This is a genomic window from Pediococcus argentinicus (assembly GCF_001437605.1).
In the GTDB taxonomy this organism is placed as follows: domain Bacteria; phylum Bacillota; class Bacilli; order Lactobacillales; family Lactobacillaceae; genus Pediococcus; species Pediococcus argentinicus.
The window spans coordinates 1,707-117,049 of sequence record NZ_JQCQ01000001.1 but is presented as its reverse complement, the minus strand read 5'-3'; the positions used below and the strand labels follow the sequence as shown (position 1 = coordinate 117,049).

The following is a 115,343-nucleotide window of genomic DNA, read 5'->3' as shown; positions in this document are numbered from 1 at the left end:
CAGGGATATCTTTGGTATGGAACCAATAATCATTTTTCTTCGCTGTCTTCATAGTTAGTTGATCATTCTGTCGATCATTTTTACCAACTAAAACATCGGTACTTTCACTAGTCTTATAGTGTTCAGGCTTACTTGTAATCTTCTTTTTATTCTTAGCTACTTTCTTCTTATTATTAACGGGTTTCATATATCCTTGTTCCATTAATTCAGTTTCGATTTCGCTCATATCTTCTGGCTTGGCCAACTCGATTTGTGTTTCGATATTCTCTAAAAACATAATTTCTTGATTGGTTAAGTCCAATTGCTCGCCAACAAAAATTACCGCATTCTTTTCTTTTTGGTATCTCTTAAAGTATTTCTGTGCGTTTTGAGAAGGGGACAGTTGGTTTGATAACGCAATTTTGATTGGTTTGTTATCATCATAGAAATTATCCAGAACGACTTCGGTCATACTGCGATTGATCTGACTTAAGTAAGTTGTGAGAATTTCACCCTTAATTCTATATTCATCAGCGTGCTCGGTATTATCAAGCGTCTTTTGTAATTTCTTTTTCTTATTAATGTTCTTTTTGAGTTCATTCTTCACAACTCGAATTAGATTCTTACTAATTTGTTGAACCCGATCGTGGTTAGCTTTGTCTGCGTAAAAACTGTCTAAGAGCTCTGATAAAGAACCGAATGAATTGGACTTAACAGTTTCAAATGCAGAGTTAGCTGTAGAAGAAAAGTGCATTTTGTTTTTTTGATCGATAAACAAAGTAGGATTAGGATGATTATATTCATCAAGATAATCCTTAAAAGTGTTCGAATCAGGACGATTAATTAATCTATAAGCTAATTCAAGTGAAGAATCCTTAGAAAAGCCCTGGAATTTATTCAAAATTTCTTGAGCTAGAACTTCATAGTTAGGAAACTGACTTTGCAAATCTGAAAGTTGTTGTTCAGCTTCGCTACTAAATGGATCAACTTTACCTTGATCAGGAGGGGTAATATATTGAGCACCTGGCATCAAAAGACGATATCGATTTTGGTCAGAAGAAATATGCTTAATAGTATCGATAATTCGACCACTTTTTTCTTCATATAAAACGATATTACTACGGCGTCCCATGATTTCGATTGCTAAGATTAAAATCTCTTGATCACCAATATCATTTCGATGGTTGAAATGAAATCTAATAATCCGATCATTTGTATATTGAGTTATATCATTTAAAATTGCACCATCTAAATGTTTTCTTAAACTCATTACAAAGTTAGTTGGAGTAGGGGGATTTTGGTTATTACCAGTTGTTATTTGAACTCGTGCATAATTTGGGTGTGCTGATAATAGCACCGGAACATTTTTTCTGTTACTGCGAACTGTCAAAACAACTTCATTTTGAAATGGTTCGTGTATTTTTGAGATTCGACCACCAACGAGAGCAGTATTTAATTCTTTTGTCATCGCATGGGTAAACATACCATCAAAAGGCATTGAATCCACCACCATTCTTAAATTTTGTCTAGTAACAAGTATACCTGTTAGTGGATAAAACAGCAAAGTAATGCAATTAATGTATTATACATATAAATTAAGTGTATAATACATTTGAGGTTAAATTATGATTGATAATATCGATGCACTTGAGTTAGTTATTAAGAACAGAAATGATCAACTTAAAAAAATCACACATACTTTTGAAATAACTGTGGCCGAATGGCGTATTCTCAAAAACATTATGGAAAACGCAACTACTTTGGAAGAGCTTTCTGAGTTAACACAATTAGATGCTTCAACATTAAGTAGACAGATTAAAAAAATTGTCACAAAAAAATTAATTAAAAAAAATCCTAGCGAAACTGATCATCGAAAGTATCAGTACGCAATGACGGATGCGGGTAGACTTGTTTTTGATAAGGTTTCCAATCTTATTACAGCAGTGGATAAGGAACTTTTTAAAAGTTGGACTGAAGAAGAAAAAGGCATGCTTAAAATTCTATTGAATCGCATTCTACACAATCAACAGGCATCAATATTCTCGCCAACAAATGAGCGTTAGAATGGATTTTATGATATATTGTTTAGTATTAATTTTACTTTATTTATGGAGTGGGTATTTCAATGAAAATCGCTATTGTTACTGATAGTACATGCTATCTTTCAAAGGAAGAGGTTGAATCAAACAACATTACAGTTGTGCCGATTCCTGTAATCATCGACGGAAAAAGTTATGATGAGGATAAAGATATTACAACTGAAGAATTTTATGAACGCTTGAGAACATCTCATACGTTTCCAAGTACTTCTCAACCACCTTTAGGAGAAATGATTGAATTATACTCAAATCTCGCTAAAGAAGGATATGACACAATTATTAGTATTCATCTTGCAAGTACTATTTCGGGCTTTGTTCAAAGCTTAAAAGGCCTTGAAGGAACTATTGATGGAGTGAACTTGGTTGTTTATGATTCACAAATCACAGTTCGTTTAATGGGTATTTTAGTACTAGAAGCTGCTCGAATGGCTCGTGAGAACGCCAGTGTAGATGATATATTGGCACGTTTGAACTACGTGAGAGAAACTATTGGTGAGTACTTCGTCGTTGATGACTTACAAAATCTAGTTCGTGGTGGCCGTCTATCAAACGCATCAGCATTTGTCGGTAGTTTACTAAAAATCAAACCAATTTTAACCTTTAACGAATCGCATGAAATTGTTGCGTTCGAAAAAGTTAGATCAACGAAGAAAGCACTAGCCCGAGTTGAACACCTATTTGAAGAAGAACAAAAAAGAGTGGATTATCCACTTCGAGCAATGGTTATTCATGCAAATGACGAAAAAGCAGCCATAAAATGGCGTGATAGCTTGTCAGAGAAGTACCCTGATCTACCAATCGATATCAGTTACTTCGGACCAGTTATCGGGACTCACTTGGGTGAGAAAGCTCTTGCTCTTGCATGGTCAATTGACTACAAAAAAGCTTAAATGAAAAGAATTCCAGTTAATATTGGAATTCTTTTTTTGTTTCTATATGAATATTCCGAGTTGAACTAAGATAAGTCCTAAAATCACTGAGCTAGATAAGTATAATAAACTGGTTTTTCGATCAGTTTGATATAAAATAACTATTTCATTAGCAAAGGTCGAAAAGGTAGTAAACCCACCAATAATACCAACAATTAATAAATCTTTCAGTAGGGGTGTCTGAATGTATCTAAAGCAGATTCCGATTAGTAAACAGCCTACCATATTGATAGTAAAAGTTGACCAGGGAAAAATCGACTGTGAGTTTTTGGTTGAGTCCATTATGTAAAAACGAGTTAATGCTCCAATACTAGTACCAATACCGGCAATTAAATAAGGAATCATTCCCAATCAGCTCCTTTGCTAAGAATATATTCTCCGATTTTTCTGCCTATCACAGCGAAAATAATTCCTACTAGGATAGTGCCTACAAAATACATTCCACTAATACCTAGATGATGAGCAATTAACGTTTTATCTGTATCTAATTCAAAAGACGAAAACGTCGTAAAACCACCCATTAATCCAGTAGTAAGACCAACATTTAATGGCTCAGAAGGTGAAAAACGGGTTAATAAACCACCACTAAGCAGACCTAGAAGAAAAGCTCCTAATATATTAATCAAGATTGTAGCGGTTAACGTTTGTCCTAAAATATTATTACTTATATTTTGTAGGAACAAACGAGCTATTCCACCAATAAATGCAAAAATTGCAACGCTTAAAGAACGTTTAACCAATTTATTCGCCTCCGAAAGTTAGTCATCATATTAGTATATCTAAAAATAATGCTGCTAACAAATTTGTTAGCCGTATTTAATTGACAATAAGTAAGCAACCAAGTAAATTTAGATTATGCTTTAAAGATATAGGAGAGAGAAGGGGAGCTTTTGAGAAACAAATTTAGTTTATTAAGTATTGTTATATTAGGTGTTAATGCAATTATTGGCTCTGGAATTTTCTTGTTGCCTAACCAGGCTATGAAGATAATTGGTCCAGCTAGTATTGGGGTTTTTGTTTTTGATATGTTATTGGTGGTATCGATTGCCTTTTGTTATGCAGAAGATGCTAGTCTTTTTAAGGAAGATGGTGGACCATATCTGTACGCCAAAGAAGCTTTTGGGGACTTTGTAGGATATGAAGTTGGCTTTATTGTCTGGGCAATTAGTATTATTGCCTGGGCAACCATGGCCGCTGGTTTAACAACTGCTCTTGGTGCTTTATTCCCAGTATTTAATGAGACACTTTGGCATTCACTTACTATTATTGTTTTATTGGTAGGTTTAGCATTGATTAATATTTTGGGTGTCAGAATGACTAAGTGGCTTAACAATGTTGTTACTGTTGCAAAGTTGATTCCACTAATCTTCTTCGTTGCTATCGGATTGTTCTTTATCAAAGGGGCAAACTTTACACCAGTATTTCCACATGGAAGTTATGCTTCCGGATCATTCGGTGCTGCTGCAATCCTAATGTTCTACGCGTTTACAGGATTTGAAGCATTAGTTATTGATGCTAAGGATATGGAAAATCCACAACGTAACTTGCCTAAGGCGATTGGAATTGCACTTGGAATAGTTGCTGTACTATATATGTTAATTCAAATTGTTTCAATCGGTATCTTAGGTCCACATTTGGCATCATCTCAGGCTCCAATGCAAGATGCTATGAATCAAGTAATTGGACCATTTGGTAAGTATTTAATTGCTGTTGGTACGATTGTTTCAATTTTAGGAATTGCTACAGCACAGTCATTCTTCCTACCAAGAATTGGTGCTGCAATGGCTGAAAATGGGGTAATGCCAAAGATTGTCGGTCTTAGAAATAAGCAAAATGTACCATATGTTGCAATGATTATATCAGTTATATTAGCTTTACCATTGGCATTAACAGGTACATTTGCTACTCTTGCTCAAATTTCAGTTGTTTCTCGTTTTGCTCAATATGTTCCAACCATTTTAGCCGTTCTAGTATTTAGAAGAACAATGCCTGATGCAAAACGTTCTTTCAAAGTTCCATTCGGTCCTGTTATTCCAATTTTTGCTCTATTAGTTAGTGTTTGGCTTTTGACTAACGCTACCTTATATAAGATCATTTTTGGTTTAGGTGGATTATTAATCGCCGTACCATTCTACTTTATTGGTAAACGCTACAGAACGGAGGATTAAGCTATGCAAAAGAAAGTAATCGGAATAGTTGCTAATCGTTTTGAAAAAGATACAGAGCAATTCACGCATGAACATTTAACTTATACAATGCAGGGAAATATCGATGCAATTGAAAAAGCGGGTGCTTTACCACTTTTAATTCCAATTATTGATCCCGCTAATTTAAGTCAATACTTAGATTTAGTTGATGCAATCTTTTTACCTGGTGGTCAAGATGTTCAGCCTAAATTATATGGCGAAGAGGAGAGCTCTTTACTTGGCACTACATCACCTAAACGTGATACATTTGAAATGGAACTAATCAAATTAACTCTTGCTGCAAAAAAGCCTATTTTGGCAATTTGTCGCGGAGCTCAACTTGTAAATGTATATTTTGGAGGCACACTTTATCAAGACGAAACTATGATTCCATCTGATATTAAGATCGAACATGATCAAGTCCGAATTGATATTCCAAATGCTCAACCTAGTCATTTAATTACTATCCAAGATAGTCACTTGGAAGAGCTATTAGGAAGTAAAGAAGTTAAGGTTAACTCACTACACCATCAAGCTATTCATGAACTGGGGCAGGGACTTCAGGCAACATCTAAGGCACCTGATGGCGTTGTTGAATCATTTATTAACTCTGAGCATCATATTACAGCCTATCAATGGCATCCAGAAATGCAGCAACGTTCCAACGATAAAATGCTAAATCTATTTAAAGACTTCTTGAACCAAAACTTTTAATCAATAAATTAGCGCGTAAGTGTTTTACATGTGTGGTAAACTATTATTATTGATTATTTTTAAAGAGGAGTCTCCAGATGCAAACCCCAGAGTTTATTCATGTTATTAGTTGGATCTTAATTGCAATTTTCACTGTTTTTGGGCTATTAAGTACCCAATACCAACAAATTATTATCTATACGTACATTAACAGAGCTTTATACCTAGTTCTGGTACTTAGCGGATTACTACTAATGGTTCATACAGTTGCAATGTCGCCATTCTTGATTATTCTAAAGTTCTTTCTAGAAATCGGAACAATTGTAATTATCGAATTTTTATTACAAAGAACTAAAAACAACGTGCCATTAAAGAACAAACAGATTTTAATGATTACTTTAATGATTGGGTGCACATCGTTATTAGGAACCATAATTGAAAAGCTCATAAACTAAACGACTATTAATTTAGTCGTTTTTTTAATATCTAAAAGAAGAGGGCAAATATGTTTATTGTGATAATAGCAATTTTTAAATCCTAGTTTACATAATATATATTATTCAAAGTTGCATATAAACGACAGTAAATGGGCTTAGTCAGTTTTTTACATAAATTAATGTATTTACATAACTTTTATTAGAAGTATTAAAAATATTTTCATTCGACAATACTGTTATACCGCTTTATTATTTCTTAATCTTGTTTTTAAAATAATAAATAGATTAGTTTTAAATGCTATTAGCATGATACTTTGCTGTGTTTTGACTTTAACCTTTAAATATTTGATAAAATTGGAATGTATTTTATATCTTATATTATTAAGGAGATTTAGTTATTATGGACGAGCAACAAAGTACGACCAAAAAGCTATCCCTTAGCGCTTTAGTTTTGATGATTTTTACCACGATTTTTGGCTTTGGTAATACACCAGCAGCTTTTGAGCAAATGGGATACGGTGCCATCTTATGGTACATCTTAGGTGCCATTTTATTCTTCATTCCAGCAGGTCTTATGTTTGCTGAATATGGATCAACATTGAAGGAAGCCAAAGGTGGAATTTATTCCTGGTTAGATGCTTCTATTGGTGAAAAATGGTCATTCATCGCTACATTCATGTGGTTAGCTTCATGGCTAATCTGGATGGTTATGATTTCTCAAAAGATTTGGATTACACTATCTACAATCATTTGGGGTCATGACACAACTGGAACTTGGTCATTGTTTGGTATGGGTTCAACAATGACAATTGGATTACTTGGAATTTTATGGATTGTGTTTGTTACATGGGCTGCAACACGTGGTTTAAATACATTAGCTAAAGTTTCATCATTAGGTGGAATTGCTATTATGGCTTTAAATGTCATCTTATTAGTAGCTAGTGCTGTTATTTTAATTGCAAATCATGGTCAACTTGCACAACCTATTCATCACATTTCAGACTTTGCTACTTCACCAAGTGCACAGTTCCAATCACCAATTGCTATGATTTCATTTGTTATCTATGCAATCTTTGCTTACGGTGGTCTGGAATCACTAGGTGGAATTACTGATAGCCTTGATAAGCCTGAAAAAACATTTCCAAAAGGTATTATGATTGGTGGAGCCGTAATCGGTATTGGTTACTCACTTGCAATCTTCCTCTGGGGAATTTCTGCTAACTGGCAACATGTCATTATTGACGGTAAAGCTAACTTGGGTAATATCACTTATGTATTGATGCAAAACCTTGGATTTGAATTTGGTAGAGCAATCGGTATGAGTGCAGCAAATGCTTCAATTATTGGAACTGTATTTTCACGTTTTGCCGGTTTAGGTATGTTCTTTGCATATGTTGGATCATTCTTTGTTTTAAGTTATTCACCATTGAAGTCATTTATTCTTGGTTCACCAAAGGAATTATGGCCAAAGAAAATGACTACTTTAAACAAAAATGGTATGCCTGCATTTTCAATGTGGTTACAAGCTGCAGTAGTTATCGCATTTATCGCCGGAATTTCAATCCTTTCAGCAATTACTCATAAGGAATCAACATTCTTCTATAATGTATTAACTTCTATGAGTAACGTTTCAACTACTCTTCCCTACTTATTCTTAGTTGGGGCATTTCCATTCTTTAAGGCTAAGAAGGACCTTGATCGTCCATTCGTTGCTTTCCACAGTCACACATGGATGATTACGATCACTGCATTAGTTCTTTTAACAGTTGGAATTGGTATTCTATTTACAATTTTGACACCATTTATTACAGGTGATGTCTTTACAGGAATGTGGACATTAGCTGGTCCAGTTGTCTTTGGAGCAATTGCTTGGATCTTCTTTGCTCGTCGTGAAAAGAATAATAATTAAACAAACTATAGATAAACAAAAAAGCATTTAGGTTCCCAAAATTGGAAGATCTAAATGCTTTTTCTATGGTCTGGATGAGTTGTTTGACGCATACGTTTTCCTGGAGTACGCCATAATCCTCTCACAGAACCAAACAATGGTAATAATATGAACATTGAAATTGCTATGGTTGGATTTACAAAGGCAACGAGTACAGTCACAACCGAATATAAGACATCAATTAAAACGCGATAGAAGTAACGTTTGAGCAGTAGATGTTCGGTGGAATCACCTTGATAGTTAGCACGAATGCCTTCAACAACAGCAAACGTAAAAACTAACTTAGTGAAAATATTATCCAGTCCGAATGCTAGAATTGCAATCAGACTATGTGACCCGGTCATCATCCACTTAGTAATAATGGGAAGACCACTGAGAAACATTAACCAATAAATATTGATCCATACAAATCGTGTATGAACAGTCTTCATATGATCGAGTAGGAATCTCTGATTGTTCCAAAATGAAAGTATAATCAAGAAATTCACTATAAACAACCAGAAATTAACGCCAAACTCGAATAATGATTGATAGTCATTTCCATGCGGAACAGGCAATGACAGGATTGAAATTGTAGCTATTATCGCTACAACTCCATCAACTAAATTAGCTAAACGATCTCTAATATTCACTAGAATTGACCTCTTTTTGTAAGATAAGTTAATTTTAGCACGAGATGAATAGTAATTAACTAATTAAATTACTTCCAGTTTTTATTGATAAAGCGTTCTCTCCCACCCGCTTCTTCCATTTGGAATCGAAGGGGATCCTTACGATAAAATTCTTGATGTTCTTCTTCAGCAGGATAGAATGGTTTAGCATCTTCAATCTTTGTAACGATTGGTTCATCAAACCGTTTAGAGTCGATCAGTTCCTGTCTTGATGCACTAGCGATTTTCTTTTGTTCTTCATCTTTAACAAAGATTACAGGACGATAGTTGTCACCACGATCTTGGAATTGACCCATAGCATCTGTTGGATCGGTTTGTTGCCAATAGATCTGAACTAAATCCTTATAACTGATAATTGATGGGTCAAAAGTAATTTGAACTGCTTCAGTATGTCCGGTTGTATGACTCGATACTTCTTCATAGGTCGGATTAACTGTATGACCACCTGTATAACCTGATACTACTTTATCAATGCCTGGAAGTGTATCAAAAGGCTTTACCATACACCAGAAACATCCTCCGGCAAAAATTGCTGTTTCTTCCATTCTCTCATCTCCTCGTCTAATTAAATAACTCTTTGTACTCTGAAAGTCCTTCTTCATCTAGTTTATCATATGGAATAAAGCGCAGAGAGTTGGAGTTAATACAATATCTTAGACCACCACTGGCACTGGGACCATCATTAAAGACATGGCCCAAATGAGAATCAGCGTTTGTACTTCTCACTTCGGTTCGATGCATTCCAAATGAATCGTCTTCCAATTCAGTTACTTCCTTATTATTTACTGGTTTAGTGAAGGATGGCCAGCCACATTGAGCGTCATACTTATCTAAAGAGCTAAATAAGGGCTTTCCACTTACGACATCAACATAGATTCCTTTTTCGTAAAAGTTGTCATATTGGCCACTAAAGGGTCTCTCTGTGGCACTGTTCTGAGTCACTTCATATTGTTCAGGTGTTAATTTTTTCTTCAATTCATTTTTATCCATTTTATCCACCCCAATCTTTTATCATTGTAGGTTGGAAAAATAATTCTGACAAATGAAATGCTTACAAAAAAGAGGCTTGATAAAAACATTCGTTTTTACAGCCTCTTAAATCGTTATTATGCGTTAAATGCGTCCATCAATGGTGGAACAACTTGTTTTTTACGAGATACAACACCTGGTAAACTTGCACGATTATCTTCTGAAAGCTTAGTATTGAAGGCCTTCTCAACAATGTCTTTTGGTTCACCAACTACAAGTAATTCTGAATCACTATTCAAAATATTTGTAGCTAATAGAAGGAATAAATCGTATGAATTAGTTTGGTTTTCTTTTTCCATTGTACTTACTAATGCATCTTGGCGACTAAATACATCGTCTAAATCAACGGTATTCACTTGGCCAATACGAACATTCTTGCCATTCATTTCAAATGATTTGGCATCGCCATCAACAAGTTCAAGTTCAGTCTTACTTGATAAGTCAGTACCAGCTTTTAACATTTCGATTCCGTATGAATCAACATCGATATCAGCAATTTCAGCTAATTCACGAAGTGCTTCACGGTCATCGTCTGTTGTAGTTGGTGATTTCAAAAGTAAAGTATCTGAGATAATTGCTGAAGCCATTAATCCGGCTAATTGTGCAGGAATTTCAATCTTATTTTCGTTGAATAATTTAGTCAAGATTGTACTTGTACATCCAACTGGTTCTGCACGATAGAATAATGGTTGAGCTGTTTCAAAGTTTGCAATACGATGATGGTCAACAACTGTAGAAATAGTAACTTGATCAAGGTCAGCAACACTTTGTTGACTTTCATTGTGATCTACTAACATAACTGAATCAACTTCGTTAGCAACAGTCTTAACAACACGTGGTGTTGGTTCGCTGAAGTGATTTAAAACAAAGTTTGTTTCAGCATTTGGGTTACCAAGGGCAACGGCTTCAACATCTTTACCCATCTTTGATTCGAAGTATGCTAGTGCCTTTGCCGCAACAATAGCATCTGTATCAGGATTTAAATGACCAAAAACTAATTCTTTACTCATGATTATAAAATCTCCTCTATTATTTATGGTTAATCATCGTTTCTAAACGATCGACGTAGTTCTTTTTACTCAGATATGATTCAAATTCTTCAAGGAAGTTATTGATCCGGGGAATTTGATCCTTATCTTTGCGGTAAACAAAACTCAAATCAAACTTAATTGCTGGATCAAACTTAGCTGAGTAAGTTCCTTCTGGCATTACGTGCGCAATGACATATGATGATGGCAATGCTGTTGATGTCAGAGTTGCTTCAGAGAAGCGACGAATTTGATCAGGTGAAGTAAAACGAGCCACACTGTTTGGTAAATCGACCATATTATTCTTATAAACTTCTTTCATAATACCATCTAAATAGAAGTTTTCGGGATATGTGACCCAATTTTCTTTAAGTGTATTCTTGAGTTTAACCTTCTTGTTCTTAGCTAATGATTTTTCATGATGGATAAATAATAGATCTTCACTCATGATTTTACGCGACTCATATGGTTTCCAGTTTTTAATACTGTCATCCGGTAAGTACATAATAGCTAAATCAATCTGATTATTCTCAAGACGTTCCCAAAGTTCTTTTCTCGTTAACATGTGCATGCTAATGCGAATATCTGGTTCCACCTTATAGTATTCTGCAATAAAGTCTTCAAACACTCGTGATTCGATGGAAGCTAATACACCAATGTTAATCTCACCATGGTTAGCACTAGACGATTGCTGAATCTCATCAGTAGCATCATTTAATACTCGGTTGATGTCATTTGATGCATTCAACATAGTATATCCAGCATCTGAAAGGCGCAGTTTCTTACCAACCGAATAGAAAAGTGGTGCGCCCACTGCTCTTTCCAACTTTTTGATTTGTTGCGTTAAAGCTGGTTGCGTAATGCCTAGAATCTGAGCAGCTTGGGTATAATTCATTGTTTCAGTTAGCTGAATGAAATAGGTTAACGTTTTCGATGAAAAAATCTTTTCTTGTTTAGACTTCATACTTCGCTACCTCACTTTTTATTAAATCTAATAGTTATTATAAATTAGTTTAATATTATTAAATTAAAAGAGCAAGTACTTAATCTTTTCGCAACTATTTATTAACAGTTTCGGTACTAATTGGCTTCAATCTCAATGATGTCGGTGTTCCTTCAGTATCAACATCAATCAAGAAGCTACCGTTTGAATAACGGCCACCTAATGGGTGATCGTCTGGAATCACATCATGAATTTGTCCTCGATCTGTGATTACTTCAAGAGCACGATCCCCTACTAATTTAGCAAATCCCATAATTCTGTGCGGATCCTTTTTAAGCTCTCGAAGAATCAATACACCACGTCTTGCACGACTTGTCGGTGCTACTTCTGAAACAGCCATTTTCTTGAAGGCTCCCCGATTAGTAATAAATCCGACCTGATCATTATCCTGAACCAATACAAAATCAACAATGACATCATCTCTGAGGTCCATAGCCTTAACACCTGCCGCACGTGCTCCAACAATGGGAATTTCGGCAATGTCATAACGAAGCCCGTAACCATTCTTAGAAGCTAACATAATCGTGTACTTGTCGTCTCCACTTGGTTGAATCTCAACGTGAGTAACGAATGCTTCTGGATCCTTTAATTTAATATAAGTGGCAGCTTTCTTTTTATAGGTACGTCCCGGTTTCAAATCTAGCAAGCTAGTACGTTTAATGTAACCATTATTGGTACAAATCAAGAAGTTAGTTGTCTCATTAATCTCTTTAAAGGCAAAAGTCTGAATGATAACTTCATCAGCAGCTAATCCAATAGTTTGAGAAATATGTTCACCAGTTTCTTTCCATTTAGCTTCCGTAATCTCATGTACTGGACGATAAATCAAATTACCTTTATTAGTAAACATAAACAAATGATCTAACGTATTGAGCTCATGTTGATAAATTGGATAGTCTTCATCTTTCAGACCATCTTCATCACCAGAAGCGGTATACGAACGTAAGCTACTACGTTTTAAGTAGCCATCATGACTAACTAGAACCATAACTTGTTCTTCTGGAACGGTAACAGTACGGTCGACGACCAATTCTTCAATTTCATTTTGAATCTCTGTTAAACGTGGCGTACTGTATTGCTTTTTAATTGTTTGTAGTTCATCAATCAAAACCTTAGCCAGTTCTTGAGGATTATTTAAAATTAAATTGTATTCATCAATATCGCTATGTAATGCCTTGGACTCTTCTTGTAAAGCAGTGACATCAGTATTAGTTAAACGATAAAGCTGTAAAGAAACGATGGCTTCAGCCTGCTTCTCGGAAAAGTCGAATTGCGAAACTAAGTTAGTTTTAGCATCTTTCTTATCCTTACTACCGCGAATCACTTTAATCACTTGATCTAAAATTGAAAGAGCCTTAATCAAGCCTTCCACAATGTGTAGTCGATCATTAGCTTTTTTTAGATTAAAAGTAGTCCGTTTAGTAATAATTTCTTTTTGAAATTCAACGTAGGAATCAATAATAGGCTTCAATCCCATTCGTTCAGGACGACGGTGATTGATTGCAACCATATTAAAGTTATAAGAAACCTGTAGGTCAGTGTTTTTGAAAAGATAATTTAAAATACCCTGTTGGTCAGCATCTCGTTTTAATTCGATGGCAATGGAGAGACCCTCACGATCAGACTCATCGCGAACTTCAGAAATACCATCTACCTTTTTCATAACGCGAATTTCGTCAATTTTCTTAACTAAAACAGCTTTATTTACTTCATATGGAATTTCTGAAATTCGAATTAAACTCTTGTTGCCTCGCAACTCTTCGAATTCTGTTTTAGAGCGAACAATAACTCGACCACGACCTGTTTCATAAGCCTTTTTGATTCCATCAAGACCTTGAATAATTCCACCCGTTGGAAAATCGGGACCTTTAACAAAGTCCATAAGGCGATCTAATGAAACGTTGGGATGCTTGATTGTATATAATACAGCATCAATTACTTCACCTAAGTTGTGTGGTGGAATATCAGTTGCATATCCGGCGGAAATCCCTGTTGCTCCGTTAACCAGTAAATTAGGAAAACGAGCCGGTAAAACGGTTGGCTCATATTCCGTGTCATCGAAGTTTAAAACCATATCCACGGTTTCTTTATCGATATCACGCAACATTTGACCAGAAATATTGCTTAAACGAGCCTCGGTATAACGCATAGCAGCAGGAGGATCATTATCAATTGATCCATTGTTTCCATGCATTTCAATCAATGGTGCACGTAACTTCCAGTCCTGACTCATTCGAACCAAAGCTTCATAAATCGAACTATCACCATGGGGATGAAAGTTACCCATGACATTACCCACTGATTTAGCAGATTTACGGAATGCCTTATCAAAAGTATTTCCATCTTGGTTCATTGCAAATAGAATTCTTCGCTGCACGGGTTTTAATCCGTCACGTACATCTGGTAGAGCACGTTCTTGAATTATATATTTGGAATAACGACCAAAACGGTCGCCCATAATATCTTCAAGTGTTAAATCTTGAATTTTCGACGTTGCCATCAAGATCTCCTCTCTTAATTTAGCCTAAGTCTAAATCAATATCTTCATATTCTGGTTCTTCATCTAACTCATGTTCTTTTTTGATTGCTTCATTATCAAGAATGCTACCATCTTCTTCTAGAGAGAAAGCGACATTCTTTTCAATCCATTTACGACGAGGTTCAACTTTATCACCCATTAGAGTCGTTACACGACGCTCTGCAAGAGCAGCATCATCAATTCGGACTCTAACTAGGGTTCTGGTTTCAGGATCCATAGTAGTTTCCCAAAGTTGATCTGCATTCATTTCACCAAGTCCCTTGAATCGTTGCAAACTAAATCCACGACCCATTCTCTTACTTACAACCTCAAGTTCTTCATCGGTCCAAGCATATTCAATCTTAGTTTTCTTGCCAGCACCTTTTTGCAGCTTGTACAAAGGTGGCATAGCAATATAGATCTTACCTGAATCAATCATGGGACGCATGTACTTATAGAAGAATGTTAGTAACAAAGTTTGAATATGAGCACCATCGGTATCAGCATCAGTCATAATAATAACTTTATCGTAGTTACTATCCGCAATATCAAATTCCGTTCCGACACCAGCACCAATAGTATAAATCATGGTGTTAATTTCTTCGTTCTTCATAATATCTGGTAATTTTGCTTTTTCAGTATTAAGAACCTTACCACGCAATGGAAGAATCGCTTGGAACTTACGATCTCGGCCTTGTTTAGCACTACCGCCGGCAGAATCCCCTTCGACTAAGAATAATTCGTTCTTCTTAGCATTTTTGGATTGAGCTGGTGTAAGTTTTCCAGACAAAATACGATCTTGTTTTTTACGTTTTTTACCACTACGGGATTCATCACGAGCCTTGCGGGCAGCCACGCGGGCTTCACGAGCACTGATAGCTTTACGAACAAGTTGTTGAGCAAACTCACCATTTTCCATCAAGTAGAAACCTAGTTGTTCCGCAACAACACTATCGACAATGGTTCTAGCTTCAGGCGTTCCAAGTTTTTCTTTAGTTTGCCCTTCGAATTCAAGAATTTCCTCTGGAATTCGGAGTGAAATAACTGCAGATAAACCTTCTCTAACATCCGTACCTTCGAGGTTCTTATCTTTTTCCTTTAGTAGTCCGACCTTACGAGCAAATTCATTAAAAGCCTTAGTCCAAGCTGAACGCATCCCAGCTTCGTGGGTACCACCATCGCGAGTTCGAACGTTATTAACAAAAGACAAAATTGTTTCAGTGTATCCGTCGTTATATTGACCAGCCACTTCAACTTCGACACCATCTTTAGTGCCATCAAAGTACATGACATTTCCAAGAGTATCTTTATCTTCGTTTAGGTATTCAACAAATTGCTTGATACCTTCATCAAATAGATAAGTCTCTTCTTGTTCTTGTCCACTTCTTTCATCCGAAAGTGTGATTTTGACACCTTGTAATAGAAATGCAGACTCACGTAAACGAACTGCCAAAGTATTAAAATTAAATACCGTCGTTGAAAAAATAGTTGAATCTGGTTTGAATGTTACAGTGGTTCCGTTACTTTCCTTGGTCTTACCAAGTTTCTTTAAAGTACCAACTGGCTTACCACCATTAACAAAGATTTCTTCGTATTTAACGTTATCACGCACAATCTGAACTGAAACTTTTTCAGATAAAGCATTTACTACACTGGCACCAACACCATGAAGTCCACCAGATGTCTTATATCCGCCTTGTCCAAACTTACCGCCAGCATGTAATACAGTGAAAATAACTTCTGCTGTTGGTATTCCAGATGCATGCATTCCCACGGGCATACCACGCCCATGATCTTTGACAGTAATACTGTTATCAGCATGAATAGTTACATTAATTTCTTTTCCGTAACCAGCCAATGCTTCATCAACCGCATTATCGACAATTTCATATACTAAGTGATGTAAACCACGGCCATCAGTTGATCCGATGTACATTCCGGGTCTTTTTCGAACGGCTTCTAATCCTTGTAAAACCTGGATTGAAGAGTCGTCATATCTTCCTTGATTTGCTTTTGGCATTATCCCGCTCCTTTAGTTCAATGAATCTATCATACCTTATTTTAAAGTGATTGAAAACCTTTTACCACGCTATTTACAGCGATTACTTGTTTAATATTTTTTTCAAAAATGGTACAATGCTATGACAGTAATTTGAAAAGAGGATCTTATTTTGGGTGTCATTATTATTATGTTTATTGTGGCCTATTTATTGGGCTCTATTCCGTCTGGAGCCTTAATTGCGCGCCAGTTTTACCACGTTGATCTTCATAAAGAGGGAAGCGGTAATGTTGGGACTACGAATACCTTCCGTGTTCTTGGTACCAAAGCGGGAATTGTTGTACTAATTTTAGATCTTCTAAAAGGTACATTGGCCACACTTCAACCAATTATTTTTCACGTAACAACAATCAATCCATTAATTATCGGCCTTGGAGCTATTTTAGGTCATACATTCTCAGTCTTCGATCATTTTCGTGGCGGGAAAGCTGTTGCAACCAGTGCTGGTTTACTGTTAGCCTATAATCCAAGTTACTTTGCGATTGAAGCAACAATTTTTGTTACCCTGATCTTATTATCCAGTATGGTTAGCTTTGCCAGTGTAATCGCTGCTGCGCTTGCTGTTGTAATATCATTGTTCTATCACGATATTTTCCTAACAGTTATCGCCATTGGCTTATCATCATTTATTATTTATCGCCATAAAGATAATATTAAAAGAATTCTTGCCGGAAATGAAAACCTAGTTCCATTTGGTCTGTACTATCATTTAAGGAAAAATAAATAAGAACTTTATCCAATGTGAAAATTTGGATAAAGTTCTTTTTAGTTTAAAAGAAAGTCATTTCAAAATGTTCATTAAAGTTTTCAGACGGCTTCAAAGTATTCATAGCGAGTTTAGTACTCCACTCTCCGTCTGTATTAACTGGATCAGCAATTCCCCACCAAGGCTCTAAACAAACAAATGGTCCTTCCGCTGGATATGGTGACCAAATTCCAATATATGGAGCATTATCAACTGTCAAAGCAACACCATGATCATTGTCAGTATTATTTAACATTAGAGTTGTTTGTTCACGATTCAATTCAAGAATAACTGCATCATCTTTGAAAAATTCACGTGATAAAGTTTTCTTCTGACTCCAGTCAATCTGGTCCTTATGTTCTGGATCAGAAAGTGGAATAGCAAGCGGAATATGTGAATACTTCTTAGATGGTACGATCTCAAGAGTTTCTTGATCTAAAGAAATGTTGGTTCCAAGATTGATATTAAAGCCTGGATGTCCACCAATTGAGAATAGTAAATCTGATTGATCACTAGGGTTAAAGACATGATACTCTTCATTCAAACGATGCTCGTCTAATGTGAAAATCAATTCTAAAACGAATTCAAATGGGTACTTAGTTTTTGATTGTTTGCTAGATTTGAGTTGTAAGACAACTCTTGTATCAGTTTGCTCAGTAACTTGGAACTTCATATCACGAGCGAAACCATGTTGTCCCATTTTAAATGTTTGACCTTGGAAATGATATTGATCATCTTTTAAACGGCCAACGTTTGGAAATAGAACCGGCGCGTGTCGACCCCAAATTTCAGGATCAGCTTGCCAGATGTATTCAATACCTTCATCATTTTTAACACTTGATAACTCGGCACCCTGTTCATTAATTTGAACTGTTAAAAAATTATTTTTAAGTGTAACCATAATTACTCTCCCACTATAGAATAAATTCGCTTAGATCTCGGTTCTCAGCTATACTACCAATTTTATCATTAACATAGCTTTCTGTAATGGTTATTTCTCCCATTTCCATGGAAGGACCTTCAAAAAGAATATCTTCAAGCAAACGTTCTAAAATTGTGTGCAAACGACGAGCTCCAATATTTTCCGTTTCATGGTTAACTTTTTCAGCAATTTCAGCAATACGATTAATTGCTTCAATCGTGAACGTTACTTTGACATTATCAGTATCAATTAAGGCAATATATTGCTTAACTAAAGCATTTTTAGGCTCAGTTAAAATCTTAACAAAATCATCTTTAGTTAAGTCATCTAATTCAACCCGAATTGGGAAACGTCCTTGTAATTCAGCAATTAAGTCACTTGGTTTAGTCTCTTGGAATGCACCAGAAGCGATAAATAAAATGTGGCTAGTGTCGATTGTTCCATATTTTGTAGAAACTTGAGATCCTTCAACGATTGGTAAAATATCGCGCTGAACGCCTTGTCTAGAAACATCACCAGAAGATTGTTGACCTGATTTAGCAATTTTATCAATTTCATCAATAAAAATAATTCCCATATCTTCAGCTCGTTTAATTGCTGAGTGGTAAAGATCGCCGTGGTTCAAAAGCTTATCAGATTCTTCTCTAATTAGAACTTCACGTGCTTCTGATACAGATAAAGTACGAGTGATTTTTTTCTTAGGCATTAAGCCATTTAAAGAATCACCTAGATCAATTCCCATTTGCCCCATCATATTGTTACTGTTGGATTGCTTGGGATCGTCCATTTCAATTGTAACTTGTTCATTTTCCAAAAGCCCTTTGGCTAATTGATCAGCTTTTTCCTGGCGTTTTTGTTTAATATCATCTGATACTTGATGATTAGGAACATTAACATTAGGCGTTTGCCCTTTTTGAAGTTGATTCATCATTTGCATGATCGAATTAAAATCAGCCTGATTAGCACTTTCAGATACTGGTTCAGGTACTAGTAATTCAACAATTCTTTTGTCAGCATTCTTGGTTGCATCTAAACGAACATCCTTAAATTCATTATCTTCTTCAATCCGAACAGCATTTTCAACTAAATCACGTACCATTGATTCAACGTCGCGACCAACATAGCCAACTTCAGTAAATTTAGTTGCTTCGACCTTAACAAATGGAGCGTTAACTATTTTAGCTAAACGACGAGCAATTTCCGTTTTACCAACCCCAGTGGTTCCAATCATTAATAAATTCTTTGGAGTCACATCTTCCTGCATATCAGAACTCAATTGCATACGACGATAACGATTTCGCAATGCGATGGCTACCGCTCTTTTTGCAGCATTTTGTCCGATTACAAATTGATTTAATTCATTGACAATCTCTTGAGGTGTTAAGTTAGTATTATTCATTTTCAGCAGCTCCTTCAAAATCCATCGCAATTACATTGTGGTTGGTAAAGATATCAATATCACCAGCAACATTAATCGCTGCACTAGCAATTTCTTTAGCACTCATATCCTTTGCATGATCCTTCATAGCCTTAGCAGCAGCTAAAGCAAAATTACCACCCGAACCGATTGCTAAGATTCCTTCATCTGGAGCAATAACTTCCCCACTTCCTGAAACTAAATACATTTCCTTTTGATCCATAACAATCAACATTGCTTCAAGTTTTTGAAGTTGTTGGTCACCACGCCAAATCTTTGCAAGTTCAACTGAGGCTCTTTGAAGATTGCCGCTATATTCATTTAATTTCTTTTCAAATTTTTCTTCTAAATTAAAAGCATCCGCTACACTCCCAGCAAAGCCTACTAAGACTTGACCGTTAAAAATTCTGCGAACTTTGCGAGCAGTGCCTTTCATAATATATTTTTCACCCATTGTAACTTGGCCGTCACCAGCCATAGCGTTTTTACCGTTATGATTAACAGCGATGATTGTTGTTGCTTCGAATGATACTGGCATAATTAAATACTCCTTTATTTTTAGTCGGTTGCACGTGGAAAATACTTTCGATAATTAGCTTGAAGATTTTCCTTTGTAACGTGCGTGTATATTTGAGTTGTCGATAAGCTAGCGTGGCCCAATAACTCCTGGACACTTCGTAGATCAGCCCCATTGTTTAATAAACTTGTCGCAAATGTGTGGCGCAGCATATGGGGATAAATCTTACCAGTCAAACTACTTGTTTTAATGATTTGGTTTAACACATATTCGATTCCAGTTGATGTGATTTGATCACCTAACCGATTTACAAACACGAAGTTGTGATCCTTTTTAAAATGTTGCATAAGAGGTCCACGCTCTTCATCACGATACTTTTCTAGTGCCCTAGAAGCGTAATGTCCAAATGGTACGAAACGTTCTTTGTTCCCTTTTCCTAAGATCAGCATCGTCTTCATATTGAAATCAATATCTGACCATTTTAAATTTGCACATTCACTAACTCGAATGCCGGTTCCAAATAATACCTCTAATAGAGCAATATTTCTCAATTTAAAATTACCATCGGCATCGTAAACTGTTTTAAAAAGTACATTCATTTCCTTCTCATAGAAGAAATGTGGTAAATGATCCTGATGTTTCTTGATTTGAATAAGCTCAAAGGGATTACTCTCGACAATTTGATTAGCTACTAAGAATGTATAGAAATTTTTGATTGACGAAGCTTTACGGGCAATGGAGGTTCTCTCAAAATGTTGGTCGAATAACCAACTCATAAAAACGTTAGCATCAAATCTAGTAACCTTCACCAAATCCAGCTTTTGATCTGTCGTTGTTTCAGTTAAGAATGTTTCGAATTCTTTAATATCTGATAAATAAGCTTTAATTGTTTGAGTGGAGTATTGTCGCTCAGCACTTAAATATTTTTCATACAGTGAAACATAATCTACATCCATTAAAAAACCTCCAACACCTGAACTGTATCAAATGTGGAGGAGAAACTCAATTATTATTCTATTAAGTAATTTTAAAGTTTATTTTTGGGCTTTTTCTTCGTAGTCACCATTAGGACAAACGATTTGTGTACCACCCTTAATTTTCTTTTCAACAAGGTAACTTTTACAGATTGGACAATTTCTGGCAATCGGTTTATCCCATGAAACAAAGTCACAATCTGGATATCTAGAACATCCGTAGAATAAACGACCACGCTTAGATTTTCGTTCAATGATTTGACCTTTACCACACTTAGGACAAATTACGCCAATTTCTTTCACAATAGCTTGAGTATTACGACAATCAGGAAATCTGCTACATGCAAAGAATTTACCGTAACGTCCCATTTTGACAACCATTGGTGAGCCACAAATTTCACAATTAAATCCTGCTAACTCGTCTTTAATTTGAACCTTTTCAATCTGGTCCTGGGCTTTTTCAACTTCTTTTGCGAATGGACGATAATACTTATCGACAACTTTAACCCAGTTTTCTTTATCTTCTTCGATACCATCTAATTCGCTTTCAAGTCCGGCTGTAAAATCAATATTAACAATATCAGGGAAGAATTCCACGATGATGTCATTAACGATTCCACCTAGTTCAGTTGGCTCAAAACGACGAGACGATAATTTAACATAGTAACGCTTTTGAATTGTATCAAGCGTTGGAGCATATGTTGAAGGACGACCCACCCCATTTTCTTCTAAAGCCTTAATTAAAGCAGCTTCACTATAGCGTGCTGGTGGCTGAGTAAAATGTTGGTTAGGATTATTAGCACTTAATTGAACTAAATCACCTTCAGCTAATTTAGGAAGGGCATTATCTTTCTCTTTATTAGTTTTATAAACCTTAGTAAATCCTTCAAACTTGGTAGTTGATCCATTAGCTCGATATTGAACATTATTTTGATCAATTGTTACAGCAACCGTATCAGAAATTTCCGGTGTCATTTGACTTGCCATAAAGCGGGACCAAATTAATTGATAAAGACGGAATTGATCTCGATTGAGGTATTCTTTAATATCTTCGGGTGTACGTTTCACTGAAGATGGACGAATAGCTTCATGAGCATCCTGTGCCCCTTCTGGCATTTTACCTTTACGAGGTTTAGTTGCAGCATATTCAGCACCGTATTTTTCATGAATCAACGTTGATGCTTCATGTTTAGCAATACTAGAAATACGCGTAGAATCGGTACGCATATAAGTGATTAAACCAACCGTACCTTCTTTACCAATATTAATTCCTTCATACAACTGTTGTGCTGCCATCATTGTCTTTCGAGTTCTGAAATTCAATGTTTTATTAGCTTCCTGTTGCATGGAACTAGTAGTAAACGCAGGAGCTGGGAAACGTTTGCGTTCCTTTTTCTTGACACTAGTGATTGTGAAATCTTTTTTAGGATCGAGATCTTTCAATACTTTTTGAACGTCTTTTTCATTCTTTAGTTTTAACTTTTTACCGTTAACACCATAAAAACTAGCATTGAACTTAGAACGTCCTTTTTTGAATTCTGAATCAATTGACCAATATTCTTCTGGCTTAAATGAATTAATTTCATTTTCACGTTTAATAATCAGGTTCAAAGCAATTGACTGCACACGGCCCGCACTAAGTCCTTTTTTAACCTTTTGCCACAATAATGGAGAGATTGAATAACCAACAAGTCGATCTAGAATTCGACGAGCCTGTTGAGCGTCAACTAATGACATATCAATATCGCGTGGTGACTTAAATGCATTTTTTACGGTATCTTTTGTAATTTCGTTAAATACAACTCGATTTTTATCTTTTGGATCTAAATCTAGTAAGTGAGACAGATGCCAAGCAATGGCTTCTCCCTCACGATCAGGATCAGATGCCAGATATACTTTTTTTGCTTTTTTTGCTTCTGTTCTAAGCTTTTTAATAGTGTCGCCTTTTCCACGAATAGAAATATAATGTGGTTCATAATCGTGTTCGGTATCGACACCCATTTTACTTTTCGGTAAATCGCGAATGTGACCTAAACTTGCAACTACCTTATATGATCTTCCTAAGTACTTTTCGATTGTTTTGGCCTTTGATGGTGACTCAACAATGACCAAGTTTTTCTTTGCAGTTGGCATTAGGATCTCCTTAACTTTTTAAATTCATATAATCGTAATGGTAGGCAATCGTTTAAATTTTGTCAAATAAGAGTTTCTTCTATTATATCTTCCGCACTCAGAATTGGACGAGCACCCGCACTTATTAATTCATTGCAGCCTTTACTATTTTCACTATATAAACTACCCGGCACTGCCAATACATTTCGATTTTCTGATAACGCAAAATTAGCTGTGATAAGACTACCGGAATGTTGTTTTGCTTCAATTACTGAGAGCGAGCGTGACAAACCCGCGATAATTCGATTTCGTTCGACAAAATGATGCCTAAGAGGCGCTGAATTAGCAGGATACTCCGAAATTAAAAGCTGATCCCTTCCAATTACTTTTTGCAGTTCAAAATTATCCCGAGGATACACTTTGTTTAAACCTGAACCAATTACTGCAATCGTCTGGCCACCAGCTTTGATTGTATGTGAGTGAGCCAGTGTATCTACACCCTGTGCCAATCCACTAACTGTCACGATTTTATTGTGGCATAAAACTGGAATTAACTGACTAACAATCATTTGACCGTATTTACTAATCAAACGCGACCCAACGATTCCTGCTAAATTTTTTTGCATTAGGTCTAAATGACCACGATAAAATAAAACAGTTGGTGGACAAAATATTTCTTTTAGATTCATTGGATAGGACTCATCTATAATAGTAAGAATTCCACTATTTTGTCGATTAAGAGCTATTTCGAGTTCTAATTTCTGTGATTGAAAGCATTCTTTTAGCACTATACAATCTTTTTCATTTACAGTTAAGCTAGAAACATCATTTAATGTTATTTCGCTCTGTTGACTAACCATTTGATATATTTCATATTGTTTTTTGATGTTAAATTTTGTGCCAATTTTCATCATAATTAAAAAATCACGTATTTTCATTAAGACCACCTCAATGTAAAAATACGCAATTTTATTAAATAAATTTTGGTACTGGCTCAAAAGTCTGTCGATGAATCTCGGTTACACCTAACTTTTGTAGACCTTCTAGGTGATCTTTAGTTCCATAGCCAACATTATGTTTAAAGCCGTAACCTGGGTATACGCGATCATAATCACTCATCAAATGATCACGATATTCCTTAGCTACAATTGAAGCAGCCGCAATACTATTACTCAATGCGTCGCCTTTGAACATAACCTGTTTTGGAATATTGGTTGGTACTTGTACAGCATCAATTAATAGCAACTCAGGTGTTAGTGCCAAGTTACTGACAGCTTTATTCATAGCTTCTTTAGTTGCATTCAAGATACCAATTTCATCAATTCGTCGATTTGAACTGATTCCAATTCCGACACTAACCGCTTGTTCCAAAATCTGCGGATATAATCGTTCTCGAACTTTAGCTGTTAGCTGTTTTGAATCATTCACCTCTACTAGATGAAAAGACTCATCTAATATCACTGCTGCGGTTACAACTGGGCCCGCTAAACATCCACGACCTACCTCATCAATTCCAGCAACTAAGTTTTTTCTCTGATTCCAAGCTTGACGTTCAAGTTTAAAACGATTCTGAAAAGCTAATTCTTGTTTTTGCATAGCCTGTAATTGCTTTTTTCGCTGAACGATTAAGCGCTGGACGCCAACACGCTCGTCACTTTCGAAGCTCGTTAAAATAGGATCACTTATCTGGGTGACCTTCATAAGTTGTTCTTTAATCTCTTTAATCGTCATTTTCAGACATCTCACTTACAAAGTCTAAAGAAAAACGTCCTAGTTTTCCTTTTCGGGCATCTAACATAATTCGTTGACTAGCACGATCATAGTCATCATTCATGCCTAATTTAGCTGTAATGGCTAATAAAAGCTCCGGTAGCGGTTGTTCTAAGTCTTCTTCAGTAACTTTATAGCGATCTAGTAATCGTTGCTTATATCGTTTTGTAAAGATGTTTAAGCCAAACAGTGCAACATCATCAGCGGCAAACAGGTTTTCTTTGATTGCACCGGTAAATGCTAATTTGCTACCAATTGATTGATCATCAAATCGTGGCCACAAGATACCGGGGGTATCCAATAGACTGAGTCCATGAGGTGATTTTAACCATTGCTGTTTTTTAGTAACCCCAGGACGATCGCCAGTGATTGCAACTTTTTTATTTACCAGATGGTTTAGCAATGTTGATTTACCGACGTTAGGAATTCCAATACACATTGCTCGAATTTCAGTCTGACTAATTCCTCGTTGTTCACGAGAAGCAATCTTATTAGCTAACTGTTTTTTAGTCGCTTTTAGTATATCTTTTTCAATAAATGGTGATCGTGAATCAATAGCAATTGCCTGTTCTCCACGGTCAGAATAATATTTAATCCAATCCTTGGTTGCTTCTGGATCAGCTAAGTCAGCTTTAGTTAATAGTAACAAATGTGGCTTATCTTTAATCACTTCAGAAATCATTGGATTTTTAGAAGAAATTGGAATTCGAGCATCAACCAATTCAAACACAATATCCACTAATTTTAAGCGTTCTTTGACTTCTCTAATTGCCCGCGCCATATGACCTGGGTACCATTGAATTATCGGCATTACTTTTCCTCCATAATTTTTGTTGCTTTATTAAGTGCTGGATCCTTTTTTGCTAATTGCTTTATAACGGAAGCTTCAATCTTCGCAGTGGTTTTATGATCAATATTTCCAGTTTGACTTAAGGATTTTTGCTTTTGAAAATCGCTAACTGCTTTAACTAGTTTGTCATTGTATTCAGACGTTGGTTGATCATCTAGATATCCAAGATCATGAAGAGCAACACCATAATTTTTGATTTCATTATTGATTGCGCCTTTTTTATACTCATGTTCTGAAAATGGTGGTAAATAAGCCATTTTCGGATAATCAGCTTTATAAGTTGGTGTGATTCCCTTCTTGTTAATCCAACTTCCATCTGGAGTTAGCCAACGTGCAATTGTGAGTTTGAGTTCGCTACCAGAGCCATAATCAGCCATATTCTGGACAGTTCCTTTTCCGTAGCTTTGTGAGCCCACAAGTGGAATATCAGCTGACTGATGAAGTGCCGCAGCAAATATTTCTGCTGCGCTAGCACTCTCACCATTAATTAAAACAGCCGTTGGTATTTTAACTTTATAACCACCATCTAGTTTCTCTGAAGCCTTAAACACTTCTGGATCACTACCACGTGATTGCACTTGCATAATTGTTTTACCATTCTTAAGAAACATTGAAGACATCTTGAGTGCTTGGTCCATTAAACCACCAGGATTATTACGCACATCAATCACCAATGATTTTGCACCATCTTTTTGCAATTCTTTCAAACTATCCTTTAATTCAGCAGCTGTATTCTGAGAAACTGTTGAAATGGATATATAGCCAACCTTGGTATCCTTAATCATCTTACTATTAACAGTCGTTACTGGAATTTTAGCTCGCTTCAACTTTTGTTCAAAAGTGTTGTTTCCACGAATGATAGTTAACGAAACTTCGGTTCCATTCTTGCCACGCATCTGATCAACAGCGTCTGAAATTGGTTTGTTTTTCAAACTTTTATGATTAACTGCAGCAATTTTATCACCGGCTTTAAGACCAGCCTTTTGCGCTGGAGTACCTTTGATAGTGGACATAATCTGAATGTACTCACCGTGTTTTGCAACTTGAATTCCAACACCGCTAAAAGAACCAGCAATGGTATTATTAAGGCTTGTTGCATCAGAGCCAGATAAATAATCTGAAAAAGGATCTCCAAGTGTACCAAGCATTCCATTAATGGCACCAGTTGTTAATTTATCACCGTTCACTTTTCGATAGTAGTTATGATCTATTTGTCGATAAACAGTAGCTATCTTTGCTATATTTTGACGATCATCGTGATTCTGAACCATGAAGGGTCTTAAATACAAAAATAAACCACCAAATGTCAAAACTCCACCGGCCAAAAATGATAAAAGAATTGTTAAAATAGTTCGCTTAGTTTTCATTAGTTTTCACTCTCTAAATATTGTTGCCAAGCTAAGTCGAATACACTCATATTGTGAAGGTAATTGCCATTAAGTTCTAAATACTGACTCAGCTCTTCAAAATCCTTTGATTGTTTTGGAAATGATTGATCAAAAAAAGTATTATTAGCAAAATTAGCAACTTCTTCACTACTCTCCGGATTCCTTTGAGTCATTAGATACTGATAAAAAGTTTTATGCATACTAGATTCCTTTACTTAATTAATCTTAGATTTAGGTACGTTAATTGAAAATTCAAATTTATTATTTTTAAAGTCAATTATATTAGCTTGATATGAAACATGATTATCAGTTTTTAATTGATCCAACCTCAGAATCGCTTCACTACCACTAATATGAATCCACTTTGGTAATTGATAATTCCTGGCAATGTAAGAAAGTACAATTTTGGGTGGCAATCTTAGACTGCCGACCGCTAATTTGTTAGCAACTAATCTAATATTTCCATCACTAACAACGGTTGGAGTCATACTCAAAACATAATTAAATTTCTGTCCTAATAACTCAGTTTGCCCCAAAATAAGCGCATCTTTTTCGCCCACAACAAAGTGGTAAGTAAAGCCACTGTTCTTTTGATATGGAGTTAAATAGGCTTCACTAAGGTCATTTAATTGAACTCGATTTAGACTAATCGATATTTTATCACGTTCACCATTTGTTGTTGTACTTGATAACTCTTGATCTGAATTGGGTTTAGACTGAATAAATATAAATATCCCAACGCCGACAATCAGTGCCAGTAATACCAAAAAAGCCCATTTCCAGAAATAATATAGCTTTTTATTCATAAAGTCTGCCCCCCTACTTCTTTAAATTAGTATTGGTCTTAATACTTTCAAATAGATATTTAGTCATTACATCGTATCCTTTTCCATTTGGGTGAAAATGGTCATTATCAGATAAGTATATATTCTTTTCAGTATTATTATTAAGAGTACTCTGTGCCTTATCTAAAGAAGATGGATCTAATGTATCAATCTTACTCTTTTGTTTTAGTTCATTTAGTTTATCACTGGTGTCAAACTGACCTTCAGAGAGTGTCTTATTAACATTAATAAAATAAGCGTTTTCCCCTGAATTAGTAACATTCTGTGCCGAAGTGTTGAATGCTTCAACTGAACTATTAATTGTTGCTACATTAGGAAAATATACAAAGAAAGGATTATAAATACTAATCATAAAAATTTTAATGTCTGGATTTAGTTTTCGAACACCGCTGAAGATATTTTTAATATTATTACTATATGTCACATTAGCTTGATTCACCTTTAAAGCGAGCTCAGAACTGTTATCAGTAACATTCCTTTGCAATGTTTGTAGTAAATCATTCCCACCAGCTGTTAACACAAGCAAATTTGCAGATCGAACGCGTTGCCGAAGTTTATCGTTATGTTCTAAACGATTGAGAATTTGATCGCTTCGTTCTCCAGAAATGCCAAAATTGCTCATCACAACGGACTTGTGCGTATAATCCTTGATTTTATTTTTTAGGCGAGTTGGATACCCATCCATCGAAGTAGTATCACCTACCCCTTCAGTTAATGAGTCACCAAGAGCAACAACTCGAATAGGTTTACTGTTTACTTTTGTAGCGCTTGTATCATGATCTGTTCCAGCATGAGGTGTAATCGTCATGTTGAGCGCCCACAAAATACCCACTACGAGTAACATGAACATAATGACGGAGCCAAGAATATTTTTTATTTTCATAACTTTCACCACATTATTTTTAAATAAAACGAAAGGAGTTCACAGCAAATTAATATCTACTGCGAGCTCCAATTAAATGTTTATTAGTCTTCATCTTCAGAGAAATACATTAAACAAAATGCACCCATTCCAGCATGTGTTGCAATAATTGGAACAGTCTCTCTTACACAGATATCTTCTTTAGGGAAAAATGGTGCAATATCGTTTGAAATATTTTCTACCATTTCAGGGGCATCTACATGTGAAATACCAACTCCGCCGAGCTTTTTAATCTGCGACATTTGATCTGCAATTTCTTTATAAATTTTCTTGATTGGCTTTAATCCACGAGCTTTGGTATGAACTTTTAGCTCGCCATTTTCAACCACTAACATAATTTTAATATTAAGTAACCCACCAAGCATACCGCTAAAACGACTTAACCGACCACCTTTAACCAGGTTATCAAGGTTAACAACACCCATGTATAGCTTAGTATGATCTCGAACAAATTCAGCGCGTTTAATGATTGTTTCTTTGTCTGCACCCTGTTGAGCCAACTTAGCAGCTTCGATTACCTGGAAGGCCAAAGCGCGATCAGTATATTGACCATCAATTACTGTTACATCAGTTTTTGATAACTTAGCAGCTTGTTCAGCAGTGTGAACCGTTCCACTAATAGCTTCAAGCATAAAGAATCCGATTACTTGGCTACCGTCTTTACCTAATTCGTCAAATAAATCGACAAATTTTCCTAAAGGTGGCTGACTAGTTTTAGGCAAAGTTTTTGAACTTGCCATTTTTTTAATAAATTCATCATTTGTAATGGTTTCCCGCTCGACATAAACAGTGTCATCAATCATAACGGATAGTGGGACAATCGAAACTCCGTATTTTTTTATTTCTTCATCCGTAATTCCACACGAAGAATCTGTCACAATTTTAATTCCAGCCATCAATACTCACGCTTTCTTTTGAAATAATATGCTAATTATATCAAAGATAGTCATAACTTTCAGAAAAGTTATGGTCTTAAATTATTTATTTTACCCATGTTTCAAAGGTATGTTCCGGAACCGAGCCTTCTGATAGAACAGTTACAGATTTACTCTTTTTAAAGCTATCGGGGATAGCAGGAGCAAATGTGTCACATTTAAAGTCTTGGTTTACTTTAGTTACCAAAAGCTGATCAGATTGCTCAATGAATTTTTGGTATATGGCTTGACCACCAATAATTATAAAGTGCTGTTCTTGATTATTATTAATTAAATCAGTAACAGCACCAAAATCATCGTATGCTACAACCGTTTCTGGCAAATCATTTTTATGATGTGTTAAAACTATATTCTGACGTCTCGGTAGTGGCTTACCAATTGAGTCAAATGTCTTGCGCCCCATAATAACAGTATTTCCGATAGTCTGTTCCTTAAAGAATTTAACATCATCAGGAATATGCCATGGGATTTTGCCATCTTTACCAATGCCGTGCTTTAAATCTTCTGCCCATATCATTGTTAACATTATAAATACCTCTTAAACAGCTACCGGAGCCTTAATTGCAGCTTGTGGCTCATAGCCTTCAAGCTTGATGTCATCAACATCATAATCAAAAATATTTTCATGACTATTTACAAACACTAATTTAGGTGCTTGGTTAGGTGTTCTCGAAAGCTGTTCTTTAACTTGTTCCATATGATTAGAGTATATATGTGCATCCCCTAATGTATGAACAAATGTGCCCGGCTTTAATCCAGTTGCTTTTGCAATCATTTCAGTTAATAGTGCGTAACTTGCAATGTTGAAAGGCACTCCAAGGAAGATATCCGCACTTCTTTGATATAGCTGACAACTCAATTTTCCATCAGCTACATAAAATTGAAACATAGTATGACATGGAGGGAGAGCCATTGATGGTACATCCTCTGGATTCCATGCCGAGACAATCATACGTCTTGAGTCAGGATTATTTTTGATCATTTCAATTACATCACTGATTTGATCAATCGTTTCTCCTGTACTCGTTTTCCAGGCACGCCATTGACTGCCATAAACGTTTCCCAAATCTCCATATTTCTTAGAAAAATCATCATCATTTAAAATACGTTGATCAAAATCTTTTTTCTGAATTTGATATTCTTTATTAAATTCTGGATCAGTTGTTGCACGATGACCAAAGTCTGTCATATCTGGGCCAGTATATTCGTCACTTTCAATCCACTTCTTAAAAGCCCATTCATCCCAAATATGATTATTATGTTGAAGTAAATATCTAATATTAGTATCACCTTTTAAAAACCACAGCAACTCACTTTTGATTAAACCAAAGGGTACTTTTTTAGTTGTTAAAAGTGGAAAGCCTTCTTCTAAATTAAAACGCATTTGATATCCAAACGTGCTCAAAGTACCTGTATTTGTTCGGTCACCTTTTTGCGTACCGTGTTCAAAGACAAATCTTTCTAAATCTAAATATGCATCTTCTAACATATGGTGCCTCCTATTGTTCAAAACTGGCTAAATAGTCCCAACGTTCCATCTTTTGATCTAATTCTGTATTTGCGTCATCTAATTGCTTTTGCAAATCAGCCAATTTGCCGTAATCATCGGTCTGATTATTCATCTCATTTTGGAGAGACTCGACTTGCTGTTCTAACTTATCAATTTCTGACTCAATGGTTGCCCATTCCTGTTGTTCCGTATACGTTCTCTTTTTCGGGCGCGCTTTTTTTACCACTGTGTTTTTAGGCTCAACACTCGATTCTGGGTTTTCTTTTGCTTTGCCTTTAGAAACCTTTTGTTCACTTAAATAATCCGATAATTGACCTTGATAACGTTCGATTGAACCTTCACCGTTAAATATCAAAAGTCGACGTCCAACTTTATCTAAGAAATAACGATCATGAGAAACCGTGATTACTGTCCCATTAAAGGTTGATAGATAGTCCTCTAATACTGTCAATGTAGCAATATCTAAATCATTTGTTGGTTCATCCAGCAATAAAACATTAGGTTGTTCCATCAGGATTCGAATCAAGAATAGTCTTCTCTTTTCTCCTCCAGATAGTTTTCTAATCAAAGTTCCATGCATAAAGCGTGGAAAGAGAAATTGTTCCAGTAAGTTGGTGACACTTACACGTTCACCACGGTTATTTACAACTTCTTCACCAATTTCAGTTAGATAATTAATCATTCGCATATCTTCAGGAATCGGTTCAGTTTGTTGCGTATAGTATCCCAAATGAACAGTTTCACCAATATCAATTGTACCTGCTTCAAGTGGAATTTTACCAGCAATTGCATTCAAGAAACTAGATTTTCCAGCCCCATTAATACCTGTTATACCAATTCGATCATCAGCTTGAATCAATTCAGAAAAATCATTAAGAATTTGGTGATTTCCAACTTGTAAACTCACATCTTTAAATTCGATGACCTTTTTTCCAAGTCGACGTTGTCCTAAATCAATTTGAACATTCCCTTCAATCTGTTCTGGCTTTTTAACATTCTTGGATAAATCATTGAAACGATTAATTCGAGCCTGTTGTTTAGTCCCACGTCCTTGAGGACCGCGATGCATCCATTCTAGTTCTTGCTTGTATAGTTTATTTTCCTTTTGCTTAGATGCGTTATCCTGCTCAATTCTAGTTGCCTTTTGTTCAACGTAAGTTTGATAATTTCCTTCATACTCAAATAAATCGCCAAAACTAAGCTCCCAAATATGGTTAGTTATTCGATCCAAAAAGTAACGATCATGCGTCACCAATAAGAGTGCCCCTTTATAGCTAGCTAAGTACTCTTCTAACCATTCGATTGAGTCAAAATCAAGATGATTAGTTGGTTCGTCTAAAATCAATAAATCAGGAGTCTCAATCAAAACTTGTGCTAGAGCAACACGTTTAACCTGTCCACCAGATAATTCACTTATCTTTGGGGTTAAATCATTGATGTGTAATTGAGTCAAAATAGTTTTGATATCACTTTCCACATTCCAAGCGTCTTGCTCGTTCATTGCAGCTTCGGCTTTAGTGAATTGATCCAGTAAATCACTTGATTCTGGATTTAATGAATACTGATCTAAGATTTCCTCATAGTGACGAATAGTTTTAAAAATTGGTTGAGATCCAGAAAAAATAGCTTGTCTGATGGTTAATTGTGTATCTAATTCGGGTAACTGACGTAGATAGGCAATTCGGTAATCTTTAGGAACATCAATACTACCTGAATCAGCTGGGTCCAAATTTGTAATTGCGTTCAGTAAACTTGTTTTACCAGTTCCGTTCGTTCCAATCAAACCAATTCGATCATGTTCATTGATGGTAAAAGTTAAATCTTTAAATAGAGTCTTTTCACCATAAGTTTTAGTAATACTTTCGGCATTTAGTGTTTGCATTTTATTGTTCTTTCCATTTTTTGACGTACTCAACTAAGTCATCTTGAGTGTTCTTAACTTGATTATGAATAACAACCTTTTTTAAATCGTTTAATAATAGGCCTAATTTAGGACCCGGTTGAATTAACTTGAGTTTAATCAGTTCGCCACCTGTTACAGCGAGTTCCTTTCCACTCTTGATTGGTAGCATTTGATATTGATTAATAATATCCAAGTCCGAGATGTCCAATAACAGAGCAATTTGACTCGCTAATCTAACATTATCTTCTCCAGCATTAAAAATTAATTCTTGATCAATCATTTCATCTTGAAGCATTTGCAATAGCTGAATAGTATATTCAACGGTTTTAATTAGGCTATTGGGTAATTTCCAATCCTTCAATAATTTTTGCAATTGTTCATTTGATAAGTTGGGATACCAACCAACCATAACCCAAGCTGCTTCAATCGAATCTAATTTTAATTGGTTAATTTGAACCATTTGCTTGAGAGACTCCTGTAAAGAAATCGAGTCGGGACAATACTGATCAAGATTTGTGTCCAACATTGTCTGAATTCCTAATTGAGGTTGCTGGCCCATTAAAAGCTTTTCAAATTCAACTTGAATTCGTTCCACCGCAATTTTTTTCAATAGTGGTGCATGGTCTAAGATTGCTTTTTGAGTGGCTTCTTCAATAGAGAAGTTTAATTGGCTGGCAAATCTAACGGCCCGCATCATACGTAATGCATCTTCATTAAAACGTTCTTCAGGATCTCCAACAGCTTTAATTAGATGTTGCTCTAAATCAGAAAGACCATTAAAAAGATCAATAATTGTGCCGTCTTCCTTTAGAGCTAACGCGTTAATAGTAAAATCTCTTCTTTTTAAATCTTCAGATAAAGATCTCACAAAAGTAACGTGGTCTGGTCGTCTAAAGTCTTGATAGCCACTTTCTGTTCTAAAAGTAGTAATTTCATAACTTTCAGAACCGTCCAAAACCATCACAGTACCATGTTTGATACCTGTATCAACGGTTCGCTGAAATAGTCCTTTGATTTCTTCGGGATATGCACTCGTTGCAATATCAACATCATGAATTTTCTTGTTTAATACTGTATCTCGGACACTACCGCCCACAAAATAAGCTTCAAAACCAGCCTCTTCAATTTTTCTTAAAATTGGTCGCGCCATTTCAAATTCATGTGGCATTTTTTGTATTTGCAATTTGCGTCCCTCCTAATTAATTAATAGTACCAAATCAAAGTCACAAATTAAATGCTTTCTATATGGTATCATTAATCCAGTTGACTTAGTTGGAGGTAAATAAGATGCAACGAGATGAATCTTTGAGATTAATAGATTTTCTTATGATTGCTTTGGGATGTTGTTTATATGGTTTGGGTTTAGCCGTAGTTAATATTCCAAATAATTTGGCTGAGGGTGGCGTAACCGGGATAACTTTGATTATCAGGGCACTTTTAAAAATTGACCCAGCCTTCTCAACCATCGCAATTAATATTCCTTTAATTTTAATTGGATATCGGTTCCTAGGTAAACGCGCCTTAATCTACACTATTTATGGAACATTCATGCTTTCATTTTGGCTCTACGTTTGGCAACGAGTCCCTATCAGCTTAGATATTCATCACGATATGTTTATCGCTGGTATATTAGCGGGACTTGCTGGTGGATTTGGTAGCGGTGTTGTTTATCGTTTTGGCGGTACAACTGGTGGAACTGACGTCATTGCCAGAATCTTTGAAAAGAGACGTGGCATTCCAATGGGTCGTACTTTATTTGCTCTCGATGCTGTCGTTCTAACTATTTCGCTTTGCTATATTGATGTCTTACACATGATGTATACACTATTAGCAGCCTACGTTTTCTCAAGAATCGTAACCTTTACTCAAGTTGGTGCTTACACTGCTCGAGGATTGCTAATCATCAGTCCGCATAATGAACAGATTGCACAAGCATTGATGGATGAACTAGAACGCGGAGCTACATTCCTGCATATGCAAGGTGCTTACTCTCACGAGGAGCGCGAAATGGTCTACTGTGTTATTGGTCCAAATGAACTAAACGTTGCTAAACGAATTATCGATCGAATTGATCCTAAAGCATTTACTTCTATTCTAGATGTTCACGAAGCAATTGGTGAAGGATTTACGTACGACTCACCGACCGGTAAAAAAATTGGATAATAAATAAAAGTGGCATTTAACCGATTCAATTCGGCTAAATACCACTTTTAAATTTAAAATACTTCTAATTTTGAAAAAACAGTTGGTAATTCATCAAAGTTGTATGATGCTAACTTCTTCACATCATCACCACTAAAACATGCTGCATAGCTTCGAGCCAGCATTAAATTCATCTTACCGGCCTTATCAAATTGGATGAAGATAACGGGAACACCGTGCTCATAAGCCATACCGACTTCAAAAACTGTTCCACTATCAGATAAGATTTCATCGCCGTTCTTTTCGTAGTCTAAAATTGCAACCACTGCATCAGCTGTTCGGACCTGTCTGACATCACTTTCGAAAACTCCAACTTGCCATGGAAATGAACCAAATTCTTCACTTTCCATTTGATGCTCCATTGGAACAAAAATATTATCAGAATCGACGGTTGAATTCTGTTTAAGTAAGCTTTGAACTTCTTTCACCCGTTCAATCTGGGTTTCACTAAAAAATGGTGCTGCTAGATAAATTGAATTAGCCATACTGTCACTCCTTAAGTTAATGTATCTACAACTATAACATGTTAGCTAAACAATTTCTTGAGTTGGTCAACTGAAATTTCTGATTCAAATTGGCGATCAATGGCCCAAAAATATTTCGAATTATCCTTACTTTTCCCAACTACAGCCCATACACAGCGTTCATTAAAACTAGTAAGAAGTTTAATTTGATATGTTTTGGTTAAATTATTTTTTAAAAATTCTTGTTGATTATTAAAATCAATTTGCTGGAATTCTTGACCATCGTTTTGGTTATCAAAATGAACATGCATTGAACGCATTAATTCTGCGCCTTTTTTATTAAACTTAGGAGCCCAATCTTTTAATTTATAATTATCATTCATGATTTTAATATCCCTGCTCTTCATAAAATTCTAGATTTTCTTGCATTTCTGAATCAGTCGGGTTCAGGCTAATGTAGGAACGGAGAATCGACACTGCTAGTTCTATATCGCCGTTTTCGCGTAAGAAATTATAATAGTCTTTCAAAAATTCCACATTATCTTGAAGTTCCACACTTGCATTTTTAAAATGCTTTGCAGCTGGTTCAAATTGTTCAGACTTCCATAGTGCAACGCCATAATACCAATTCACTTGAGGATCATCAATTTCAGTACCATTTAATAAATCAATTGTTTTAGCAAACTGATCAATACGATTGTAGAAAGAAGCTAGTCGGATAATGACAGTAACATTCTCTGAATCCACCTGGTGAGCAGTTTCAAGATATTTCTGAACTAATTCATCTTCTTGTTGGTGTTCTGCCATAGTAGCAGCAAGAAGGAATAAGTCAACGTTGTAACTGTCAACTCCCAAACCAGTTTGCGCAACTTTAAGTGCATCCGACCACTGTTCAAGGTCCGCATGGGTTTGAATCAGATATGGATAAGCTGAAGCATAATTAGAATCCATCTCAATTACTCGTTCAAAAGTAGATTGCGCATGCTCAGTATCCTTCAATTGTAGATAAGTTAGTCCCTTCTGGAATAAAATATCTGGTGTTAAATCTTCATCATGAATCTGATCAAAATAAGCAATAGCTGTTTCAAACTTACCAGAAGCACCATATGCAACAGCTAAGCGTTCTACAACATTAATCTTAGCAAAGCTAGGGATACCCATTTTAATGAGCTCTAAATAGTATTTTACGGCCCTAGGATAGTCTTGCAATAAATTATATAACTCACCCAAAGCAACAATGACAGCCGGCTCTTCTGGTGCAATTTCATAGGCAGTTAATAGTTTTGTTTCAGAAGCTTCATAAAGCTCTTCTGTTTGATATAAATCGGCTTCTACCATTAACGCCGATAAATATGCGTCTGAGTCTTCGGAAACTTGTTTTAAATGTTCAAGTGCTTCATCATTTTTGCCTTGACCAATTTCGATATCAGCCATTGCAACATACAATTCTCCGTCTTCAGGAAATTCTTGACTAAGCTTTTGATAAATTCTCAAAGCTTTTCCATCAAATCCAAGTCCATAAAGCTCCTCTGCTAAATTATAAAGAATTTCTGAATCATCTTTACGTAAGGCCCATCCAAATAAACGGTTGGATTCGTCAATATTACCGGATTCTAGAGCATCTAACATTCGTTCTGAATATGTTTTGTCCATTTTATTACCTCATAGCAAACAAAAAGACCAGCATAACAAAAGCTATGCTGATCAAAAGTTCAGAAACCATTATTTAACTGCATCTTTCAATGCTTTACCTGGTTTGAAGGCTGGAACCTTGCTTGCAGGGATTTCGATTTCTTTACCGGTTTGTGGGTTGCGGCCCTTACGAGCTGCGCGAGAACGTACTTCAAAAGTACCAAAACCGATCAATTGAACTTTTTCGCCCTTCTTCAAGTTGTCTTGAACTGAGCCAAATACAGCGTCAACAGCTGCTGTTGCATCCTTCTTGGTTAAACCAGTTTTCTTTGCAACGTTGTCAACTAATTCTGCTTTGTTTGCCATGTGTTTCACCTCCTATAAGAGATTAAAGTTAACATTACTTTCATAATATTAACGGTGTCATTCTTGAGTGGTCCAAAAACGACGAAATAATAACCCCTAACGGCATCATTTCATGTTGAAATATATCATAGAAACAGCGTTGTGGCAAGCTTTTTCACGCTTTTTGAACCAAATTATCGCAATTTATAACTATTTTCGGTGTCTTTCTATCAAATGGACCGGAGTTCCTTTAAAATCAAAGGCTTCGCGAATTCTATTCTCTAAGAAACGTTCATATGAAAAATGCATTAAATCTGGATCATTCACAAAAATAACAAATGTTGGTGGTGCCGTACTTACTTGAGTTGCGTAATAAATACGAAGACGTTTTCCGTTATCACTAGGTGTTGGATTAACAGCAATCGCATCCATAATAACATCGTTAAGAGCAGATGATTGTACACGTCGTTCGTGATTAGTATTCACTTCTTTAATTAAGGCTGGTAGATTTGACAATCTTTGTTTTGTTAAAGCCGATACGAATACAATGGGTGCATAGCTTAGATAAACAAATTGTTCACGAATTCCTTCTTCAAATTCATGAAGTGTATGATTATCTTTCTTCAGCGTATCCCATTTATTAACTACAATGATAATACCGCGTCCTGCTTCATGAGCATAACCCGCGATTCTTTTATCTTGTTCGCGAATTCCTTCTTCGGCATTTAAAACCATTAAAACAACATCACTGTTGTCAATAGCTTTCATAGCACGCATCACGCTATAACGTTCAGTGTTTTCATAAACCTTACCACGTTTACGCATACCAGCTGTATCAACCATCACGAATTCACTATCATCGTTAGTAAAACGTGTATCGATTGCATCACGGGTCGTACCAGCAATATCAGAAACAATCACTCGATTCTCTCCCAAAATTGCATTCACAAGTGAAGACTTACCAACATTAGGCCGACCAATCAAACTAAAACGAATTGCACTATCTTCCTCGTCAACTTCGTGTTCTGGAAAGTGACTGATAACTGCATCCAATAAATCTCCTAATCCAAGCCCATGACTACCAGATAATGGATATGGATCGCCAAAGCCAAGGCTATAAAAATCATAAATATCTTGCCTTAATTCGACATTATCAACTTTATTAACGGCCAAAATAACTGGCTTGTCAGCTCGATAAAGAATTTTAGCAACTGCTTCATCAGCATCACTAATACCTTCTTTTACACTAACCAAAAAGATAATAACGTCAGCCTCATCAATGGCTAGCTCAGCTTGGTCTTTAATCTCTTGCAAAAATGGTTCGTCACCAATTTGAATACCACCGGTATCAATCAAATTGAATGGTTTTCCTAACCATTCTGTGTGTGTATAAATACGATCTCGAGTTACTCCGGGAGTATCTTCTACAATTGATATTCTTTCTCCAGCAATACGATTAAAGATTGTTGATTTACCAACATTTGGTCGACCAACTATTGCAACAGTTGGATTACTCATAAAATTACCTCTCTACTAAAACAAAGGGAGTTAAACTAACCCCCTTTGTCTGAAATATCTATATTAGTTGTTGTCGTTATCTTTAAGATCTTTACCAATGATGTCGCCTAAAGTGAATCCTGTTTCTTCTTCAGGAGCATCATTCTTAAAGTTAACTGATTCGTTGTGGTTACTTTGTTCTTTAGAGTCAGCTGGTGCTTCTTCTAAAGCTTTAATTGAAAGTGCCAAACGACGATCTTCAGGGTTAACTTCTAATACTTTAACCTTGACGCTTTCACCAGATTTAAGAACATCTCCTGGTGTAGCAACATGTTTGTGAGAAATTTGTGAAATGTGAACTAATCCTTCAACACCAGGGAATACTTCAACAAATGCACCAAAGTCTGTCAAACGTTTTACAGTACCATCAAGAACTGATCCAGCAGGTGCTTTTTCAGCAATATTATCCCATGGTCCTGGTTGTGTTTGCTTAATTGAAAGTGAAATACGGTCTTTGTCTTCATCAATTGCAAGAACTTTAACCTTAACTTCTTCACCAACCTTAAGAATGTCAGAAGGCTTGTTTACACGTTCGTAAGCAATTTCTGAAATGTGAACAAGTCCGTCAACACCACCAAGGTCTACGAAAGCACCAAAGTTTGTTAAACGAGCTACCTTACCTTCAACAACATCGCCGACGTTGATTGAGCTAAGTACTTCAGCACGTTTTTCAGCACGTTCTGCGTTTAAGATTGCCTTGTGAGACAAGATCAAACGATTTTCTTCAGGTTTAACTTCGATGATCTTAACTTTAAGAGTTTGCCCCTTGTAAGCATTTAAATCATCAACGAAACGATTCTCAATCATTGAAGCAGGAATAAATCCACGAACGCCAGCGTCAACAACTAAACCACCCTTAACAACTTGTGTAACGGGTACTTCAAGAACTTCGTCGTTAGCAGCTTTTGCTTCGATATCTTTCCAGACTTCGCGTGCTTGAACTCGCTTGCGTGATAGTAAGTAACTACCACCTTCTTTATCATTACCGATACGAGAAACAACAACAAGTTCCATCTCGTCACCGATCTTAGCAATATCACTAATATTATCGACGTGTTGAGTAGAGAGTTCACGAAGTGGAACAACACCTTCGACACCTGCGCCTTGAATACCAACGATTAACTGACGGTCATCATCAATATCTAAAACCTCTCCTGTAACTACGTCACCAATTTTTACTTCTTCAACGCTATTAATTGCGTTGAGTAAATCACTGTTTTGATTATTATCATTTTCGGTCATCCGAATAGTCCCCCTTCAACAGCACTTATAAGTACATAATATCTAAAAACTGACTGAAAAGCTAGTTTATTTCATCAGTAAGTGCTAATTTCTTACATTTTCGACAATTTCTAATATTTTATTAACCACATCATCGATACCCATTGAAGTAGTATCAACTTCAATAGCATCGCTAGCTTTAGTTAATGGTGAAACTTTTCTAGTTGAATCTTTATGATCTCGAACTTCGATTTCTTTTTTCAAAGTTTCTAAACTAGTTTTAATACCCTTTTGTTGATTTTCTTTAAATCTACGTTCAGCACGTTCGTCAACACTGGCAATCAAGAAGATTTTCACTTCAGCATTGGGTAAAACAGCACTACCAATATCGCGACCATCCATTACAATACCACCTTTACCAGCAATATCGCGTTGACGATCAGTTAAAATCGAACGAACTTCTTTTAATGCAGCTACTGTTGATACTGAATTTGTAACTTCCGGTGTTCGAATATCATCAGTAATTTCATTACCATCAATAAAAACTTTTTGAACTGGATTACCTGGGGCAAAACTAATCTCAGTATCTTCAAGCATTTTTACAATGGCTGATTCATCATTCAAGTCAATGTGATTTTGAAGTGCTTTAAAAGTAACCGAACGATACATAGCACCCGTATCACAGTAAATATAACTCAATTTATTAGCAACAATTTTTGCAACAGTACTTTTTCCGGCTGATGCGGGTCCATCAATCGCAATCTGTAATTTTTTCATTTTTGAACTCTCCATAAATTATTTTACTCTTAGTTGTTGTCCAGGTTGGATATCTGATGAACTAGTTAAACCATTCATTTCTAACAATTGTTGAACCGAAATACCGTTGTTAACAGCTACACGGTAAACACCTTGGCCAGCTTGAACAGTTGCATATTTACCTGACGCATTATTAGTTGAATTACTACTGTTACTTTGACTGTTATTGTCTTTTTGAGTTTGTTGTTGATCTGTTTCTTTCTTGGCAGCCATAGATTGCTTATCAGCAGCTTCCTTTTGCTTCTTCACTGATTCACTATCTTTTTTTGCAGAAGCTTTGGACTCAGATTCTGAGCCTTTTGACTCTGATTCGGCCTTCTCAGATTGTTTATCTGCACTTGATTTCGAACTATCAGAACTACTTTTACTATCACTATCACTCTTGCTACTCTTAGATGACTGAGCAACTTCAGTTTTGGGATTGGATGCCTGATTAAAGTCGCCACGGTTCATCATAAATACAACCACTGAGGCAGCTGCAAAAAGGGCAATCACTGATGCTAAAATTAGAACCATACTACGTGATCCACGAGATTTTTTCTGGAAGCTTTGTCGAGATAATCCCTCCGTTTCTTTAGAGGTATCTTTTTTATCTCCATCAAAGTTTTTGTCCCACAAATTATTATCTTTCTTTGCCATAATCTTATCCTTTCCCTTAATACTATCGGTTATGTATTTTAGCGTATAAATCATAAAAAAACCAGATTTACACGTGAACTTATATTAATTAAAAAGTGAATTTATTTTTTCTTGCCAGTCAATCATTTTAAAGACCTTCGAATCAGCATTTTCATTCTTGGGGAAAGTAGGCAAATGTTCCATTCCTCCACAACAATTATCATCATGCTGGTTGAACTCTTGATCGAAATGTTGTAGCAAATACTGACGATGACATCCTTTTTCATTTACGAGGTGTAGCATCTCAGCGAGCTCATCTTTTTTCTGTAAATGTTGTTGTTGAAATAAATTTTTTATTTGATCAGCTTTTAGCCCATTTTGTTGGTAAAACTGTACAAGATTTCGATCTGAACTTCCTTGATTGTTACCTTCAAAATATTGATCAATCATTTCCTCAGAAGGAATTGAAAAATTATTCAATAAACTTGGAACCTTCTCATCACCCAACTGATATAGCATAATTGCCGCACTGGGTTGACCATCACGACCCGCTCGACCAATTTCTTGAACGTAGCTCTCAATATCACCTGGCATATGGAAATGAACTACATATCGAATATTATCCTTATCGATCCCCATTCCAAATGCACTGGTAGCACAGATTAAGTCTAAACGATTATTCGCAAATTGACTTTGGATTTGGTGACGTTCGTAATTAGACATCCCCGCATGATACGGAGCCACCCTTAATCCTAGTTGATTGCTAATTAAATCACTGACTTGATTTGCAGCCTTGCGACTTGAAAAATAAATAATTCCTCCACTAGGCAGTGTTGGCAATAATTCTAATAAATAGTCTAATTTACTTTCGGAAGGATCAAATATTTTAAATCCAAGATAGATATTTGGACGATCTACTGATGTAATAAATTCGTTTACATTTCCACTGTCTAAATTCATATACTTTAATATTCCAGCACGAGTCTTTTTAGATGCAGTGGCCGTTAACATTAATGTAGTCGGCTTTCCTAAATACTTTCGAACCTCACCTAGCTTTAAATAATCGGGACGAAATGATTTTCCCCACTGAACAATGCAATGAGCTTCATCGATCACTAATAAACCGATTCCTACCGTTTTCAGAGCCTGTCTTACATTATCTTTTTGTAAGGTTTCTGGGGAGGTAAAAATAAATTGAAATTTCTGTAAATTATTCAGCACACGCTCTTGTTCAGGCAATGTTTGCCGAGAACTCAATTCAGTAACCTTCTTCTCCCCAAGTAACTGTAAACGACCAATTTGATCTTGTATTAGCGATAGTAACGGAGTCACAATTAATACTCTTTGATTCGAAGTAAAACCGTACATCTGATAAATTAAAGACTTTCCACTTCCCGTGGGTAAAATTGCCAGCGTATCTTGCTGTTTACTCAGTGATTCTAATATCTCTAACTGTCCCTCTCTGAATTGACTAAATCCAAATTTTTCTTTCAAAACTTGGCTAAAATTAACTTCAGTCATTTAGTCTCCTCCTTTGGGTCTCTGTAATTTGTAGTAAGCGAAATTCAAAAAAAGATAAATTGCCATACTTTGCATTAAAATCCTCAATGGACCACTGACTAGGCGCTATTTCCAAAGCTTGCACATCCTTAATAATATCTTCAGTAATGTTTTCAGGATGATAATTAAAATCGGACACTAAAATAACTGACATTAAGATATGCTCTTGAACCGTGCCAGTTTTTATTCTTCGCATATTGGCAATTTCTGCTACCGTACGATTTTGATTACTAATTAGTTGCCATGTCAGCTCAGCACTATGCGTTAGTTTTGTATTAGACAATGTTGATAACAACAGTTGATTTAAAAGAGATAAATTCGAATCTTTTACAATTTGACCAATTCTACTAAAAATAATATTAATTCTTTCCTCGATGATCCAAGGTTCAATCATTAGAATCTTAGAAAACTGATCCGTGGTTAGTCCGTCTTCGTTATAACCGACGAGCAAATTGAAAAATAAATTGGCATCATCATGACTCAGTTGATTTCCAACCTGTATTAATTCATCTTTAAAAGTAGTAATTATGTCCGCATTTTTATTTTTAATAAACCATTTCTTAACAATAAAAGTGGTCTGTTCGTCAGCTTGAATCGGAATATACTTATTATTCTGGTGTTGATACTGAGATATTATCTGAATAGCCAATGTTAAACTAGAACGCCAAAGATATTGGTTTAGCTGTGCCTGAAAGCCGCTAGGAACCACCGTGCTCACTGAAGCTATTAGTTGGCTACCAAGTGGTGTAAGTAGATACTCATCATCTTTAACGGTCAAATAACCTTTATTTACAGACTTTGATAAAGTTCTTAAAAAGTCTTGTTCATTGAATCCAAGATCAAAGCTTAACCAATTTAACAAATTATATTGAAGACCCCAAAAAAGCGTCGAAACTGTTTGTTTTCCACGCAATAGATTTGAAATTATTTTGGGTCTCCGAGCTTGTTTTAAATCAAAAAAACGAATAGCTCTAATCGTAATCATACAAAATCACATTCCAAATTGTTGTTTTAATCGATTAACTTCAGAAACTTTAAGTGCACGCCATTTTCCAGGTTGTAAGCCATCAGTATTTAAAAAACCATATGATTCACGTTTTAGTTTCATAACCGGATGCCCAATGGCTTGGAACATATTCTTAACTTGATGATTACGTCCTTCATGAATTGTCAGTTGAATAACAGCCGTTTGCTTTTCAGTATCCGAACTAAGAATCTTAGCCTTAGCCTTAGCTGTTTTCTTATGATCTATGACGACGCCCTTTTCTAAGCGCTCAATCTTTTCAATACTTGGAATTCCCTTGACCTTAGCAGTATAAGTCTTTTCAAATTTATACTTAGGATGAGTAATTTTATTAGCCAATTCTCCATCATTGGTCATTAATAGTGCACCTGAAGTATCGTAATCTAAACGACCAACTGGGTAAATTCTTTGAACCACATCAGGGAAAAAGCTCATGATAGTTGAACGATTTTTTTCATCATGAACTGATGTAATAACACCACGTGGTTTGTACAAAAGAAAATAAACGAGGTTTTCTTTTTGAATTGGAACACCATCAACTTCAATACGGTCGTGTCGTTCAACTTTAAATCCTTGTTCCGTAACAGCTTTTCCATTAACCCAAACTCGTCCGGCAGCAATCAATTCTTCAGATTTTCTTCTGGATGCTACCCCTGCTTCTGCCATTACTTTTTGTAATCTTTCACTCATCTTGTTCTCCATCCTTTTCAGTTATAACAGCTGACTGATTAAACTCTTTCAAGAATAAATCACCTGTGGAATCGTTATTTTCGTCTGTAGTCTTTATTTGCGGAAGATCTGGCAATTCCTTTAAATCTGTAATTCCAAAATAGTCCAAAAAATCACTCGTGGTTCCGTATGTTTTAGGACGGCCAGGCTCATCTAAACGACCAACTTCACAAACTAAGTCACGTGCAACTAAATTTTGAATCGTTGCTCCACTTTGAACTCCCCGAATTGAATCTATTTCGACCCGTGTAATAGGTTGCTTGTATGCAATAATAGATAAAATTTCCAAAGATGCCTGTGACAGCGACGATTGAAGTGGTTGTTCAAAATACTTTCCTAATAACGAGGATAACTCTTTTTTAGTTGTTAAGCGGTACGTCTCATTTGATTCAATTATTTGAAGCGCAGAATCTTGATTAGATTGATACTCATGACTCAGCTCATCTAACATATTTCTGATGGCTGGTTTAGAGAACCCAGTTAAATCTGCAAGATTTGCCAGAGAAATACCTACCTCTCCACTAACAAACAATAATCCTTCTAAATCTTGTTTACTACTCATATTATTTTTCTTGAATTTCCTTTATTAAAATTGAATCAAAAAGTTCATTTTGTTGAAGTATAACCTGATTGTCTTTAACCAATTCCAGCAAAGCCATAAAAGTGGTTACTAAATTAACTCGATCTATTACATCATCAAAAAGATTCTCAAATAAGACCCCTTGCTTGTAATGATGAACTTGATCTTTAACCTGTATCATTCTATCACCAATCGAAACCTCATCTTCTTGAATCGTTTGATGAATTGGTTCGTTGGTAAGCTTTTTAGCAATCATCTTTTCAAAAGCCTTTTGTAAGTCTGATAACTGAACTCCAGGCGTTACCAAATTTAGATTAATATCATCAGGAACGTCAGCCTGTGGTCTTGTAAATAGCTGTTTACGTTGTCCTTCAAGATCTTTAAGATTCACTGATGCTTCTTGATAACGCTGATACTCAATTAATTGATCCATTAAATCATTTCTTGGATCATCTTCGTCTCCAATATCATCTGGGACCTCCGTATTTGGCAATAACATCTTTCCCTTAATCTCGGTTAAAGTGGCTGCCATTACCAAATACTCACCAGCAATATCTAACTGTAATTCTTTTTGAGCATGCAAGTAATCAAGGTACTGTGTAGTAATGCTACTAATTTTAATATCATAAATATCCATTTCAGATATTCGAATTAAATGAAGCAAGAGATCCAACGGTCCCTCAAATTCATCAATTTTTATTGTTGGTAATGTTTCATTCATTTGTGCCATTTATATTTTGACCCATCTCAAATCTTTCCATCATTGAACTAGTTGCAATGGTACCGATTAGTCTTCTTTCTGGATAAATACTTTGTAAAGATCTAAGAACTTCATTTTCATTGAAAACTGTTTCCTCATCAGGAATAAATCCCAGTCGATCAATAATAACAAAATCTTTTTGCAATATAACTAATACCACGCCAATAAACTGCTGATCTTGTTGATCAAGATAGATATAACGATCATTGCGGTTAGTAAAATACTGTAACGTATCATTAACCTGATCCAAACTATCAATACCTGAAACGCAAGACAAGAGTCCCATAGTGGTTTTGTGATTTGATTCAGTATATCTAACTAACATGTTACTCCTTACCTTTAAGCACGAGGATGATATTTATTATACACATTCGTCAATCTTTGTTGGGTGACATGCGTGTAAATTTGAGTTGTAGAAATATCCGCATGACCTAACAATTCTTGTACAATTCGCAAATCTGCACCATTTTCCAACAGATGTGTTGCAAATGAATGTCTGAGAGTATGTGGCGTAATATTTTTGGTTATCCCAGCTTTTAACACTAACTGTTTAAGGTTCTTCCAAATTCCTTGGCGCGTCATAGGACGACCATGTTGATTTAGAAAAACAATGTCGTAATTTTGATTTTTTAATAAAGCTCCACGAGGACCCTGTAAATATTCATTTAGCCACTTAATTGCGACGTCTCCAATTGGTATAACACGTTGTTTATCACCTTTACCAACCGTTTCAATTAATCCCATTTCCAAATGTAATTCATTTAGATTTAAATGGATTAATTCACTGACACGCAATCCGGTTGCATACATAACCTCTAAAATAGCCCGATCACGGACACCTAAATTTGTCGCCGTATTTGGTGTAGCCAGTAGTCTTTCAACCTCATCCGTAGTAAGAATAGAGGGTAAATGCTGAGCTTTCTTTGGTGGAACAATATTATTCATTGGATTATCTGTAATCATATTAATTTGTAACAAATACAAAAAGAATTTTCGTAAGCTAGAGATAGCATGAATAATTGAATTACGAGAAATTCCAGCTCGATCCAATTCGTCAAGAAAATTTAAAATAACATAACGATCGACGTTTTTAATATCTTTGATGTTTTCTTTAGATAAAAAAGTTATAAATCGTCTAAGTTCCTGCCGATAACTTACTACCGTATTTTGTGACAAACCTTTTTCGACAACTAAAGCATGCAGATACTCTTCTACCAGACGATCCATATTCTAATCCTCTGACTTAAGCTCAATACCCTCGTCAGTTTGATTAATGATACCGACTTTTAATAGATGACCCAAAGCACGCTTAAATTGGCCCTTACTAATTCCTAGAGTTTTTTTAATTTCGACTGGATCACTATGATCATTTAGATTCAAACTGTGTTCTGAACTATGTTCCAATAGAGCTAATACCATAGCAGCATCATCACCAATTGCTTCATAACCTCTAGGTTTCAATGAAAGGTTCAATGAACCATCCTGCTGAACTTTGATGACACGTGCAGTCAATTGTTCTCCTAAACGAGGTTCTTCATTACGCTCTGATGGATGAATAAAACCAACATAGAAATCGTCAGTAAAGACAATCGTTCCAACAATCTTCAAACGATAAGCTGTAGCAGATACATTCTTATTAGTCATCGCAGTATTTGCGCGTTGAGCCAATGCACGAAAAACAGAATCGTCAGCCAATTTAGCCCACATGCGATTTTTATTATCGACAGTAATACGCACAAGTAAACGGTCTCCCATATTAGGCCATAATCTATTTTCTGTGGAAAGCTCATCCAGAGAAACAACTATATCTTTGTTTGGTAAACCAATATCTACAAAGACACCTAAATCACGACGAACACGAACTACTTTGGCCCAACCAAAACGGCCCACACGAATATCTGGAGCCTCTCGAGTAATTTGAAGTTCATGATTAACATTTTCGTATGCAAAACCAGAAAAAAAACTGCCCTGTTTCAAAGGCTTCTTAATTTCTTTTTTATCTAGACGATAGGTTTTAACATCCTCTAATTGAACAAAGTAAAACTGATCATTTTCATCAATCACTTTTCCTTTTGATACTTTTCCTAATAATGATTCCATTATTTTCCTCATTTCACTTGAATCTGAAGCATTTGAATAATTAAATACGCAATTCCAGAAGCAATAACTGGTCCCGCAGCAATACCGTTTAAGAAAACTACACCCATAATAGTTCCGAATACTAAAGCAACAGTTACTTCAGGGCTTGCCGCAAGAAAGCCAACCCCTCTTGCCGATAAAATGGAAACTAGTACACCACATGCAATGGCAATCCAACCAACAGGGCTCTTGAAAGAATTAATCAAGTCCATAAAACCAATTTTCCCAGTAGCAATCGGAATTAAAATAGCGACAGATATGACTGTCACACCCCAATTAATTCCCTGCTTACTGATAATATCAAAGAGTTGTGCAGTGTTAGGAATGGCTTTTAACAATAAGACGACAAAGCAAGCAATCATTAAAGATTGATTCTTACCAAGAAAAGCAATTACTAAAATACTAAATAAAAAAAGCCAACTTTCCATTTTGATCTTCCACTCCAATTTTAGTTTACATAAATCAATTTTACTAGAAAGCAAACTCAATTGCACTAGAAATAAAAAAAACGCAACCAAATTGGTTACGTTTCTTTGTTTAAACTAATTTATCTTAAAGTGCGTTTGATGCACCGTGGTAAATAACACCGCGACGTGAGTCTACAGTAATTAATTCTTCATCAGAAAGAATTGATGTAGCATTTTGAACACCAACGATAACAGGAATGCCCATTGAAATACCAACAACAGCTGCATGTGATGTTAAACCACCATTTTCAACAACTAAAGCACTTGATTTTTCAATAGCTGGTAAGTAATCCTTATCAGTTGTCTTTGTAACAAGAATTCCGCCTTCAACAGCTTTGCTGTTTGCTTCTTCAGCAGAAGTTGCAATAACAGCTTTACCAATAACTGTTTCATCACCGACACCTTGTCCAGCTGCAAGTTTTGAACCAATTAATTGAAGTTTCATCATGTTTGTTGTACCACTTTCACCAACTGGAACACCAGCAGTGATTAAGATCAAGTCGCCTTCCTTAGCGAACCCAAGGTCAACAGCTTTGTTAGCAGCTAAATCAAACATTTCATCTGTAGTAGATGGCTTGTCAGCAACGATTGGGTGAACACCCCAGTTAACTGTCAATCCACGACGAACACGTTCGTCAAATGTGATAGCTAAAATATCAGCATCTGGACGGTATTTAGAAATCATACGTGCAGTGTAACCAGATTGTGTAGCAGCAACAATTGTTTTAACACCTAAGTTACGTGCAGCACGAGCAACGGCAGCACCAATTGTTTCTGTAACATCACTTTGGTCAAACTTGTTTATTTGTAAGTTACCATCTTCAGCAAGTGCATTTTCAGCTTTTTCGTCAATCTTAGCCATTGTTGCGACAGCTTCAACTGGGTAATCACCATTAGCACTTTCACCAGAAAGCATAGTAGCATCTGTACCATCCCAAACGGCGTTAGCAACATCAGAAGCTTCAGCACGTGTTGGACGTGGGTTTTCGATCATTGAGTCAAGCATTTGTGTAGCTGTGATAACTGGTAAACCAACAGCATTACATTTCTTGATTAATGATTTTTGTACCAAAGGAACATTTTCAGCTGGAATTTCAACACCCATGTCACCACGAGCAATCATGATACCATCTGAAACCTTTAAGATTTCGTCAGCGTTGTCAATACCTTCTTGAGATTCGATCTTAGGGAAGATTTGAACGTCAGCCATATCTTTTTCTTCAAGAAGTTGACGAATGTCTAAAACATCTTGAGGTTTACGAACGAAACTTGCAGCGATGTAGTTAATGTTCATTTCGTCACAACCGAAACGAATATCGCTAGCATCTTTTTCAGTAATACCTGGTAAGTTAATTGAAACACCAGGAGCATTTGTACCCTTACGTGAACCAAGAGTACCGTTATTAGTTGCATGAACAACTAATTCGCGTTTTTCTTCGTCTTTTTCGTCAATCTTAAAATCAAGTAAACCATCGTCGAATAATACGTGACCACCAACATGAACATCATCATAAAGGCCATCGTATGTAACAGCAATTACATCCTTGGTTGTTTCTAAAGATTCGTCCATTGAAATACGTGCTTTGTCGCCAGTATGGTATTCTTGGTTACCATCTTTTTGAGCAGTTGTACGGATTTCAGCACCCTTTGTATCCAATAAGATACCAACTGTTTTACCAGTGATCTTTTCAGCTTCCATAACCTTGTTGTAACGGTCTAAATGTTCAGCATGATCACCATGTGAAAAGTTGAAACGGAATACGTTTGCACCGGCTTCGATTAATTTTACAATTGTATCTACGTCAGTACTTGCGGGTCCAAGTGTTGAAACAATCTTGGTTTTCTTCATTACTAAATCTCTCCTTTGATTTAACTAATTTATAAAAGACTTTTAAGTCATTTTATCCAAATTTTAGAATGATAAGTCGTCAGCCAATTGATGTAATGAACTATCTGGTTGATGCTTAGCATTAAATAGATCAGTGATGTCATGTGCTTGAACTTTGTTGTCAAGAATACCAACAGCTAAACCACCCTTGCCTTCTAACAACAATTCAACAGCATAAGCACCCATCTTGCTTGCCAAGACACGATCACGAGCGGTTGGAACACCACCACGTTGAACATGTCCTAAGACAGTAGCACGAGCATCGAAGTCACCGTACTTCTTAAGTTGTTCGATGAATTCAGGAGCAGCATCAGAGTTTGCATCGCCTTCAGCAATAACAATAACTCCGTAATCTTTACCCTTTGCACGGTTAGCCTTAAGCTTGTTAGCAATTTCTTCGACATTGTAGTCAAAGCCAGGTGCGATAACTGCATCAGCACCAGAAGCCACACCAGCCCAAAGTGCGATGTCAGCAGCGAAACGACCCATAACTTGAACAGCAAAGACACGTTGGTGACTCTTAGCTGTGTCACGAATCTTGTCAATAGCGTCAACAGCAGTATTTAGTGCTGTATCGAAACCAATTGTGAAATCCGTATAAGGAATATCGTTATCGATTGTTCCTGGAAGACCAATTGTGTTGTAACCATGTTCAGTTAAACGAAGAGCTCCATGATAAGAACCGTCGCCACCGATAACAACTAAAGCATCAATACCGAACTTCTTAAGTTGTTCGATTCCCTTTAATTGACCTTCAACCTGAGCAAATTCAGGGTAACGAGCGGAGTACAACATTGTACCTCCTTCGTCAATTGAATCATCTAGGTCAGCAGCTTCGAACTTATGAATATCTCCGGCTACTAAACCAGCAAAACCATAATTAATTCCATATGCTTCTAAACCAGAACTGATGGCTTTTCTAGCAACGGCACGAATTGCTGCGTTCATTGCTGGAGCATCACCACCACTGGTTAAAATACCAATGCGCTTCATTAACTTTCACCTCAAAATTATCGAGTTTTTCAAAACTTCAATTCAAAGTTTATCACTTTTAAAAACAGATGTCTGTACCATTTCATCATTTATTAAAATGTAAGTGCTTTAATTTTGATTTTCATCATTTTTAAGTTGGATTTGGTCCACTCCAAGCAAATCTGCGAGCTCTTCTTTGGCTTGACTTACATTTGATAAGTTAAATTCTTCCGATAGATCATTCGTTTCATGCGTATCAAGATATACCAACGTCACTGGAATATTACCGTGATATTTCTTAAATATGCCAAACAGTTTCATTTGAAAATCTCGACTGTTTTTTCGATGTGGAACATTCAGAATCCATCGTTGTCTTTTATTTTCTCTCAAATGCATTTCTTCAGGTAGTTTAAACGAATCAGCAATAATCTGTAACTTGCCATTTCTATTTTCAGATTTACCTTGAATAACTAGAACACGTCCACGTTGTAAATTAGATTCACTATTTTTGAATACCTGTGGAAAGACAACAACTTCACTTTCACCTGAAGGATCATTAATGTTCAAGAAGGCCATTTGGTCACCCTTCTTAGTACGGATAACCCTAATCGATTTAATATATGCGACAACCACCACTTTGGTAGATTCTTTCAAATTAATAAGCGGTGTACTTTTAATTTGATCAATTAACTTTTGATATTTCTCAACTGGATGTCCTGAAACATACACGCCTAAAAGTTCTTCCTCTTGTTCTAGCTTAGTAGACAATGACAAATCAGGCTTGCGTTGTACTTTTGGAATTAGTTTTTCAAAGAGATCCATACTACCGTTACTTAAATCGATACTTTGCTTTAATTCTGGTAAAAATCCACTTAACTCCGCCCGATTATAACCAAATCCATCTAAAGCACCAGCAAAAATCAAACGATCTAACACATCTTCACTTAACCACTTGGAATCAATTCGACGGAGAAATGATTCGACGGACTGAAATGGTCCGTTAGCTTGACGTTCGGTTAGGATTGTTTGAATCAAATCACGCCGAATTCCTTTAATACAAAGTAATCCCATAACGATGTGATGATCGATTAGTTGATAAACTGCACTACTTTGATTAATATTTGGCGGCAAAACTATTAATTTCTTTTGCTTTAATTCTTGGAAATAATTTTTAGTCTTATTTGCCCCACCAATGACTGAGTTTAAGATTGCTGTATAAAATTCCAGTGGATAATTAACTTTTAAATAGGCCAATTGATAAGCCATTTTACTGTAGGCAACCGCATGTGATTTGTTGAATCCATAGTTAGCAAAACTCTCAATATAGTCGTAGACTTGATTTGCTAAATTTGTAGCATATCCCTTTTGATTGGCTCCTTTAATAAATTCGCCTTTGAGTTCATCAATAACAGTGGCCTTTTTCTTACTCATTGCGCGACGCAATAAATCGGCCTGTCCAAGAGTCAAACCACCCATTGCAGAAGCCACTTCCATAACTTGCTCTTGATAAACTAGAATTCCATACGTCTCTCCCAAAATATTTTTAAGAACCTCATTTGGGAAACGATATGGTTCTTCGTGATTTTTTCTCTTAATAAAACGATCAATATTCTGCATTGGTCCCGGTCGATACAAGGCATTAACTGCAACTACCAAATTAAAATTATCTGGTTGCATTTTAACCAAAACATTTCGGATACCATCGGATTCAAATTGAAAAATTCCCGTCGTATCACCCTTTTGAAAGAGTTCTAGAGTTGCTTTGTCGTTCAAATTGATTTTATTAATATCAAAATCTGGTTGCTCTTTATGAACTTGATCTAAAACTTGCGACAAAATTGTAAGATTACGTAATCCAAGAAAATCAATTTTTAGAAGCCCTACTTGCTCAACGTAATTCTTAGAATATTGAACCATCAACATTCCATCATTACCCATTTGAACAGGCGCATTATTAACTAGTTCAACGTCACTCAATACAATTCCCGCCGCATGAGTTGAATAATGACGTGGCAAACCTTCTAGTCTAGAAGCCACATAAAATATCAACTGATTGCGATCATTATCACTAACAAAGTTTCTTAGTGGTTGTGAAAGTTCATAAGCCTGTTTCAAAGTTATATTTAACTGATTAGGAATTAATTTACTAATAGTATTGATTTGGGCTGGCAATTCTCCAAATACACGAGCCACATCTCTAATTACAGCCTTAGCCGCTAAGGTACCAAATGTAATAATCTGTGCAACTCTGGTATGACCATACTTTTCATGAACATACTGTAAAACTTCGTCACGACGATCATCCGGAATATCCAAGTCCACATCCGGCATTTGAGCTCGTTCTGGGTTTAAGAAACGTTCAAATAGTAAACCGAATTGTAACGGATCAACTGTCGTAATATTTAACAGATATGCAACCAAGGAACCAGCTGCCGAGCCACGTCCAGGACCAGTTAAAATATTGACACTATGCGAAAATCTAATTACATCTTGGATAATCAAAAAGTAATCAGAAAATCCCATCGTTTTAATTACGGACAATTCATGATCAAGACGTTCTTGATACTTGGTACGATCCGTCACTAACGTAATTTTGTTTAATCCTTCATCACACAATGCTCTTAAGTATTCCGATGAAGAGCTATTATTAGGAGTTTTAAAAACTGGTAATTTAGGTTCAGAAAATTGAATTTTTAGATTTAATTGTTCTTCTAATTTTTCTAGGTTAGATATTTCTTGGCCTAATCCTAAATTCTGATATTCTGTTTCAAAGTCAGATGCACTTTTTAGCCAATCAGACCCCAGCGTATTTTTAAAATCCTCCGGATGGCGAATTACGTCACCAGAATGAATATCCTCTAATACCTTAGTTGCAAAATAATCTTCAGCTGTTTTGTAATGTACTAGTGGTAATGGCAGACATTTTAATTTAAATTCAGTTGCTACTTCTTGAACTGTGCCTCGCAAAATAGCTGTTTGTTTTTGATTTAATCCAAGATATAAGTTATCGTAACTAATTTCATCAAGATAACTCTTTAATAGTTGTTCCACGCTAGACCGTTGTCCCCGTTCTAATAGTTCAATCATCTCAGAACGTGTCCCAGGAATAATCATGACTAAATCATCTAATAATCCGTTAAGATCCGTAAAACTTAAACTACTTTTATCTGATGCCATTTTTAGTGAACTAAGTTGCATCAAATTCTGATAGCCAGTTTGTCCCTTAGCAAAAAATAAAGTTTGATAAGTCTCTTCAGTTAAAAAAGATCCCTGTAAAGCTAAATTAAGTCCTAAGACCGGTTTGATTCCATTTCGTTCACACTCTTGATAAAATTCAATAGCGCCATACATGACGTTTTCATCAGCGAGCCCTAAAGTTTGATAACCGAGTTTTTTAGCACTTTGCACTAAATCTTGGATCTTTAAAGAACTTTTTAATAAAGAGTACGCGCTACTAACTTGTAATGGTAAAAAACTCATAAATTCGTTATCTCCCTTCTGTATTCATTGTTTTGATTATACCGAATTCAACATATTAACTAAAGTAAGTCGGTTGATTTTCACGGTCATTGTGCTAAAATATTTACAGTTTTGAAAGGTGGCATAATTATGCGTCAAATCACAATTATTTTTTGGGCATTCATCTTTGGTGAAGTCATTGGATACATTGGCGGAGCACTTGATGCTCTTCCATACCAACGTTTTCAAATCGGTATTGTTGCTGCCATAGTAGCATTGATAACTTCTAACATGATTCCTCTCTTATCGAAGGGACCAAAAGAAACAAAATAAAAGAAACCTCTGTGGGTTTCTTTTTTTGTTGCCTTATTACATAAAAGTAAATGGATCCGTATTAATCTGAGAAGGAATTGCTTCCAAATTCCAATTATTTTCTTTTGACCATTCGGTAAACATTTGAACTAAATACGGAATACAAATCTTTTCAATATTATGTCCCGGATCCACCACGCTTAAACCATCTGTTAACATTTCATGTGCTGTATGATAGTAAACATCACCCGTGACATATACATCTGCTCCCTGCTCAATTGCTTCAGGATAGAATTTTCCACCGTCACCGCCTAAAACAGCCACTCGTTTAACTTGTTGATTGACGTCATTACTTGTTACGCGAACTCCACTAACACCAAATGCCGATTTCGCGTCAGAAACAAAATCTTTCAAAGGTTGTGCTTGCACTAAATCTCCGATCCTTCCCATACCGTGTTCCGGACCCTCAACTGATAATAATGGTTTAACATCAGTTAATTTCAATGCATGAGCTAGCCAATCATTCATACCAGGATTAGCACTATCTAAATTAGTGTGAGCTGAATAGACAAAAATATTATTGCTTATAATATCGCCGTACATTTTATTCTGAGAATTTCTAAAATCCAGATTACGTGCTGAACGAAACATCACTGGATGATGTGAGAAAATCATATCGCATTTTTGCTCAACAGCCTCTTGAACAACTTCAGGACGAACGTCCAAAGTAACAAGTACACGCTTAATTTCTCGATTCACATCACCAATTTGAATTCCAATGGGGTCACCTGAAACGGCTAGAGATTGAGGTGCGAAATCCTCAAATGTTGAAATTAAATCTGCAGCTTTCATTTTGATAACATCTCCTGAACTCTTGAAACTTCTTCCTGAACTTGTTTCAAACGATTACTATCATGTGAATTGCTATTCTTCATTGCATTCTCTACCTTTAGTAGCCGTTTGAGCTCACGTTCCCATTTACTTAAATAAGCGGTATTTCTTTCAGCACTTAGATATGGGCCAAAATGTAACTCCGCATCTGAATAACTTGCATTTCCCGGTTCAGCTACAATCATTTCATAAATATGACGATCCTCAGCGACAATTTTTTCATTTACAATTTTAAAATTATTATTTTGAAGCCATGTTCGTAACTCCAATTCTCCAACATTTGGTTGCAGAACTAAACGCTTAACGTTTTTTAGTTTTCCTTGATTACGATCCAATATGGATTGAATTAAGATGCCACCCATTCCAGCAATTACAATTGTATCAATCTGATCTTGATCCTGAATAACATCTAAACCATCACCCAATCGTGGAATCACAGAATCTTGAACATTCTGATCCTTAATTTCAAACTCAGAGTTAGAAAGTGGACCCTTGGCAACTTCACCAGCAATTGCAAAATTAATGATACCTTCTTTAACTAGATGAATTGGTAAATAGGCGTGGTCAGAACCAATGTCCGCAATACGGGCTCCTTTTTGAACTTCCCCAGCTACCATTTTTAAGCGCTTTGATAAATTATTCGAATTCATTTAAAGCTCCTTCTGTTTTTTATCGTAATTAAATTATAGCATCTAAAGAAAATAAAAAAACCAGCTCTCAGGCTGGTTTTACTTAAATATTACTCGAGAAAGTCTTTTAATTGTTTTGAACGTGATGGATGACGTAATTTACGAAGAGCCTTGGCTTCAATCTGACGAATACGTTCACGTGTAACACCAAAGACCTTACCAACTTCTTCAAGAGTACGAGTACGTCCATCATCAAGACCGAAACGAAGACGAAGTACGTTTTCTTCACGATCAGTAAGAGTATCTAATACACCCTCTAATTGTTCTTTAAGAAGCTCGTAAGCTGCATGATCTGCAGGGCTAGTTGCATCTTGGTCTTCAATAAAGTCACCTAGGTGAGAATCATCCTCTTCACCAATTGGTGTTTCAAGAGAAACTGGTTCTTGAGCAATTTTAAGAATCTCACGGACCTTTTCAGTTGGCATATCCATTTCAGCACCGATTTCTTCAGGCATTGGTTCACGACCTAAATCTTGAAGTAATTGACGTTGAATTCGGATCAACTTGTTAATTGTTTCGACCATATGCACTGGAATACGAATTGTACGAGCTTGATCGGCAATTGCACGAGTAATAGCCTGACGAATCCACCATGTAGCATAAGTTGAGAATTTGAATCCTTTACGGTAATCAAACTTTTCAACGGCCTTCATTAGTCCCATGTTACCTTCTTGAATCAAATCAAGAAATTGCATTCCACGACCAACGTAACGTTTAGCAATAGAAACAACTAAACGAAGGTTAGCTTCAGCAAGTTCTTGTTTAGCACGTTCGTCCCCATTTTCAATCCGAAGTGCTAATTCAACTTCTTCATCAGCTGTTAAAAGTTGAACACGACCGATTTCTTTCAAATACATCCGAACTGGGTCATTAATTTTGACACCAGCGGGAGCCTTTGTATCATCAAGTTCTTCTTTAGACATTTTTTGAGCTTTAAGGGCATACTCACTTGGCTCACCCTTATCGTCAACAACACTGATTCCAGAATCTTCAATTCGTTGAATCAAATCGTCTAATTCTGAATCTTTTAGATTAAACTTAGTAATAAAGTCTTCTTTAAGTTGGGCATCTTTAACTGTTTTATCAGCTTTATGTTCCTTTAATAGTGCAGTTACAGCCTTTTTAAATTCTGGAGAAGCGATTACTCCCTCGCTCTTCTTTGCTTTACTGGTAGTCTTTTTAGTAGTTGCTTTTTTTGGCATGAAAACTCCTCCTCTTAAACCTGCTGCTTTTGTTTAAATAAATTAACTAACTGAACCGTTAGTTCTTGTTGTAACCCCTTGTTACCTAATCTCACGGCCTCATTCAGGTCTTTTTGCACTTGGATTATTTTCGATTCCAGCGGTGCAAAGTTAGAAATAATATTAATGTAGTCATCAACTGCATCCATGCTAATGTCTTCGTTCATATCGATTGACTCTAAATTAGCCACAATTGACTGTAAATTAGGTTCTTTCAGATAATCCATGAAGTCAGCTGGATTATAGCTGGAATGATTCTCTAGATATCCCGCCGCTAACATATACACAGTTTGATACTGCTCATCCCTAAAATAAAAGTCTGTTTTTGCTTCTAATCTAAGCCAAACATCGTGATTATTGAGCGCTAAAGCTAATAAGTGCTGTTCAGCGACCTCAATCGAACCTTTTTTAGGTTGTTGTTTAGTTTGAACCAGTCCGGGACTTTCTGGTTCAGGAACATTTTGATAAATACGCCGATCATTCTTCTTTGCAATGCGGTCTGCTTGCATACCCCGCATTTGCATTCTTAAATCGTCTTTATCAATCTTAAATTCATCAGATAATTGATTAAGGTACAGATCCTGTTCCACATTAGATCCTAAATTAGCGAGTCTTCCCAACGCCTTCTGTAAATATTCCAGTAAATCTGTTTCATTATCTAAGTTCAGTCCTGTTCGATCAAACTTTAATAGGAACGAAGTACTAGATTCACCGGTTTGACTCATTAAATTAATAAACTCGTCTTTACCATGATTCTTGACGTATTCATCGGGATCTTGCTGGTTTGGAATAAAAATTACACTAATCTTGATTTTACTGTTTGTTTCAATCAATCCAATTGCACGAGCAATCGCATTTTGGCCAGCGGAGTCACCATCATAACAAATCGTAATTTGATTAGAAATACGTTCTAACATGTTAACTTGTTGATTAGTTAAACTAGTTCCCATTGAAGCAATGGCATTCATGACACCAGCACGATGAGCTGCAATTACATCCATAAATCCTTCAAACAAAATTGCACGATGCTCTTGTAGAATGGTCGAACGAGCTAAATCTAGATTATATAAAACTGTTCCCTTATTAAAAATTGGTGTTTCAGGACTGTTCAAATATTTGGGTTGTCCCTCAACTTTCTCTACTAAACGACCGGAAAAAGCAATGACCCGTCCGTTAGAATCTCGAATTGGAAACATAATCCGATTCGTAAAACGATCAGCTAAATCACCAGATTGGCGTTCAATAAACAATCCTGAAGTTCGCAATTGGTCATATTGACCATCCTGCTCATTGAAATAACTTTGTAGAATCTGATCATCTGGAGCAAATCCCAATCCAAATGTATCAATATCTTCCGTTGTAATACCGCGTTCTGTTAAATACTGAAGTGCATCATGTCCCATCTCAGTATTCTTTAAAATATGACTATAAAGTTGTTGAGCACGTTCATACATATCAATTAATCCAGACTGTGTATCAGTATACTGAGCCTTATGATTACTGATATAAGCTTTATCAAGCTCGACATGACCAAACTCGGCAACTTCACGAACTGCATCTGGAAACGAAACATGTTCTAAATCCATCAAGAACTTAAAAACATTGCCACCTCGTCCACAACTAAAGCAATGAAAAATCTGTTTATCTTCTGAGACAGAAAAAGACGGTGTCTTTTCATCATGAAATGGACAAATTCCAAACAGATTCTTACCAGCTTTTTTTAGCTGGACGTGACGGCTAACAACATCAACAATATCTACTGAGGTACGAACCTCATCAATCACATCTTCTGGAATCGGCTTTGCCATTTACTTCACCGTCCTCTATTAAATTCATACAACGATATGTTACAGCATTCAAATACAAAACACAATCAAAAAGCACCTTTAGCTTACACATTTGTCAAGTATGTAATCAAAAGCACTTTTTTTAATTTATTTTACGATCATTTGATTCAAATCACCGATTGGTTTAATTAAGTTAGACAGAACCGTCAACTGATTCAAACGATTATTTTTAATAGATTCATCTTTATCCATAACCATTGTTTCGTCAAAGTAATTACTAATTACTGGTTCAAGTGCTAGTAGCTTTTCATAATCGTTTTTAAGATCACGATCAGCATCTTGAATTGATTTAACGTGATTAAATAACTCTGTTTCACTGTCATTATTGAATAATTTAGAATCGACAGTTAGATCATTTTTATTTTCATTCTTTTCTGAAATTCGTAGAACACGAGTCAAAGCCTCAATACTATCTTTGAATTTATCATCAATAGTTCTTGATTCCTTCAAAAGTTGAGCAGCAGTAATCATGTTTAAAATATCTGTATTACTACTATTAACTACTGTTTCGACAATATCATGATCAGTCTTTTGGTTATCCAACCATTGACGAACACGATCACTGATAAATTGACGAACTTCGCTAGCATTCTTGTTAACGTCTACGCCACCTGCAGCATTTTCAGTATCTAATTGCTTAGCCACAGCTTCTTGTAAGACATTCAATTGAAGGTGCCAGTTTTGTTCTTTCAAGATTCTAACAATTCCAAATGCTTGTCGCCTCAAAGCATATGGATCATTTGAACCACTTGGAATCATATCAGCGCCAAAGAAACTAAATAAGTTATCAAACTTATCTGCTAATGCTAGCACTGATCCAACCGTTGATTCAGGTAAATCACCATTTGCGCTAGTTGGCATATAGTGTTCACGAATTGCTGTAGCTACACTAGCATTTTCATCGTTCAACAAGGCATACTTTTCACCCATCACACCTTGAAGTTCTGGAAATTCGCCAACCATTCCAGTAACTAGGTCAAACTTATAGATTGAAGCCGCACGACTTAAATCTTGTTTTTCATCCTGACTTAAGCCAATTGAATTAGCTAATACGTCAGCAATCACACGAACTCGGTTCATCTTTTCATACATTGAACCGATCTTATCATGAAAACTAACTTTCTTAAGTTTTTCAACATAATAATCAATTGGATGTTGTTGATCTTCGTTATAGAAGAATGCTGCATCTTCTAGACGAGCAGTTAAGACTTTTTCATTTCCACGAGCAACGTTATCGATAAATTCACTATTACCATTTCGAACTGAAATAAAGTTTGGTAATAATTTACCAGCTTGATCTCTCACAAAAAAGAAACGTTGGTGATCTCGCATAGATGTAATCAAAACTTCTTCTGGAATATCTAAGTACTTTGTATTAAAACTTCCAGAAAAGGCAGTTGGCCATTCTACTAAGTTATTAACTTCTTCCAACAAGTCTGCATTTGGTTGAACATCCCAGTTATTATCGTCAGCAATCTGATGAATTTGAGAGCGAATCAGTTCTTTACGAGCTTGAGCATCTACAAGCACAAATTGATCTTTCAACGTTGCTTCATAGTCAGCTGGCTGTTTAATTTCAACTTCATGACCTAAGAAACGATGTCCTTCAGTTTGATTTCCAGCTTTAACATCTAAAATGCTAAATGGAATTACTTCGTTATCAAGTAAAGATACAATCCAACGAATTGGACGAACAAACTTAAAGTCGTAATCAGCCCACTTCATCATCGTTGGGAAATTCATTGCTTCAATTACACTCTTAATTTGAGGTAACAATTCAGTAACTGATTTACCCTTTACTTCTTTATGAACAAAAACGTATTCTGTTCCTTTTACTTCTTTAAAAGTAATATCGTCCGGAGTAACACCTTGTCCACGTGAGAATCCAATTGCAGCTTTAGTCCAATTGCCTTCATCATCGAGTGCAATCTTTTTGGCTGGTCCCTTAGCATCTTCTTCAACGTCAGGTTGTTGATCTGCTAATCCATTAATCCGAACTGTTAAACGACGGGGTGTTGAAAAACTATCGATAGAATCAAATGCTAACTTATTGTCTTTCAAGAAGTCGGTCACACGTTTTTTTAATTGGTTAATACTAGGAGTAACGATATGAGCGGGAATTTCTTCAATTCCAATCTCTAATAAATAATTATGTGTCATTATTTTGCCTCCTTAGTATTATTCTTCAATAGTGGGAATCCTAATTTTTCACGTTCTTCAACGAAAGCACGCGCAACCTTACGAGCCATATTTCTGATTCGTGATAAATAACCAGCACGTTCAGTTACTGAAACTGTGCCACGTGCATCTAACAAGTTAAAAGTGTGGCTACATTTGAGAATATAGTCATAAGCGGGATGAACTAATCCATTTTCAATTTGTTTATTAGCTTCTTTTTCAAAATTATCAAATTGCTTTTCTAACATTTCTTGATTTGATTCTTCAAATGAGTATTTAGAATGTTCAAATTCAGGCTGTTTGAAGATATCGCCATATGAAACGCCATTTCCCCATTCCAAATCAAAGACCGATTCAACATCTTGAATGTAAGATGATAGTCGTTCCAATCCATAAGTAACTTCACTAGTTACAGGACTAACTTCTAAACCACCAACTTGTTGGAAATAAGTAAACTGAGTGATTTCCATTCCGTCTAACCAAACTTCCCAACCAACACCGGCACAACCCATTGAAGGATTTTCCCAGTTGTCTTCTACAAATCGAATATCATGTTCTAAAGGATTGATTCCTAAGGCCTGTAAACTGCCAAGATACAATTCTTGAATATTCTCTGGAGATGGCTTCATTACAACTTGGAATTGATGATGTTGATAGAGACGGTTAGGGTTTTCACCATAACGTCCATCAGCTGGTCGTCTTGATGGTTCAACGTAAGCTGCATTCCATGGTTCAGGTCCAATGGCACGTAAGAATGTGTATGGACTCATTGTTCCGGCACCCTTTTCAGTATCATAAGCCTCCATTAACATACAACCTTGATCTGACCAGTACTTTTGAAGAGTTAAAATAATTTCTTGAACAGATAACTTTTTACTCATATTTTCCTCCCTAATTTGGACACAAAAAATCCCTACGTAGACTAAATCCACGTAGGGACGACATTTGAATCGCGGTTCCACCCTACTTCTAACAAATGTTAGCAGCTTGATTAACAATCTAGACTCCAAAATGCCACCCGCATAAATCCACTTTGGCTCACACTATCCCAAAGTCGCTGACTGGATCTTCTCCGGTTAATTTTTTCTCAGTCCATATTTAACTAAATAGAATACTAAGGTTTTTACAGAAGGATGTCAAATTGAATTTTTATCCCACTTTTTCATTTGATCAATAAAACTTCGACTTTTTAGCCGAATCCCAACTTGATTAGAATAGATTGAGTCGAGTAATTTCCAAATTTGTTGTTTCGTATCATTTGAAACAGAGATGGTACCAATCTGTTTCAAATTGACACCACTCAGTAAACGCACCGTCTGGGCAGCTTTAGTTGATAAGTGCCAGCGATGCTCATCTAATGCAAAGTGATTAGAACATAACATACCATCAAACTTATCTGAAAAGTCCATAGGTAAATCACTTCGACCGCACTCAACGCATTGATTCCAAACTGGTGAAACACCAAACGAAGGTAACAACTGCATCTGTACAATATCAGCAATCACCTCGGGATCAACACCACCATTGATTAGATCAAGTCCGGTTAGTACCTGATCAAACCAGACTTGAATCGGTTGATTATCCTCAAACGCAGCATCAATCAAGTTAAGAATGAGTGTCGCAAATGCGTTTAGTTCAATTATTTGAAAAATCTGCTCAAACTGTTGAACTTTTTTAGCTGCATTAATATAGGACAATCCATCATCTCGAACCAGTCCGGTATAGGTACCATGACTAAACGGTAAAATAGAAGAAGCCAACTGATAGTTGGCTTTCTTGGCATTTTTTAAAAAGAACATTTTTTTACCAAATTCTCTGGTAAAAATTTTAACTAATAAATCATTGTCGCGATGATTGCGTTCGAACATCACAATCCCCTGAAAATCAACATTAGCTTGAACCGTCATGGTTTAATAGTCATCCTTTCGATAACCGTAAGACTGAAGCATGCCTTGCTTATCACGCCATCCTTCAGACACTTTAACCCAAAGTTCAAGATAGACACGGTTTCCCAACAGATGCTCAATGTCGAGTCGCGCACGACTACCAATTTCTTTCAACATCTTGCCACCTTTACCGATGATAATCCCCTTTTGAGTTGGACGATCAACAATAATTGTAGCTTGAATATGAACCAAATCATTTTCATCGGACTTCATTGATTCAATCAAAACTGCAACAGAATGTGGAACTTCCTGACGAGTAAGTTGAAGTACCTTTTCACGAATTAATTCAGAAATAATAAAACGTTCTGGATGATCGGTAACTTGATCTTCAGGATAATATTGTGGTCCCTCTGGTAGCTCTTCTTTCAAGGAATTTAATAGCTCATTAACGTTATTTCCCTGCGTAGCGGAAATTGGAAAGACTTCTTTCCAGTCCAAAGCATCCTTGTATGATTCAACAACTTCAAAGACTTGATCAGGATGAATCAAATCAATCTTATTAATAACTAAATAAATTGGCTTATCTTTAATTTGCTTCAAACGATTGATGATGAAATCATCTCCAGCACCACGTCTTTGATCAGCATTAACCATGAACATAACAGCATCAACTTCATTTAATGATGACATGGCAGATTGAACCATATAATCACCTAACTTATTGTGAGCTTTATGAATACCTGGAGTATCAATAAAAACGATTTGTTCCTGGTCGGTTGTATAAATACCTTGGATTTTGTTACGAGTTGTTTGTGGAACATCACTCATAATGGCAATCTTTTCTCCAACCACGTAGTTCAAGAAAGTTGATTTACCAACATTTGGACGTCCAACAATTGCTATAAAACCTGAACGAAAAGCACTTTTGTCTTCCATAATTTATCCCATTTCTAAATAATTTTTGATCCAAAAACAATTAATCCGATGATTGCAGCAATAATTCCACTAGTTAGAACCCCACCAGCGGCAAGATCTTTAGCACGTTTTGCTAAAGGGTGATACTTACCCTCACAAGCTAAATTCACCAGCGTCTCAGCAACTGTGTTGAAAATTTCAGCAATTAATACAGCTCCAATACAGCCGATAATAATTGCCCATTCAACTACTGAAAGCTTGAATATTATTCCTAAAATCATCACAAATATTCCAATCAAAAGATGAAACCTAAAGTTACGTTCCGTCTTAAAAACTTCAACTAAACCTCTCAAGGCATGTTGAAAGGATTGAATATAAGAGTGATTCTTTGAAATCTGACGTTTATCTTTCGAGTCCATAAGCATGCATTATTTCCTTTTGTAAGGGGAACATCTTTTCTTGATCAGCCTTTTGCATGTGATCATATCCATTCAAATGAAGGAAACCATGAACACATAAAAATCCTAGTTCACGTTCATAGCTATGACCCAGAAATTCAGCTTGTTCAGCTACTTTATCAACTGAAATCATCAAATCACCAATATTATTGGGAATCTCTGCTGCCATTTCAGGATCCATGATTATATCTTCATCTTCATCATTTATTGCAAAACTGATTACATCAGTTGCCCGATCAACATTTCGATATTCACGATTAATTTTATGAATTTCATCATTATGCATAAGTGTAACCGATAATTCGGTATCATCAGCTAATTTTAGATAATTTCCAGCAAAATTTAAGATATTATTAACTAATTCTAAATGTTCTTTGGAAGCTTCCTCAGTATGATCAAAAACTTGAATATCCATTACTTACTTTCTCCATCATATGCCTGAACAATTTTAGCAACAACGGGATGACGAACAACATCATCTGCACTAAATTGAACAAAAGCAATTTTATTTATATCTTTTAAGATTTGTTGAGCTTCGGCTAAACCACTACGAACACCCTTAGGTAAATCGATCTGCGTAATATCACCATTAACAATCATTTTAGATCCAAATCCCAAACGGGTTAAGAACATTTTCATTTGGGGACTGGTTGTATTTTGAGCTTCATCTAGAATAACAAAAGCGTTGTCCAATGTACGTCCACGCATATATGCTAAAGGAGCGATTTCAATCACTTCACGGTCAAGTAACCGGGCTGTATGTTCTGCTCCGATAATTTGATACAAAGCATCATAAACAGGTCGCAAATATGGATCAACCTTTTCTTTTAAATCACCTGGAAGAAATCCAAGACTTTCACCAGCTTCGACAGCTGGACGAGTTAAAATAATTCGATCAACTTCACCCTTCTTCAAAGCCGAAATTGCCATAACCACAGCCAAGTATGTCTTACCAGTACCGGCTGGTCCAATTCCAAAAGTCAAATCATTATCTTTAACTGATTGAACATATTGACGTTGACCAAAGTTCTTAATTCGAACCGGTTTACCTTTGTTATCTCGAATCAATTCTTCAGAATATAAATCTGACAAATACTTAAGAGTGCCCTTATTAGCCATCTTCATAGCACTAACAAAATCTGGACTATTAAGTTGAATACCCTTTTTAACTAGTTCCAAAAGTGCACGCAAAATACTAATAGTCTTATCGACGTTATCTTTTTCACCTTGCACAGTAATCTTTTCACCGAAAGGTAAGATCTTAACATCCATACCCTCTTCAAGAATCGGAACAAATTTCTCCTGATTTCCTAGTAGTGAAATTTCTAAACTAGAGTTAGATAGAATAATTTGTCTTTCAAAAGTATTTTCTGCCAATTAAGTCGCTCCTAGCTTAAGTTTTCTTTTACAAGCTGATTAACTTTACCACCATCAGCTTTTCCTTTAATTTTAGGCATAAGGGCTCCCATAACTTTTCCAAAGTCAGCTTTGGAAGTTGCCCCTACCTCTTTAATTGTATCACTTACAATTTGTTTTACTTCATCATCACTTAGTTGTTGTGGCATGTACTTTGCAACAACCTTTAATTCAGCTTCCGTTTCTTGAACTAAATCATCACGGTTACCCTTTTTGAATTCTTCGAGTGACTCTTTACGTTGTTTGTTGGCACGTAAAACAACAGTATTTACTTCTTCATCAGTTAAATCATGACCCACTTTAACTTTTTCATTCATTAAATCAGCCTTAATCATACGAACTACATTTAATGTAAGTTTATCATGAGCCTTCATAGCTGTCTTCATATCTGCAACGATTTGATCTTGTACATTCATTTTAAAAATCCTCCATTTTTGAATACAAAAAAAGCCCCTGAAATTCAGGAGCGATCTTTTTAATTAGAAGCGACGCTTGTTTTTACGCTTGCGAGCTGCTTCTGACTTTAACTTACGTTTTACACTTGGTTTTTCGTAAAATTCCCGTTTACGGTATTCTTGTAAAGTACCTGACTTAGAAACGGTACGTTTAAAGCGCCGAAGAGCGTCATCAAGTGACTCGTTTTTACGAACGACTGTTTTTGACATATTTAATTCCCTCCCTCCGAGCTTTAATATCACATTGTACTTGGTACTGATGTTCTAAACCATTATATCTAATCCAGATTGTACCGTCAATAATAAATATCTAAAAATTAAAATAAACACTTAGTAATTTTAGAAACCGTTTTCACAAGAACGATATTTATGCTAAACTCAATGTATATAAAGAAAGATAGAGGTAATTATTATGGCCGATCAAGAATACAAAGTGTTTATTATCTCAGATTCAGTTGGTGATACTGGCGATCAAGTTGCTCGTGCCGCCGCTGCACAATTCCCAGACGCAACCCTCCACTTCTCAAAATATCCATTCACTCAAACTCAATCGTTGTTAGATGGAATTTTGAAAAAGGCTCACCGTGAACATGCGCTTGTTTTCTCCACTTTTGTTAATAGCGAATTGAACCAATTTGCAGCTCAAATTTGTAAGAAAAATGAAATTCAGTACTATGATATCTTAACACCTGCATTAAATATTTTCGAAAATGCAACTGGTTTAGAGCCAGCTAACAAACCTGGACGTCGTCATTCACTAAACGACAACTACTTTGATAAAATTGCTGCAATGGAATTTGCAGTTACCTATGATGATGGTAAGGATCCTGCTGGGTTCTTAAAAGCCGACATTGTGCTCTTAGGTGTATCACGAACATCAAAGACTCCTCTATCACTATACTTAGCAAACAAGGGCTATAAGGTGGCAAATTTACCACTAGTACCCCAAGCTTCGATTCCAGATGAAATTTGGAAGGTTGACCACAACAAAATCTTTGGGTTAACAACTACAACCGAAGTTTTGAATGGAATTCGTCGCCAACGTATGATTTCATACGGGTTAAATCCAGATTCAAGTTACTCTAATTCTGATAGCATCAAAACAGAACTTAAATTTGCGGATGATCTATTTAAAAAAGTTGGCTGTTTAGTAATCAATACTGCAAACAAGTCAATTGAAGAAACAGCAACAATCATTATGGAAAGTCTTGAGGACGATCCACAATAAAATCAAAATACCGGTAGCATCCCCGCTTTGGTGGAAATGCTACCGGTATTTTTTTATTTTAATAAGTCCTCTTTTAATTCAGGATTGAACTTACCACTTCGAATCATTGCAATTTCATCTTTATAAGGTGAAATCTTTTTGCCATCATCATTTTTCAACCATGGAGTTTCTAAAATAATCGGAATATTCTTAAAACGTGAATCATCAGCCACTTTATACAAAGTATCAAAGCCTAGGGTTCCAAAACCGATATTTTCGTGTCGATCCTTATGGCTTCCTAACTCGTTTTTAGAATCATTTAAATGAATTACACCGATGCGATCTAATCCAACAATCTGATCAAACTCCTTCAAAACATCTTCATAATGATTTTTCAAATCATAGCCTGCATCATTAACGTGACATGTGTCAAAACATACTGACAACTTATCATCTAAATCAACCTGATCAATAATAGCTTTAACTTGTTCAAAAGTTCTTGAAACCTCTGTCCCCTTGCCAGCCATCGTCTCTAGAGCAATATGCACATTTTGCTTTTCATTAAGAATTTCATTGAGACCTTTAGCAATTTGAGCAATCGCAGCATCATCGCCAGCACCGACATGTGCCCCCGGATGCAACACAATTTGTTCAGCATCCAATGCATCAGCCCGTTCTACTTCTTGCTTTAAGAAATCAATTGCAAATTGAAAACTCTCTGGTTTGAAAGTATTACCGAGATTGACAATATAAGGGGCATGCACAACCACATGACCAATATTATGTTCCTTCATAAGCTTCTGACCAGCAGGAATATTTAACTCGTCAATCGCCTTCCGTCTTGTGTTCTGAGGCGCACCAGTATAAATCATCAAACTGTCTGCCTTATTGTCAATCGCAATTTGGACAGACCCTTCAAACATTTTTTTACCGCTCATACTAACGTGAGAACCAATAATCATTTTGCATCTTCCCCCAATCCAATCCGTTTTAATACTTGTCTACTTGCCGTTCCATTTTCCCAACTAGCAAATTTCGCTCTAAAGCGTTCCATTCTTTGTAAGTCCACAATTTTAAAACCATTTTCAACAACTGTATTAATTTGTTTCAATAATTCAGATTCCTTTGTTACATAGTCAGATGGTAGTTCTGTGAAGTAATCAAAGTAGAATCCTCGTAACTGATCCCGATAGTGTTCTAAGTCATAGGCATAAAATAAAATGGGACGGTTTAAAATAGCGTAGTCAAACATCACTGAAGAATAATCGGTAATCATTGCATCACTAATTTCGTATAATTGATTAATATCCGTCTGAGCATCAACTAACACCCTACCGTTAAATTCACTCACATCAATCTGATCAGCTATCAAGTAATGTGGACGAATGAGTAAAACCACATCTTCCGGTAGTTGCTCTACTAAATTATTAATATTAAAAGGCATTTGGAAGTGATACTTTCCGGTACTAATTGCGTCATCTTCACGCCAAGTCGGAGCGTACATAATAAAACGCTTTTCATCGTACTTGGAACCAAATAGTTGTTTGACTATTTCAGTACGTTTACTTTGATTATTGTTTTGAACAAGGAAGTCATTCCGTGGATAACCCGTTTCGAGGAATGATCCATGATAATCAAACGCACTTTCAAAAATATCTTTAGAATATTGATTTGGGGCAATCAAGTAATCCCATCGATGAGCTTCACTTTTAAATTCGGTTTTATAGTCTTTAGCACTTTGACCAGGTATCTCGACCTCGTCCATGTCAAGCGCCAAATGTTTTAACGGAGTTCCATGCCAAGTTTGAACGTATTTTGTTTTAGCATTCTTTTTCCACCAGGTCGGCATTCTAGAATTAAAGATCCAGTAGTTAGCCGTTGCTGAAAGCCAAATCCATTTTAAAGACCAACGTTTGACGAAGTTGATTGATGGATATGTGGTTTGAAGTTGATTAATTACTGAGCCCTTCGCACCCCAAAATAATTTACCGTTTAGATTCGGATTAGAATTAATTAGCTCTTCATAAATTGCACGTGGATTATCAGTAAATCCATTACCATTGAAACTTTCAAAGAGCGTCTGATCTTCTTGCACTGGAAAATGAATCAAAATATTATTAACTAAAATTAATCCATGTCTAGCAACTAATTTTAGAGACTGCGTAATTTTTGACATCGTTATTCTCCATCTATTATCTTAATAGCTCGGTTCGTGGCCTTGCCATCATTTTTAGTATTCCATCTTTGATTTAACTTTTGTAGAGTTTTTTTGGACTGCTTCAAATTGACTAATTCATCATTTAACTTTTCAATATTAAAAACTAAATCAGTATGAAAATCTTCCAAAAAGTCCGCTTGTAAACCAACTTGTTGTTCAAATTCATTTAAATCATACGTAAAGAAAATAACTGATTGTGCTGATTCTAATAGACTGTAATCAAATGCTATTGAAGAATAATCCGTAATTAACGTATCTGCAACCACCAACAAGGCTTCCGTTGAGATACTCTGTGGAATTCCAATCACTTTACCTTGAGAGTCATTAATAATCTTTTGTTCGAGCGCTTTTAAATGTGGATGCAATCTCAAAATCAAAACCGTGTCGTCTGGAATTTGAAGTTTATTCCAGTCTTTCGGAAGTTTAAAACTAACATCCTTACGATATGTTGGAGCATACAAAATAACTCTCTTACTTAGTAAGCCTGGGACTTTGTGCTCGATTTGAGTTAAAGTGCTTTGAATCCAATTACTATTTAAGAATTTATCACTACGTGGATATCCGATTTCAGCAATTCTATTAGATGGAATGTGCCAACTGTGTTCAAAGACCTTAGCCATTGCATCTGAGCCAACAATAAATTGATCAAAACTATCGTAGACTTTTTGAAATCTTTTTTGATCGGCACTGGTCCTTTGATATGTATTCGGATCTTCCCAACCAAACGATTTGATGGCGCCATTAGCATGCCAAATCTGAACGAATTTTTGATCAGTACCTTTCTTAATTCCAGCCAAAAAGGCAAAGTAGTTGTCAAAGAAAATTGTTTTTGTTTGATTGACTAGTTTAACAACTTGAAATAAATTGCGACTATTAAACACTTGAATGTGCTTAATTCGTTTTTGCTGTACTAATTTATGAACCTGGTTCGCAAACTGTGGCTCGAAAAACAAGATGAAATTATCAGTGCCAACCGACTGAGCCAGTTTTAAAATAAACTCTTGGTTTCCGGCAAAGCTCATAAAGTATCCTAATTTGAACTTATTTTCACTTTTGCTAAACCGACTCACTAATCGAACTAACCAAATATATAATTCTTTCAAACTAAATACTCCTCATTACAAAGTAGGTTCGTAGAAATGACCCAATATCTTGATCGTATCCGTGATACTTACGAACGCTTTTGGATCGGCCACTTTCATTGCCATTTCCAATTCAGGCATTTCATATCTCGAAATAATGGTAAATAAGATTGTCTTTTCATTATGGTTATATGCCCCTTCAGCTCCGTGGACAATGGTAATTCCACGTCTGATGTTATTCTGGACACTGTCAATTACACTCTTCGGACGATCAGTAATAATCATAACCTGCATTTTTTGTTGTCGTGTATACGTCATATCCATAACACGAGCATTAACGATTAAACCAATTGTTGAATAGAAAGCATATGGCCAACCATATAAGAAACCAGCAGCGACAACAATAAAGATATTAAAAGCAATATTGATGGAACCAATACTGCGTCCAGTTCTTCTAAGAATTGTAATTCCTAAAATATCCAGTCCACCAGTTGAAATTCCGTTTTTAAGAGCTAATCCGGTTCCGTATCCATTAACTGCCCCACCAAAGATTGCGCAAATAATTGGGTCAGTCGATAACGTGATGGGATGCAAAACCTTGATCATAATACTTGCTAAACCAACCGAAAGGATTGTAAACACTGTAAAACGATGTCCAATTGATTTCCATGCTAATAGAAACAACGGAACGTTTAACGAAAATAACATCAAAGCAACTGAAACGGTTACTCCAAAATAGCGACCAGCAACCGTTGATACAACCTGTGCCAATCCAGTAATACCTGATGCGTAAATCTTACCTGGGGTCCAAAAAAAGTTCATCGCAATTGAAACTAAAATTGCGTACATAAAGGCTGTTGAAGCCCTTGCTGCATATTGATGTCGTTTGGCGATTTTTTTAAACTGCCGATCCATTTATTTATTCTCTTCTTTCACTTCTATGATATCTATTACTATAACATTTTAAGCTAATTTCAAGCGGTAACACGCAAAAAAAGATTGGAATAAATCCAATCTTTTATTTATCTTCAGATTTAGTTGTTTCTAAGTAAAGTTCTTCCAATTGAGCATCTGAAACTTTTGTTGGTGCTTCAGTCATTGGTTCTGAAGCCTTAGAGTTCTTTGGAAAGGCAATAACATCACGAATGTTATCACGTTTAGCTAAGAGACGAACAAAACGATCCAAACCGATTGCTAATCCGCCAAGTGGTGGGAATCCATAATCCATAGCGTCTAACAAGAAACCAAATTGAGCATGAGCTTTTTCTGGTGTAAATCCGAGGGCCTTAAGCATCTTCTCTTGGATTTCCTTATTGTGAATACGGATTGAACCACCACCAAGTTCGAGACCATTTAAAATAATATCGTAACTTTGTGCATGAGCTTTATGAGGATCTTCACCATCATTTAGATAATGAACATCTTCTTCATTTGGCATTGTAAATGGATGATGAGCAGCAACCCATTGTTGATCCCCTTCGTTGTAATCGAATAGTGGCCAGTCAACAACCCAAAGGAAGGCAAACTCTGATTCATCGATTAAGTTTAGTTCATTTGCAATTGCAACACGAAGATATCCAAGCGTATCAGCAACAACCTTCTTACGATCAGCAACGAACAATAACAAATCTCCAACTTTAGCACCGGCAGCAGCCATGATAGCTTCTTCCTTGGATTCATCAAAGAACTTAGCGATTGGACCAGTAAATCCATCATCAGTAATCTTCAACCAAGCAAGTCCCTTAGCGCCGAAGCGTTCAACATGTTTACCCATCTTGTCGATATCTTTACGAGAATACTTTTCGGCTCCATCAGGAACTGCAATAGTCTTAACTTGACCGCCATTAGCTACAGCACCACTAAAGACTTTGAAGTCAGAATCTTTAACAATTTCACTGATATCTTTAAGTTCCATACCAAAGCGAACATCAGGTTGATCTGTACCAAAACGACTCATTGATTCATTCCATGAGATTCGGTTAAATGGCAATTTAACTTCAATACCAAGTGCGTCTTTCATAACACGAGCTATTAAACCTTCAGTTAAGTCTTGGATTTCTTCTGCATCTAAGAAACTAGTTTCCAAGTCAATTTGAGTAAATTCAGGTTGACGGTCTCCACGTAAATCTTCATCTCTAAAACAACGAGCAATTTGGTAATAACGGTCAAATCCAGCACCCATCAATAACTGTTTAAATAATTGAGGTGATTGTGGCAAAGCGTAAAAATGTCCTGGATAAACACGTGAAGGAACTAAATAGTCACGAGCTCCTTCTGGTGTTGATTTAGTTAAATTAGGTGTTTCAATATCTAGAAAACCATTTTCATCTAAATAACTGTGAACCGATTGTGTAATTCGATTACGCATGATTAATGCTTTTTGCATTTCAGGACGACGTAAATCTAAGTAACGGTATTTCATCTTCAATTCATCAGAAGCATCAACGTTATCTTCAATACTGAACGGAGTTGTTTTAGCAGTATTCAAAATAGTTGCTTGATGAACTTCAACTTCGATTTGGCCTGTCTTCATCTTAGGATTAACATCTTTGTCTTTTCTTTGAACAACTTTACCAGTAATCTCTAAAACAAATTCACTTCGTAATTGGTTAGCAACTTCCAAAGCTTCACTTGAAAATTCATTACTAAATACTAGTTGAACAATTCCTTCGCGGTCACGCAAATCGATAAAGATTAATTGCCCGAGATTACGACGTTTTTGAACCCATCCTTTGAGTGTTACTTCTTGGTCTAAATATTGTTGGTCTACTAAACCGGCATATGTTGTTCGTTTCATGATTATTCCTCCGTTAATGATTTAATTTCTTGTTCTAAATTGTCATTCTTAATAACTTTTTCAACGCCAGTTTCCATATTCTTAAAGTTAACAGTACCTTGTTCCAACTCACTCTCACCTAGAGTTAAAACATATTTAGCATGATACTTATCTGCTGACTTAAACTGACCCTTTGGTTTACGATCTAAATAATCTTGGTCGGCACGATAGTTAAATGAGCGTAAATCCTGAACCAATTTAAATGCTGCGTTTTTAACTTTGTTGCCAATGGCAACTACATAAAAATCGAGGTCATTTTTCTGTAACTCATCTTTTAACTCTTGATTCAATATAAGTAGAAGTCGTTCGACACCTAAGCCAAATCCCATTCCTGAACACTCAGGTCCACCTAATTCTTCTACTAAGCCATTGTAGCGACCACCAGCACAAATTGTAACGTCCCCATGACCTAACGCTTTGTTGTTGACCATGATTTCAAAAATTGTGTGATTATAATAATCTAAACCACGGACCATATTTGAATCAATCACAAAGTCGATTCCAAGTTGGTCAAGAGTTTCTTTAACAACATCAAAATGTTCTTTTGCAGTTGGTGTAAGAAAATCTAAGATAGATGGTGCATCTTCAACAAGTTTTTGATCATTTGCATCTTTACTATCAAGAACACGCAATGGGTTTTTGTGCAAACGTTCTTTAGAATCTTCACTTAATTCATCAAAATGTGGTTCTAAGTAATCAATTAGAGCCTGACGATAATTTTTACGTGTATCTAAATCACCTAAACTATTAATAACCAGTTTAGTACCATCAACTTTGAGCCGGTGTAAGAAATCAATGGCCATTGCAATCGTTTCAACGTCAATTCGTGGACTATCACTACCAAATGCTTCCACACCGATCTGATGAAATTCTCTTAGTCGACCTGATTGAGGACGTTCGTAACGGAACATTGGTCCCATATAGTATTGTTTAACTGGCTTAGCATGTTCTGGTCCATATAATTTATTCTCTACAAATGAGCGAACCACTCCAGCTGTACCTTCGGGACGAAGTGCAATGTGACGATCACCCTTATCGTGAAAATCATACATCTCTTTAGTTACAATATCAGATGTATCCCCGGCACTGCGTGAGAATACCTCAAAGTTTTCAAAAATTGGTGTTCGAACTTCGGAATAATTATACAGTTTAAAAGTTTCTCGAGCTGTCTGTTCTACAAACTGCCATTCATTTGAAAATGGTGGAATTATATCAGCTGTTCCCTTTGGTTTTTGGTATTTCATTTCTCTTTCACCTCATTTTAAATTAAAAAGCGCCCTTGAATTAACAAGGGCGCTTTGCGCGGTACCACCTTAAAGTTTAACTTTAATCGTTTTATTAACGGGGGCCATCCCCAACCTAGAACTTGTCTTTCAAACGCAATGTGTTGTTCGCTCTCAGCCCTCGAACTTTCTGTATACATCACGACGTCTTACTCTAATTCATCATCGGTTATATTAACTTATAATCTAGACTACTAGACAATCCTTAAAAAATCAAGATTATCATAACAGAAATGTTGTAGCTTGCTAAAGTTTGTTATAATGCTTTGTAGTAAAGTAAAGGACACATAAAATGAATCCAGATATAATTTTAAACTACATTAAAAGAAATTTAATTCAGCTAGTAATCGGATTAGCCTTTTTTATCCTCACATTTATCATTATCCAACCGCTTTTCAAAGCCAAGCAAGTAATTATTGGTTTGGATCAGACTGTGGTTCGAACCAGTAACAACCGCTTTGCCGGTAAGTTAGGAACCCTCGATCAAGGAAAGAAAGTTAGTGTTCTATCCGAAAATAACGATTGGTATCGTATTCGCTACGGTAAACAAGCAATTGGTTGGATTCCTGCCTGGAATACTGGTCGTGGTTTTCAAAAGGGGCAAGTTGCTTCCAAACTTTCAGAATCAACAATTGTAATTGATCCCGGCCATGGTGGCAATGATTCCGGAGCTCTAGCTATTAATCCAAAGAATCAAGAAAAAGTTTATACGCTAAGGACTTCTAGAGTCATCGAAAAGCATTTACAACAAGCAGGTGCTAAAGTCATCATGACCCGCGACAAGGATGTCTTCGTTGACTTAGCTCCCAGACCTAAAATGGCTAATGATTTAAAAGCAGATGCCTTTATTAGCATTCACTATGATTCAGCCGCTAACAATAATGATGGAACTGGCGATACAACCTATTACTATCATAAGAACAATGGCTCTCTTCAATTAGCAAAAGATATTAACCAAGAAATTGTTAACAATGTTCCGCTTTATAATCGTGGTGTCGACTTTGGTGATTACGAAGTTCTGCGTGATAATAAACGGCCAGCTATTTTAATTGAAGGTGGATACATCAACACTAAGAAAGATTTCAAAGAATTATCTAGCTCCGATTATCCAACCAAGGTTGCTAATTCCGTTACAATTGGTTTAAAAACGTTCCTCAATCGTTAATCAATTATATTCAATAGTTCATCAAAAACTGTAATACTAAAATCTGGATTGCTTGTTGGATCAATTAAATGATCTGGATCAAATAACACACCTCGTATTCCAGCATTATGAGCGACCTCAATGTCAAGATTTCGATCTCCGACCATTAGGGTCGTTTTTTTATTGAGATTATATTTATTGATTAAATATGACATAGAGGCTGGATCAGGTTTACGGGGAAATTTCATCTTACTAGTCACCATTTCAGTAAATAGGTCTTCAAGATGATTTTTGTCTAAAATATCTTGCGACATTTGATCACGATGCGTCAGTAAAAAGTTCTTTCTACCCTGCTGAATAACCTTCTCAAGAACTTCTGGTACACCACTAAATGGTTTGCTATCAATCGCAATTACATTTTGTGATTCATCGTAGTATTTTCGAAAATCAATTGGATCAATGCTATTTTTTGATGTATATTCCTTGATTGCATATCCTAACGAATGTTGACGCATTTGATGATAAATAACCGTTAGATCTGGTACTAGCTCAAATTTAGTGGCTGCCACTTTAAAAGACTCCACCATCGATGGATAAGTATCAAATAAAGTACCGTCGAAATCAAAAATTAAATCCATTTGTAAACTCCTCCAACAAAAAAAAGACCAAGTAAAGCCAATGCTTTTACCAGGTCCCTGAATTTCTAAGCTTTATAAAAATAATTATTCTCTTTGCTTTGAATCTAAAATAATTGTAACAGGCCCATCATTCTCCAACTCAACCTGCATATCGGCACCAAATTCGCCAGTTTCCACTTTAAGTCCAGAATCGATTAACATGTTATTGAATTCTTCGTAGAGCTTCATAGCATGTTCGGAATCACCAGCATTTGTAAAACTAGGCCGATTTCCCTTTTTAGTTGAAGCAAAAAGTGTGAACTGAGAAACAGACAAAATTTGACCATTAGTTTGTTGAATATTAAGATTCATCTTGCCATTCTCATCCGTAAAAATACGCATATTGACAATTTTATGAACTGTATATTCTAAATCCTCACGTTCATCCTCATCATTAAACGCAACTAATAACAAGAAGCCATGGTCAATTTTTCCAACAATATTAGAATCTATTGATACTTGAGCCTGCTTTGTACGTTGGAGTACTACTCGCATTCATTCCACCTCTTAGTGTGTCGGACGTTTGATAACATAAACATCTTTCACATTTTTAAGAGTATCCATAATCCGTTCAAGATGCATTAAATTATGGACACCTATCGTCAAACTGATAATAACCATTCGATTGTGGTCAATCTTTCCGTTAATCGATGATAAATTCTTAGTTTGGTTATTTACTGACTTCAAAACATCATTTAATAATCCGTTTCGATTGTATCCTTGAACCTCTAAATCAGCTGAATAAACTTCATGTTCATCATTAACATCTTCCCAGTGGACATCAATGATTCGTTCACCCTGTTCTTCGGCATGTTTAACATTAGGACAGTCAGTTCGATGAACAGAAACACCACGGCCCTTTGTAATATAACCCACAATTGGATCACCGGGAACTGGACTACAACAGTGACTTAAACGAACTAATAAGTTCTCGGCACCGTCAATCAAGACACCATTGGAACTATTTTTCTTCTTTTTCTTTTGCTCAGTTTTATTATCGTTAGAAATTGTTTGGTGTTCTTCCAAAAGATCCTTTTCTTGTTGACGCTGTCGTTCCTCTTCACGTTGAGAACGAACATCGTCAGTTAATCGATTAGAAACACCAACAGGTGCCATATCACCAAAACCAACAGCTGCATATAAATCATCGATTTGAGAATAATTCATATTAACAGCAACTTTTTTAACTTTTTCATCAGTCATTACATCTGCAGGATTGAATCCCATTTGACGTAGTTGATGTTCAATTAATTCGCGTCCTTTAAGGACATTTTCATCATGATCTTCATGACGGAAGAATTGTTTGATTTTATTGCGTGCTCGTCTGGTCGATACTAAGTTAATCCAATCACGACTAGGACCCAACGAACTGCTGGAAGTGAGAATATCGACAATATCACCATTTTTAATGGCATAGTCTAAAGGAACAATTTTACCATTTACTTTAGCGCCGGTTGTCTTATTACCAACTTCGGTATGAATCGTATAGGCCATATCAAGTGGTCCAGCACCCTTAGGAAGCTCGAATACATCACCTTTAGGCGTAAATGCATAGACACGATCACCAAATAAATCGCCCTTAACACCTTCCATAAAGTCAGCAGCATCGCTACTTTCATTCTGCAATTCGACAATTTCCTTAAACCAGTTAAGCTTATCGCCAGTATTGGTTTCTTTAACCTGATCCTTTTGTCCTTCTTTATAAGCCCAGTGAGCTGCAACACCATATTCAGCAACCCGATGCATTTCTTCAGTTCGAATCTGAATTTCTAATGGTTTACCTTCTGGGCCCACGACGGTGGTGTGCAAAGACTGATACATGTTGGCCTTTGGCATGGCAATGTAGTCTTTAAAACGTCCGGGCATTGGTTTCCATTTGGTATGAATAGCACCTAATACAGCGTAACAATCCCTGATAGATTGAGTAATAACTCGAATAGCTAGTAAATCATAAATTTGGCTAAATTGTTTGTGCTGATCAACCATTTTACGATAAACAGAATAGATATGTTTTGGACGTCCATAAATATCAGTTCCTGTTAAATTGAGATCTTGAATAGCACCCTGAATTTCACCAATGGCTTCACTGATATACTCTTCACGTTGAGTTCTTCTAGAATTCATTAAGTGAACAATTCGATAGTACTGTTGTGGGTTTAAATATCTCAGTGAAATATCTTCTAGTTCCCACTTGATGGTACTAATACCTAATCGTTCAGCCAACGGAGCGTAAATTTCCAAAGTTTCATTAGAAATACGACGTTGTTTGTCTGGTCGTAGGTGTTGTAAGGTGCGCATGTTATGCAAACGATCAGCCAACTTAACAATGATTACACGGATATCGTGCGACATAGCTAATAACAGCTTACGGTGATTTTCAGCAAGCTGTTCTTGATTAGACTTATATTTAATTTTACTAATCTTAGAAACACCATCAACAATGACAGCAACATCTTTACCAAATAATTCTTCGATATCACCTAATGTGATTAAAGTGTCTTCAACGGTATCATGCAAAAAACCAGCGGCAACCGTTTCAGGATCCATTTTTAAATTAGCTAAAATCCCAGCTACTTGAATGGGATGCATAATATATGGTTCGCCTGATTGTCGATACTGCTCCTTGTGAACATATGCAGCAAAATCGCAAGCCTTTTGAACAAAGGCCACGTGAGTGTCATTCATATATTCTTCGCACATATTCATTACATCTGTGGCAGTTAAAACTTTCTCTTTTGACATAATCTCACCTACTTTAAGATACAAGAAAAGCACGAAATCAATAGACAACGTGCTTCTTACGTTTAATTTAGTATACTTTTGATTGGCCTAAAATGCAATAACAACGCTATTTAAAGGCGCTAAATTAGAAAACTATTTACTCTTTAACCATACTGTAAGAAAGGAATTCAATACAGAAATAGATTAAAGCAAAATAATATGAATAACGAGGTAACAACAGAAATGCCCCTACTAAGAAAGTTAGTGGAAAAACAAATAGCATAAACCACTTTAACTGACTGGTCTTAATTAGATTACCTACCACAAAACTAACTGCAATATTCAACACAATTAAAAACCACATATCAATAAATACTGATGGTGTCCGACAGATTTTCAAAATAAACGGTAGCAAAACTCCTATTAAGATTGAAAAAATCCAATAACGCCAGTGTGAATCATTCATTAATATTCGAACTCTATTCATTGTACAAATCTCCTATTTACTTTCTAATTCTAAAGAATACGAGATTGCAGACAATAAGTAAAGAGGTGCTGTCTCCGCTCGCATTATTCGTGGTCCTAAACCAGCTAATTCAAATCCATTATCAGTGAGTTGTTCAATTTCCTCTGGTGCAATACCACCTTCTGGTCCAAAAAGAGCAATTAGACTACCAGACATGTTTTGTTTAGCTTGATTCAATAGTTGAACTAACTTAGCAGTTTCATTCTGTTTAGCAGATTCTTCATATGCCACTAATTTGATAGCATTATTAGTTTTCAAAATATCAGTAAAGGTTAAATACTCAATTGTTGGAATAACCTGACGATGAGATTGTTCAGCAGCACCTTGCGCAATTTTATTTAAACGTTGAATCTTTTTATCAATATTTTTTCCTTGCCAATGAACAACTGAATATTTACTTTCAAAGAAAACAATTTTTTTTGCACCGAGTTCCGTAGCTTTTTTGACAATAAATTCGCTTTTTGAGCCCTTGGATAGTCCACAGGCAATCGTGACATCGATTGGTAATTCAACTGATTTAGTAATATCAGCTTCAATCTTAATGTGGTTTAAATCATCTGATAAAACTGCAATGTATACCTTCTGAGATATATCGACTACTTCAATTTCCGTTCCAGCTTGTGCCCGTAAAACTCTAACCAAATGATTTTGGTCGGTTTCTGAAAGTGAAGTTATATCATCCTGATGGACTGCGGTTTTTAAGAAATATCTTTGCATAATAATCCCTAATCATCTACTCGATTGGTTGCAATGACTCCGCGCCATTCACCAAACTGTAAAATCTCTTCAATTTTAAAATGTTCTTTTTCTAGTGCCGCTAAAACCACTGGAAGTTTATCATCAATAATACCCGAAGTGATAAAGTATCCATTTTCATTTAATAGCTGAGCAGCTTGTGGTACCAATGGCACAATAATATCAGCCAAAATATTTGCTACAATTAAATCAACTTTTTTAGTTTTGTTCTCTAATAAGTTATTGGCAGAAACCTTGATATCCTTTGCGATGGGATTCAAGTCTAAATTCTCTTCAGCAGCTTTTACTGCAATATCGTCTAAATCGAATGCTTCTATATCACCAACTCCTAAATGCTTAGCGGCAATACTTAATACACCAGATCCAGTTCCAACATCGTACATACTTTCGCCACCACGAACAACCATTTCAAGTCCTTGTAAACATAAACGAGTTGTAGGATGGGTTCCAGTACCAAATGCCATTCCGGGGTCTAAGCGAATTACATGTTCTGATTCTTGAGTGGGTTTATATTCATCCCAACTAGGTGTAACCGTCAGATAACGTGTAATCCGTACTGGATGATAGTATTTTTTCCAAGCAGTTGCCCAATCATCGTCTTTAACTGCTAAAGTGGTGATTTCATTTTTACCAGCATCAATACCAAAACTTGATAACTGATCTAATTTAGATTTCAAAGTTGTTAATATTGGCTTTAAATCTGTTGTTTCTGGATAGTATGCTGAAACCATTGCTCCTTCAGTGATATGAGGAATATCCTTTAGTTCATACAGTTCTCCAAATCCAGTTGTTTGGTAATTTTCGTAATCAAGTGCATCATCGATTTTAACCCCAATCGCACCTAATTCTTCAAACATACTACTAACCGCCTCAACGGCCTCATTAGTGGTATTAACGTTAACTTCTGTCCATTTCAAAATTGCTTACCTCTTTAAAATATAATACTTATATCATACCTTATTTGGTCATAAATTTCTGAATTCTATTTTTCACTTGCGGCGAGATCTGGAAGAACCAAGTTCATCACAATCCCTAAAACTGTTGCAACTGCTAATCCTGAAAAACTTAGAGTACTGATATTTAGACTCGCATTTCCAATTCCAATGACCAAAATTGATGAAGCAATCATCAGATTTCGTTTTTTATTAAAATCGATTTGATTATCAATCAGAATTCGTAACCCGTTGGCTGCAATGGTTCCAAAAAGAAGGAAACTAATTCCACCAATAACTGGACTTGGAATACTTTGAATCAAAGCACTGAGTTTACCAATAAAACTGAACACAATCGCACTAATTGCGGCTCCGCCCAGAACATAGACACTGTGAACCTTAGTAACAGCCAGCACCCCAATGTTTTCACCATAACTAGTAACAGGTGGTCCGCCAATAATACCAGCGACCATTGAAGCTAAACCATCACCAGATAATGTTCGATGTAAACCAGGATCTTTAAAGAAATTTCGTTTAGTCAATGTATTTAAAACCATAATGTGACCGGTATGCTCTGTCATCGTTACAAATGCTAACGGTGCCATACTAAGTACTGCACCTAAATCAAATTTCCACTTATAAGTTACAAAAGGAATTTCAAAGTATGGTATTTGGAGCCATTTTGCATTTTGAACTGGAGTTAAATCTACAACTCCAAATGCGAGTGCAATTATATATCCAACAATTAATCCTAATAAAATTGGTATCAAGCCGATAAAACCCTTCAAGTACATATTGAAACCAATTGTGACAAGTAGAGTTAGAAGTGCAATGGCAAAGAATTTCAAATCATAAACACTTTTAGTTGCTGTAAGCTGACGCATCGTTGCGTCCTTTGCTGCTGTACCAGCTAGTGATAAACCAATTACCATGACGATTGGCCCTACAACAATTGGTGGTAATATTTTATCCAACCAGTCTGATCCAAAATGACTAATGATTAGAGCAACAATTAGATAAACTACACCAACCGAAATTGTACCCTGTGCAATTCCTGGATAACCGGTAGTTTTCATGAGGGCCATCATTGGTACAATAAATGCAAAACTAGAACCCATGTATGCTGGTATTTTAGCTTGAGTAATTAATATGTATAACAGTGTACCAACACCAGAACTAAAAAGAGCAATTCCAGGATTCAATCCCACTAAAATTGGAACCAAAACTGTCGAACCAAACATTGCAAACATGTGTTGAATAGAAAGTCCAAATAGTTGCCATGTTTTGGGACGATCATGAATGTCTAAAACTGCGTCTTCATTCCTAAATCCTTTTTGCTTTGCCATAAACTACATCCTCCTCAAAATAAAAAGTCTCCTAGCCAGTTATTGGTCAGGAGACTTCACGTTTAATTTAAATTATAGTTATAGCCATGGACATAATTTATATTAAAAGCTGCCTTCTGGCCTCACTGGACCAAATTAAGGATCATCTTGATTAATACAATACGTTATCAATTCTTATTCGTCAAGTTCAAAGGTACAAAAAAAGAGCCGAAGCTCTATTTTTATAATTATTCAGCACTCTTAGCTTTCTTAGCATGGTGCTTTTTACGACGACGAATTAACTTCTCACCATTTTCAGATGACATGTGTCGTTTAAGATAACTAACTAAGTCACTTTCTCTTCTAAAAATACGAGGATGTTTTTGTTTGTGAAGTCGTAAATCAATCTCGTTGATTTTAATACGACCTGTCCAGGTATGAGAGTATTTAATAATAACTCGATTATTTAGCTCTTCTTTACCAAACTTAAAAACATACACGTTTTCTGGCGTCATTAAGGGTTGAATATATTTCTTTTCATATTGAAGCTTATTGCTTCTTAAAAACTGTTTTGTTCGGTTTAAAATTTATCTTCACCTCACTGCATTATATTACTCAAACCGCTTCTGATAATTAACCATTGTAGACTACTGTCATATAAAAGTAAAATGTTCCAATCGATTTTTGTAAAATAATTTCCCAATTTGATGGGAATTATGATAGAAAATTATCAGCCAATAACTGTAGTAACAAACTACTGTCACTTTTAAATCCTACTTAGGGTTGGCAAATGGTTGGCAAATCACCGTTTATGTCTGTTGGACGTTTTCAGGAATGCCTATTTACCGCCTTTTCCCTCGGTATCAGTTTGTAAAACTGACATGAAGGCTTCTTGTGGCACTTCCACCTTGCCAACAGCTTTCATACGTTTTTTACCACGCTTTTGTTTATCCAACAATTTAGCGCGACGGTCTGGATCACCAGTATGAATTTTTGATGTAACATCTTTACGATAAGCTTTGATATTAGTACGAGCGATAATCTTATTACCGATTGCAGCCTGAACTGGAATTTCAAAGTTACGTCTAGGGATGATATTCTTCAAGTTAGCAGTAATTTCATTCCCACGTTGCTGTGCAAAATCACGATGAGCAATGAAACTTAAAGCATCCACTTTATCGCCATTCAATAGAATATCAATCTTAACTAGGTCACTAACTTTGTAATCTTCGATTTCATAATCCAATGAGGCATAACCTCTTGTACTTGATTTCAGTTTATCAAAGAAGTCAAAAATAATTTCTGAAAGTGGTAATGAATACTTAACATTAACTCGATTATCGTCAATATAATCCATCGTGTCGAAAATACCACGGCGGTACTGACACAGTTCCATTACAGCCCCAACATATTCATTTGGAACCATAATATTAGCTTTTACAAATGGTTCTGAAACATGTTGAATACTTGAAGTATCAGGCATTTCAGAAGGATTTTCAACAATAAGTTGAGTTCCATCAGTCAAATCAACGTGATACGTTACAGATGGTGCTGTTGTAATTAAATCCAAATTGAATTCACGTTCAAGACGCTCTTGAACAACGTCCATATGCAATAAGCCAAGGAATCCACAACGGAAACCAAATCCTAAAGCTTGTGATGATTCTGGCTCAAATTCAAGTGCAGCATCATTCAACTGTAACTTCTCCAAAGCCTCACGTAAATCGTTAAACTTAGCATTATCAGTTGGATAAAGGCCTGAATAAACCATAGGACTCATTTCACGGTAACCCTCTAAAGGCTTATCTGCAGGTTTAGTAGCGCTAGTTAGCGTATCACCAACTCGAGTATCCTTAATATCCTTGATACTTGCTGAAAGATAACCAACGTCTCCCGCCATCAAGAAATCCTTTTTAACTGGATTAGGAGAATTAACTCCAATTTCAGTTACTTCATACTCTGTTCCACTATTCATCAAGCGGATTTTGTCTCCAGGCTTAACCATACCTTCCATCAGACGAATGCTTAAAACAACCCCACGGTAATCATCATATTTGGAATCAAAAATAAGTGCCTTTAATGGTTTATCAAAATCGCCATCTGGTGCTGGAATCTTTTGTACAACTTGTTCCAGCAATTCTTGGATACCGATCCCAGCTTTAGCACTTGCCAAGACTGCGTCCTCAGCATCTAATCCAATTACATCTTCAATCTCTTTGCGAACTTTTTCTGGATCAGCAGCTGGTAAATCAATCTTATTAATAACTGGTACAATTTCCAAATCATCATCGATTGCTAAATAAACATTAGCCAGAGTCTGTGCTTCGACTCCTTGGGCGGCATCTACTACAAGGACGGCTCCTTCACAAGCAGCCAAGCTTCGTGAGACTTCATAAGAAAAGTCCACGTGTCCAGGAGTGTCAATTAAATGAAAAATATAATCTTCACCATCTTGAGCATGATAGTGTAACTCAACGGCATTAAGTTTAATCGTGATACCACGTTCACGTTCGAGATCCATAGAATCTAGAAGTTGATCTTGCATATCACGTTTTGCAACGGTATCAGTCAACTCTAAAATTCGATCGGCTAGGGTCGATTTCCCATGATCAATATGAGCAACAATCGAAAAATTTCGAATATGTTCCTGTCGTTCTTTTAAATCAGAATATTCTGCTGTCATTTGTTACTCTCTTTTCATTTTTATACTTAATTATATCAACCGAATAAGGCCATTACAATTTTATCGTATATCAAAAGGTTCGGTCTGCCATAAAAGACAACCGAACCTTATATTAATTCATAAACTTATCAAAAAAGCCATTTTTACCGTGATCAGAAACATTTTCACCACTTGCTTCAGCAAAAGCCTTTAACGCCTCTTTTTGCTTAGCATTTAGCTTACGAGGTACTTTGACTGTAACTTTAACATGTTCATCACCAGTACCATTACCACGCAAATGAGGAGCTCCTTTGCCCTTTAATCTGAAGTTAGTACCAGTTTGTGTTCCTGCAGGTATCTTCAGCTTAACATTACCATGAACGGTTGGAACTTCTATATCATCACCCAATGAAGCCTGTAGGAATGAAATATTTTGATCCAAGTAAATTTCCGAGCCTTCTCGTTCATAAATATCACTTGGACGTACCTTAAAGATAATATACAAGTCACCATAGGGTCCTCCGTTGTGTCCGGCCTCACCTTGACCTTGTAAACGCATCTGTTGACCATCTTCAACACCAGCTGGAACAGTAACCTTAACTTCGTGTTGTTTTTGTTCGTGACCAGATCCACCACAAGTTGCACATTTCTCTTTAATCTCTTTACCAGTACCATTACATACATCACAAGTTTGTTGACGAACCATACGTCCAAGTGGTGTGTTTTGTGTTACTTGGATAGTTCCAGTTCCGTGACACTTAGAACAAGTAACAGGGCTTGTACCAGGTTTAGCACCAGATCCGCCACAAGTATGACATAGATCTTCACGCTGATATTTAATGGTAGTCTTTTTACCAAAAACACCCTCTTCAAACTTAAGATCCATTTGGTATTGTAAATCTTCACCCTGTCTTGGAGAACTTGCTGAACGTTGTTGTCCGCCGCCACCAAAGAATGAACTGAAGATATCGTCAAAACCACCACCGCCAAAGCCATTAAAGTCGCCTTGTCCGTAGCCACCGCCACCGAATCCAGCATTAGGATCTGCAGATCCATACTGGTCATATTGAGCACGCTTTTGGTCATCACTCAATACTTCAAAGGCTTCGTTGACGTCTTTAAATTTTTGTTCTGCTCCGGGTTCCTTATTTAAATCCGGATGATATTTCTTTGATAGTTTTCGATAAGCCTTACGGATTTCATCTGAAGATGCATCCTTGCTGACTCCTAAAACGTCATAAAAATCCTTACCTTCGGCCATTGTGTTCCTCCACTTATACGCTAATTCACATTATGCAACAAAAAAGTCAAAGTCATTGACCTTGACTCTTTTATTCAGTTAAAAATTATTTGTTGTCATCTTTATCAGGATCTACTTCTTCAAAGTCACCGTTAACGGTGTTGTCATCGTCTGCCTTCTTTGAAGCATCGCCTGCTTCTGAACCAGCACCTTCAGCACCAGCTTGTCCTTGCTGTGCTTCTTGAGCTTGTTGATAAAGTTTAACAGATAAATCTTGAACAATCTTGTTAAGATCATCTTTCTTAGCTTTCATTTCTTCGATGTCATTGTCTTTTTGAGCCTTAACTAATGCATCCTTAGCATCTTGAGCTTTCTTAATTTCATCTTCAGAAACTTTGCCCTCAAGATCCTTCAATGTCTTATCAGTTGTGAAAATCAATTGGTCAACTTCGTTACGTAAATCAACTTCTTCTTTACGCTTCTTATCAGCCTCTTCATTTTCTTTAGCTTCCTTCATCATACGATCAATTTCTTCGTCTGAAAGACCCGATGAACTCTTAATAGTAATATTTTGTGCTTTACCAGTTCCCTTATCAGTAGCTGATACATTTACAATACCATTCTTATCGATATCGAACTTAACTTCGATTTGTGGAATTCCACGAGGTGCAGCAGGAATATCTGATAATTGGAAACGACCCATTGTCTTGTTATCAGCAGCCATTGGACGTTCACCTTGAAGTACATGAATATCTACAGCTGGTTGATTATCTGCAGCAGTTGAGAATACTTGTGATTTACTTGTTGGAATAGTTGTATTGCGATCGATCAACTTAGTAAATACACCACCCATTGTTTCAATACCTAATGAAAGAGGTGTTACATCAAGTAAAACAACATCCTTAACATCACCAGTCAAGACACCACCTTGAACAGCAGCACCAAGTGCAACGGCTTCATCAGGATTAATTGAGTGGTTAGGTTCCTTGCCTGTCCATTGTTTAACAGCTTCTTGAACAGCTGGAATACGAGTTGAACCACCATTTAAAATAACTTCATCAATTTCTGAAGCTGATAGTCCAGCATCCTTTAGAGCATTTTCAACTGGAGCTTTAGTACGTGCAACAAGATCTGAAGTCATTTGATCAAATTGAGCACGTGTCAAAGTCTTTTCCAAATGAAGTGGACCAGCAGCACCCGCAGAGATAAATGGTAGACTGATTTGTGCTTCAGTAACACCAGATAAATCTTTTTTAGCTTTTTCTGCAGCATCCTTCAAACGTTGAAGAGCCATCTTATCTTGAGCTAAGTCAACGCCATTATCTTTCTTAAATTCTTCGACCAACCAATCAATGATCTTTTGGTCAAAATCATCACCACCAAGGTGAGTATCACCATTTGTAGAAAGTACTTGGAATACACCGTCTCCTAATTCAAGAACGGAAACATCAAAAGTACCACCACCAAGGTCATAAACAAGGATCTTTTCATCTTTGTCTGTTTGGTCAAGACCATAAGCCAATGAAGCAGCCGTTGGTTCGTTAATGATACGTTTAACATCAAGGCCAGCAATCTTACCAGCATCTTTAGTAGCTTGACGTTGTGAATCGTTGAAGTAAGCAGGAACTGTGATAACAGCTTGGTTTACTTCTTCACCCAAGTAATCTTCAGCAAAGCTCTTGATGTAACCCAAAATCATAGCTGACACTTCTTGTGGTGTGTATGCTTTTCCATCAACAGTTACTTTGTAACCAGCTTCACCGATGTGACGCTTGATTGATGCGATTGTGTCAGGATTTGTGATTGCTTGACGTTTGGCAACTTCACCCACTTGAGTTTCACCATTCTTGAAAGCAACAACAGATGGTGTTGTACGAGCGCCTTCTGGATTAGTGATAATTTTTGGTTTGTCACCTTCCATAACTGCAACAGCAGAATTAGTAGTTCCTAAATCAATTCCAATAATTTTATTACTTGCCATTTTTAATTTCCCTCTTCCAATTTATTGTGCAACAACAACCATGGTTGGTCTTAATACACGATCTTTAAGTTTGTATCCCTTTTGGAGGACTTGTACTACCGTGTCAGCAGGATGATCATCATCCGCAGCGACGGTTTGAACAGCTTGATGTTCATTTGGATCAAATTTAGCATTTTCAGCTTCGATCTCAGTGACACTGTTTTCTTTCAAAGCAGACGCTAAATGAGATTGAACCATTTCGATACCTTTTTTCAATTGTTCACCATTTTCATCATGAACCTCAATACTTAAAGCACGCTCTAAGTTATCCATTACAGGTAAAATTGCTTTGGCTAACTTTTGTCCATCATACTTGATTAATGAAGCTTGTTCTTTTTCATTTCGACGTTGCATGTTTACAATTTCAGCTTGAGCTCGAATATACTTATCGTTTAATTCATCAAGTTGTTTTTGTAAATCATCATTTGCGTCTTTATTATCTGAATCCTGATCAGAATCGGGTGAATCGTTCACATCCGCCTCTTCCACTATTTGATCCTCTTCAGTTATATCCTTTGATGTTTGTTCTTGATCTTGTTTGGCTTCTGTAGATTTTTCTTCTTCGGACAAATGATTCACTCCTAACTATCGTCAATATTTTGGTAATAATCAATTAAACGTCCAGCTAACTGTCCTCGAAATGCATCGACTAAACCGAGCATTCTCGAGTATTGCATGCTGGTAGGACCAAGTACAGCAATCATTCCTTGACCATGTTGGCCAACATCATAAGTTGCAGTAACTAAACTGTAGTCCTCTAACAAAGAATTTCTTAATTCATCACCGATACGAACATTAAGATCATCACCTGGATTACCCACCAGCGCTTTGACCTTATCCGTCTCGTTGAACATACCTAGCAAATTCTTGATTTGATTCAAATCATCTGTACGTGAAAAATTCAAAACATTTAATCGTCCACCCACAAAGAACTGGTTAGCCGCATATTTTGAAACTACATCACTGAAAACATCAATAATTCCAGCTGAAGTCTTCAAGTACTTCGACATACCATCTTGAAAATTGGTAGTTAAAGTAGCATACACTTCCGATAAAGGATGACCAATCAAACGATCATTAAGAACTCTAACAACTCGTTCCAAGTCTTCACCAGTCATTGAGTTAGGAATCATAAACTTCCGACTCGTGACCTCTCCATTATCAGCAACCAGAATTAGCATAACTGAGTTATTTCCGAGTGGTACCATTCTAAATCCCTCTAACATTGAGCCTTCATGGTTTGGTTTCAATGAAAGAACTGTGTAGTGTGTCAATTCAGAAAGCATTTCGGTTGAAGTCTTAACAATGTCATCGACTTGGTCAAATTGACTACCGATTGAATCATGAATCTTTTTAACTTCATCATCCTTAATTGCTAGCGGATGAATCAAATGATCCACATAATATCGGTATCCTTTGAGTGATGGAATTCTTCCGGATGAAGAATGATTCTTTTGGATCAAGCCCATTTCTTCTAGCTTAGCCATATCATTTCTAATCGTGGCAGAGCTAACTTTAATCGGAAGAACAGCAACTAACGCTTTCGAGCCAACCGGTCGATCGTTTTCAGTATATTCACGAACAATTTGTTCTAGGATTAATAATTCTCGTTCAGTTAACGTTTTAATCACCTCTTTTAGCACTTTAACTTTGGGAGTGCTAAGAACAACTAATAAGATACCAGAGGTTTGTATAAATGTCAACTTTAGTCAGTTTTGGTCAAAGTCTTTATAATTTCTTAAAAAAGTCCCTTGTATTTTGTTCATCAACATTTAGCTGATTAATAAGATCTTCCACTGAAGCAAATTTTTCTTCACCACGCAATCTATGATACCAACGTATTTTTACCGTCTCACCATAAACTTCGCCATTAAAGTCCAAAATATTTATTTCTGTTGTCACCGGCCTGCCATCACCGAAAACAACATTACGCCCAACTGATGCCATTGCGTGGTACCACTGAGATCCAATTTTTATTTCAGCAACGTAAATTCCAATTCCTAAAGTTATTTGATTGATATCACTAATAATATTAGCCGTTGGAAAACCAAGCGTTCGTCCACGGGCTTCCCCATGAACTACTAGTCCTTTTGTTTCAAATGGATATCCCAAGAATTCATTTGCACTATCAATATCACCGTCAATAATCCAATCTCTAGTCTGTGTCGAAGAAACCTTAACCAGATCTTGTTGAACCGGATTAATTGAGTAAACATCAAATCTTCCATTGCTTAATACTGGTAGTGTCGTCATATTAGCAGTTTCTTGGGGCCCAAACGTATAGTCAAATCCGGCTACAACTGACTTTGCATGCAATCCAATTATGTAATTTTGAATAAATTCTTCCGGATTCTGTTTAGCAAATAACGATGTAAAATTCACAACATAAAGAACATCAACACCAAGATCATCCATTAGTGTGGCCTTACGTTCCACTGAAGTTAGGTATTTAGTGCCGATTGTACTTCCACGTCGGTGATTAAATACTACAGATGGATGATGATCAAATGTCATCGCTGCTAGTTTCAAATTTTTTTCTTCAGCAACCATTCGTGCTTTCTTTAAAACTTCTTGATGACCACGATGAACTCCATCAAAAAAACCTAATGCTAAAACTACCTCATCATTTGGAATTAAATCACTTTGATACGGATGACGCATTTTAATAATTTTCATTATTTCATCTCGCTAATAACATTTTTTTCGGACGATACAAGTCATATCGTTCATCTAACATATAAATAGCCTGAATGTCGTTATCATACATAATAGTAATTTCAGGTCTGTGTTCATCTTTAATTTTTATGAAACCACCATGTTGAACTAATTCCCACTGTTCTGCATTAATAGTGACAGCAGGAAACTTTCTTAGTCCATATGATAAGGGTCGTGCTACAGTTGATACCTCATCTTGTTCGGCAAGCTTTTCCAACTGTTCTAAAGTAACTGAATCAGACAAATTGAATCCACCGCTGGATTGACGAGTTAAATCAGACATAACAGCAGGAACATTTAGAAACTTTCCTGCATCAACAGCTAAAGTTCTAACATAAGTACCCTTACCACATTCCACTTTAAAGAAAATGGTTTGAGTATGTTGTTCTTCATCAAAAACGGTTGGCTTTGTTTGCACAAAGCTTTTAACATTTATTTTTCTGCTAGGTCGTTCAACCGTTTCACCTTTTCTGGCGTATTCATACAATTTACGACCATTTACTTTAACAGCAGAGTACATTGGTGGTATTTGAATGATTTCACCCACCAAACTTTGGAGTGCTTCGTCAATTTCACTAACAGAAAATGGTTTATCAATTACTTTGGTCTCAACAACTTCACCATCTAAATCTTCAGTAGTTGTTGCGTACCCTAAAGTTATTGATCCTGTATAAACTTTGCCGTATTCCATTAAATAGTCAACCACTTTTGTAGCTCTCCCAACGCAAATAGGTAACACGCCGTCAACGTTAGGATCTAATGTACCACTATGTCCAACCCTTTTTGTGTGTAAAATGCCACGCATCCGAGCCACAACATCATGACTTGTCATGCCACGGTCTTTATTAATTGGTATTATTCCGTCCATATTTATCCCTCACAATGCTTATTATTATAGCATATTGCGCTTTCATACCTATCTTTATGGAGACAAAAAAACCGAGCCCTTAAGCTCGGTTTTTTAAATTAATCTCGATTTAATTTGTTAAGAAGTTGATCAATATGATCTCCATATTGAACTGATTCGTCCCGTTCGAAAAGAAGTTCAGGAGTCTTATAAATTGATAGACGACTTCCTAGTTCTTTTCTGATAAGACCTGAGGCTTTTTCAAAACCTTCTTTAGTCTTCTTATCATCTGATGCTTTATCAGATAAAATACTATAGAAAATCTTGGCTTGTTGCAAATCACCAGTAACATCTACACCGGTAATCGTAATACCTTCTAAGCGAGGATCACGAACACGACGACGTAGAATATCACTCACTTCTTTTTCAATTTCTTGACTAAGTCGATCTGAACGATATTGACGTGCCATAATATTTCTCCTCTACTTTACAGGAACAGCTTTCATATGATAAGCCTCGATAACGTCACCAATCTTAATGTCATTATATTTCTCGATTGTTAAACCAAGTTCAAAACCACGTTTAACTTCTTTAACATCATCTTTGAAACGACGTAAACTACCAAGTTCGCCTTCATAAATAACAATTCCATCACGAATTAAACGAACACTAGAATCACGATTAATGAATCCTTCGGTTACATATCCACCAGCGATAGTTCCAATCTTAGAAACATTATATGTTTCACGGATTTCAACTTGTCCGGTAATTTCTTCTTCGTAAGTTGGTTCAAGCATACCCTTCATTGCTGATTCAACTTCATCAATAGCGTTATAAATAACACGGTGAAGACGAATATCAACATCTTGAGAATCTGCTAGTTGCTTAGCCTGTGGTGTTGGACGAACATTAAATCCGATAATGATTGCATTACTTGCTTCAGCAAGAGTGACATCACTTTCGTTAATTGCTCCAACAGCAGTATGAATGATGTTAACACGAACGCCTTCAACATCAATCTTACGTAAACTTCCAGCAAGTGCTTCTACAGAACCTTGAACATCGGCTTTGATAATAACATCAACTTGCTTCATTTCGCCTTCTTTAAGTGAATCAAAGAGGTTATCCAAAGTAACATGATTGTTATTCTTACGTTCTTCAACCAATGCACGTTTAGCACGTTCTTCACCAGCTGCACGGGCTGATTTTTCATCTTCAAAGACGACAAATCGGTCACCGGCTTCAGGAACACCATTCAAACCAGTAATTTCAACTGGTGTTGCAGGTGTTGCATTCTTCACACGACGGTTGTGTTCGTTCACCATTGTACGAACACGGCCAAATGTGTTACCAACAACGACTGGATCCCCAACATGCATTGTTCCTTGTTGAACCAAAATAGTAGCAACTGGACCTTTACCTGGATCAAGTTTAGCTTCAATAACTGAACCAGCAGCTCTTTGATCTGGATTAGCTTTTAATTCAAGCACATCGGCTTGTAATAAAATCATATCCAAAAGTTCGTCTAAGTTTTTACCAAACTTAGCTGAAATTTCAACAAAGATTGTATCGCCACCCCATGATTCAGGAATCAATTCATATTCAGTCAATTGTTCCATAACATGGTTAGGGTTAGCCCCCGGCTTATCAATCTTGTTAACAGCAACAATAATGGGAACGCCAGCAGCCTTAGCATGGTTGATAGCTTCAATTGTTTGTGGCATAACACCATCATCAGCAGCAACCACTAAGATTGTAATATCAGTTACATCAGCACCACGAGCACGCATTTCAGTAAATGCAGCATGTCCTGGAGTATCCAAGAATGTAATCAAACGACCATCATGATCAAGTTGATAAGCACCAATACCTTGGGTGATACCACCAGCTTCACCAGCAGTGATATGACTGTGACGTAATTTATCAAGTAAGGTTGTCTTACCATGATCAACGTGTCCCATGATTGTTACAACTGGTGGACGTGCCACTAAGTTGTCTTCATTTGATTGTTCTTCTTCAAAGATCTTATCGATATCAGAAATATCAACTTCAACCTTTTCTTCTGCTTTAATACCATAATCATCAGCTAAAATTTCAATTGTATCTTTATCAAGAGTTTGGTTTTGGTTAACCATTACACCCATCATGAACAACTTTTTGATAATTTCTGCTGGTTCGCGATGAATCTTCTTGGCAATTTCAGCAACGTTTGTACCTGCATTGTATTCCAATACATCTGGCAATGGACGTTCTTTACGTACAGAAACTTCCTTGTTGTTTGTTTCTTTCAAACGACCGTCCTTTTTGATCTTCTTGTTACGACGGTTCTTGTTGAACTTACCATTTCCACGACCGTAAGAATTATTTCCAAATGAATTACCTCCACGGTTGTTACTCTTTTTATTATTACTGCGGCGGTTATCATTGGAACGGTTATTATCGTTATTTCTTGATGGTGCTTCATTCGTGGTATTACTACGACCTTGGAACTTGTTTTGAGTTGCAGGTCTGCGGCCACTATTTGAAGAACTATTAGTAGTGTTGTTATTACTTGTAGCTGGTCTCTGATTATTACTTGGACGTGCTGTATTTGAAGCAGGACGTTGTGAGCTAGCTACTGGCTTATTGTTGTTCTTATTTGCTTGAGTATTATTATTTGCACTACTCTGTGGTTTTGGCCTTGTAGTCTTTTGCACAGGACGATTTCTTGGTGTCTGTGACTGCGTAGTAACAGCAGCTTGAGCAGCACGTGCTTTAGCTAAACGATCCTCTTGGGCATCAGCTTTGGCTTGGCGAACATTAGCTAAACTAACTTGTTCTTGCTTACGTTTTGCTTGAGCAGCCTGACGATTATTAGCGTTGTTACGATTGTTGTTATTAGTATTATTACGTCGTTGGTTACCATTATTATTGGTATTAGTATTATTAGCACGACGTTCAGGTTTTGCGGCAGCACTAGTACTGTTGTTCTTAGGTGCAGCATTGTATTGGTGACTTGCATTGTTACCAGCGTCACTCTTACGTACTACTGTCTTACCAGTTTTATTTGAACGGAACTTAGGGACATGCTTTTCTGTTTTCTTTTCTTGGCTACCGTTATTTTCACTTTGAGTAGCTGCAGGTTTCTTTTCATTTTTCGAAGTAAAGACTTCGCGCATATGTTTTTCCTCGTGATCGTCAAGCGTTGACATATGATTTTTAACGTCATATCCAGCATCTTGAGCTTTACTTAAAATATCTTTACTCGAAACGTTAATTTCTTTGGCTAATTCATAAATTCTTTTTTTGCCCATTTTTTCACGCTCCTACTTTTCAAATTTCTTTATTATCGATTTCGCAAATCCTTTATCAGAAATAGCAACCGCTGATCTCATTTGACCAATTGCATCAGAGAGTTCTGCTTTTGTTCCAACTTCACAAAATGGAATTTCATAGAATTTGCATTTATCTGTGATTTTTTTCAAACTACTAGGTCCCATATCGGAGGTAACTAATACTAACCTTGCACTTTTGTTTCGTACTGCCGTAAGTATCATCCCTTCTCCGGTAATTAAATTACCCGAACGCCGAACTAGTCCCAATAATTGGAGAACTGAATTATTTACCATCGCCGAATAGCTCTTTTCGAGCCTGTTTATGATCAACATAGGCAATTAAGTCATCATAGAATGAATCATCAATTTTGATTTTAAAAGCTTTATCAAAAGTGTGTTCCTTCTTTGCTTGCTCAGCAATTTTAACATCTAAACCGATATATGCCCCACGACCTGCTTTTTTACCTGTTTCATCGATTGAAACTTCATTCTCTTTGTTTTTAACTACGCGAACAAGTTCCTTCTTGGGAAACATTTGGTCAGTTACAATATCTTTACGCATGGGAATTTTTCTAGTTTTCATTAGCCTAAGCCTCCAAACCTATGTTACTCAGCGTCTTCAGTATCTTCGTCTTCTTCAACATATTCAGAAGCATCAGATTCTGATTTGATGTCAATTTTATAATTTGTTAATTTAGCTGCTAAACGAGCATTTTGTCCACGCTTACCAATAGCTAATGATAATTGATAATCTGGAACAATAACCATGCATGAACGTTCGTCTTCTTCATCGAACAATACATCTTCTACTTCAGCAGGATTCAATGCATTAGCAATGTATTCAGCAGGATCTTCAACCCATTCAACAATATCCATGTTTTCGCCATGAAGTTCATTAACGATTGTTTGGACACGTTGACCACGAGGACCAACACAAGTACCAACGGGGTCGATATCTGGGTTATTAGACTTAACAGCAACCTTAGCACGATCACCAGCTTCGCGTGCAATTGAAACAATTTCTACGGTTCCATCATAAATCTCTGGAACTTCTTGTTCAAATAATCGCTTAAGTAAACCGGAAGCACTTCTTGAAACATAAACTTGAGGTCCCTTACCGCTATCATCAACTTTTGTTACGTATACTTTGATGTGATCATGTGGTTCATATTGTTCATCAGGAATTTGATCTTGACGAGACATAACTGCTTCAACACCACCAAGGTCAACATATACATAGCGGTTATCACGACGAGCAACTTCCCCAGTTACGATTTCATCTTCATATTGACTGTATTTTTCATATACAACACCACGTTCAGCTTCACGAACACGTTGCATAATAACTTGTTTAGCTGTTTGAGCAGCAATTCTACCAAAGTTCTTGGGTGTTACTTCGAACTTGATTTCATCATCTAATTCGTAAGCCTTATTAATACCAAGTGCTTCACTTAAGCTTACTTCTTGTTGAGGATCCATAACCTCTTCTACCACTTTTTTAACAGCATAAACATGGATATCGCCTTTTTTGTTATCAAATTCAACCGCAACGTTTTGGGCCTGACCATAGTTACGTTTGTATGCTGATACCAAAGCAGCTTCTAATGCATCAATAACGACATCTTTTTTAATACCCTTTTCTTGTTCCAGTGCATCAAGGGCTGTAATCATTTCTTTACTCATTTTACTAAATCCTTTCTAGATTTTAATCGCAAGTCTAGCGAAAGCAATTTTACTTAAATCAACTGTTAATTCTTTTTTTCGTGTTTTAACCATATACTCAATTGTTAACTGTTGACCATCAAAGTCTTTTAAGTAACCTTCAAAAACCTTTTTCTTTTCAACTGCAGCATATAATGAAATATGAATATATTCACCAATTGCGTTTTTAAAATCAGCATCTTTCTTGAGTGGTCGTTCAGCACCTGGAGATGAAACCTCCAGAAAATATGCTTGTGGGATTGGGTCGGGTTCTTCCTCGTCTAATAATTGACTAAGTTCATCACTTACCATGGCACATTCTTCAATGTTAATCCCATTTTCTTTATCGATATAAACGCGTAAAAACCAGCTTTGTCCTTCTTTTACAAATTCCACTTCCACCAATTCAAATCCGTGCTTATCAACAATGGGCTGAACCATATTAGTTACTGTATCAACAACCGTACTACTCACAATCGCCCCTCCTTACAGTTTAAATTTTTTCAATAAAAAGAGCGAGCATCGCTGCTCACTCAATTAACGAGTATTTAATTACTAGTAAAATATACCATTTTTGCACTCTTATTGCAAATTTAGCGCGATTTAGAACAGACTCAACTGGTTTTCATCAGGTAATTCTGTTAAAACATTATTCTCGGTCATAAATTCAATCAAAGTTCCCGAAACATGTCCTCGTTTTGCTAAATCCTCTTTAGATAAGAATGGTTTATCAGCCCTAGCAGCGACAATTTGCTTGGCAACATTCAATCCTAATCCAGGTAAAGCATTAAATGGTGCAATTAGAGTATTACCATCCATCAACCATTCCTGGGCATCTGACTTCTCAATATCAACCATCTTAAAATCAAATCCTCGTTCTAACATTTCATTAGCTAGCTCAAGAACGGTTAACAGATTCTTTTCTTTAGTTGATGCATCGTTACCCTTATCATTGATTTCTTGCATCTTAGCCTTAACGGATTCTTTACCATGGGACATTGCAACAACATCAAAATCATCAGCGCGAACTGAGAAATATGCTGCGTAGTAAACTAATGGGAAATAAACCTTAAAGTAAGCAATACGTAGAGCCATCAAAATATAAGCTGATGCATGGGCGCGTGGAAACATATACTTAATCTTTCCACACGATTCGATATACCAGCCCGGAACGTTTGCTTCACGCATCTTGGCTTCAAATCCTTCTGGGATTCCTTTACCTTTACGTACGCTTTCCATGATTTGGAATGATGATTGTGAATCTAACCCATAATGAATTAAATCCATCATGATATTATCACGACAACCAATAACTTCCTTCAAAGTAACAGTTCCATTTTTAATTAACTCTTCAGCATTACCTAGCCAAACATCGGTACCATGAGATAGTCCTGAAATCTGCAATAACTCAGAATATGTTGTTGGATGAGTTTCTTCTAGCATCCCTCGAACAAATCGAGTTCCAAATTCAGGAATTCCAAGTGTTCCGGTTTTAGACTGAATTTGCTCTTCATCAACGCCAAGTACATCTGGACCAGAAAAGATCTTCATAACTTCTGGATCATCAGTTGGAATACTCTTAGGCTCAATTCCAGATAAATCTTGTAACTTACGAATCATAGTAGGATCATCGTGTCCCAGAATATCCATTTTCAAAATATTATCATGGATAGAATGGAAATCAAAATGGGTTGTTTCCCAAGCCGAAGTTTGATCATCGGCTGGATATTGAATCGGACTAAAGTCATAAATATCCATATAATCTGGAACAATCAGAATACCAGCTGGATGTTGTCCAGTTGTACGTTTTACTCCAGTAGCACCTTTAGCTAAACGATCAATTTCAGCTCCTCTAAAATGAGCATTAGTATCTCGTTCATAAGCCTTAACATAACCATAAGCAGTTTTATCAGCAACCGTACCAATCGTTCCGGCACGGAATACATTTTCTTTACCAAACAGAACTTGCATATAATTATGTGCAATTGGTTGATAATCTCCCGAGAAGTTCAAATCAATATCGGGAACCTTATCCCCTTTGAATCCTAAGAAAGTTTCAAACGGGATATCTTGTCCATCACCAATCATCAAAGCTCCACATTTAGGACATTTCTTGTCTGGCAAATCAAAACCTGAACCATACTCACCTTTAGTATAAAACTCAGAATACTGGCAATCGGGACAGCGATAGTGAGGCGGTAGTGGATTAACTTCCGTAATTCCAGACATCGTAGCAACCAAACTGGAACCAACCGAACCACGGGAACCAACCAAATATCCATCTTTATTACTTTTGTGCACTAAACGTTGTGCAATTAAGTAAATGACAGAGAATCCATTTCCAATAATACTTGTTAGTTCTTTATCAAGACGATCTGAAACAATTTCCGGTAACTCATCACCATATAAAGCATGCGCTTGATCCATTGTTAACTGTTTGATTCGATCTTCAGCACCTGGCACTTTAGGTGTATAAAGCTTTTCTTTAACAGGACTAACATCGTCAATACTATTTGCAATCTCTTGCGTATTTTCGACCACAATTTTGTGAGCAACCTCTTCACCTAGAAATGAGAAGTCCTCAAGCATTTCATCAGTCGATCTGAAATGAACATCAGGTAATTCAGAACGATTAAGTGGATTAGCTCCACCCTGAGAATGAATCAAAATCTTACGATAGATATAGTCTTCAGGATTCAAATAATGAACGTCACCAGTTGCTACTACAGGTTTATCTAATTCATCACCCAATTTAACAATATTCTTAATAATTTCTTCTAATCGTTTATTATCTCGTACTAACTCTTGATCAATCAGTGGCTGATAAACAGGTTTAGGCATTACTTCAAGGTAATCATAGAACTTAGCCTTTTGACGAGCCTCGCTATACCCCTTTTGCATCATAGAAGTGAACACTTCACCACTGGAACAAGCCGACCCAACAATCAATCCTTCACGATATTTTTCGAGTTGAGAACGCGGAATCCGTGGAACACGATAATAATATTTAATATTTGATAATGAAACCAATTTGAATAAGTTTTTTAGCCCAGTTTGATTTTTAACTAAAATGACAACATGATTTGGACGTGCATGTTTGTATGCATCATTTTCACTCATATGATCATTCAATTGATCATGGAACTCAATTCCATAACGATCTTCAGCGTCCTTCAGGAACAAGTAACATAAATGTCCTGTTGACTCAGCATCATAAATGGCACGATGATGATGTTCCAAACTGACATCGAACTTCTTAGCCAACGTATTTAAACGATAACCCTTTAAAGTTGGATATAAAAATCTGGCTAACGTTAAAGTATCGATAATTGGATTGGTAATTTCAGGCAAATCATGACGCAAATAACCTGTATTCATAAAACCAATATCAAAAGTAACGTTATGTCCAACAATTATTGCATCGCCATAGAACTCCCGAAATAGTTCAAAAACTTCTTTTTCCGATTTAGATCCGTGAACCATTTCGTTAGTGATACTTGTTAAATTGATTGTTGTGTCAGAAAGAGGAAATCCGGGATCAATAAATTCTTCAAATTGTCCAATCACATTCCCGTCTTGCATTTTAACCGCTGATAATTCAATTACTTTATCATAAATAGCTGAAAGACCAGTGGTTTCCACATCAAATACCACGTAAGTAGCACCCTTAAGTGGAACATGCTGGTTGTTGTAACCAATTGGAACTCCATCATCAACCAAATTGGCTTCGACACCAAATAACATTCTGATATCATTCTTTTTAGCAGCAGCATACGCTTCTGGAAAGGCTTGTAAACCAGCATGATCAGTAACAGCAATTGCAGGTTGGTGCCATTTGGCAGCTTGACCGACAAAATCACTAATTGAATTAGTGGCGTCCATTTGACTCATATTCGTATGAACATGTAACTCAACTCGTTTATCACCATCTTCGGCTTTATCTGCTCTTGCAGCATGTTTAACTTCAGTAACGTCATAAGCATTCAAAGTTAAATCACGCATAAAGGTATCTTCTTGGACACTACCACGAACTCGAACCCATTTACCCTTTTGAACATTCGCAAATAATGCTTCATCTTCTTCATTTCGAGAAAACTTCTTAATCGTCATTGAAGAAGTATAATCCGTCATTTTAAAAATTAAGAGTTGACGCTCTGATCTCAATGTACGAATTTCAACGTCAAAAATATAGCCTTCAATCACAACCGAACGTTCTTCCTGATTAATATCACGCAGTTGTGTTGGATTCTCTCGATCACTAATTGGCTTTCCAATTTGAATCGCACCATTTGCGGCGACAACCTTTTGACTCGATTTACGTTGTTTTTCTTGTTGTTGAATAGCTGCAGTAGCTCTTTGTGCAAGTGCTTGGTCTCGCTTGTTCATTTCCTCTTTAAATTGATTCATTTGATCAGCAGAGGAATTAGCATCAACAACCGTCTTAATTGCAAACTTAGGGAATCCCAGGTTTTGATAAGTATTTTGAATACTTTGAACAGTTGTATCATCAATAAAATTTTGAGTTACATCGTTATCAATCTTAATATCAAGTTGATTATCATGAAAACTTGGCAAGGATTTATCACAAATTTGTCGAATAAAAGAGGACTGGATAGAACTATTTTTAATCACCCAGCTCCAGTAATCGGTCACTAACTTACCATCAATGTGTGAGTTATCATCTGTTGTCTGAATTCTATAGCTAATTTGAGCAATTTCTTTAAACTGATTTGTTAAATGATTTTGGAAGTTTAAAAAGGTTTCAAAGCTCAGCAATGCTGGAAATTCAAATTGAAACTCCCATCGCTTTGATTCCTTATGAATAATTAAATTTAAAATTTGTCCTTGTAAAAAATTATCGTCACTACTTTTATAAGAGATATGATCTAACAAAGTAGTGAACTGTTCATGTTTTGATAATTTCACTGAGTTACCCCCGAGACGTGGAAAAAGTTTAGCACAAACCGAAGTCTGATCTAAACTTTTTATACACTAAGTATTTAGTTAGCTTGATTCAATAGAATATCAACTGTGTTCTTTAATTCTTCAACTTTAACTTCAACTGTTTCTCCACTCTTACGTAATTTAACTTCTACGATACCATCGCTAGATTTCTTTCCAACGGTAATTCGAAGTGGTAACCCAATTAAGTCAGAATCGGCGAATTTAACACCGGCACGTTCTTTACGATCATCCATTAAGACACTGTAACCAGCATCTGAAAGAGTTTGTTCAATATTTTGAGCAGTTTCCATTTGTTCTTTGTTCTTATCACTAACTGGGACAACATGGATATCGAATGGCGCAATGTTTGCAGGCCAAACTAGTCCGTATTCGTCAGCTTGTTGTTCTGCAATAGCTGAAAGCAAACGACTAACACCAATTCCATAACAACCTAGAATAACTGGCACAGCACGTCCATTTTTATCCAAGACCTTAGCATCCAATGAATCAGAATACTTTGTACCAATCTTGAAGATATGACCAATTTCAATACCTTTAGTAAACTTCAAAGCACCTTTACCATCAGGGGCAAGTTCGCCTTCTTCAGCAACACGAATATCAGCAAATTCCTCTATGTTAAAGTCACGTTCTAAGTTTGCGTTTAAGAAATGATAGCCATTTTCGTTAGCTCCAACCACTGCATTATGGATTTGTTGCACATATTTGTCAGCAACAATCTTCATATCCTTAACGCCCACAGGTCCTAATGAACCCGCGGAAGCATGCATAAAGTTTTCAACTTCTTCTTCAGTAGCTTCATGAACATCATCGGCATGGAGAAGGTTTGTTAGTTTAACTTCATTAAGTTGGTCATTTCCCCTTAAGAGAGCGAGAACTGGCTCACCGTCCACAATCATAACCATTGTTTTGACAATCCGGTTAATATCAACACCAAGCTTTTCAGCAACTTCATCAATACTGTGGGCATCATCAGTTGGAACCTTGATAATTTCTTTTAGATCTTCATCAGCAAATCCAAGATCCTGATATTCAGCGGTCGCCATTTCTAAATTAGCAGCATAATCGCTTTCTTCGGCATAAGCAATGGTATCTTCACCTACAGGAGCAACAGCGGAAAATTCGCGAGAATCATTTCCACCCATGGCTCCGGCATCACCAACAATTTCTCTAAAGTTTAGTCCACAACGCTTAAAGATATTACGATAAGCGACTTCCATATCATGGAAACTGTTATCTAAGCTTTCTTCATCAGCATGAAATGAATATGCATCCTTCATTAAAAACTCACGTCCACGCAACAATCCGTAACGAGGTCTATCTTCATCACGATATTTCATCTGAATTTGATAAAGGGTTAATGGTAACTTTTTGTATGATTTAATTTCGTCTCTAATAAGAGTTGTAAAGGTTTCTTCATGTGTAGGTCCGAGAATAAACTTACGATCATGTCGATTCTTAAATTTAAAAAGTTCTGGACCGTATGTTTCCAAACGACCTGATTGTTCCCACAATTCTTGAGGTAAAACAATTGGAGCTAACATTTCAACAGCATCAATTTTAGATAATTCTTCGCGAATAATCTTTTTAATGTTTTCAAGAACTCGAAATGCCAATGGTAAGTATGCATACATTCCTGCAGAAACCTGACGAATATAGCCAGCTCTTAATATCATTTGATGACTGATAGCTTCAGCATCACTAGGTACCTCTTTGACAGTTGGTATTAATAGTTTTGATTGCTTCATGTAATAAATTCCCCTTGTTATTTAATAAAATACCGTTCAATATCATTCCACGTCACTAAAATCATTAATAACATCAGTAAACCAAATCCAACTAATGTAATCATATTTTCAGTTTCAGGTTTGATAGGTTTGCGTCTAATTGCTTCAATAATGTTCAATAGTAGTTTACCACCATCTAACGCAGGAATTGGAAAAAGATTAACAATTCCCAAGTTTAGTGATAGAAAACCTAAAACAGTCAGAACTGAAATAAAGCCTTGTTTTGCAGCAGCAGAAGTTGTTGCATAAATTGCAACTGGGCCGCCTAAATCATTTAAACTAAATCCATGGAACATTTGTCCAATCGCGCCAAACAAACTCTTTGCCATATTCCAGGTACCTGTGAAGCCATACAATAGACGATCTGAAAATTTTGAAGTAGTTGTACTTTCGATTCCAATCATTCCAACTTTACGGTTACCCTGCTTAACAGTTTGTGGAGTAAGCATAATTTGTTTTTTCTGTTCATGACGTTGAACTGTTAAATCAAGTTTTTGTCCGGGATTCTTCGAAATAGCTTTTGATAAATCTCCCCAGTTATTAATTTTGGCTTCATCAACGGCCAAAATACGATCGTTATTCTTTAACCCTGCCTTGCGTGCAACTCCGTCTGGAATAACTTTAATTTGGTTGGAGTTCGTTGGAACGGCTCCCTGTACAACACCAATTATTGCAAAAACAATAATCGCAAGAATAAAATTATTTACAGGTCCAGCAACATTCGTCAAAATCCTCTGAAGAACCGTTGCTGATTGAAATTGTACATCACGCGGTGCAATTCTTACTTTTGTTCCATTTGATTCAATGATGTTTGCATCGTGATTAATTGAGAAACGATGTGTAGTTTCTTCATCACCGTTCTCAAATCCTTCAACAAAAAGCTCATCTTGTAAATCAAAATTAGTAACCTCAAGCGGAATACCACTATTAGTATTTCGATTATTAGTTGTGTCAATCGTAACAACTTCGCCGTGTTCATTGGTAATAATAGTGATTGGTTGACCAGTTTTTAAATCGTCTTCTTGTTCATCCATGCCAGCCATGCGAACATAACCGCCCACAGGTAAGAGACGCAGCGTATAAGTTGTACCGCCACGCTGCAAGTCGACTAACTTTGGACCCATTCCAATTGAAAATTCACGTACTAGGATTCCAGCTCGCTTTGCCATAACAAAGTGACCAAACTCATGGACAATAACTAATATTCCAAAAACAATGATAAAAGTAATAATCGTTTTAACCATTCATTTAGCCCTCTCTTACGTAATTTAGAATAATCCAAGTAAATGTGCAATTGGTAATACTAATAGTAAACTATCAAATCGATCTAAAATTCCACCGTGTCCTGGTAAAATTTTTCCTGAGTCTTTGACACCATAGAATCGTTTTAGTGAGGATTCAATCAAATCACCCAACTGACCAGAAACAGAAAGAATAATTGTTACTAAGATCATAATAAGTAATGAGTGTGGAAAATGTACTAAAGCCGCGAAAACACCACCAACTACTGTAGCAGCAATTGTTCCTCCGATAGAACCTTCCCAAGTCTTATTGGGACTGATTAGTGGAGATAATTTATTTTTACCAAATTGACGGCCAAAAATATATGCTCCACTATCGGTTGTCCAAACGATGAATAGTACGTATAGCAACATGTACAAGCCAGCGCCACGAGCAGCAATAAACAGACTAAATCCATAACCAATATATAGCATACTCAAAGTCAAAACGCCTACATCATCAAAGCTAAGACGATTATGACTAAAAATCATCCGAACTAGTAAAGCAATCACAAATAAGAAGAAAATGAATTGTGCATTAAATTGTTTGGAAAGTCCATCAAACCAGTTTCCAGCCTCAACCAAGAACAATGTTCCAACAATACTAATAATAGCTTCTGGTGAAATTAAAATAATCTTTTTCATCATTAGAACTTCACTCATAGCAACACCAGCCAAAACTAGTCCTGCGATTTCAATCCAAATCCCACCCATAATAATAATAGGTATAAAAATTAACAGTGCAACTACTGCGGTAATAACTCTTTGTCTCATTTTAAAAAATCCTCACTTTTTTATACCGCCGAAACGACGATCTCTTTTTTGATATTCAAGAATTGATTCTTCTAAAGTGGTACTAGTAAAATCTGGCCAGAGTACTGGTGTAAAGACAAGTTCACTATAAGCAATCTGCCATAATAGGAAATTGGAGATACGTTCTTCACCACTTGTTCTAATCAATAAATCTGGATCAGACAAATCTCCTAAAAATCCCGTCATCAGATTCTTACTAACAAGTTGTTCGTCAATATCCTTTAGTTCAATAGTATGATCTGCAGCTTGTTTAGCAATCTTTTGAACCATATTCACAATTTCAGTCCGAGAACCATAATTTAAAGCAAAATTTAAAATCATACCGTTGCCATTCTCAGTATCACGAATTGCATTATTGACAGCTGTTTGAGTAGCTTCGGGAAGTCCATCGATATCTCCAGTGACTTTAACTCTAATTCCCTGCTCTGCCAATTCAGGAACAAACTTATCAAAAAAGTCGATTGGTAATTTCATTAAATACTTAACTTCATCTTGAGGACGTTTCCAATTTTCAGTTGAAAATGCATAGAGTGTTAGAACTTTAATTCCCAGCTTATTAGCAGCTTTAGTAATTGTTTTAACAGTCTCCATACCACGTTTATGTCCTGCAACCCTAGGCATTAATCTTTTTTTAGCCCAACGACCGTTACCATCCATAATAATAGCAACATGTGCTGGAATGTTTTTATTCAATTTTATTGTGCTCAATCTGACATGTCTCCTTTAACAAACATATTCTTTATTCTATCAAAAAAAGCACTAACTAAACAGCACAACATAGTCTGAGTTATAGAATCNTGTTGGTACCGTCGGTGGTGTCGTCGGCACCGTCGGTGGTGTCGTTGGTACCGTTGGCGGCGTTGTTGGCACTGTCGGTGGTGTTGTTGGTACCGTCGGTGGTGTCGTCGGCGTATTACCTTCGGCATTTCCAGATGCACTTGTATTAATAAATGTATCAACTTGACTAGTAACGGGATGATTACCAGTTAATGAAATTGTATTTGTTACTTGAGAATCATCATTAAACATTCCATCGCCATTTATATCGACTAGATTACTCATGTAATCAATACCATAGTGATCGGTAATATTGCCTAACTGTAAAGTGAACCCGCCGCCATCAGTTTGGTTCAAAACGTATTGGTCAGACGAAACAAGTTTAGCAATACCGTTCTCATCAAACTTTGTAACTATCAAACTCGAAAAATCAATTTTTTGTGTATCCTCTGGAGAATCAATAACTGAAACATTTTCTAAACTATCTTTAATACTATTAATATCCGTATGCCAGTGAATTTTTCCGGTTGTAATATCTGATTCATAAACGGTTCCATCTGGAGAAACCCACTTGTCCCCAACATTAGTTGAAAACTTTACTAAATATTCTTTATCCTTAACGGTTCCTGAACTATCGTTCGATACAGTAAATGGAGTCTTTGCGATAGTTGTATTAAAAGTAAATTCTCCACCAGGTGTATTCACTACTTTTTCGGATGCTTTAGTTATTAAATTCAACAGACCATTCACACCAGTATGGGATGCAAAATAATCACTTGGATCACTTAAAAGTACACTAGCATCCCCACCTTTTGTTACACTAAAAGTACCTACAGATGTTCCATCAGACGTAAGAATTGGTGCTGAAGTATCATTTGCTATAGTAAATAAAGTGGTATCGATATTAAAGTTGACCGTATCACCCTTCTTTAAATCTCCCAGTTCCCAATTCCAATTTATGATAATTGGAGCATAAGGATTAATTGTTCCATCGCCATTCTTTGATGGTATGGATTGCCAAATCAAGAACTTCTTAACTGTTTCCGGATCAGAATAAACGTGTCCTGAAGAAGCAGGCATATTCACTGGTGTTGACTCATCATTTTGAGAACTACCTGAAATACTGTTATCAGACGAGTCAGTATTAGAAGATTCCATTGGTTTGTCTACTTTATTTGTAGCATCTGATATCGTTTTATTTTCAACATCAGAACTATCCTTATTTTCAGGAGTAGCGTTGACGTTGTTATTATCCTGTTGATCTAAAGCTTCTTGCTTTTCATTCTTACTTTCTTCATTACTACTCTTTATATCCGGATTGCTCAATGAGCTGGTTTGAGATTCAGAATTTGTACTATCATCTGTTTTATTTTTAATGCTGTTAGTATCCTGTTGAGATTGCTTATTATCTACATCGATGCTGCCTTTATTAACACCGTCAACTAATTCCAAAGAATTATCGGTATTATTTTTAACTTGATCTGCAGATGCGGTGTTAGAAGCAACACCTAATCCCATAATAAAGGCAGCAGACGCGAGTCCTATAACCCACCGTTTTCCGTCTTTATACATTTTAAAACGCTTTTTCATCTCCATTGAAACGCCCCCAAAACTGTGAAGTTAACTAAAAAGTTCCGATTTAGGGTACCAAAAAAAAGAGAAAATAGCAAGTGCTTTCTTAGAAGAATTTAACATTTTGACGATTGGTTATTCTTTTATAAAATTTTTCAAGTTAGTAGATTGCTAGTAAATTGGGCTTAACTAAGTATATTTTAAAAAAACCGTATTTATTATATGCATGTTCATCTAATCTAAATTTAATAAACGCTAATGAGGTTCAATTATGATTTTCATGAAACAAAATAATTTAAAGCGCTTTATAATCGATTGAATCAGACCAAAACTTATTGTAAAATTAGCGATACTTTAAGCACATCTACAATAATCAAATTTTGCCATACATAACGACCTTCTGAATAGAAAGGATGCTAACCAATTAGATATGACTAATAACTTGTTCTGTATAAACGATATGTCACAGAATCATTCTGGTAGATCGCTAGCTATTTGCGATCGAATTCTAATTTTTCAAGAATTAAACATCCCATGCTTGCTAACCACTTTTGCGTTTAACTCGGATATTTTAAATGTTTTTGACCAACAGAACATTAATTTAGAGTTAACAAGCAATATGTACCTCAGCTTGATATTTGATATACAGAATTTATCTGAACTACAAAATCCCGATACAAAGTGGTCAGAGAACTCTCACCAAACAAGTACTGGAATTTTAGTTTTTAGTGACCTTCTGAATCAGAGTGGAGAATTATTATCTCGTTCCTATTACGCCAACACAGAAAGTAATATTAGATATAAATTCAGAACTGATTACTTTGGGAAAAACCAAAAGTTGCGTCTTCAAGAATTCTACGATGAAAACGAAATCTTGCTTTCTGCAAGATATTGGGATAATCAAGAATGGCTTGTATTTCAAACCAAATCAGAATTAATTACATATTATTTGAATAAGCTAATTGGAGATCAATCGACTATATTGTACTCAGATGCCGTTAATGAAGAAGAACAAGCCATTTACAACACCTTGGCAAATAAATATATTATTGGCAGAGTCAATATCCTACACGCTGAACATTTGACTCAGTATCAAACTATAAGGCCCGGTTATCGCAACATGCTACTATCTAAAAATTCAAATACTTGGTATGTGTGTGGGACACAGCGGCAAGTATATGACTTAAAGCAATTGGGATTGACTAATTCACTTAACATTCCACCAATATCAGGCACGACAGAAAGCACAATCAATACTTCTCAAACAGCCAATGATTTTTTAGTTTTAGTTTCCCGTATAGATCCTGTTAAGAGAGTTGAAGACGCTATAACTGCTGTAACTTTAGCTCATAAAGTTAACCCAAATATTAGTTTTGAAATTTGGGGTCAACCAGAGGATGCTCAATATCAGAAAAAACTAGATGAGTTGATTACTACATCAATGGCTAATGAATTCATTAAGTTCATGGGTCCTACAACTAGACCTATAGAGGTATTTCAAAGGGCTAACTTAGCACTAGTTTGTTCTAAGGAAGAGGGATTTGCGAGAACCATTACAGAGTCACTGTCGGCTGGAACACCATTGGTTGGTTACCAGACTGAATACGGTCCAAAAGAAATGATAATAGATTCTAAGACAGGGATCTCTGTTCCAGATGGGGATACTGATGCCCTTTCACAAGCTATCTTGTCTGGTCTAAAACAGTTTTCTAATGAAAAAAGTAGATGTAACGCTGCACACTGGGTAAATACATATGCCGGTCGTAGCGTTATTGCTAATAAGTGGAATAATTTAGTAAAGCGGGTAAATTCAAATGCATGAAGCACGTAACATCGTTATTGCTGATAAATACTCTAAAGAACTAGCTATTCGTCTGCTTGAACCCAACACGGATATTGTTTTTTTAAATAAAGTTACAGTTGGGCAAAATACGAAGGCTAGTATTCACTATTTGTTCGAAAGCGATCAACCAGAGTCGAAGCCTGTTACTTTGGACTACTTGTCCCTAGATACTGAGCTTGCTATAGAATACTTCGGCAATGGCCAGGTGGACTTGCTAAAAAACGAAAGTCCAATTACAACCATAAAAACTAACGATTGGCAAAAACAAGAAGTCGAGTATCAACAGCTACTCTCAAAAAATGGATTCAGTGTTGAAACAAACTACTATGAAGGACTAACATCTGACAAATTAGGTACTCGTCGATTATCTACTGACAAACTCGGAAGAACTATTTTATTTGAACAGATCTTAATTAACGGTGCAATAGCTAGAACCCACTATTTTTATGCTAATGATGCTCAGGAACCAACAGACTTTATTTACTCAATTAATGATTTAATTTTTGAAGAACACCGTCAATGGTTGGGCTACTTGATTCAATACGCATTTAACTTTAAGAGGCCATATACTTTTGAAAACTTATCATCAAAAGAAGTTATACTCTCTTAAATTAGACATAAATAACTAGCGTGTCTTTGTCCACTCCGTCTCATATTAATAGCTCTCTAAATCAAGAAATTTTCAATATACTTATCTTCAAACGACAAAAAAATATCGCACACTCTATAGCTCAGAGTAATGCGATATTTTTTACTATTCTCAAATATTCTAATGCTTTCCTTTTACCAACTAGCCTTCTTAACACCAGGAATTTGGCCTTCATGGGCCNAGGCATTAGTTAAAATTTTATTAAAAACATTTGGCAAATAAAAAAGATTTCCACAGCAACTGCGGAAATCTCAACGTTTTAAAAAGTTCTTTTATCTTCTAATGCATTATATGAAACATAGTGGTATCGCATCGACATTATCAATCCAATCCCAATCATATTTCCAATTAACGCTGAACCACCAGCGCTAACAAATGGCAATGGAATACCAGTCAATGGTAACAATCCGATATTCATACCAATGTTTTCGAAAACATGGAATAAAATCATCATAATTACACCGGTTGCAATATACGCATAAAACTCATTTTTTGTATCAAATGTAACTTGGATAATCTTGTAAATTAACAAGAAATACAATCCTATCAGTAAAGCACCACCGATAAATCCAAAATTTTCACCAATAACGGAGAAAATCATATCTGATTCTCGGACTGGTACTTTAACATTCGAAACATCAAATCCTTTACCAAATAGCTGACCTGATCCAATTGCTTTCATACTTTGCCACAATTGATATCCAGAATTACTAGTATCAGCTGCTGGATGTAACCAGTTATCAACACGAGCAAACTGATAGCTTTCAAAACCTACCTTAGAAAGTAATGCCCGTCCCCAGTTACTAACAACCAACATTAAAGTCGTACTAACAAGAATAACTAATCCAACAAATGAAGGAATTAGGATTCTCCAACTAACGCCAGAAACAACTACCAGTCCACAGAAAATGGCAATGAACACTAACATAGTACCAAAATCATGCTGTAGTAGTAACAAGATTGGGATTGGTAATGTCCATAGAATCATAATTCCAATTAGACGCCAATCTGTTCTGACTGTTCGTTCTTTAATTTTTTCATTATATACGGTTATGACCCGAGCCATCATTAAAATGTACGCCGGCTTCATAACCTCCGAAGGCTGGAACGTAAACGACCCAAACGCAAACCAACTCTTAGCTCCAGTATTAGCTGCATAAGTTCTACTGTACAAAAACAGAACAGCTATTAGAAGAAAGATTCCTAAACCATAGGCGACAGGTGCCAACTTCCAAAGTTGCTTGGAATCAAATTGCATGATAACTACTACTATCGCAATTCCTAAAGCGTACCAAATCACTTGTGACAAAACCTGACGCAAAACACTTGTACCACTTGTATCATGAGTGGCAGCGACATAAATGGAGCCTAAACCAATAATGGCTAGCATCAAGACCGGAAAAATAATCCCGTAATCAATTTTGGAATTTTCATCCTTACGAGCCAGTCGTGATTCTTTATTATTCATCCAAAGCCTCCCTAATTAAAGCTGATGGAGGTTATATTCAGAAATAATCCACTCAACACCTTCATCGAGTGATTTAACACGCATCTCACTACTATTGATCTTTGCTAAATATTCTTTTTCATCTTCGGAACTGACAGTTCCAATCACACGATTATTAATTAATACTTCTTGAACTGGCTTTCCACTACGTTCAGAATCGTTGATTTCAATCTGAAAGCTTTTTGCTTTTTTCGACATTACTTTCTCTCCTATTACTGAATAATGATGGTTGAGGATTTCTCTTAACCGAAAAGTGTTCAGGAACTGGATCGTATCCACCTTTAACAAATGGATTACATCTTAGAATCCTAGCACCACCCATAACACTGCCCTTAATTGCACCAAACCGCTCAATTGCTGTGAAGGTATAGTTCGAGCAAGTCGGATAATAACGACAGCTAGGCGGAAATAGAGGCGATATAAAACGTTGATATCCTCTAATAATTGCTAAAAAAACTCTTTTCATATTCATACCCACTTAAAATTAAACACCGTCTAAAATTATAGCACATGCAGATTAACAAATTTGTAATTGTTTTATTTAACAAGAAAAATTAAGTTTCTGATTGTTGTAATTAAATCGAGGAAAAATGTACTAGAGGTGTAACCAATCACAACTGATAAGAGCACGATTAAGAGTTTACCCTGCGCTGGATAATTGCCCATGAATTTATAAAATGGAACAGCTTGTAACGCCCAAAAAGAAATTCCAATGAAAAATAAATAGCACACCAAAGTTAATAATGATTGAATTCCTAACACAATAACATCTCCATTTCTCTTCTTGTTATTGTAACAAAACATGCTAAGAATGTTGGTTATTTGATTAAAACTTTA

Annotated in this window: 110 protein-coding genes (1 of these 110 only partly in view); 13 read left to right on the top strand and 97 right to left on the bottom strand. The window is 36.2% G+C overall.

What is annotated here, in order from left to right; genetic code table 11:
• Window positions 1-1,477 carry the 5' portion of an Rqc2 family fibronectin-binding protein gene (locus IV88_RS00560; RefSeq protein WP_057797641.1) on the bottom strand. It extends 236 nt beyond the left edge of the window, so the window shows 1,477 of its 1,713 coding nt (coding positions 1-1,477); the start codon lies at window positions 1,475-1,477; its stop codon lies off the left edge, out of view.
• A 127-nt stretch (window positions 1,478-1,604) separates the two neighbouring features.
• On the opposite strand from IV88_RS00560, the gene IV88_RS00555 reads away from it, so the two are divergent.
• A complete protein-coding gene (locus IV88_RS00555) occupies window positions 1,605-2,042 on the top strand; it encodes a MarR family winged helix-turn-helix transcriptional regulator (RefSeq protein WP_057797639.1) in 438 nt (145 codons plus the stop codon).
• A gap of 62 nt (window positions 2,043-2,104) precedes the next feature.
• Window positions 2,105-2,968 (top strand): DegV family protein, encoded by an 864-nt coding sequence (locus IV88_RS00550; protein WP_057797637.1) that lies wholly within the window; start codon window positions 2,105-2,107, stop codon window positions 2,966-2,968.
• 42 nt (window positions 2,969-3,010) lie between these two features.
• Here the strand turns inward: IV88_RS00550 and IV88_RS00545 are convergent, their stop codons facing one another.
• Window positions 3,011-3,352 carry a fluoride efflux transporter FluC gene (locus IV88_RS00545; RefSeq protein ID WP_057797636.1) on the bottom strand — a complete coding sequence of 114 codons (342 nt, stop codon included), beginning with the start codon at window positions 3,350-3,352 and terminating at the stop codon, window positions 3,011-3,013.
• Window positions 3,349-3,747 (bottom strand): fluoride efflux transporter FluC, encoded by a 399-nt coding sequence (locus IV88_RS00540; RefSeq protein WP_057797635.1) that lies wholly within the window; start codon window positions 3,745-3,747, stop codon window positions 3,349-3,351. The genes IV88_RS00545 and IV88_RS00540 overlap by 4 nt, the downstream gene beginning before the upstream one ends.
• A gap of 150 nt (window positions 3,748-3,897) precedes the next feature.
• Between IV88_RS00540 and IV88_RS00535 the strand changes: the two genes are divergently transcribed.
• From IV88_RS00535 to yjeM, 4 genes are all read left to right on the top strand, one after another.
• Window positions 3,898-5,175 (top strand): APC family permease, encoded by a 1,278-nt coding sequence (locus IV88_RS00535; RefSeq protein ID WP_057797632.1) that lies wholly within the window; start codon window positions 3,898-3,900, stop codon window positions 5,173-5,175.
• A gap of 3 nt (window positions 5,176-5,178) precedes the next feature.
• Window positions 5,179-5,907 (top strand): gamma-glutamyl-gamma-aminobutyrate hydrolase family protein, encoded by a 729-nt coding sequence (locus tag IV88_RS00530; protein ID WP_057797630.1) that lies wholly within the window; start codon window positions 5,179-5,181, stop codon window positions 5,905-5,907.
• 77 nt (window positions 5,908-5,984) lie between these two features.
• Complete coding sequence (locus tag IV88_RS00525) at window positions 5,985-6,341, top strand: DUF1516 family protein (RefSeq protein WP_057797628.1); 357 nt, start codon at window positions 5,985-5,987, stop codon at window positions 6,339-6,341.
• A gap of 382 nt (window positions 6,342-6,723) precedes the next feature.
• On the top strand, window positions 6,724-8,232 hold the full coding sequence (gene yjeM, locus IV88_RS00520; protein ID WP_057797626.1) for a glutamate/gamma-aminobutyrate family transporter YjeM: 1,509 nt from the start codon (window positions 6,724-6,726) through the stop codon (window positions 8,230-8,232).
• A 50-nt stretch (window positions 8,233-8,282) separates the two neighbouring features.
• On the opposite strand, the gene IV88_RS00515 is transcribed toward yjeM, so the two are convergent.
• The 7 genes from IV88_RS00515 to parE all read right to left on the bottom strand — a co-directional run bounded on the left by IV88_RS00515 (window position 8,283) and on the right by parE (window position 16,540).
• Complete coding sequence (locus IV88_RS00515; RefSeq protein WP_057797624.1) at window positions 8,283-8,903, bottom strand: TMEM175 family protein; 621 nt, start codon at window positions 8,901-8,903, stop codon at window positions 8,283-8,285.
• A gap of 68 nt (window positions 8,904-8,971) precedes the next feature.
• Entirely contained in the window at window positions 8,972-9,487 is a 516-nt protein-coding gene (msrA, locus tag IV88_RS00510) for a peptide-methionine (S)-S-oxide reductase MsrA (protein WP_057797622.1), read from the bottom strand.
• Window positions 9,488-9,503: 16 nt separating this feature from the next.
• Complete coding sequence (gene msrB, locus IV88_RS00505) at window positions 9,504-9,932, bottom strand: peptide-methionine (R)-S-oxide reductase MsrB (protein WP_057797619.1); 429 nt, start codon at window positions 9,930-9,932, stop codon at window positions 9,504-9,506.
• Between the two features lie 116 nt (window positions 9,933-10,048).
• Complete coding sequence (locus IV88_RS00500) at window positions 10,049-10,981, bottom strand: manganese-dependent inorganic pyrophosphatase (RefSeq protein WP_057797617.1); 933 nt, start codon at window positions 10,979-10,981, stop codon at window positions 10,049-10,051.
• Between the two features lie 19 nt (window positions 10,982-11,000).
• A complete protein-coding gene (locus tag IV88_RS00495; protein ID WP_057797615.1) occupies window positions 11,001-11,963 on the bottom strand; it encodes a LysR family transcriptional regulator in 963 nt (320 codons plus the stop codon).
• Between the two features lie 94 nt (window positions 11,964-12,057).
• A complete protein-coding gene (gene parC, locus IV88_RS00490) occupies window positions 12,058-14,502 on the bottom strand; it encodes a DNA topoisomerase IV subunit A (RefSeq protein WP_057797612.1) in 2,445 nt (814 codons plus the stop codon).
• Window positions 14,503-14,521: 19 nt separating this feature from the next.
• Window positions 14,522-16,540, bottom strand: a complete 2,019-nt coding sequence (gene parE, locus IV88_RS00485) for a DNA topoisomerase IV subunit B (RefSeq protein ID WP_057797611.1) — start codon at window positions 16,538-16,540, stop codon at window positions 14,522-14,524.
• Between the two features lie 169 nt (window positions 16,541-16,709).
• Here parE and plsY point away from each other — a divergent pair, with 169 nt between their 5' ends.
• Complete coding sequence (plsY, locus tag IV88_RS00480) at window positions 16,710-17,306, top strand: glycerol-3-phosphate 1-O-acyltransferase PlsY (protein ID WP_057797689.1); 597 nt, start codon at window positions 16,710-16,712, stop codon at window positions 17,304-17,306.
• Window positions 17,307-17,349: 43 nt separating this feature from the next.
• On the opposite strand, the gene IV88_RS00475 is transcribed toward plsY, so the two are convergent.
• The 17 genes from IV88_RS00475 to IV88_RS00395 all read right to left on the bottom strand — a co-directional run bounded on the left by IV88_RS00475 (window position 17,350) and on the right by IV88_RS00395 (window position 34,572).
• Window positions 17,350-18,228 (bottom strand): aldose 1-epimerase family protein, encoded by an 879-nt coding sequence (locus IV88_RS00475; protein WP_147165197.1) that lies wholly within the window; start codon window positions 18,226-18,228, stop codon window positions 17,350-17,352.
• Window positions 18,229-18,238: 10 nt separating this feature from the next.
• The gene (hslU, locus tag IV88_RS00470; RefSeq protein WP_057797607.1) at window positions 18,239-19,645 is read right to left on the bottom strand and encodes an ATP-dependent protease ATPase subunit HslU; all 1,407 of its coding nucleotides are present in this window, start codon (window positions 19,643-19,645) and stop codon (window positions 18,239-18,241) included.
• On the bottom strand, window positions 19,638-20,201 hold the full coding sequence (hslV, locus tag IV88_RS00465; protein WP_057797605.1) for an ATP-dependent protease subunit HslV: 564 nt from the start codon (window positions 20,199-20,201) through the stop codon (window positions 19,638-19,640). The genes hslU and hslV overlap by 8 nt, the downstream gene beginning before the upstream one ends.
• Window positions 20,202-20,221: 20 nt before the next feature.
• Window positions 20,222-21,136 carry a tyrosine recombinase XerC gene (locus IV88_RS00460; protein ID WP_057797603.1) on the bottom strand — a complete coding sequence of 305 codons (915 nt, stop codon included), beginning with the start codon at window positions 21,134-21,136 and terminating at the stop codon, window positions 20,222-20,224.
• Between the two features lie 78 nt (window positions 21,137-21,214).
• Complete coding sequence (topA, locus tag IV88_RS00455; RefSeq protein WP_057797601.1) at window positions 21,215-23,287, bottom strand: type I DNA topoisomerase; 2,073 nt, start codon at window positions 23,285-23,287, stop codon at window positions 21,215-21,217.
• A gap of 62 nt (window positions 23,288-23,349) precedes the next feature.
• A complete protein-coding gene (gene dprA / locus IV88_RS00450; RefSeq protein WP_057797599.1) occupies window positions 23,350-24,204 on the bottom strand; it encodes a DNA-processing protein DprA in 855 nt (284 codons plus the stop codon).
• 34 nt (window positions 24,205-24,238) lie between these two features.
• Complete coding sequence (locus IV88_RS00445; RefSeq protein ID WP_057797597.1) at window positions 24,239-24,997, bottom strand: ribonuclease HII; 759 nt, start codon at window positions 24,995-24,997, stop codon at window positions 24,239-24,241.
• A complete protein-coding gene (gene ylqF, locus IV88_RS00440) occupies window positions 24,987-25,847 on the bottom strand; it encodes a ribosome biogenesis GTPase YlqF (protein WP_057797596.1) in 861 nt (286 codons plus the stop codon). The genes IV88_RS00445 and ylqF overlap by 11 nt, the downstream gene beginning before the upstream one ends.
• Window positions 25,847-27,253: a S41 family peptidase gene (locus tag IV88_RS00435; RefSeq protein WP_057797594.1), complete on the bottom strand. Its 1,407-nt coding sequence runs from the start codon at window positions 27,251-27,253 to the stop codon at window positions 25,847-25,849. The genes ylqF and IV88_RS00435 overlap by 1 nt, the downstream gene beginning before the upstream one ends.
• On the bottom strand, window positions 27,253-27,474 hold the full coding sequence (locus tag IV88_RS00430) for a YozE family protein (RefSeq protein WP_057797592.1): 222 nt from the start codon (window positions 27,472-27,474) through the stop codon (window positions 27,253-27,255). Before IV88_RS00430 ends, IV88_RS00435 begins: the two co-directional genes overlap by 1 nt.
• 15 nt (window positions 27,475-27,489) lie before the next feature.
• On the bottom strand, window positions 27,490-28,080 hold the full coding sequence (locus IV88_RS00425) for a YpmS family protein (RefSeq protein WP_057797590.1): 591 nt from the start codon (window positions 28,078-28,080) through the stop codon (window positions 27,490-27,492).
• Window positions 28,081-28,093: 13 nt separating this feature from the next.
• Window positions 28,094-29,002 (bottom strand): GDSL-type esterase/lipase family protein, encoded by a 909-nt coding sequence (locus IV88_RS00420; RefSeq protein ID WP_083486799.1) that lies wholly within the window; start codon window positions 29,000-29,002, stop codon window positions 28,094-28,096.
• A gap of 83 nt (window positions 29,003-29,085) precedes the next feature.
• Window positions 29,086-29,937 carry a DegV family protein gene (locus IV88_RS00415; protein ID WP_057797586.1) on the bottom strand — a complete coding sequence of 284 codons (852 nt, stop codon included), beginning with the start codon at window positions 29,935-29,937 and terminating at the stop codon, window positions 29,086-29,088.
• An 85-nt stretch (window positions 29,938-30,022) separates the two neighbouring features.
• Window positions 30,023-30,502, bottom strand: a complete 480-nt coding sequence (locus tag IV88_RS00410) for a dihydrofolate reductase (protein WP_083486798.1) — start codon at window positions 30,500-30,502, stop codon at window positions 30,023-30,025.
• A gap of 12 nt (window positions 30,503-30,514) precedes the next feature.
• The gene (locus IV88_RS00405; protein WP_057797584.1) at window positions 30,515-31,465 is read right to left on the bottom strand and encodes a thymidylate synthase; all 951 of its coding nucleotides are present in this window, start codon (window positions 31,463-31,465) and stop codon (window positions 30,515-30,517) included.
• Between the two features lie 10 nt (window positions 31,466-31,475).
• Window positions 31,476-33,368 (bottom strand): ABC-F family ATP-binding cassette domain-containing protein, encoded by a 1,893-nt coding sequence (locus IV88_RS00400; protein WP_057797583.1) that lies wholly within the window; start codon window positions 33,366-33,368, stop codon window positions 31,476-31,478.
• Between the two features lies 1 nt (window position 33,369).
• Window positions 33,370-34,572, bottom strand: coding sequence for a CCA tRNA nucleotidyltransferase (locus IV88_RS00395; RefSeq protein ID WP_057797581.1), 1,203 nt, complete (start codon window positions 34,570-34,572; stop codon window positions 33,370-33,372).
• A gap of 104 nt (window positions 34,573-34,676) precedes the next feature.
• Here IV88_RS00395 and IV88_RS00390 point away from each other — a divergent pair, with 104 nt between their 5' ends.
• Complete coding sequence (locus IV88_RS00390) at window positions 34,677-35,552, top strand: YitT family protein (RefSeq protein WP_057797579.1); 876 nt, start codon at window positions 34,677-34,679, stop codon at window positions 35,550-35,552.
• 53 nt (window positions 35,553-35,605) lie between these two features.
• On the opposite strand, the gene IV88_RS00385 is transcribed toward IV88_RS00390, so the two are convergent.
• The 20 genes from IV88_RS00385 to dnaE form a co-directional block, all read right to left on the bottom strand.
• Window positions 35,606-36,076: a nucleoside 2-deoxyribosyltransferase gene (locus IV88_RS00385; protein ID WP_057797576.1), complete on the bottom strand. Its 471-nt coding sequence runs from the start codon at window positions 36,074-36,076 to the stop codon at window positions 35,606-35,608.
• Between the two features lie 41 nt (window positions 36,077-36,117).
• Entirely contained in the window at window positions 36,118-36,438 is a 321-nt protein-coding gene (locus IV88_RS00380) for a hypothetical protein (RefSeq protein ID WP_057797575.1), read from the bottom strand.
• Window positions 36,439-36,442: 4 nt separating this feature from the next.
• Complete coding sequence (locus IV88_RS00375; RefSeq protein ID WP_057797573.1) at window positions 36,443-37,708, bottom strand: tetratricopeptide repeat protein; 1,266 nt, start codon at window positions 37,706-37,708, stop codon at window positions 36,443-36,445.
• Window positions 37,709-37,777: 69 nt separating this feature from the next.
• Complete coding sequence (locus IV88_RS00370; RefSeq protein WP_057797570.1) at window positions 37,778-38,053, bottom strand: HU family DNA-binding protein; 276 nt, start codon at window positions 38,051-38,053, stop codon at window positions 37,778-37,780.
• 189 nt (window positions 38,054-38,242) lie between these two features.
• Window positions 38,243-39,550, bottom strand: a complete 1,308-nt coding sequence (gene der, locus IV88_RS00365; RefSeq protein WP_057797568.1) for a ribosome biogenesis GTPase Der — start codon at window positions 39,548-39,550, stop codon at window positions 38,243-38,245.
• A 63-nt stretch (window positions 39,551-39,613) separates the two neighbouring features.
• Window positions 39,614-40,831: a 30S ribosomal protein S1 gene (gene rpsA, locus IV88_RS00360; RefSeq protein WP_057797566.1), complete on the bottom strand. Its 1,218-nt coding sequence runs from the start codon at window positions 40,829-40,831 to the stop codon at window positions 39,614-39,616.
• Between the two features lie 84 nt (window positions 40,832-40,915).
• The gene (cmk, locus tag IV88_RS00355) at window positions 40,916-41,587 is read right to left on the bottom strand and encodes a (d)CMP kinase (protein ID WP_057797565.1); all 672 of its coding nucleotides are present in this window, start codon (window positions 41,585-41,587) and stop codon (window positions 40,916-40,918) included.
• An 18-nt stretch (window positions 41,588-41,605) separates the two neighbouring features.
• A complete protein-coding gene (locus IV88_RS00350; protein ID WP_057797562.1) occupies window positions 41,606-42,265 on the bottom strand; it encodes a LysM peptidoglycan-binding domain-containing protein in 660 nt (219 codons plus the stop codon).
• Window positions 42,266-42,349: 84 nt separating this feature from the next.
• Complete coding sequence (locus tag IV88_RS00345; RefSeq protein WP_057797560.1) at window positions 42,350-43,765, bottom strand: RecQ family ATP-dependent DNA helicase; 1,416 nt, start codon at window positions 43,763-43,765, stop codon at window positions 42,350-42,352.
• Entirely contained in the window at window positions 43,758-44,789 is a 1,032-nt protein-coding gene (locus tag IV88_RS00340; RefSeq protein ID WP_057797559.1) for a helix-turn-helix domain-containing protein, read from the bottom strand. Before IV88_RS00340 ends, IV88_RS00345 begins: the two co-directional genes overlap by 8 nt.
• Before the next feature lie 6 nt (window positions 44,790-44,795).
• The gene (locus tag IV88_RS00335; RefSeq protein WP_057797557.1) at window positions 44,796-45,518 is read right to left on the bottom strand and encodes a pseudouridine synthase; all 723 of its coding nucleotides are present in this window, start codon (window positions 45,516-45,518) and stop codon (window positions 44,796-44,798) included.
• Window positions 45,511-46,119, bottom strand: coding sequence for an SMC-Scp complex subunit ScpB (gene scpB / locus IV88_RS00330; protein WP_057797555.1), 609 nt, complete (start codon window positions 46,117-46,119; stop codon window positions 45,511-45,513). The genes IV88_RS00335 and scpB overlap by 8 nt, the downstream gene beginning before the upstream one ends.
• Before the next feature lies 1 nt (window position 46,120).
• A complete protein-coding gene (locus IV88_RS00325; RefSeq protein WP_057797553.1) occupies window positions 46,121-46,867 on the bottom strand; it encodes a segregation and condensation protein A in 747 nt (248 codons plus the stop codon).
• Window positions 46,851-47,222 carry a hypothetical protein gene (locus IV88_RS00320; protein ID WP_057797552.1) on the bottom strand — a complete coding sequence of 124 codons (372 nt, stop codon included), beginning with the start codon at window positions 47,220-47,222 and terminating at the stop codon, window positions 46,851-46,853. The genes IV88_RS00325 and IV88_RS00320 overlap by 17 nt, the downstream gene beginning before the upstream one ends.
• 14 nt (window positions 47,223-47,236) lie before the next feature.
• Window positions 47,237-48,124, bottom strand: coding sequence for a site-specific tyrosine recombinase XerD (xerD, locus tag IV88_RS00315; RefSeq protein ID WP_057797549.1), 888 nt, complete (start codon window positions 48,122-48,124; stop codon window positions 47,237-47,239).
• Between the two features lie 3 nt (window positions 48,125-48,127).
• A complete protein-coding gene (locus tag IV88_RS00310) occupies window positions 48,128-48,997 on the bottom strand; it encodes a CvfB family protein (protein WP_057797548.1) in 870 nt (289 codons plus the stop codon).
• 8 nt (window positions 48,998-49,005) lie between these two features.
• The gene (locus tag IV88_RS00305) at window positions 49,006-49,464 is read right to left on the bottom strand and encodes a DUF441 domain-containing protein (RefSeq protein WP_057797546.1); all 459 of its coding nucleotides are present in this window, start codon (window positions 49,462-49,464) and stop codon (window positions 49,006-49,008) included.
• A 124-nt stretch (window positions 49,465-49,588) separates the two neighbouring features.
• Window positions 49,589-51,352, bottom strand: a complete 1,764-nt coding sequence (gene pyk / locus IV88_RS00300) for a pyruvate kinase (protein WP_057797544.1) — start codon at window positions 51,350-51,352, stop codon at window positions 49,589-49,591.
• Between the two features lie 63 nt (window positions 51,353-51,415).
• On the bottom strand, window positions 51,416-52,384 hold the full coding sequence (gene pfkA / locus IV88_RS00295) for a 6-phosphofructokinase (protein ID WP_057797542.1): 969 nt from the start codon (window positions 52,382-52,384) through the stop codon (window positions 51,416-51,418).
• A 108-nt stretch (window positions 52,385-52,492) separates the two neighbouring features.
• Window positions 52,493-55,843 (bottom strand): DNA polymerase III subunit alpha, encoded by a 3,351-nt coding sequence (gene dnaE, locus IV88_RS00290; RefSeq protein WP_057797540.1) that lies wholly within the window; start codon window positions 55,841-55,843, stop codon window positions 52,493-52,495.
• Between the two features lie 126 nt (window positions 55,844-55,969).
• Between dnaE and IV88_RS00285 the strand changes: the two genes are divergently transcribed.
• Entirely contained in the window at window positions 55,970-56,155 is a 186-nt protein-coding gene (locus tag IV88_RS00285) for a YjzD family protein (RefSeq protein ID WP_186823762.1), read from the top strand.
• A 36-nt stretch (window positions 56,156-56,191) separates the two neighbouring features.
• Here IV88_RS00285 and IV88_RS00280 read toward each other — a convergent pair whose 3' ends face one another.
• The 13 genes from IV88_RS00280 to rpsU form a co-directional block, all read right to left on the bottom strand.
• The gene (locus IV88_RS00280; RefSeq protein ID WP_057797537.1) at window positions 56,192-56,986 is read right to left on the bottom strand and encodes a Nif3-like dinuclear metal center hexameric protein; all 795 of its coding nucleotides are present in this window, start codon (window positions 56,984-56,986) and stop codon (window positions 56,192-56,194) included.
• On the bottom strand, window positions 56,983-57,675 hold the full coding sequence (locus tag IV88_RS00275; RefSeq protein ID WP_057797535.1) for a tRNA (adenine(22)-N(1))-methyltransferase: 693 nt from the start codon (window positions 57,673-57,675) through the stop codon (window positions 56,983-56,985). The genes IV88_RS00280 and IV88_RS00275 overlap by 4 nt, the downstream gene beginning before the upstream one ends.
• Window positions 57,676-57,764: 89 nt before the next feature.
• The gene (rpoD, locus tag IV88_RS00270) at window positions 57,765-58,916 is read right to left on the bottom strand and encodes an RNA polymerase sigma factor RpoD (RefSeq protein ID WP_057797533.1); all 1,152 of its coding nucleotides are present in this window, start codon (window positions 58,914-58,916) and stop codon (window positions 57,765-57,767) included.
• Window positions 58,917-58,930: 14 nt separating this feature from the next.
• The gene (dnaG, locus tag IV88_RS00265; protein WP_057797532.1) at window positions 58,931-60,763 is read right to left on the bottom strand and encodes a DNA primase; all 1,833 of its coding nucleotides are present in this window, start codon (window positions 60,761-60,763) and stop codon (window positions 58,931-58,933) included.
• 126 nt (window positions 60,764-60,889) lie between these two features.
• Window positions 60,890-62,962, bottom strand: coding sequence for a glycine--tRNA ligase subunit beta (gene glyS / locus IV88_RS00260; RefSeq protein WP_057797530.1), 2,073 nt, complete (start codon window positions 62,960-62,962; stop codon window positions 60,890-60,892).
• Complete coding sequence (glyQ, locus tag IV88_RS00255; RefSeq protein ID WP_057797528.1) at window positions 62,962-63,861, bottom strand: glycine--tRNA ligase subunit alpha; 900 nt, start codon at window positions 63,859-63,861, stop codon at window positions 62,962-62,964. The genes glyS and glyQ overlap by 1 nt, the downstream gene beginning before the upstream one ends.
• Before the next feature lie 255 nt (window positions 63,862-64,116).
• Window positions 64,117-64,887, bottom strand: a complete 771-nt coding sequence (gene recO / locus IV88_RS00250) for a DNA repair protein RecO (protein WP_057797527.1) — start codon at window positions 64,885-64,887, stop codon at window positions 64,117-64,119.
• A gap of 3 nt (window positions 64,888-64,890) precedes the next feature.
• A complete protein-coding gene (gene era, locus IV88_RS00245) occupies window positions 64,891-65,802 on the bottom strand; it encodes a GTPase Era (protein WP_057797525.1) in 912 nt (303 codons plus the stop codon).
• A 14-nt stretch (window positions 65,803-65,816) separates the two neighbouring features.
• Window positions 65,817-66,200: a diacylglycerol kinase family protein gene (locus tag IV88_RS00240; RefSeq protein ID WP_236698581.1), complete on the bottom strand. Its 384-nt coding sequence runs from the start codon at window positions 66,198-66,200 to the stop codon at window positions 65,817-65,819.
• Complete coding sequence (gene ybeY, locus IV88_RS00235) at window positions 66,184-66,654, bottom strand: rRNA maturation RNase YbeY (protein WP_057797520.1); 471 nt, start codon at window positions 66,652-66,654, stop codon at window positions 66,184-66,186. The genes IV88_RS00240 and ybeY overlap by 17 nt, the downstream gene beginning before the upstream one ends.
• Window positions 66,654-67,616, bottom strand: a complete 963-nt coding sequence (locus IV88_RS00230) for a PhoH family protein (RefSeq protein ID WP_057797518.1) — start codon at window positions 67,614-67,616, stop codon at window positions 66,654-66,656. Before IV88_RS00230 ends, ybeY begins: the two co-directional genes overlap by 1 nt.
• Window positions 67,617-67,627: 11 nt before the next feature.
• Window positions 67,628-68,071 carry a GatB/YqeY domain-containing protein gene (locus IV88_RS00225; RefSeq protein ID WP_057797516.1) on the bottom strand — a complete coding sequence of 148 codons (444 nt, stop codon included), beginning with the start codon at window positions 68,069-68,071 and terminating at the stop codon, window positions 67,628-67,630.
• A gap of 63 nt (window positions 68,072-68,134) precedes the next feature.
• Entirely contained in the window at window positions 68,135-68,320 is a 186-nt protein-coding gene (rpsU, locus tag IV88_RS00220; protein ID WP_014215420.1) for a 30S ribosomal protein S21, read from the bottom strand.
• Between the two features lie 202 nt (window positions 68,321-68,522).
• On the opposite strand from rpsU, the gene IV88_RS00215 reads away from it, so the two are divergent.
• Window positions 68,523-69,338, top strand: a complete 816-nt coding sequence (locus IV88_RS00215; RefSeq protein WP_057797514.1) for a pyruvate, water dikinase regulatory protein — start codon at window positions 68,523-68,525, stop codon at window positions 69,336-69,338.
• Between the two features lie 53 nt (window positions 69,339-69,391).
• Here the strand turns inward: IV88_RS00215 and IV88_RS00210 are convergent, their stop codons facing one another.
• From IV88_RS00210 to hisS, 6 genes are all read right to left on the bottom strand, one after another.
• A complete protein-coding gene (locus IV88_RS00210; RefSeq protein WP_057797512.1) occupies window positions 69,392-70,279 on the bottom strand; it encodes a deoxyribonuclease IV in 888 nt (295 codons plus the stop codon).
• Window positions 70,276-71,493, bottom strand: coding sequence for a CDP-glycerol glycerophosphotransferase family protein (locus IV88_RS00205; protein ID WP_057797511.1), 1,218 nt, complete (start codon window positions 71,491-71,493; stop codon window positions 70,276-70,278). Before IV88_RS00205 ends, IV88_RS00210 begins: the two co-directional genes overlap by 4 nt.
• 2 nt (window positions 71,494-71,495) lie before the next feature.
• Window positions 71,496-72,638: a CDP-glycerol glycerophosphotransferase family protein gene (locus tag IV88_RS00200; RefSeq protein WP_057797509.1), complete on the bottom strand. Its 1,143-nt coding sequence runs from the start codon at window positions 72,636-72,638 to the stop codon at window positions 71,496-71,498.
• A 15-nt stretch (window positions 72,639-72,653) separates the two neighbouring features.
• Window positions 72,654-73,532, bottom strand: a complete 879-nt coding sequence (locus IV88_RS00195) for a YitT family protein (RefSeq protein ID WP_057797508.1) — start codon at window positions 73,530-73,532, stop codon at window positions 72,654-72,656.
• 103 nt (window positions 73,533-73,635) lie between these two features.
• Window positions 73,636-75,414: an aspartate--tRNA ligase gene (aspS, locus tag IV88_RS00190; RefSeq protein WP_057797506.1), complete on the bottom strand. Its 1,779-nt coding sequence runs from the start codon at window positions 75,412-75,414 to the stop codon at window positions 73,636-73,638.
• Window positions 75,415-75,416: 2 nt separating this feature from the next.
• Window positions 75,417-76,697 carry a histidine--tRNA ligase gene (gene hisS / locus IV88_RS00185; RefSeq protein WP_057797504.1) on the bottom strand — a complete coding sequence of 427 codons (1,281 nt, stop codon included), beginning with the start codon at window positions 76,695-76,697 and terminating at the stop codon, window positions 75,417-75,419.
• Between the two features lie 331 nt (window positions 76,698-77,028).
• Here hisS and IV88_RS00180 point away from each other — a divergent pair, with 331 nt between their 5' ends.
• Window positions 77,029-77,901: an N-acetylmuramoyl-L-alanine amidase family protein gene (locus IV88_RS00180; RefSeq protein ID WP_057797502.1), complete on the top strand. Its 873-nt coding sequence runs from the start codon at window positions 77,029-77,031 to the stop codon at window positions 77,899-77,901.
• Here IV88_RS00180 and IV88_RS00175 read toward each other — a convergent pair.
• From IV88_RS00175 to IV88_RS09060, 27 genes are all read right to left on the bottom strand, one after another.
• Window positions 77,898-78,518, bottom strand: a complete 621-nt coding sequence (locus IV88_RS00175) for an HAD-IA family hydrolase (protein WP_057797500.1) — start codon at window positions 78,516-78,518, stop codon at window positions 77,898-77,900. The genes IV88_RS00180 and IV88_RS00175 overlap by 4 nt on opposite strands.
• Window positions 78,519-78,602: 84 nt before the next feature.
• On the bottom strand, window positions 78,603-79,052 hold the full coding sequence (dtd, locus tag IV88_RS00170) for a D-aminoacyl-tRNA deacylase (RefSeq protein ID WP_057797498.1): 450 nt from the start codon (window positions 79,050-79,052) through the stop codon (window positions 78,603-78,605).
• 12 nt (window positions 79,053-79,064) lie between these two features.
• Window positions 79,065-81,299 (bottom strand): RelA/SpoT family protein, encoded by a 2,235-nt coding sequence (locus IV88_RS00165; RefSeq protein WP_057797497.1) that lies wholly within the window; start codon window positions 81,297-81,299, stop codon window positions 79,065-79,067.
• A 136-nt stretch (window positions 81,300-81,435) separates the two neighbouring features.
• Window positions 81,436-81,765, bottom strand: a complete 330-nt coding sequence (locus IV88_RS00160) for a hypothetical protein (protein WP_057797495.1) — start codon at window positions 81,763-81,765, stop codon at window positions 81,436-81,438.
• A gap of 12 nt (window positions 81,766-81,777) precedes the next feature.
• Window positions 81,778-82,521 carry an RsmE family RNA methyltransferase gene (locus tag IV88_RS00155; protein ID WP_057797493.1) on the bottom strand — a complete coding sequence of 248 codons (744 nt, stop codon included), beginning with the start codon at window positions 82,519-82,521 and terminating at the stop codon, window positions 81,778-81,780.
• A gap of 8 nt (window positions 82,522-82,529) precedes the next feature.
• Window positions 82,530-83,477: a 50S ribosomal protein L11 methyltransferase gene (prmA, locus tag IV88_RS00150; protein WP_057797491.1), complete on the bottom strand. Its 948-nt coding sequence runs from the start codon at window positions 83,475-83,477 to the stop codon at window positions 82,530-82,532.
• Between the two features lie 65 nt (window positions 83,478-83,542).
• The gene (locus tag IV88_RS00145) at window positions 83,543-84,838 is read right to left on the bottom strand and encodes a uracil-xanthine permease family protein (protein WP_057797489.1); all 1,296 of its coding nucleotides are present in this window, start codon (window positions 84,836-84,838) and stop codon (window positions 83,543-83,545) included.
• A 227-nt stretch (window positions 84,839-85,065) separates the two neighbouring features.
• Window positions 85,066-85,404, bottom strand: a complete 339-nt coding sequence (locus IV88_RS00140; RefSeq protein WP_057797487.1) for a hypothetical protein — start codon at window positions 85,402-85,404, stop codon at window positions 85,066-85,068.
• A gap of 251 nt (window positions 85,405-85,655) precedes the next feature.
• On the bottom strand, window positions 85,656-87,500 hold the full coding sequence (gene lepA, locus IV88_RS00135; RefSeq protein ID WP_057797485.1) for a translation elongation factor 4: 1,845 nt from the start codon (window positions 87,498-87,500) through the stop codon (window positions 85,656-85,658).
• Window positions 87,501-87,612: 112 nt separating this feature from the next.
• Window positions 87,613-88,740 carry a molecular chaperone DnaJ gene (dnaJ, locus tag IV88_RS00130; protein WP_057797484.1) on the bottom strand — a complete coding sequence of 376 codons (1,128 nt, stop codon included), beginning with the start codon at window positions 88,738-88,740 and terminating at the stop codon, window positions 87,613-87,615.
• Between the two features lie 85 nt (window positions 88,741-88,825).
• Window positions 88,826-90,700 (bottom strand): molecular chaperone DnaK, encoded by a 1,875-nt coding sequence (dnaK, locus tag IV88_RS00125; RefSeq protein ID WP_057797482.1) that lies wholly within the window; start codon window positions 90,698-90,700, stop codon window positions 88,826-88,828.
• Window positions 90,701-90,721: 21 nt separating this feature from the next.
• Entirely contained in the window at window positions 90,722-91,309 is a 588-nt protein-coding gene (gene grpE, locus IV88_RS00120; RefSeq protein ID WP_057797480.1) for a nucleotide exchange factor GrpE, read from the bottom strand.
• Window positions 91,310-91,320: 11 nt separating this feature from the next.
• Window positions 91,321-92,367: a heat-inducible transcriptional repressor HrcA gene (gene hrcA, locus IV88_RS00115; protein ID WP_057797684.1), complete on the bottom strand. Its 1,047-nt coding sequence runs from the start codon at window positions 92,365-92,367 to the stop codon at window positions 91,321-91,323.
• Window positions 92,368-92,467: 100 nt separating this feature from the next.
• On the bottom strand, window positions 92,468-93,415 hold the full coding sequence (gene ribF, locus IV88_RS00110) for a riboflavin biosynthesis protein RibF (protein ID WP_057797478.1): 948 nt from the start codon (window positions 93,413-93,415) through the stop codon (window positions 92,468-92,470).
• A 4-nt stretch (window positions 93,416-93,419) separates the two neighbouring features.
• Complete coding sequence (truB, locus tag IV88_RS00105; RefSeq protein ID WP_057797475.1) at window positions 93,420-94,322, bottom strand: tRNA pseudouridine(55) synthase TruB; 903 nt, start codon at window positions 94,320-94,322, stop codon at window positions 93,420-93,422.
• Between the two features lie 98 nt (window positions 94,323-94,420).
• On the bottom strand, window positions 94,421-94,771 hold the full coding sequence (gene rbfA / locus IV88_RS00100; RefSeq protein WP_057797473.1) for a 30S ribosome-binding factor RbfA: 351 nt from the start codon (window positions 94,769-94,771) through the stop codon (window positions 94,421-94,423).
• 12 nt (window positions 94,772-94,783) lie between these two features.
• Entirely contained in the window at window positions 94,784-97,594 is a 2,811-nt protein-coding gene (gene infB / locus IV88_RS00095; protein ID WP_057797472.1) for a translation initiation factor IF-2, read from the bottom strand.
• Window positions 97,595-97,606: 12 nt separating this feature from the next.
• On the bottom strand, window positions 97,607-97,909 hold the full coding sequence (locus tag IV88_RS00090) for a L7Ae/L30e/S12e/Gadd45 family ribosomal protein (protein ID WP_057797470.1): 303 nt from the start codon (window positions 97,907-97,909) through the stop codon (window positions 97,607-97,609).
• Entirely contained in the window at window positions 97,899-98,198 is a 300-nt protein-coding gene (rnpM, locus tag IV88_RS00085; RefSeq protein WP_057797468.1) for an RNase P modulator RnpM, read from the bottom strand. Before rnpM ends, IV88_RS00090 begins: the two co-directional genes overlap by 11 nt.
• Before the next feature lie 23 nt (window positions 98,199-98,221).
• Window positions 98,222-99,298, bottom strand: coding sequence for a transcription termination factor NusA (gene nusA, locus IV88_RS00080; RefSeq protein WP_057797466.1), 1,077 nt, complete (start codon window positions 99,296-99,298; stop codon window positions 98,222-98,224).
• Between the two features lie 15 nt (window positions 99,299-99,313).
• Window positions 99,314-99,790: a ribosome maturation factor RimP gene (rimP, locus tag IV88_RS00075; protein WP_083486796.1), complete on the bottom strand. Its 477-nt coding sequence runs from the start codon at window positions 99,788-99,790 to the stop codon at window positions 99,314-99,316.
• Between the two features lie 129 nt (window positions 99,791-99,919).
• Complete coding sequence (locus tag IV88_RS00070; RefSeq protein ID WP_057797464.1) at window positions 99,920-104,242, bottom strand: PolC-type DNA polymerase III; 4,323 nt, start codon at window positions 104,240-104,242, stop codon at window positions 99,920-99,922.
• A gap of 74 nt (window positions 104,243-104,316) precedes the next feature.
• Window positions 104,317-106,026, bottom strand: coding sequence for a proline--tRNA ligase (locus IV88_RS00065; RefSeq protein ID WP_057797462.1), 1,710 nt, complete (start codon window positions 106,024-106,026; stop codon window positions 104,317-104,319).
• Between the two features lie 17 nt (window positions 106,027-106,043).
• Window positions 106,044-107,309, bottom strand: a complete 1,266-nt coding sequence (rseP, locus tag IV88_RS00060) for an RIP metalloprotease RseP (protein ID WP_057797460.1) — start codon at window positions 107,307-107,309, stop codon at window positions 106,044-106,046.
• Window positions 107,310-107,333: 24 nt separating this feature from the next.
• A complete protein-coding gene (locus IV88_RS00055) occupies window positions 107,334-108,119 on the bottom strand; it encodes a phosphatidate cytidylyltransferase (protein WP_057797458.1) in 786 nt (261 codons plus the stop codon).
• Window positions 108,120-108,131: 12 nt separating this feature from the next.
• Window positions 108,132-108,866, bottom strand: a complete 735-nt coding sequence (locus tag IV88_RS00050) for an isoprenyl transferase (RefSeq protein WP_057797456.1) — start codon at window positions 108,864-108,866, stop codon at window positions 108,132-108,134.
• A 90-nt stretch (window positions 108,867-108,956) separates the two neighbouring features.
• On the bottom strand, window positions 108,957-110,531 hold a 1,575-nt coding region (locus IV88_RS09060; RefSeq protein WP_236698580.1), incomplete at its 3' end, for a KxYKxGKxW signal peptide domain-containing protein.
• Window positions 110,532-110,937: 406 nt separating this feature from the next.
• On the opposite strand from IV88_RS09060, the gene IV88_RS00040 reads away from it, so the two are divergent.
• Both IV88_RS00040 and IV88_RS00035 read left to right on the top strand, forming a co-directional pair.
• Window positions 110,938-112,329 carry a glycosyltransferase gene (locus tag IV88_RS00040; protein WP_083486794.1) on the top strand — a complete coding sequence of 464 codons (1,392 nt, stop codon included), beginning with the start codon at window positions 110,938-110,940 and terminating at the stop codon, window positions 112,327-112,329.
• Window positions 112,322-112,960 carry a hypothetical protein gene (locus IV88_RS00035; protein WP_057797454.1) on the top strand — a complete coding sequence of 213 codons (639 nt, stop codon included), beginning with the start codon at window positions 112,322-112,324 and terminating at the stop codon, window positions 112,958-112,960. Before IV88_RS00040 ends, IV88_RS00035 begins: the two co-directional genes overlap by 8 nt.
• A 298-nt stretch (window positions 112,961-113,258) precedes the next feature.
• On the opposite strand, the gene IV88_RS00030 is transcribed toward IV88_RS00035, so the two are convergent.
• The 4 genes from IV88_RS00030 to IV88_RS00015 form a co-directional block, all read right to left on the bottom strand.
• Window positions 113,259-114,467: an FtsW/RodA/SpoVE family cell cycle protein gene (locus IV88_RS00030; protein ID WP_057797453.1), complete on the bottom strand. Its 1,209-nt coding sequence runs from the start codon at window positions 114,465-114,467 to the stop codon at window positions 113,259-113,261.
• Window positions 114,468-114,482: 15 nt separating this feature from the next.
• Window positions 114,483-114,704, bottom strand: coding sequence for a DUF2969 domain-containing protein (locus tag IV88_RS00025; protein ID WP_057797451.1), 222 nt, complete (start codon window positions 114,702-114,704; stop codon window positions 114,483-114,485).
• Entirely contained in the window at window positions 114,673-114,972 is a 300-nt protein-coding gene (yidD, locus tag IV88_RS00020; protein ID WP_057797450.1) for a membrane protein insertion efficiency factor YidD, read from the bottom strand. The genes IV88_RS00025 and yidD overlap by 32 nt, the downstream gene beginning before the upstream one ends.
• Before the next feature lie 71 nt (window positions 114,973-115,043).
• Window positions 115,044-115,268: a DUF1146 family protein gene (locus tag IV88_RS00015; protein WP_186823788.1), complete on the bottom strand. Its 225-nt coding sequence runs from the start codon at window positions 115,266-115,268 to the stop codon at window positions 115,044-115,046.
• Between the last annotated feature and the right edge of the window lie 75 nt (window positions 115,269-115,343).

Excerpts from the sequence above, each read along its gene's own strand:
- hisS (WP_057797504.1), bottom strand. The coding sequence starts at position 76,697 with ATGAAATACCAAAAACCAAAGGGAACAGCTGATATAATTCCACCATTT.
- dnaK (WP_057797482.1), bottom strand. The coding sequence starts at position 90,700 with ATGGCAAGTAATAAAATTATTGGAATTGATTTAGGAACTACTAATTCT.
- IV88_RS00435 (WP_057797594.1), bottom strand. The coding sequence starts at position 27,253 with ATGAAAACTAAGCGAACTATTTTAACAATTCTTTTATCATTTTTGGCC.
- ylqF (WP_057797596.1), bottom strand. The coding sequence starts at position 25,847 with ATGCCGATAATTCAATGGTACCCAGGTCATATGGCGCGGGCAATTAGA.
- IV88_RS00530 (WP_057797630.1), top strand. The coding sequence starts at position 5,179 with ATGCAAAAGAAAGTAATCGGAATAGTTGCTAATCGTTTTGAAAAAGAT.
- IV88_RS00445 (WP_057797597.1), bottom strand. The coding sequence starts at position 24,997 with ATGACGATTAAAGAGATTAAAGAACAACTTATGAAGGTCACCCAGATA.
- dnaG (WP_057797532.1), bottom strand. The coding sequence starts at position 60,763 with ATGGCAAAGCCGATTCCAGAAGATGTGATTGATGAGGTTCGTACCTCA.
- infB (WP_057797472.1), bottom strand. The coding sequence starts at position 97,594 with ATGGGCAAAAAAAGAATTTATGAATTAGCCAAAGAAATTAACGTTTCG.
- IV88_RS00065 (WP_057797462.1), bottom strand. The coding sequence starts at position 106,026 with ATGAAGCAATCAAAACTATTAATACCAACTGTCAAAGAGGTACCTAGT.
- parE (WP_057797611.1), bottom strand. The coding sequence starts at position 16,540 with ATGCCAAAAGCAAATCAAGGAAGATATGACGACTCTTCAATCCAGGTT.
- IV88_RS00205 (WP_057797511.1), bottom strand. The coding sequence starts at position 71,493 with ATGTCAAAAATTACGCAGTCTCTAAAATTAGTTGCTAGACATGGATTA.
- IV88_RS00165 (WP_057797497.1), bottom strand. The coding sequence starts at position 81,299 with ATGTCAAAAGAGAAAGTTTTAACTGCCACAGATGTAATGAATATGTGC.
- yidD (WP_057797450.1), bottom strand. The coding sequence starts at position 114,972 with ATGAAAAGAGTTTTTTTAGCAATTATTAGAGGATATCAACGTTTTATA.
- dnaE (WP_057797540.1), bottom strand. The coding sequence starts at position 55,843 with ATGAGTTTTTTACCATTACAAGTTAGTAGCGCGTACTCTTTATTAAAA.
- IV88_RS00345 (WP_057797560.1), bottom strand. The coding sequence starts at position 43,765 with ATGACTGAAGTTAATTTTAGCCAAGTTTTGAAAGAAAAATTTGGATTT.
- IV88_RS00310 (WP_057797548.1), bottom strand. The coding sequence starts at position 48,997 with ATGGAATCATTATTAGGAAAAGTATCAAAAGGAAAAGTGATTGATGAA.
- IV88_RS00335 (WP_057797557.1), bottom strand. The coding sequence starts at position 45,518 with ATGAGTGAAAGATTACAAAAAGTAATGGCAGAAGCAGGGGTAGCATCC.
- IV88_RS00525 (WP_057797628.1), top strand. The coding sequence starts at position 5,985 with ATGCAAACCCCAGAGTTTATTCATGTTATTAGTTGGATCTTAATTGCA.
- IV88_RS00460 (WP_057797603.1), bottom strand. The coding sequence starts at position 21,136 with ATGGATGTAGATTATGTTTCACTGTATGAAAAATATTTAAGTGCTGAG.
- IV88_RS00385 (WP_057797576.1), bottom strand. The coding sequence starts at position 36,076 with ATGGCTAATTCAATTTATCTAGCAGCACCATTTTTTAGTGAAACCCAG.
- IV88_RS00415 (WP_057797586.1), bottom strand. The coding sequence starts at position 29,937 with ATGGCTGGAATTAAAATTGTGACAGATTCTTCGTGTGGAATTACGGAT.
- IV88_RS00420 (WP_083486799.1), bottom strand. The coding sequence starts at position 29,002 with ATGAAAATAAAAAATATTCTTGGCTCCGTCATTATGTTCATGTTACTC.
- cmk (WP_057797565.1), bottom strand. The coding sequence starts at position 41,587 with ATGAAAAAATTACAGATTGCGATTGATGGACCCGCATCAGCCGGAAAA.
- IV88_RS00175 (WP_057797500.1), bottom strand. The coding sequence starts at position 78,518 with ATGGATTTAATTTTTGATTTCGACGGTACTTTATTTGATACTTATCCA.
- truB (WP_057797475.1), bottom strand. The coding sequence starts at position 94,322 with ATGGACGGAATAATACCAATTAATAAAGACCGTGGCATGACAAGTCAT.
- IV88_RS00035 (WP_057797454.1), top strand. The coding sequence starts at position 112,322 with ATGCATGAAGCACGTAACATCGTTATTGCTGATAAATACTCTAAAGAA.
- recO (WP_057797527.1), bottom strand. The coding sequence starts at position 64,887 with ATGACGGTTCAAGCTAATGTTGATTTTCAGGGGATTGTGATGTTCGAA.
- IV88_RS00550 (WP_057797637.1), top strand. The coding sequence starts at position 2,105 with ATGAAAATCGCTATTGTTACTGATAGTACATGCTATCTTTCAAAGGAA.
- IV88_RS00500 (WP_057797617.1), bottom strand. The coding sequence starts at position 10,981 with ATGAGTAAAGAATTAGTTTTTGGTCATTTAAATCCTGATACAGATGCT.
- msrA (WP_057797622.1), bottom strand. The coding sequence starts at position 9,487 with ATGGAAGAAACAGCAATTTTTGCCGGAGGATGTTTCTGGTGTATGGTA.
- IV88_RS00340 (WP_057797559.1), bottom strand. The coding sequence starts at position 44,789 with ATGATTACGATTAGAGCTATTCGTTTTTTTGATTTAAAACAAGCTCGG.
- yjeM (WP_057797626.1), top strand. The coding sequence starts at position 6,724 with ATGGACGAGCAACAAAGTACGACCAAAAAGCTATCCCTTAGCGCTTTA.
- era (WP_057797525.1), bottom strand. The coding sequence starts at position 65,802 with ATGGAAGACAAAAGTGCTTTTCGTTCAGGTTTTATAGCAATTGTTGGA.
- pyk (WP_057797544.1), bottom strand. The coding sequence starts at position 51,352 with ATGAAGAAAACCAAGATTGTTTCAACACTTGGACCCGCAAGTACTGAC.
- dtd (WP_057797498.1), bottom strand. The coding sequence starts at position 79,052 with ATGCGAGTAGTACTCCAACGTACAAAGCAGGCTCAAGTATCAATAGAT.
- IV88_RS00430 (WP_057797592.1), bottom strand. The coding sequence starts at position 27,474 with ATGCATAAAACTTTTTATCAGTATCTAATGACTCAAAGGAATCCGGAG.
- IV88_RS00160 (WP_057797495.1), bottom strand. The coding sequence starts at position 81,765 with ATGAATAGAGTTCGAATATTAATGAATGATTCACACTGGCGTTATTGG.
- IV88_RS00495 (WP_057797615.1), bottom strand. The coding sequence starts at position 11,963 with ATGAAGTCTAAACAAGAAAAGATTTTTTCATCGAAAACGTTAACCTAT.
- IV88_RS00370 (WP_057797570.1), bottom strand. The coding sequence starts at position 38,053 with ATGGCAAACAAAGCAGAATTAGTTGACAACGTTGCAAAGAAAACTGGT.
- IV88_RS00555 (WP_057797639.1), top strand. The coding sequence starts at position 1,605 with ATGATTGATAATATCGATGCACTTGAGTTAGTTATTAAGAACAGAAAT.
- parC (WP_057797612.1), bottom strand. The coding sequence starts at position 14,502 with ATGGCAACGTCGAAAATTCAAGATTTAACACTTGAAGATATTATGGGC.
- IV88_RS00275 (WP_057797535.1), bottom strand. The coding sequence starts at position 57,675 with ATGAATTCGAATAATTTATCAAAGCGCTTAAAAATGGTAGCTGGGGAA.
- IV88_RS00240 (WP_236698581.1), bottom strand. The coding sequence starts at position 66,200 with ATGGACTCGAAAGATAAACGTCAGATTTCAAAGAATCACTCTTATATT.
- hslV (WP_057797605.1), bottom strand. The coding sequence starts at position 20,201 with ATGCCAGTATCATTCGAAGCAACAACAATCATCGCTGTTAATCATAAC.
- msrB (WP_057797619.1), bottom strand. The coding sequence starts at position 9,932 with ATGGATAAAAATGAATTGAAGAAAAAATTAACACCTGAACAATATGAA.
- IV88_RS00025 (WP_057797451.1), bottom strand. The coding sequence starts at position 114,704 with ATGTCGAAAAAAGCAAAAAGCTTTCAGATTGAAATCAACGATTCTGAA.
- hslU (WP_057797607.1), bottom strand. The coding sequence starts at position 19,645 with ATGAATAATACTAACTTAACACCTCAAGAGATTGTCAATGAATTAAAT.
- xerD (WP_057797549.1), bottom strand. The coding sequence starts at position 48,124 with ATGGATCGTCTGGTAGAAGAGTATCTGCATGCTTTAGTTGTCGAAAAA.
- IV88_RS00425 (WP_057797590.1), bottom strand. The coding sequence starts at position 28,080 with ATGAATAAAAAGCTATATTATTTCTGGAAATGGGCTTTTTTGGTATTA.
- IV88_RS00055 (WP_057797458.1), bottom strand. The coding sequence starts at position 108,119 with ATGAGACAAAGAGTTATTACCGCAGTAGTTGCACTGTTAATTTTTATA.
- IV88_RS00350 (WP_057797562.1), bottom strand. The coding sequence starts at position 42,265 with ATGGCAAAGAAAGATAATAATTTGTGGGACAAAAACTTTGATGGAGAT.
- topA (WP_057797601.1), bottom strand. The coding sequence starts at position 23,287 with ATGCCAACTGCAAAGAAAAACTTGGTCATTGTTGAGTCACCATCAAAG.
- rpoD (WP_057797533.1), bottom strand. The coding sequence starts at position 58,916 with ATGCCAAAAAAAGCAACTACTAAAAAGACTACCAGTAAAGCAAAGAAG.
- aspS (WP_057797506.1), bottom strand. The coding sequence starts at position 75,414 with ATGAAACGAACAACATATGCCGGTTTAGTAGACCAACAATATTTAGAC.
- lepA (WP_057797485.1), bottom strand. The coding sequence starts at position 87,500 with ATGACAGCAGAATATTCTGATTTAAAAGAACGACAGGAACATATTCGA.
- IV88_RS00320 (WP_057797552.1), bottom strand. The coding sequence starts at position 47,222 with ATGTTAGTTAGATATACTGAATCAAATCACAAAACCACTATGGGACTC.
- rpsA (WP_057797566.1), bottom strand. The coding sequence starts at position 40,831 with ATGACCGAAAATGATAATAATCAAAACAGTGATTTACTCAACGCAATT.
- plsY (WP_057797689.1), top strand. The coding sequence starts at position 16,710 with ATGTTTATTGTGGCCTATTTATTGGGCTCTATTCCGTCTGGAGCCTTA.
- scpB (WP_057797555.1), bottom strand. The coding sequence starts at position 46,119 with ATGAGTAGTAAACAAGATTTAGAAGGATTATTGTTTGTTAGTGGAGAG.
- rseP (WP_057797460.1), bottom strand. The coding sequence starts at position 107,309 with ATGGTTAAAACGATTATTACTTTTATCATTGTTTTTGGAATATTAGTT.
- dprA (WP_057797599.1), bottom strand. The coding sequence starts at position 24,204 with ATGAAAATACGTGATTTTTTAATTATGATGAAAATTGGCACAAAATTT.
- nusA (WP_057797466.1), bottom strand. The coding sequence starts at position 99,298 with ATGAGTAAAGAAATGATTACAGCCCTTGATGCACTGGAACAAGAAAAG.
- IV88_RS00030 (WP_057797453.1), bottom strand. The coding sequence starts at position 114,467 with ATGAATAATAAAGAATCACGACTGGCTCGTAAGGATGAAAATTCCAAA.
- IV88_RS00225 (WP_057797516.1), bottom strand. The coding sequence starts at position 68,071 with ATGAATGTACAAGATCAAATCGTTGCAGATATGAAGACAGCTATGAAG.
- IV88_RS00180 (WP_057797502.1), top strand. The coding sequence starts at position 77,029 with ATGAATCCAGATATAATTTTAAACTACATTAAAAGAAATTTAATTCAG.
- IV88_RS00545 (WP_057797636.1), bottom strand. The coding sequence starts at position 3,352 with ATGATTCCTTATTTAATTGCCGGTATTGGTACTAGTATTGGAGCATTA.
- IV88_RS00325 (WP_057797553.1), bottom strand. The coding sequence starts at position 46,867 with ATGGCACAAATGAATGAAACATTACCAACAATAAAAATTGATGAATTT.
- dnaJ (WP_057797484.1), bottom strand. The coding sequence starts at position 88,740 with ATGGCCGAAGGTAAGGATTTTTATGACGTTTTAGGAGTCAGCAAGGAT.
- IV88_RS00195 (WP_057797508.1), bottom strand. The coding sequence starts at position 73,532 with ATGGATCGGCAGTTTAAAAAAATCGCCAAACGACATCAATATGCAGCA.
- IV88_RS00305 (WP_057797546.1), bottom strand. The coding sequence starts at position 49,464 with ATGGAAAGTTGGCTTTTTTTATTTAGTATTTTAGTAATTGCTTTTCTT.
- IV88_RS00090 (WP_057797470.1), bottom strand. The coding sequence starts at position 97,909 with ATGGTAAATAATTCAGTTCTCCAATTATTGGGACTAGTTCGGCGTTCG.
- IV88_RS00405 (WP_057797584.1), bottom strand. The coding sequence starts at position 31,465 with ATGTTAGAAGATGCATATTTAGATTTAGAAAGATTTGTCTTTGAACAC.
- IV88_RS00410 (WP_083486798.1), bottom strand. The coding sequence starts at position 30,502 with ATGTTAACAATGATATGGGCAGAAGATTTAAAGCACGGCATTGGTAAA.
- IV88_RS00400 (WP_057797583.1), bottom strand. The coding sequence starts at position 33,368 with ATGCAAACACTAAATGCCGAAAGTATTACTAAAACTTATGGTGAAAAG.
- IV88_RS00390 (WP_057797579.1), top strand. The coding sequence starts at position 34,677 with ATGCAACGAGATGAATCTTTGAGATTAATAGATTTTCTTATGATTGCT.
- IV88_RS00210 (WP_057797512.1), bottom strand. The coding sequence starts at position 70,279 with ATGATTATTGGTTCTCACGTTAGTATGAGCGGTAAAAAAATGTTTGAA.
- glyQ (WP_057797528.1), bottom strand. The coding sequence starts at position 63,861 with ATGAGTAAAAAGTTATCTGTTCAAGAAATTATTTTAACTCTTCAAAAG.
- IV88_RS00280 (WP_057797537.1), bottom strand. The coding sequence starts at position 56,986 with ATGAAAGCTGCAGATTTAATTTCAACATTTGAGGATTTCGCACCTCAA.
- ybeY (WP_057797520.1), bottom strand. The coding sequence starts at position 66,654 with ATGGATATTCAAGTTTTTGATCATACTGAGGAAGCTTCCAAAGAACAT.
- IV88_RS00145 (WP_057797489.1), bottom strand. The coding sequence starts at position 84,838 with ATGGCAAAGCAAAAAGGATTTAGGAATGAAGACGCAGTTTTAGACATT.
- rbfA (WP_057797473.1), bottom strand. The coding sequence starts at position 94,771 with ATGGCACGTCAATATCGTTCAGATCGACTTAGTCAAGAAATTGAAAAA.
- ribF (WP_057797478.1), bottom strand. The coding sequence starts at position 93,415 with ATGAAAATTATTAAAATGCGTCATCCGTATCAAAGTGATTTAATTCCA.
- IV88_RS00375 (WP_057797573.1), bottom strand. The coding sequence starts at position 37,708 with ATGGACAAAACATATTCAGAACGAATGTTAGATGCTCTAGAATCCGGT.
- glyS (WP_057797530.1), bottom strand. The coding sequence starts at position 62,962 with ATGACACATAATTATTTATTAGAGATTGGAATTGAAGAAATTCCCGCT.
- der (WP_057797568.1), bottom strand. The coding sequence starts at position 39,550 with ATGAGTAATCCAACTGTTGCAATAGTTGGTCGACCAAATGTTGGTAAA.
- rpsU (WP_014215420.1), bottom strand. The coding sequence starts at position 68,320 with ATGTCAAAAACAGTCGTTCGTAAAAACGAGTCACTTGATGACGCTCTT.
- IV88_RS00215 (WP_057797514.1), top strand. The coding sequence starts at position 68,523 with ATGGCCGATCAAGAATACAAAGTGTTTATTATCTCAGATTCAGTTGGT.
- IV88_RS00155 (WP_057797493.1), bottom strand. The coding sequence starts at position 82,521 with ATGCAAAGATATTTCTTAAAAACCGCAGTCCATCAGGATGATATAACT.
- IV88_RS00040 (WP_083486794.1), top strand. The coding sequence starts at position 110,938 with ATGACTAATAACTTGTTCTGTATAAACGATATGTCACAGAATCATTCT.
- rnpM (WP_057797468.1), bottom strand. The coding sequence starts at position 98,198 with ATGAAAACTAGAAAAATTCCCATGCGTAAAGATATTGTAACTGACCAA.
- pfkA (WP_057797542.1), bottom strand. The coding sequence starts at position 52,384 with ATGAAGCGCATTGGTATTTTAACCAGTGGTGGTGATGCTCCAGCAATG.
- IV88_RS00380 (WP_057797575.1), bottom strand. The coding sequence starts at position 36,438 with ATGAATGATAATTATAAATTAAAAGATTGGGCTCCTAAGTTTAATAAA.